Raw genomic sequence first — 115,343 nt, 5'->3', positions numbered from 1 at the left:
GCACCGTACGCATTGTCATCTGGGTAAAGTCACGCTCCATCACCAAAAACGCGCGCTGTAATTCATTAAGTTTGTCGCTGCGCTCTTGGTTTTTCTCAGATGTCGCGATAATGGTGGTCAAAAACGACGTGGTTGCCAAGCCAATCATAGTGAATATGGCCATAGCAATCAGTACTTCTAATAACGTAAATCCTTTAACTTTCATTATTTAGAGGCCTTTGGATTACTAACATAAGAAGTCAAATCGGCAATAGAAAATTCATCGCTTTCATTTTCAAATACCGCAACATTAATATGTCGCATATTCTTATCTTCAGTCGCAGTAATAGTCTGAGTCCAATACCAATCTCGATCGGCTAACTCGACTGTGCCACTGGCCTTTTTCGGCGGCCAGTTTTGGTCTAAATTGGCTTCGACCAATTGATTTGATGCTATCCACTGTGCCAATGTTACGCGTTCAATATGTGAGGTACCCAGCAAAGTGTTGCCTGTGCTACTAAGCAAGGCTGTGCCGGCAAAAGCAAATACAGCTAAAGCTAGTAAAACTTCAAGTAAGGTAAAGCCTTTATGTTGATTAGCGAATTTCATCATAAATAGGTCCTTCAACCTCTAATGGAATCGTATACAAACCAGTTACTTCGTACATTACTGGTGTGTCAAAATCATCATCATAACCAAGCGTCAATTTAAAAGGTGTGATGTCACCACCAGACAAAATATAAATTTGTGGGTATACGGGCTCGTCTTCACTCTCTTCGTCGTCGATACCTTGCTCATCGGCATACTCTTCATAGGCCGAATTATCCAGCATCATTTGCTCATCTACTGGCAAGTCATCTAATTCAAGGCTAATAAAGAATGGTTCATCGAAAACCTCACTACTAAAACCTTCAACATCAGGAACTGGTACCCACCTTACACCATCAAAGCCGAGAAATTGGTAGGTATTTTCTTCTACATATAGACCAAGTTCGATGTTATTAAGTAATGCATATTCACTGGCTAGGTAGAAACGTTGTTGAAATAATCGGGTTTTCTCTTCTAGTACATCAGCAATAGAATCTCGAGTAATGTTAGGTACAATCGCAGATACAATGAGGCCGATAATGACCATTACCAACATCACTTCTATCAATGTAAAACCGTTACTTCTTTTTAACATTTACCTAACCGTGATAGCAAAAACAGCACAAACGATTCGTTTGTGCTGTTTAATATCAATAGATTTTCAGACCGTTAATGAACTTAAAATCTGTTATTCAACAAGTTGTTTTTCACCTGAACGCCACTCATTTAAATTCCAGTTACCTATATCATCTTCAGTACCTGGTTCAAGATCTTCACCGGCACTAAAAACATCAATTTTACCAAATTCACCTGGACTAATTAAAATGTACTCATTGTCCCAAGGATCAACTGGTAGTGATGATAAGTAACCGTCTGACGGAAAACGTTTCGGCAAAGGTTCTATGTCTGTTTGCTCTACTAATGCTTCAAGCCCTTGCTCCGTCGTTGGGTAACGATTGTTGTCAGTTTTATATAACTTCAACGTTGTTTCTAAAGCAGAAATATCTGAAATCGCCTTTTGAACCTTCGCTTTGTCCAAGTTACCCATAAGGTTAGGTACAACTAAAGAACCCAAAATACCTAGAATTACGATAACAACCATGACTTCCAGTAGCGTAAAGCCCTTTACTGACTTATGTTGTTTATTTCTCATTTTCTACACCTATATCATTGTATTTAACTGCAGTATTGGCTGAATAATCGCCATTACTATAAATAGTACCACACCTGCCATCGTTACCATAAGAGCCGGTTCAAACACCTTTAGTGATATGCTCACAATGGCTTCAAATTCACGATCTTGGTTATCGGCACTACGGCCAAGCATGTTTTCTAATTCTCCCGATTTTTCACCCGATGAAATCATGTGCATCATCATTGGTGGAAATAATTTTGTTTGTTTCAAAGATGCATGCAAACTTGCGCCTTCTCGTACATTATCGGCTGCTTCATTCACTTTTTCTTTAATATGAATATTGGTCAGTACTTCACCAGCAATTTTCATACTTTCCAATAGCGGCACCGAACTTGCGGTAAGTATTGATAATGTGCGAGCAAAACGCGCGGTGTTTAAGCCTAAGGTGATCTTTCCTAGCATTGGCATAAATAACGATCGTTTATGCACTATCATCTTAAACGCCGGTTTTTTCATCATCTGTTTAAATAAGACCATCGCAACAACAAAAAGTGCAATAATCCATAGAATATAAGATTGCAGGAAATCACTCATGCCAATTAGAAATTGCGTAGTACCGGGCAAATCTTGGCCCATATGATCAAATTGGCCAACAATTTTAGGCACCACAGCAACCAATAATACGACGATAACGGAGACCGCAATTATGGTCATTATAATTGGATAAATAAGGGCTTGGATTAGCTGCGAGCGCATGTGTTGGCGTTGTTCGGTGTAATCTGCAAGACGGTTTAAGACGTTATCTAGATGACCTGACTTTTCACCTGCAGCAACCATAGAGCGGTATAAGTCATCAAAAATACTAGGAAACTCTGCCATTGACTCTGCCAGACCATAACCTTCGGTTACCTTGGCACGAACCGACATAATCATCGACTTTTGCTTGTCTTTGTCACATTGCTCGGCAACTGCCATTAACGACTCTTCTAATGGCAATCCAGATTCAACTAAGGTGGCTAATTGACGGGTAATAAGGGCAAGTTCTGACGCAGATATCTTGCTAGCACCAAAGCCTTTACGATTAGACTCTTTGATAGCCTTTGCTAACGACGGAGTAACTTCCATCGGCATAAGACCTTGATCACGTAACATACTACGTGCCTGACGCGCTGTATCAGCTTCTATTACGCCTTTCTTGTTTCTGCCGCGGCTATCGACAGCCTGATAATCAAACGCCGCCATATTAGTCTTCCTTAGTTACACGTAGAACTTCTTCTAACGTCGTATAACCAGCGATTACTTTATCGAAACCATCTTGGCGGATACTAGGTGTAACATGACGAGAGAATTTCTCAATCGCTTGCTCACCTTCGTTGTTTTGTATCATAGTTCGGATATCATCATCAACAACTAATAACTCATGGATACCTGTACGGCCTCGATAGCCCATAAAGTTACAAATTGAACAACCTTTCGCACGATAAATTTGTTGCTCAGTATCAACTGGCAAACCTAATAGTTTTGCTTCTTCTTCAGATGGAAGGTGACTTTCACGACATTCTTTACATACTGTACGTACAAGACGCTGGGCAAGTACACCAAGCAAACTTGATGACAATAGGAATGGTTCTACGCCCATATCTTCTAAACGAGTAATCGCACCTGCCGCGGTATTGGTATGTAACGTAGATAAAACTAAGTGACCGGTTAAACTTGCTTGCACAGCAATTTGTGCGGTTTCAAGATCTCGGATCTCACCTACCATTACCACATCTGGATCTTGACGTAGTATCGCTCTTAAACCGCGAGCAAAGGTCATATCTACTTTTGTATTTACTTGTGTTTGACCTATACCTTCAATAGCAAATTCAATTGGATCTTCAACCGTTAAAATATTGCGCTCGTTCGCATCAATCTGAGTAAGGCCTGCATAAAGCGTTGTAGATTTACCTGAACCAGTTGGTCCGGTAACTAAGATAATACCGTGCGGTTTTGAAATCACGTTAGTGAATTTTTTGCGACCTGCGTCGGTCATGCCTAGATCTTGTAGGTTTAAACGCGCAGCGTTTTTATCAAGAAGACGCAATACTACACGTTCGCCATGGCTTGATGGCATCGTCGATACACGAACGTCAACTGCGCGACCACCAATGCGAAGAGAAATACGCCCATCCTGTGGAATACGCTTTTCGGCAATATCTAGCTTTGCCATGACTTTGATACGTGACACTAACATAGATGCTAGTTTACGATTTGGCTTTAAAACTTCACGTAACACGCCATCAACACGGAAGCGTATTTTCAGTACTCGTTCAAAGGTTTCTATATGAATATCAGACGCGCTTTCTTTAATCGCTTCAGATAGCATCGCATTAATCAGTTTAATGATCGGCGCGTCATCTTCGTTTTCTAATAAATCTTCAGACTCGTATATTTCGTCGGCTAAAGAATACAGATTTACCTCATTACCAATGTCTTCCATCATCTGTTTAGCTTCAGATGAATTACGCTGATACGCTTCGGTTAATAACAACTCAAATTCATCAGCGCCATGACTTTGCATCGCAAAGCCTTGGCCTAAAAAGCGACGAACTTCTAAAAGTACTTCTGCAGTTAAGCCCGCGGTTGCATGCAACGTTAGGCCATCATCACCTGACTCAACCAAAACGTTATGACGCTTGGCATAACCAAAAGGCAATTGAAACGGCTGCATAGAAAGCTCTTCATCGTCGCTTTCTATTTGCGCAGGCGTCACGTCATTATGAGTAGAATCTGATTGGGCCTTAAGTTGTTCAATGGCAGATTCGGCATCCTGCTGTTCTGCACCTGATGGCAACTCCGTTACGTCATTACTGCTCATTACTACCATCTTCTTCAACATCAACTGGTTGTACGTCTTCTTCAGTCAACTTTTCAACGGCACGTTCTTCCATGTAATCGTCAAACGTAGGCGGTAACTCTAAATCGTCATTCCAATCTTGTAACAGAGGCAATACTGCGTCTTCCATTAACGCTAAGCCTTCTTCTTGTTTGCGCAATTGGTCTGCACGCATATAGTTGTATTTTTCTTTCGAAATAGCTTCCATCAACTGACCATCACGAATAATCGTCGGACGTAAAAACACCATTAAATTACGCTTACGTGTTGTCGAACTAGTCGAACGGAACAGTGCACCAATGATTGGAATATCACCTAAGATCGGAACCTTTTGTTGGCTTTCTTGTACGTCTTCATCGATTAAACCACCAAGTACAATTGTTGCGCCATTATCGGCCATTACCGTGGTTTTGATTTCACGTTTGTTGATTGCAATATCAACACCAGTCGCACCACTAACCGACGATACTTCTTGTTCGATCGTCAACTGTACACCTGAACCTTCGTTCACCTGTGGTGTGACTTTTAATTTGATACCAACTTCTTTACGGTCTACCGTTTGGAAAGGGTTTGCATTGTTACTGCCGGTCGCAGAGCCAGTAATAATTGGCACTTCTTGACCAACAATAAAGTAAGCTTCTTCGTTATCTAAAGTGGTAATTGACGGCGTTGCTAATATGTTTGAATTGACATCAGAACTTACTGCTTGCACGATTGCGCCCCAGTTATCTTCTACCACACCAAACATCATACCGCTTACATTACCTAGCAATTGAGCTAGAATGGTGTAATCACCATCTGTATCTGGATTCTTAGTGGTTACCGGATTACCATTGCCATCAATAGTGGTTACGGTATTACCTTCTTCACCTTCCGCAGCAATTGCACCAGCAGCAACGTTAGATATTGGCACAACTCCGTTATTAAATTGAGTAAAACCACCTTCTTCATGGAACCATTGCACACCAAGTTGCGCACCGTCTGATTCAAATACTTCAACAATAATCGCTTCGACTAGAACTTGTGCGCGACGAATATCTAATTGACGAATGACGCCCTCTAATGAACGCAACATATCCGGTTCAGCGGTAATAACAAGGGTATTGGTATCGTCATGAGACTCAATTGAGATATCACGATTTGATGTACTGCGACTGGCCTTTGATGTTGATTTGCTTGATGAGCCTGAGATTGAACTCTTCATTGTTTCACTTACGCTTTGTAGTACTGAAACAAGATCTTTGGCTTTTGCGTATTTTAGGTAATAAACGCGGGTGTTACCTGAAGTTTCTAATTCACTATCTAAACGCTCAATAAGCTTTCTAATTCGCTCTCTCGCTTGGCTTTCACCTGAGACGATGACTGAGTTTGTTCTATCATCAGCAACAATTTTGGGTACTAAGAATGCTGGCGTGTCGGCCTTGCCTGATGTTGGTTTATTGATATTTTCAATAATACGAACCATCTCACCCGCTGATGCGAACTTCAATTTAACAATTTCAACACCTTGGTCACCAGCACGGTCAACTCGAGTAATAATATTCACTAAGCGGTTAACTACGGCAGCAGTGCCGGTAAGCATAATTACATTTGATGGTTCATAGTGAACTACGTTACCACCACCGGCTTGGTCACTTAACTGACGAAGCAAAGGTGAAAGTTCACGCACAGACACATTTTTAACTTCGACAACGCGGGTAACCATTTCGTCACCAACGCCAGGATTTTCATCACCAACTACAGGGATTGAAGCGCTTTTCGCATCTTTATTTGGAATAACTTTGATGACATTGTTTTCCATTTCAACAATGGCAAAACCATATACTTCAAGAACGTTTAGGAAAAATTGAAAGTATTGTTCTTCTGTTAAAAGATCGTAACTACGAACGTTTATTTTACCGCGAACCTTAGGATCAACGATAAATGTCTTTTTAAGGTTCTTACCAACAATATTAATAAACTCAGTAATTTCTGTACCTTTAAAATTAGGTGAATATTGTGCTGCCGAAGCCGACGTAACAGCTAATGTTAACGCCATTGACATCGCCATCAGTGCATTCACTAATGTACGTTTTACTGATTTTGCGCTAAAACTTGGGCGCATTACACTCTCCATTAATTATTCACTCCCATTGAAATACTGTGTGTTTCACCATCACGGTCTATCAATAGGTCAATTTGTTCTGCCGACTTTAATTCGATCATCGCTTGCTGAGCTTCTCGCATGTCGGTTAAATCTTTGCCGTTAATTTGTATTGCGACATCTCCAGGTATTAACCCTACACCTTCAAAGAATTCAGGGTCTTTACTAGGCATCAATTGATAGCCATAGACTTTACCATTTCTTCGTTTAGGAGAAATCTTTATATAATCAGTAATTTTAGCTGGATTATCGAGAATGTCAGTTCTCGCTTTGTTCACACGTTCTTTAAGTCGCGCTGCTCGTTCTGCATCAAAGCGGCTATTGGTTTTAGGTTTTTTAACCACTTTCGGTATTTTAACAACCCCTTGCTGTCCAGGAACTTCAGCCATTGACGTATAATCAAAACCATCAAGCATTAATGTTTCCATTCGACCTGATGTTTCGATAATGACTCTATCATTAAGTACTTGCTTTAATGTTGTGCGTGTACCTTCGATACGATCATCAATACCATAGGTATTTTGTTGCCCTTTAGATTCGATAATCGCTGCAGCGATTTGAGCATCATCCGAGGCAACTAAACCTGCTAAAGTCAGTTTAAGTTTCGTCTCTGGAGCAGATTTAATTGTTTCAACCTTAGGCGCAACCACCGGCTTACTATTATACTGTCCAAATAAATTCAGTGATTTAAGCGACGATGTATTGACCGTACTAGTGCTGTTAGCATTTACATTAGTCGCGCTCGATATCACCGGCATGACTACTTTTGCTTCAGGTACTAAAGCCCATGTAAATTGAGCACACAAATAGGCAATATAGCTAGCTAACACTACAATTAAGCCGTGCGTTAAGGCCTGTTGAGGCACTTTGCGCCACAAGACCTGTAACTGAACTGTAATTGAAGCGATATCCATGACTATTTTTACAACTTAAATTGATTGATATATATATTTCTTGCACACGATAATACTTGAGCTAGCGGCCATCAACAAGTTAGAAATGGCTTTTTTTTCGACTTATTTTAATGGTTTACATTCTGTTCACAAAGTGAACTGGCGAAACTGGCTTCATTGTGATAACTTTCGCGCAATTATTTTTGGACAACTTTATGACGAAACAGCAAGCTAAAAAAAGCACCAATGGCGCTGATGGAACAACTGAACCGGTAAGGTTAGACAAATGGTTATGGGCCGCTCGTTTTTACAAGACTCGCGCTATTGCCAAGCAGATGATCGATGGCGGCAAGGTGTTTTACAATGGCCAACGCAGTAAATCTAGTAAAATGGTAAACTTGGGTGATAAAATCCGTATTCGTCAAGGCTTTGATGAACGAGAAGTAATTATTATTGGCTTAGCAGATAGGCGCAGAGATGCGACGTTTGCGCAAACCCTATACCAAGAAACAGAAAGTAGTGTCGAAGTTCGAGAAAAAACGGCATTAGCTAGGCGCCAAGGTATCTTATTAAGCCCTGCTTCAGATACCAAGCCAGACAAAAAACAACGTCGACAACTTCGACAATTTAAAGAAAGGAATTAGACCGTGACCACTAGCAGCGATGTTTTAAACCGATACCTTTTTGAAGGCTTACATGCTCGAGGCGAATTAGTTCAGCTTGATCAAAGCTATAAACAAATTATCAGCAATCATAATTACCCAGCAGCGGTAAGCCAACTTCTTGGGGAATTGATGGCCGCCACTTGCTTGTTAACAGCAACATTGAAATTTGAGGGTGAAATTTCGGTACAACTTCAAGGTGATGGTCCAGTCAAATATGCAGTTATTAACGGTGATCATCAACAACAAATGCGCGGTGTTGCCAAAATAGACGGAGAATTAACTGGAGATTCTTTAAACAACCTTCTTGGCAAAGCGAATATGATTATTACTATAATCCCTGATAAAGGTGAACGTTATCAAGGTATCGTAGCACTAGAAGGTGATTCTTTGTCGCAATGTCTGGAACATTACTTTAGCACTTCAGAACAACTTGATACCAAAATCTGGTTATTCGCTGATGCTGAGCAGGCTAAAGCTGGTGGTAGTTTGCTACAAGTTGTTCCCGACTCTGACGATAAAGAACAACAACTCAACGATTTTGATCATATCAGTCAATTAACTTCGACAATTAAAGCCGAAGAGTTATTCAATCTTGATGCAAACGACCTACTATATCGTTTATACCATGCAGAGAAAGTAATGATGTTTGAGCCACAGCCAGTGAGCTTTGTTTGTGGCTGTAGCGAAGACAAGTGTTTATCTGCAATTGCCAATCTAGGAGTTGACGGCATTAAAGAGCATCTAAGTGAGCATCAAGCTTTCAATATGACTTGTGATTTTTGCCTTACTCAATACCGTTTTGACGAAGCGACTTTATCACCTTTGTTAACACCGAAAGCCCAACATTAATTTGTTATTAAGGGATAATTTCTCGTTGATTTAACAACGATTTTTTATCCCTGATTGGTTCAATTCTGTAACCCTTATGAAAGTTAATGTAAAAACTTTCATAACATACCACTTTTTACTTTTAATTTTGCAACAATTTCGTTACTATTCACCAAATTAACCTTGACCATAGAGTATTAACTCTAATCACATCCCGGAGCTTGTGAAAATGACTACTGCGAAAACTATCAACTTGTCGCAATATGGTATTAGTGACACAACTGAGATTGTTTACAATCCTTCATACGACCTTCTGTTTGCAGAAGAAACCAAAGCCGGTCTATCTGGTTTTGAAAAAGGTACCGTAACTGAACTAGGTGCAGTGTCTGTTGATACAGGTATTTTTACCGGCCGTTCTCCAAAAGATAAGTATATCGTTCGCGATGATACTTCACGTGATACCGTGTGGTGGTCAGATCAAGGTAAAAACGATAACAAACCAATGACTCCTGAAACATGGGATCACATTAAAGGTTTAGTGACAGAGCAGTTATCAGGCAAACGTTTATTTGTTGTTGATACATTCTGTGGTGCAAATGAAGACACTCGTCTTAAAGTGCGCTTTATTACTGAAGTAGCATGGCAAGCACATTTCGTTAAGAACATGTTTATCCGTCCAACAGACGCTGAACTTGACTCATACGAACCTGATTTCGTGGTAATGAACGGTGCTAAAACTAACAACCAGAATTGGCAGGAACACGGCTTAAATTCTGAGAATTTCGTGGCTTTCAACTTAACTGAAAAAATGCAGTTAATTGGTGGTACTTGGTACGGCGGCGAAATGAAAAAAGGTATGTTCTCAATGATGAACTACCTATTACCTCTTAAGGGTATCGCGTCAATGCACTGTAGCGCTAACGTTGGTAAAGACGGCGATACTGCAGTATTCTTTGGTTTATCCGGTACTGGTAAAACAACACTTTCTACGGATCCTAAGCGTGAGTTAATTGGTGACGATGAGCATGGTTGGGATGACAATGGTATCTTCAACTTTGAAGGTGGCTGTTACGCTAAAACAATTAACCTTAGCAAAGAAAACGAACCTGACATCTATAATGCGATTCGCCGTGATGCATTATTAGAAAACGTTGTGGTTGGAGAAGATGGCGTAATTGATTTCGATAGCAACGCCAAGACTGAGAATACTCGCGTTTCTTACCCTATCCACCACATTGACAATATTGTTAAGCCAGTATCACGTGCAGGCCACGCAAAGAAAGTTATTTTCTTAACTGCTGATGCATTCGGTGTTTTACCACCTGTTGCTAAATTAACGCCAGCACAAACTGAGTACTACTTCTTATCAGGTTTTACTGCGAAACTAGCAGGTACAGAGCGTGGCATCACTGAGCCAACGCCTACTTTCTCTAGCTGTTTTGGTGCGGCATTCCTAAGCCTTCACCCAACTAAATACGCTGAAGTATTAGTTAAACGTATGACTGACGCTGGCGCAGAAGCATACTTAGTAAATACTGGTTGGAATGGAACTGGCAAGCGTATCTCAATTAAAGATACACGCGGTATTATCGATGCCATCTTAGACGGTTCAATTGATAATGCAGAAGTACATACCTTACCAATGTTTAACTTAAGTGTGCCAACAGCACTTCCAGGTGTTGATTCAAACATTCTTGACCCACGCGATACATACGGTGATGCGTCAGAATGGAACAACAAGGCTGAAGACTTAGCTAAACGTTTCGTAAATAACTTTGAGAAATTTACAGATAACGACCACGGTGCAGGGTTAGTTGCTGCAGGTCCATCGTTATAACTTTATAACGACAGTTAACTGCCAACGCAGAAAAAACAAAATCCAAGAGCATGCTCTTGGATTTTTTTGCCTACACGGAAGTAGGTATGTCGCGGCTTCAGAGACGAAGAAGAGCGACGCCTACACGGAAGTAGGTATGTCGCGGCTTCAGGGACGACAGCTCTTTCACATCCATGTGATCACTGCATTAATATGTCCTTATACGTCAAGAAGAGCGACGCCAACAGGATGCTGGGTATGCCAAAACTACAGGGAGTAATAGTTTTAGCTCTACTTAAAATTTGTCATTTAAAAGTGGAAAAATTAGTATTTGATCCTAAACTTTAAAGTCCTTTTAGTTTTTAGGAGTACTGTTGAACTATCTGGCAATTGCCAAAGGAACTTTATATTCACATCCACACCATCGCGTTAATATAAATCACGAATGGAAGTTAATTCGACAACATAAACAATGACTGTAACCATACTTAACCAGAATGTCGCTCTAACAAGAAATCTGTTTTTCTCATTGCAGAGATACCGATTGCTTTGGTTTATCCTTTTGTTAACTATTGTTTTAGATTATGTGTCGACATTAAACTTTATGATCAATGGTTCAATCGCTTTAGAAGCGAACAAAATCATTCGCTTTTTAGCTTATGAGTTTGGTATTTTTCAAGGCGTAATGATCGGTAAAGCATTACAAATTGTGTCGGCGATTGGATTTTGTGCCTTATCACGAGAACTTTCTAGAGCGGTTTTATTTTTAATTATTGGTTTAAATTGTTTTGCTGTTTTTGTAAATATTTTCTATTCACCAAGTATACTTCTATTAATTTAATGGTAACTCTACCCGAGCATTCACCCCTCCCTCTACTCGGTTCTTTAAACTGATATTACCGCCATGTGCATCAACAATACGTTTTACAATAGCCAAGCCTAAACCACTACCTACCGCACCGCGAGCAGTATCACCTTGAGTAAATGGTTCAAATAATCGTTCTATATCATCTTCAGCAATGCCCGGTCCATTATCAGCCACAGTAAAAAAAGCGACATTAGCTTTTTTATCGATACCAGAACGAATACTTATATCTGTATTAGCATACTTAAACGCATTCTGAATCAAATTCGCTAAAACTCTCTTCATTGCCGGAACGACTAAAGGAATATCATCAAGTGGTACCAATTTAAGATCAATTTGCTTATCGTCAATTGCTTCAACATTAACGACTTCCTCAATCATCGCATTTAGGTCCGCTGGTTGTGACTTTTCCATCATGTCTTGGCGAATATAGTCGATAAACTGATCAATAATGGAATTCATATCGTCTATGTCATTTTCGATTCCGGCTTTGAGATAATCTTCATCCTCTGACATCATTTCACTGGCTAAACGAATGCGGGTTAACGGCGTACGTAAATCATGACTGATACCGGCCATTAATAAACTGCGATCGGCTTCAAGCTGTTTAATGCCTTTAGACATATGATTAAACGCCCGTGTTACCGCGACAATTTCCGTGGAGCCCTGCTCGGTTAATGGATCAGGAATCTTGCCTTTACCGACATCAATTGCTGATTTTTGTAGTGCTTTAAGTGGACGGTTTAACTGCCTTACAAATAACCAACCACCGGCGACACTAAGCACGCCAATAAGTACTAGGTAGAAAATAAGTGGATAAAAGCTTGCGTCATCCAAGCCGTGTAAAGGAATTTTCACCCATAGATTCGGTGCCTGAGGCGGCCTTATCCAAAACAGATATTCATCACCTTGAGAAATACGAACTTCTGCTTCACCTTCGAGCAGTTCACCCATTTGCATGGATAAGTATGGATAGTAATCAGCGTCAGCTAAGCCGAGAATAAGAGCATCTTCTTGACGATATACACCAATGCCAGTTTCTTTGTGAAAAGCCTCTGCCATTTGCGGACTAAACTTTGCGTTGCCACCGTCAATAAACACGACTTTGACTTGCTTAGCTAATAGCTGATTAATTTGTTCTAGGTTTGGTTTGATTACATAAATTGCCACAGATAAATAAGACACAACCTGATTAATCAGTAATAAAAAACCGATTAACAATACTGTTTGGCCAAACGCACTGCGTGGCAATATCTTCATTATCTATTCAACAGCGGTTAGGCGTGGTTTTGCCCATCTGGCACAAAGACGTAACCTAAACCCCAAACCGTTTGTATGTATCTCGGATTAGCAGGGTCTTGTTCAAGCATGCGTCTTAAACGAGAGACTTGCACATCAATTGAGCGTTCTAATGCTGAATAATCTCGACCTCTGGCCAGGTTCATCAGTTTGTCTCTCGATAACGGCTCTCTTGGGTGAGTAATCAAAGATTTTAATACCGCAAACTCACCACTGGTAAGTGGCATCACTAAGTCGCCTTTGCGCATTTCGCGGGTACCAAGATTTAATGAAAATTCACCAAACTCAATAACTTCTTCGCTCTGTGCAGGCGCACCTGGTGCTTCTTGGGTTTTACGTCTTAATACAGCTTTTACTCGTGCTAACAATTCACGTGGGTTAAACGGCTTCGGCATATAATCATCGGCGCCTAATTCGAGACCAATGATTCGGTCAACTTCATCGCCTTTAGCCGTTAACATAATAATAGGAATTTCATTCTCTACTTGGCGTAAACGACGGCAAATAGATAAACCATCTTCACCTGGCAACATCAAATCAAGAACAAGCAGATGAAAATTCTCACGTTCAAGTAACCTATCCATTTGTTCCGAATTAGCCGCACTGCGTACAACAAATCCTTGTTCAACTAAATAGCGCTCTAACAATGAACGTAAGCGCATATCATCATCGACCACTAAAATTTTCGGCGTTTCCTGACCCATATTAAGCCTCAGTAATAATTTAAACTTCTTTGACTATAAACACTTAGCATTAAATGCAAAAGCGCTTTGTTTATTTTTTCTAAATTAGTTTGTTACAAGTTATGAATGATAGTCGCCCCTTTAACAATCCTCAATATTTAGTCTGGTCGTTTATAAGAAATCGCCACCACATCAAAAACTCGTTCACCTTCTGGCGTTTTCACTACAACTTCATCATCAACCCGTTTACCTATAAGTGCTCGTGCCATTGGTGAATCAATACTAATTTCACCTTTTTTGACATCCCATTCATCGGGGCCTACCAAGCGATAGCACACAGTATTATCGTCTTCGTCAATTAATGTTGCCCAGGCGCCGAAAAAGACTTTGCCTTCTTGCTGTTTTTCTGGGTATACAATGGTTAAATCCTCAAGACGCTTTAAAAGAAAGCGAACTCGACGGTCAATCTCACGTAAGCGTTTTTTGCCGTATATGTATTCTGCATTTTCGCTTCGATCGCCTTGCGCTGCAGCTTCAGATACAGAACGAGTGATCCTTGGCCGTTCATCTTTCCACAAATATTTAAGCTCATCATCAAGAACTTGGTAGCCTTCACGGGTAATATAATTTGATCTTGCCATTAATTCATTTCAACTATTTTGCTAGTAACACTTTGCTATAACTTTTTATCAATACTTTTCATAAAAAAAGCACTTTTTAGTCACGGGCGGTATATAATCGACATCATAGTAAATTTGTTGCCTAATTAATATAATTATACCTTTCAAAGGTAGCAGGCCAACACTCGTTCAGTTAAACCAGGATTATTGTTTAATGTTAAATATTAGCAAACTTATCGCCGTCGAAATTAATGTACAAGAAAGTCAAATCAACTCGGCGATAACGTTACTTGATGATGGCGCTACTGTGCCGTTTATTGCTCGATACAGAAAAGAAGCAACAAACGGTTTAGATGATAATCATTTGCGACACCTTGAACAAAGATTGAATTATTTGCGAGAGCTTCTCGACAGAAAGCGTATTGTTTTAAAAAACATCGACGAGCAAGGCAAACTTTCCCCTGCATTGAAGCAACAAATAGATAGTGTCGATAATAAAACTGAATTAGAAGATTTATATTTACCTTACCGACCTAAGCGCAGAACCAAAGGACAAATTGCCATTAAAGCTGGCATTGAACCACTAGCAGATTTATTGTTTTCAGATTTATCTGTCAATCCAGACAATGCAGCAACTCAATACATCAATGTTGAACACGGGTTTACTGACGAAAAGCTCGTGCTTGAAGGAGCCTGCTTTATCTTAATGGAGCGTTTTAGTGAAGACGCGACATTACTACAAAAATTAAGAAAATTAATCTTAAGACAGGCACATTTAACGGCGAAACTAGTTAAAGGTCAGGAAAAATCAGGAAGTAAATTTAAAGATTACTTCGAACACAGCGAAAAGTTAGCTAAGGTTCCTTCGCATCGAGCATTGGCAATGCTAAGAGGCCGTAACGAAGGCATTTTACAATTACAACTCGATGTCGATCCTGGCATGGATAAAAATTCTGAGTCTAGTGCCCAACAACTGATCCGCGATCATTATCATTTACGCATATCAAATCAAGCTGCTGCCCCTTGGCTAGACAAAGTCATTCGTTTAGCATGGCGCTCTAAATTATCGGTTTCTTTGACCACGGAATTACTTGGCGCATTGCGTGAACGTGCCGAGCTTGAAGCGATTAAAGTATTTGCGGACAACTTAAAAGATTTATTAATGGCAGCCCCTGGCGGCGCTAAAATTACCATGGGTATCGATCCTGGTATCAGAACTGGTTGTAAGATAGCCATCGTCGATAGCACCTCAAAACTGCTATACACCTCCACAATATTTCCTCATGAGCCGCAAAAGCATTGGGACAAGTCGATAAGAACCATAGTTAATTTAGTCAAGCAACATAAAGTAGAGCTAATCGCTATCGGTAATGGCACTGGCTCTCGTGAAACCGACAAGCTGTGCGCCGAAGCAATCGCTTCAATTGAATCCAATAAACCACAAAAAGTCATCGTTTCAGAAGCTGGTGCGAGTATTTATTCGGCGTCAGAATTTGCAGCCAACGAGTTTCCAGAATTAGACGTGTCACTTCGTGGTGCAGTATCTATTGCTCGTCGTTTGCAAGACCCTCTTGCCGAATTAGTAAAGATTGAACCAAAAGCCATTGGTGTAGGCCAATACCAACATGATGTTAGTCAAAGTCAGCTAAGTCAGACTCTTGATGGTGTTGTCGAAGACTGTGTAAATGCGGTCGGGGTCGACCTAAACAGTGCGTCGATACCATTGCTTACACGAGTCGCCGGTTTAAATAAAACCATGGCACAAAACATAGTTAAATTTAGGGAATCAAATGGCCGTTTTGACAAACGTGCGCAACTAAAAAAAGTTGAACGTATTGGCCCAAAGGCGTTTGAGCAAGCAGCAGGTTTCTTAAGAATTCAAAATGGTAGTAATCCACTAGATAATTGTGGCGTGCATCCTGAAAGTTATCAACTTGTTGAAGATATGGCGACGAGTTGTAGTCAACAATTAATTGATATGATTGGTAATGGTCAGCTGCTAAAAGCGATAAATGCCAATGATTTTGTCGATGATAAATTCGGATTACCAACCATCAAAGACATTATTGAAGAATTAGAGAAACCAGGTAGAGACCCTCGCCCAGACTTTAAAACCGCACAGTTTAAAGAAGGTATAAACAAGATTACCGATTTAGAGCTGAATATGATCTTAGAAGGTGTCATTTCTAACGTCACTAAATTCGGTGCTTTTGTAGATATTGGTGTTCATCAAGATGGTTTAGTACATATTTCATCACTAACTGATAAGTTTGTCAGCGACCCGCGTGAAATAGTTAAAGCTGGTGATATTGTCAAAGTCAAAGTGCTTGAAGTTGATGCTAACCGTAAGCGAATTGCGTTAACCATGCGCCTAGATGAAAAGGCAAATGGCAATAACACAAAGCCGCAAAATAAAGCCAAGAATACAACTAGCTCGAGTACTAAACAGCATGACAAACATAGAAATCAGCAACGCAATAAAACACAACCAGCGAATAGCTTAATGGGAAATGCCTTTGCTGATGCGTTTGCAAAAGCAAAAAACAAGTAAAAATAACCACTTATAGATAAAAAACTGTAAAAGGCTCAGAAAAACGTCTATCTTTTAAATTAATATCTTAGAAGACGTTAATTAATTTAGTTTTGCTTAATAAGGAAGTGGCACTTTGAACATTGTAATTGCACCAGATTCTTTCAAGGAAAGTTTATCCGCCATTGAGGTGGCGCGGGCTATAGAAAAAGGTCTTATTTCTGTTTTTACTAACGCAAATATTACCAATATTCCTATGGCTGATGGTGGTGAAGGCACAGTTCAAACATTAGTCGATGCGACTGACGGTGAGCTAATAAGTGTGCAAGTATCAGGACCATTAAAGAAGCCAGTTGAAGCGTTTTATGGCCTCATTGGCGATCAGACGACTGCCGTAATCGAAATGGCAGCGGCCTCTGGTTTGCATCACACTGCCACTGATCAACGTGATGCAAAGCTTACTTGTAGCTTTGGTACCGGCGAATTAATCAACCATGCATTAAACCAAAACGTCAGTGAAATCATTATTGGCCTTGGCGGCAGCGCTACCAATGATGGCGGTGCAGGAATGCTATCAGCGTTAGGGGCGAAACTTTTAGATAAAGACGGACAACTAATCAAAAGTGGTGGCGCTGCGCTAAAACATTTAGATAGCATCGATACGACTAACCTTAATCCCAAACTTGCCAATGTAACGATCACCGTTGCCTGTGATGTCGATAACCCACTGTGCGGAAACAAAGGGGCAAGTGCTGTATTTGGTCCGCAAAAAGGTGCAAATGCAGCAGATGTCATCGAACTTGATCTTTGTTTAAAAAATCTAGGTAATAAGTTAAAAGAAATTTGTGCCACAGATGTCGCACAAGTAAATGGTAGTGGCGCGGCTGGCGGCATGGGTGCAAGTTTATTAGCACTTGATGCGCAGCTATTACCCGGCGTTGACATCATCATTGATAAGCTTAATTTGGTCGATTCAGTTAAAGGTGCAGATTTAGTGATCACTGGTGAAGGTCGTATCGATAGCCAAACCATTCATGGTAAGACACCGATTGGTGTTGCCAAAGTAGCTAAACAGTTTGATGTACCTGTAATCGCTATCGCAGGCTGTGTTAGTGATGATTACCATGTTGTCTTGGACCACGGAATTGACGCGGTATTTCCAATCATTTCACAGCTCTCAACTTTAGAACAACTACTAGCAAATGCAGCGCCAAACCTTGAGCGTACGGCAATTAATATCGCAAATACACTCAAACTACAAAGAAACACTTAAATCATTGAAATACTTGTATAAATAAAATATTCATCGCTAATACTGGTAAACTTGGTTGAATCAAACTATGTTATAAATCAGACCTTTTGAATCGATTAAAAGTAGTGATAATGAGTAATATTTTAGCATTTTCAGGCAGCGCCAGAGACGGTTCGTTCAACCAACAGTTAGTCTCTATCGCCGCTCGCGGAGCACAAGCTGCCGGTAGTGACGTCACGGTAATAAATTTAAAAGATTATCCGATGCCTATCTTTTGCCAAGATCTTGAAAAGCAACACGGAATGCCAGAAAACGCGGCAAAATTTAAGCAGCTTTTAACTGAACACCAAGGTTTTTTGATCGCTTCTCCAGAATACAATAGTGGTTACACTGCGCTATTAAAAAATGCCTTAGATTGGGCTTCGCGTGCAACCACACCGGATGAAGTACCACTGAGTGCCTTTAAAAATAAATTCGTAACTATTATGTCTGCATCGCCTGGTGCCCTAGGTGGCATGCGCGGCTTAATGGCTTTGCGAATGTTATTGGCAAATATGCAAATGACCGTTACACCAAATCAATTAGCGATAGGACAAGCTTTTTCGGCATTTAGTCAGGGTCGTTTATCTGATGGTATAAAACATGACCAAGCACGCGATCTTGGCGCAGAATTACATAACTTATTAGAAAAAATACACCCTAAAGATTAACCGCAGCACTATTTATTAGAGCAAGTTGTATCTGTTTAAAAAACGTACTAACCTTAAAGCTATTCATAATAATACTAATAGATGTAAAGACCGAATATGCCTAGTAAAAAACCGCACAAAGAATCTGATAACGAGTTAAATAACACGCAATTAAGAAAACCTACCGAAGCTGAATTATCATTATTAACCACAATTTGGAAGCTAGGACCATCGACGGTCCGTCAGATACACACATTGCTTAATGAAAAACAAAATATTGGCTACACTACGGTTTTAAAAATACTGCAAATTATGTTTGAGAAAGGTTTAGTGCAACGTGATGAAAGCCAACGAGCTCACGTCTATTCTGCGCTTCATAGCCCTGACATTACACAACAGCATTTAGTTGGTGACCTTATAGAAAAGGTATTTGCCGGAAATTCTAAAGATTTAATTTTGCAGGCGATTAAATCAATTACTTGTAAAGCTGAATTGGCGGATATTGAACAGGCTATTGTTCAAGCTAAAGGCTAGCCCTTACCTGCCAGCATTGCTAACAACCGTCAGTCCTAACAACCGTCAGTAATTAGTGAATACTCAGGTTTGCCACCGTTGCTTTGAGCTTGTTTATATTTAAAGCTACAGCCATCGTCAATTACATCACCGTCGCCATCAAAGTCATAACCTAAATAAGTGTCGTGTATACCATCTTGTTGTTCAATTATTTCACTACTTAAATTGATTTGCTTTAATAGGTCGGCATTATCCAAATAATACCAAATCAAGCGAATATCTGGCTCACTTAAGTCACCTTGACGAATCACGAAATCACCGTCTCCATCCATATCAATATCAGTAAATCGGCCACCACGAGAGGTTACTACTGAATAACTTGGTACTTTGGACTTGGCAAATAATAGATCATTGGCTGATTTGATACTGGTTTGAACTTGGCGAATAACACTGATTCTGGCATCGGCTTGGATATTAATAAATTTAGGTAAAGCAATAACTGCTAACACAGCAAGAATGACGACTATTACCACCAATTCTATTAAGGTAAAACCCTTGCCGTGCGATTTTTTATTTATATTCATAGCCACTACTACCAACGAATAAACGTTACCTAAAATACTAACTTTACTGGAAGTATATTTAGTACAAACTGTTAATTTGATTATACCTATGAATTAATTTTTGTCATTTTAAAGATTATCTGTCAATTTTAAGCGATAATTAGCACAAATATTTTGTCTATTGTTATGGAAATCAACATTGAACACTCAAAGCGGTAAGCGTTTAAATAAATTTATTAGTGAATCTGGCCATTGCTCTCGCCGTGAAGCAGACAAGCTGATAGAACAAGGTGTTGTAACAATAAACGGTAAAAAGCCTGAACTCGGCACCAAAGTTTTGCCGGGTGACCTAGTAAAGGTTTCGGGTAAAGCGATTGGTGCTATGCCTGAGAATAAATCCGATAGAATATACATAGCCTACAACAAACCGATTGGCATTACCTGCACCACTGAGCGAAATGTCCGTGGCAATATTATTGACGCCATCGGTCATAAACAGCGTATTTTTCCTATTGGTAGATTAGACAAACCTTCTGAAGGGTTAATATTTTTAACCAGTGATGGTGACATCGTTAATAAAATCCTTCGCGCTGAAAATGCCCACGATAAAGAATATGTGGTTACTGTCGACAAACCGATCAGTGAGCGTTTTGTTGAACGAATGTCACGGGGCGTACCAATTTTAGGAACCATAACCAAGCCATGTAAAGTATCTGTAGTGAGTAAATTTGTGTTCAAAATAGTACTAACCCAAGGCTTAAATCGCCAGATCCGCCGCATGTGTGAATATCTTGGTTATGAAGTGAAAAAACTAAAACGAAATCGAATCATGTCGGTTTCACTAGGTAATTTAAAGCCAGGGCAATGGCGTAATTTGAATGCCAAAGAAATGGCTGAAATTACCGCCGCTGTAGCAGGTTCACGTAAGACAGCAGTAGCAGGCACCGTTAAAGCAACACAGAAAATTGATAAACACACAAACAAGGTTGATCCATGGGACCAAAGCCGCCTTAAAAGTGATGCTGATAAAACCCAATCAGAACGACCAAAAGGTAAGTTATCTTTAAAGAAATAAGCTGAACATGGTGAAAAATAATTGATAAAAAAGGCGCTAGATATAATTATCTAGCGCCTTTATTTTTACTGTCATAAAAAAATATATTATGGACGAGTATATTGTTGCGGTTTTTCTTTATCGATCTTCAGGTAACGGTCACGCAACTTCGTTTGACGAGACTCTAATGGCACTTCATCACCATTAATAATAACGTTAGTCGGTGATACTGTTACTTCTAGAGGATCACCACTCCATACTACGATATCCGCCTTCATGCCTGGCTTAAGGCTACCGTATTGATCATCAATACCGTATATTTTTGCTGGCACTGTGGTTAATGCTTCTAAGCCAGCTTGCCACGGTAAGCCATTGGCAACAGCATTACCTGTATGCTGTGGCGCTAAACGAATATTGTGAGTGTTCATGCCTATCGCGACAGGAACGCCAGCTTCGTGCAAACGACCTGCATTTGCTAACGTTGCACCGTTATTATCAAAACTTGAAGGTAAGTTTGACTCTGGATTAAGAATAACCTCAAACCCTGCTTTAGCAATTTCATCAGCTACTCGCCAAGCTTCTGTTGCGCCAACTAAAGTGATATTCAAACGCGGGAAGTTTTTAGTCATATGAATAATACGACGAATATCTACCGCACGATGCACTTCAACCAACAGAGGAATATCACCTTTTATAACAGGGATAAGCGCCTTCACGTTTTCTTTAGATAAAGTACCACTCCATTCAGTTTGTGGAGTGAAGTCAATTCGTTGAGCATAAATGGCTTCGTTTAATGCCGTGCGGAAATTAAACCACATTGCTGCACGACTTTCACCGCTATGATGTGCACCACGCGCCGACAAATCGACAACCATAAACGCACGTTTTTTGGTCACAGGTTCATCGTTATCACCTAAAGTGATCATTGCACCACGACCTTTAAACATTGAGTCGCTGCCATAAAGTGACGTTGCCGCACTGGTGATACCTTCAATACGAGTGATATTGCGTAAAGTGCTGTCCGGTGTAACAGCTAAGGTTGCATCTAAAGCTGCATTAAGATCAGATTTTGCCTGTGCATCAACAATACCTGCCCATGAACCTACTTCGACCAGACCAAGTGATGTGAATGCGCCGATAAAACCAGGCGTAACAACCTTACCTTTCGCATCAATTACACGGTAACTATTATCAGTCGAAATTTCTTGGCCGATAATTTTAGTGATCACACCATTTTCTACTAGAACCGTTGCATTTTCTATTACGCCACGTTTAGTCATGGTATGCACTGTGCCGCCAATAATTGCCAGTTTTTCTGCATTTGCAACGCCACTTACCGACAGTGCCGTTATTGTTGCTAAAGCGGTTAATGTTAATTTGCTCATTTTTGATCTCCTTCAGCAACTTGTCCTAACTCGTAATCACTTACCGGCCATGTTTCAGGGCTGTTCATATCGAACGCTAAACCACCGTCAATAAATACTTTTTCCGCATGTGAATAAGTTGAGAATGGATCCGCTGTCCATAAAACAACATCCGCATTTTTGCCAGTTTCAATTGAACCTGTTTGCTCAAAGATACCTAGTGATTTCGCAGCGTTAGATGTTAACCATGTCCATGCTTGTGCTTTCGAGATATCAACACCTGCATTGACACCATCAGCCCAAGCTTTTGCCGCCTCTTGGTTTAAACGTTGAATACCTGTTGCGCTGTCGGAGTGAACAATAGCACATGCTTTAGCCTGTTCAACAAAAGCAACGTTTTCACGAATACCGTCATACGCTTCCATTTTGAAGCCCCACCAATCTGCCCACATCGCTGAACAAATATTATTTTCGGCTAAACGATCGGCAATCTTATATGCTTCAACGGCGTGTTGGAACGAAGTGATTTGATAATCAAACTCTTTCATCAGGTCCATCATTGTGCCCATATCGTCGGCACGGTAACAATGCATATGTACTAAAATTTCACCGTCAAGAACACCAGCTAAGGTCTCTTTATTCAGATCACGCTTCGGCGCTTTCGCATCTTTACCCGCTTCATAATCAGCTTTATATTTGGCCCATGATTCTTGATATGCCTTCGCATCTATCCAAGCTTGACGATAACCAGCTACGTTACCCATACGGGTCATAGGGCCACCTTTTTTACCATAAACACGTTTAGGGTTTTCACCACAAGCCATTTTCAAGCCGTATGGTGCATCAGGGAATTTCATGTCTTGAATGACACGACCGGGAAGGTTTTTAACAGTCACTGAGCGACCACCGACTAGGTTTGCTGAGCCTGGAAGCACTTGTAATGTTGTTACACCACCTGCTAATGCGCGTCTAAAACCAGGATCTTGTGGCCAGATTGAATGCTCTGCCCAAACCGCTGCGGTTACAGGCTTAGTCATTTCATTGCCATCGGCATGTGAACCAGTACCTGGACTTGGGTAGACACCTAAGTGACTGTGCACGTCGATAATACCTGGTGTTAACCACTTTCCTTTGCCATCGATTACCTTCGCACCAGCGGCGTCAAGGTTATTACCAATGGCTTTTATTTTTCCTTCTGCGAGCAATACTGATGTATTTTCAGTAATACCGCCGATACCATCAACTAAGGTTACATTGGTAATTAAAGTAGGTAGTGAAGCTAATGCTTTGTAGGTACTAGGGTATGGATTTTTGTCAATTTCAACGAAAGGTGCCTGTTCTTTATCAGCGCTCTCTGCTTTATCACTTTCGCAAGCAACTAATGTTGCCATCGATAAAACAGATAAACCGCCAAACAGAACTTTATTTATGTTTTTCATAGTTTAAGTCACTTATTTTACGTGTTTTATATTTTGCATTAATGCTAGCACCACTATCTACTAAAGTCATGGTAACTTATCGTGAAAAAGTCGTTAATCAACTCTACGGTAGATGCCATCAAAAAGTGTTTGCCATGTTTTGCCATCATCACTTGATTGCTGCCATATTTGACTTACTTTGTCCGCGGTTAACGCTCGCCAAGTGATGCGCTGTATACTTACTTGACCTTTATCGTTTGTCAGCTGGCCTTCTAGCACCATTGCGCCAGCTTTAAAAGAGCCCTCTAAAAGTAACAACATTCCTGAATTATCCGTCCATGTTTGATGCCAAATATCACGTGTCTTGTCATATATATTTAAGCTTTTACCTTGATAGCCTGTCGGCGTTGAATACTCTTCAAAAATGACACAATCATCAATTATTTTAGTAATTTTACTTTGACTAACATTATTGTTGGTTGGATTGGTGACTTGCCAATTGCCGAGCCAAAAATCAAATTGCTTATAGGCGTTATCCGCGCATAGAGTCGCAGCAGAAACGGGTGCCATAAACGACATCAGCAGGCTAAAAATAACGACTAATTTCATCTTTTGATCCTAACTTTTTATTTAATTTTATCTATTTAGCCTAAGTGCTGCCTTTAAATAATTCAAATTCACTGCCAGTACAGGTACAATGACGGCAAATAAAATTCTTGAAAGACCATATGAAATATAAGGATCTACGCGATTTTATCGACCAGTTAGAAGAAATTGGTCAATTAAAGCGTATTAAACAACCAATCTCGACCAATCTAGCGATGACCGAAATTAGCGATCGCACTCTGCGTGCTGAAGGTCCTGCGTTATTATTCGAAAATCCTGAAGGTTATGACATGCCAGTGTTAACCAATTTATTTGGAACACCGGATCGCGTGGCATTAGCAATGGGACAAAAAGACGTTTCTGAACTTAGAGAAGTTGGCAAGTTATTGGCGATGTTAAAAGAGCCGGAGCCACCAAAAGGTTTCAAAGATGCTTTTGAAAAAATCCCAGTATTTAAACAAGTTTTAAATATGCCAACCAAACGCCTAAAGAAAGCACCTTGTCAGGAAATCGTTATTACTGGTGACGATGTTGATTTAACTAAGCTACCAATCCAAACCTGTTGGCCAGGTGATGCTGCGCCGTTAATCACCTGGGGATTAACGGTCACTCGCGGCCCTGAAAAAGAACGACAAAATTTAGGTATCTATCGCCAACAATTACTTGGCAAAAATAAGATCATCATGCGTTGGTTATCACATCGTGGCGGTGCACTAGATTTTCAAGAATTTAAGAACAAGTTTCCTGGTGAAAAGTATCCAGTATCTGTTGCCCTTGGCGCTGATCCAGTAACAATTTTAGGTGCGGTAACTCCTGTACCTGACTCTCTATCTGAGTATGCTTTTGCCGGTTTATTACGTGGCAGTAAAACCGAAGTTGTTAAGAGCATAAGTAACGATTTAGAAATTCCTGCCTCGGCAGAAATTATTATGGAAGGTTATTTAGACCCAGATGAAATGGCGCCTGAAGGACCTTATGGCGATCACACCGGTTACTACAATGAAGTTGATAACTTTCCAGTGATGACGGTAACGCACTTAACGATGCGCAAAGATCCAATTTATCACAGTACTTATACTGGCCGTCCACCAGATGAGCCAGCAATATTAGGTGTAGCGCTAAACGAAGTGTTTGTACCGATTATTCAAAAGCAATTTCCTGAAATTGTCGACTTCTACTTACCGCCAGAAGGGTGTTCTTACCGCATGGCTGTCGTTACTATGAAGAAACAATACCCAGGACATGCCAAGCGAGTAATGATGGGGGTTTGGTCGTTCTTACGCCAGTTCATGTATACCAAATTTGTCATTGTTTGTGATGATGATATTAATGCGCGAGATTGGAAAGATGTGATTTGGGCAATGACCACCAGAATGGACCCAGCACGCGACACTACTCTTGTTGAAAATACGCCAATTGACTACTTAGATTTTGCCTCACCAGTATCGGGCTTAGGCTCAAAAATGGGAATGGATGCAACCAATAAATGGCCAGGTGAAACTGATCGTGAATGGGGTACGCCGATGTCAATGACTGATGAAATTAAAGACTATGTTGATACTATCTGGGACGACTTAGATATTATCGACAGTAAAAGAAGATAGAAATAACGTTTTATGAATACTATTAATTGCCAAGTGCAATCACTTACAGCACTCACCGACAACGTATATCAAGTGCTATTAAAACCTGAAAAAATGGTTAAATTTGAAGCGGGTCAATACTTAAACTTTGTCATGGATGACGATGATAAACGTCCATTTTCAATCGCCTCTAGCCCTAACTGTGATCTTATTGAATTACAAATCGGCGCCTTTGGTGCAGACAGTTGGGCGATGCAAGTTATCGATAGAATCAAAGAGAGTGACACCGTAACAATTGAAATGCCGGGAGGGAATGCCCAGCTTAGAACTGAGAGTAAGCGCCCTATTATATTACTAGCTGGTGGCACTGGCTTTTCTTATATCAAATCTATTCTAACCGATTTAGTTAACCGCAATGTTAAACAACCTGTTGTTGTCTATTGGGGGTTAAGAGATCAATCAGCTGCATATCATATCGAACAGACTCATGCGTTAGTCAATCAACTTAATAATGGCCAGTTTCATCCGGTAGTTGAAAATGCAAAAAGTGACTGGCAAGGGCGAGTTGGCCGAGTTCATGAACCTTTATTGGACGATATAAATGAGCTTGCAGATTATGATATCTATATGGCTGGAAGGTTCGATATGGTTGGTTTTTTAAGAACCGAATTTGTCTCCAAAGGCGCAAATTTGGAGCACATGTATGCCGATGCGTTTGCCTATATCTAATGGTAAAATAGCAAGCAAGTTAACAATAAAAAAACAGAGCTTATCCGCTCTGTTTTTTCTGGATTAATATAAATTACTAGACTAATTTAATATGTTTTTATGGTGTTTCTTTTTGAATATCCCATAGGTAATCAGTATGGCTGGTGCAAGCCCGAACAAATTCCATCGCATGTTTGTTATCACCACCATCATAAATTTGTTTTAATATATTCTCTTGGCTCGCAAGAAGGTCATCATAATCTTCGGCGGTTAGTGTCAGTAAGCGACGATATTTTCCGCCAATAACATGAGATAACCAGCCCCACGAAGTTAGCTTACCTTTGCCTACATTTGCATTGTATATAGGCGCGAAATGGTTTTTAAAAATTTCGTCACTACTTTCTTCACCCATAAAGCTACATTCAAAATAAGTCGACAAGCCCGCATTACCTCGTGGCATATTTGTACCAACTGCACTACTACCTGTGACAGATTGCCAGATATAATCATCGTGTGTACTGCAACCTCGCGCTAAAGCATCAGGCTTATCACCTATTGCTTTAGACATTCTTTCACCGATAACCTTTTGTGCTTTCAAAAGTTGAGACACGCTATCACTTGTATGATAGAGAATACGACGCCAATTACCGCCAGTTTGATGAGCTAGCCAGCCCCAACTATTAATAGTACCGTCTTTGACTGCACCATCATAAAAAGGTGAATATACTTTGTCGATAAGTTCATCAATGGTTTTTTCATTTTCTGTTTCGCAAACAAAATAGGTTGCATAACTAAAGGATTTTTTTGTCTCTTCTGCGTTAGCGGAAAAAACGATAGTGATTGAGAAGACTACATTCAAAAGAATACTCAAAAGAACATTTAACAACTTCATGACTTGCCTCGTAGACTAAAACTTTGCTCTACTCAGATGGATATAGAAAGAGGTTAGTTTTAATAAATTTAGCCTAAGCATAGTTCATGAATGGGTATTAAACCGTTTTTATGCTTACATAAACGACAAAGTAAAAAATAATGACAATATTAAGAGATAACAAATAAAGAGTGAAAACTTAGAAATCACTAGAATTTAGTCTTTGCATAAATTTAGGCCAAGCTAAAACAAGCACAAAGACTAATTCCATTATTAGATAGGTTTGACTGAAATACTGATGTTTGGAACATGCCGGATTAATACGTTAACGTACCAACATCATAGATGCACTTTTAGGGTTTGCTAAAAGATCTGCAAAAATCTGCCAACGTTTTTCAATGTTATCTCCCGCTCGAGATTCGACGTAATTATTAACAATATCCTGACCTAAATTGTAGTTAATTACATAGGCACGATAGCGTTCAAAAAAGCTTACTCGTTGATTTGAACGACTCTCAGTACTGAGAGAATATTTCATTAAAAAGGCAACTGCTTCAGCTCGATTGATTTCGCCATCTAAATAACGTTTTGCCGCAACATTTCCCGCATAAGAGAGTCTACCCAATACTTCTTGTATCTGATAATAAAGCTCAACTTTACTGGCATCAATGCCTGCTAATGGAAACAGTACATCTTTCTCAAACGCTAATCGCTGCTCATGGCTATAGGCAACATGGATACCGTAATTAGCACTCCCTTCCGCTAACAAAGATAAAGGTGAGTATAGGGGGTACACTGAATATTCTATCCAACCATTTTGATTAACCAGATGCTTTTCCATCAAGGAGTTAAAAACGTGGTGGCCAGGATAGCCTTCATGACTTGCTAAATCTATCGCTCTATCGATATAAATAGGTTGATCAGTATTCACTTGAATCAGACTAAAGCTTTTACCCTTATACCAATTGTACGCACTCCATGGTTGGTTATTTACATATTCAACAGTAAAGTTTTCGTTTTCCGGTAACTCAATAAAGGCTTTAGTGCGAGTTCTTGATTCGGTAATGGCCGCGGTGAATACTGAGTCTAGTTTTTCAACTGGAATCACAAATTCCGATTTAAATTGTTCCATTCTAATGTTCAAGTCACCATCGCCTGGTAATAACTTATCTAAATCCGCTAATGCTCTATCAAAATCTTGTTCATTAAAATCGGGAGATTTAGCGTCATATAGGGCCATGGATTCTTCATCAAAGCTTAAATCAATACCATTTAGCTGATCGATAAATGCTTTCACCGAACGTGTTTGTACTAGCAGCATATCGGCTCGTAATTGTTGTGTTGATTCCGGTTCAGTTTCTTCGATGGCGACAATAAGCTGATCAGCCATCAATGCTAGCTTTGCTAAAGGCAGCTTTTCTGCTGAAGCTTGCCACTCTTGCGGCCCATAATAAGCGTCAATATAGTAGTCTTGATGTTTGCCCACCATCAGTGCGAGCTTTACATATTGTTCTGCTAAAGGATTTAAATCTGTTGTCTCAGTAATTTCGTCCATGGTGTGTTCCGAACATGAAATCATAGTAAAAGTTAATAATACAATTAATACTCTATTGAGTTTCAACATTAGTTTGCTCCTCTATGGGCAAGTGTATTCCGCTATCAAGATTGGCATAATATTTCGATAATTCAAGCATATCGTCTTCACTTAAGCGAGTTACCATACTTCGCATAATGGCGTCTTTACGACGACGATATTTAAAAGCGGCTAATTGTTTATATAAATATTGTTGATGCTGGCCGGCAAGATTTGGGTAAAAAGGCACTGGAGACTGGCCATTTTTGCCATGACATGGCGCACAAAAATCAATCAAAGTGGCTAAGTGTTTTTGTTTAGCTTTCAGCTTAGCCTCTTGCAAAGCTTGAATTTGCGCCTGCTCTTCAACATGAATCGCAGCCAAACGACTGGCTTCTTCTTTAGTTAATTGCGCTGCAGTTAATTGCGATGAAGTATCATCAATATTGGCTTCAACCTTCGTCTCAGTTTTCATCTTTATTTGGGTGTGTGATTCTGACTGTGCAACAGCTTTTTCTTCAGCCGCAGCGCTAGCAGTAACGAAACAGGCAATATAAAGTATAATTTGAGTCTTCATTAATGTTATTAAGTTCTAAATTTTGCTCGTGGTTTTATAGCTAAAAATACTGGAGAATATCAAAGAAAGTCTATTTCAGCCGACAAAAAACTTTCCCTAAAAAGCAAAAAAGCGCATTTGAAATGCGCTTTTTTAATAAATTTTTAAACTTACTTAAGACTTGCGTAGTAAGCAGATAAGTTGGCAATATCAGCATCTGTAAGTGGTATAGCCATACCAGCCATCACAGGGTCTTTACGAGTACCATTTTTAAAATCTTTAAGTTGCTTAACAAGGTACGCTTCTTTTTGGCCGGCTAGATTCGGGTACATTGGAATTGCAGAAACGCCGTTAGCACCGTGACAAGCAGCACATACTGCAGACTTTGCTTTACCAGCTTCTACGTCAGCTGCCATTGCAGGCGCTGCCATTGCTACCGCTGTAGCTAATACTAGAGTTAATTTTTTCATAGTGACTACTCTTATTGTTTGTTAATTAATTTTATTGCTTATTTGATTATATGGAAAAAAAATTAACCTGTCTGCGATTTTTTTCTAATTTGATCAATTAATCTACTGATTTGACGATGAAAATAGAGAATTAGCCTTATATTCTTTGTACAAAAGCAGGTATATTTCTTAAAATAGTAACCAACCAATCACTTTCGGAAGAAATTTTGAATTTTTCCCATAGCTATAGCCAATTAGGTAAAGAATTTTTTCAACGAGTATTGCCGACGCCGGTCACTGCTCCGCAATTGCTTCTATTTAATGATGAGTTAGCTCAGCAATTAGCTTTGAGCCCAGCGTTAATTAGTGACTCTAAGTTATTGGCGCAATACTTTTCTGGTAACTTATTGCCTGAGCAAGCGAATGCAATTGCGCTTACCTATGCGGGCCATCAATTTGGCGGGTTTAACCCGCAACTTGGCGATGGTAGAGCTCATTTACTAGGGGAATTAATAGATCAATCAGGTAGTCGCTTTGATGTCCAGCTGAAAGGCTCCGGTCAAACTCCCTACTCCCGTCAAGGTGACGGGCGTTGTCCATTAGGTCCGGCAATTCGAGAATTTATTATGAGTGAAGCGATGTTTCACTTAAACGTACCTACAACCCGTTGTTTAGCGGTTGTTGCCACCGGAGAGCCGGTTTATCGACAACAAACAAGTCCGGGAGCTGTCGTTACTCGAGTTGCAAGCAGTCACATTAGGGTCGGCACCTTTCAATATTTTTCCGCTCAAGGTGATCGAGAATCTTTGGAAAAATTAATCAACTATACAATTTCACGTCACTTTGATGACATTGCAGGTGATGATCCAGAGCGAGTGGTTAAATTTCTAAACAAGGTTATCGATAAACAAATTGATTTGATTATTGAATGGTTAAGAGTTGGCTTTATTCATGGTGTAATGAATACCGATAATACACTGATCAATGGGGAAACAATCGATTTTGGCCCTTGTGCAATGATGGGCACTTATCATCCCGGCACAGTATATAGTTCAATCGATAGCCAAGGGAGGTATGCATTTGGTAATCAAGCGCAAATTGCCAACTGGAATATGGCTCGCTTTGCCGAAACCCTGATTCCATTTATCGATAATGATCAAGAGCAAGCCATTTCATTAGTACAAGAGATAATCTATGGTTTTGTCGATCAATTTAATCAAAAATACCAACAGATGTTAGCGAGCAAGTTAGGCGTTAGAGACAACCATAAATTTGAACATCAAGTCGCTAAAGATATTTTACAAGCGATGCAGGAAAGAAGCTTAGATTACACAGTAACCTTTGTGCAGTTGGCGCAATCATTAACCGATAAAGATGTTGCAGATAAACTTCATGGTCAACTCGGAAAATGCTATCAACAATGGCGTGAGCAACTAAACATGCTAGCGATTGATGCTCAAAGCGCGCAACGGGTAATGCAACAAACTAACCCTTTGGTAATACCAAGAAATCATCATGTCGAACAAGTACTAGCGGAATGTGAAAACGGCAATATAGATGCCGCGATTAAGTTTATTCAGGTGTTAAAGTCACCTTATGAACAGCTCACTGATACCCATCTTTATCAAGATTTGCCTATTGATAATGATTCCGGCTACCGCACGTTTTGTGGAACCTAGTTTATTAAAACGATATTAGAAACTTAAATAAAAACTTATGCACACTATCGAACATATAGAACTAAACGAATCCATGCTCTTGATTACTTTTACCCCTTATTGGGATCAAGATGATATTGAAAAGCTAGCGCAAACTATTTTGTCGAAGATAGCCGATCATCAGCTGCTTGAAACAGTCATTGGTGCCGATCGACAATATTATCGTTTACGGTTAAACGAGGATTATTTAGTGCTTCATTTTGAAAGTTACAGTAACTCTTGTTGGTTAGAGGCGGAAGACCAGCTGCCGGTAACTTGTTTAACAACGATAAATAAAGAACTGAGCCTTTAATAGTGGACTCTTAAAATTAAATTATTTCGCGACGGTATAAACACGATGACACCTACCATGCATGATTTAGGTTGGCGACCTTTTTTTCAGCAGCAACTTAGCTTAGAAGAGCTAACCGATTTCAATATCGGCAGAGTGATAGAGCAGCATAAAAGTGGTGCTGTAGTAATGAACGACGCGGGCCAAAAAAGCCTTTTTCAAACACCAAATGACGATAAAGTTTGTGTCGGTGACTGGGTACTATTTGATGATTCTTTAAAATTATATCGCTGCCTAGAGCGCCAATCTCTTTTTCGACGCAAAGCACCTGGATCAAAAGTAGACGTACAACTTATCAGTGCAAACATTGATACGGTGATGATTGTCAGCTCACTAAATAATGACTTTAATCTGGGCCGAATTGAACGCTATTTAGCACTCGCCAATGAAGCTCAAGTAGAAGCAGTTATTGTGCTAACTAAAGCCGATCTTTGTAATGATGTAGATGACAAAGTGCAGCAAGTACAAAAGCTAGACCCTCTATTGCTGGTTTACGCAATTAATGCACTGGCAAAAGACGAGGTAGCTAAGCTAATGACTTATTGCCAAACAGGCAAAACATTAGCTTTCTTAGGTTCTTCTGGTGTTGGTAAATCGACATTGTTAAATAGCTTCCTAGGAAATGAAGTGCAAGATACTGGCTCAATTCGAGAAGACGATAGTAAAGGTCGACATACCACTACTTATCGAGCGTTAAGATGGTTTGAACAAGGAGGGTTACTTATAGACACCCCCGGGATGAGAGAACTACAATTAAGTTTTTGTGAGCAAGGCGTTAGTGACACGTTTGCTGAAATTACGGAGTTAATTACTCAATGTAAGTTTTCTAATTGCAGCCATAACAACGAACCCGGATGCGCTATATTAGCGGCTTTAGACAATGGTACTTTGGAGCCACGCCGTTTTAAAAGCTACCAAAAGCTTATGCGCGAACAAGAATTTAACAGTTCTACCTTAGCGCAGAAACGAGCGAAAGATAAAGCTCTGGGCAAAATGATAAATACGGTCCAAGCAGAGTCTCGCCACTTTAAAAAAGGCCGTTAGTCTTTAATTAAGTCATTGTCTGCGCCTAACATTGGTGCCGAGCAGGTGTATTCAATTGGTGTTTTTGAAAATTTAACCGGATTGGCCACTTGTGGCACTTTTCCAGCTAGCGGGTGATCTAGTTCAAACAGCATGTTTCGATGCTTTACTTGTGGATTATCAAATACCTTATCAATACTATTAATTGGCCCACACGGAACTTGAACGGCGGATAAATGCTCTAACCAATAATCTAATTCTTGCGTTAAAAAACGTTGTTCTAAAAGATTAATCAAGACATCACGATTAGCCACTCGTTGTTCATTGCTTTGGTAATCTGGGTTAATAGCGAGCTCTGGACAGCCCAGTATTTCGCAACATTTGGCAAACTGACGATCATTACCTACCGCCAAAAACATAAGGCCACCCTTAACTTTTACCGATTGGTATGGAACGATATTCGGATGCGCTGTGCCTAAGCGCTGTGGTACTTCGTTAGAGATTAAATAATTGCTGCCTTGGTTGGCGAGCCATGCCACTTGGGTGTCAAGCAAGGCTAAATCGATATGCTGACCTTCGCCAGTTTGGTTTTTATGATGCAATGCAGCAAGAATGGCAGAGACCGCATACATTCCGGTCATCAAATCAGCCACTGCCACACCAACTTTTTGCGGCCCGCCACCTGGCAACTTATCAGGTTCGCCGGTGATACTCATTAATCCACCCATTGCCTGTATCATAGCGTCATATCCTGCGCGTTTTGCATAAGGACCATCTTGACCAAAACCCGTTATTGAGCAATAGATAATTTCAGGATTAACAGCAAGCAAAGATTGATAATCTAAGCCATACTCCTTAAGCCCTCCAACTTTATAGTTTTCAACGATAATGTCTGCTTTTTTCACCATTTTAATGATGATATCGCGATCTTTACTCTTTGTAATATCAAGAGATATGGATTTTTTGCCACGATTGGTCGACAAATAATAAGCCGACTCTTTAGTGTTATTGCCGGCTTTATCTTTTAAGTAAGGCGGCCCCCAATGGCGTGTATCATCGCCAGTTTCAGGCTTTTCAATTTTATACACTTGTGCGCCGTAATCGGCTAACACTTGCGTTGCCCACGGTCCAGCAAGAATACGGCTAAGATCTAACACTTTTACACCGGTTAATGGGCCTGCCATGGTCTCTCCAAGATGATTGAATTAATTACAGTTATAACTAACAAAGGTTATTATTTTAATATTATAAGACATACGTTGGATAGCTGCCCAAATTGACTTTATTACGTTATAATTAGCCCACATTACTCTATTGTTAGGAACGTATTTGTGTCTTTAACACTTCCATTTGAAAACCTTTCTGCTTGGCAACAAACAGCATTTTCAGCAGCGCTACTCGAACGCATGCTACCTAATTATCGAATGTTTTCTGAAGCTGCCGATTTTGGTGACTTCAATGTTTTACGCAATCAGTTAAATTTAATCTGGCAACGATTAGAGCAAGGTCAAATTAAGATAAACTTTGCTGTGCAGCTAGAAAAACTTGAAGAAGTGATCCCTGATGTCGAAGATTTTGACTTTTTTGGCGTCTACCCCGCCCTTGATACGTGCATGGCCTTAGGCTCTTTATTGCAAGCTATTCAAGACAAAGACGATGAAACAATGGCCAATGTTAGTACCTTATCCACGTCAAGCGTACGCTACTATTTAGAAATTTTACTAGCCTCTGAACACGAATCGGAGCAAGAAATAATTATTCAAGAAAGTGATATTGACGAACACCCTTTAATGGCTTGGGAAGTTGCCAGTCAACAAGAGTTATTCGATGCCGCGGCAAAAGGTAAAGCGAATAAACAGACCTGCCAACTATTAAAACAATTAGCCTTAAGTGAAGGCTTGTCGAATTTAGGCATTGAAGTCTAATCTGCTAACCCAAATATGGTCTATTCTTAAATCAGTTTTAGTGAAAATTGGTTTTATACCAAGTGAAATAACTCTCTGAATTTAGGAATAGACATGTCTGATCATCACACCTATAAAAAACTCGAAGTCGTCGGCTCTTCTACGACTAGTATCGAAGACGCCATTGAAAACGCTATCAATGAATGCTCTAAGTCGGTTAGCAATATGAATTGGTTTGAAGTGGTTGAAACCCGTGGACATATAGTCGACGGCAAAGTTGGCCATTACCAAGTGACGTTAAAAATTGGCTTTAGAATCGCCGGCAGTTAAAACTTAAAGAGAGCGGTTTAGCTGCGTTGGTACAAACGATACGCGACTTGACCAGCAACCTTTTCTTTTAATAATTTCCAATTGTCTGGAATTTCAATCGCTGCTAATTCTGATTCCGCCTCAACGTAAATTAACGCATTGTCAGTTAACAACTGGTTTTGCTCTAATGATGCCGCGGTTGATTGAATAAAGCCCTTACGAAATGGTGGATCAATAAAGACCAAATCGAAACCTTCTTGTTCGACGGCAAGTAAGTCATTACATGCGCCAGGCTTTACTAGGCCATTGTTTGCTTTTAATAATGCTAGGTTTTCCTTAAGTTGTTTCGCCGCGTGTTTGTTTAACTCGAAAAATGTCACCTGCTTGGCACCACGAGATAACGCTTCAAACCCCAAACTTCCTGAGCCGGCATAGCAATCTAAACAGTTTGCTTGCTGCACATGTGACATCAACCAATTAAAAACCGTTTCTTTTACTCGATCCGTTGTCGGCCTTAATCCTTCCGCCAACATCACCGGTAACTTGCGACCTCGATGAATACCAGCAATGATTCTAACTTGCCCAGTTTGCTGGTTTTGTGCTTTATTATTACGATTTTTAGCCATTTAAATGCCTTGCCAACAAGTTAATTTTCAATCAAATGAGTAATAATTGATCTGTGTGGTTTTGCCACTGCGTTGATGATGATATTATAAGCGCAAATTTTCGTTAGATGATAGCTTTGTGACTAATTAATTGGGCTCTGGACAAGCATATTTTTCAGACCTAAACATCACAATTAGATATCAATCCAGGTGTTCAATAAGCACCAACCATTACATATGAGTGAATAAAAACCGATTATGGCAAAGAAAAAAGGTCTTTTTTCCTGGTTCAAAAAGGAAGAACAGCACAGCGAAGAAGTTGCTGCGGAGCAAGAAGTTACTGACAATGAGCAGCTGATTGCCGATGATAATGCTGACGCACAAAAAAATGAAGAAATCAGTATTTCTGATGAAGCGACAGCGACACAAGCTGTTGAAGAAACTCATGCAGATGAAATTCAGCAGCCTGCAGAAAATGTAGTCGAAGACATTGTTACGGATACTATTGCGGATACTACAGCAGACGTTATTACAGAAGGGACTAGTGAGCAACAAGCAAACATAGCTGAAACTGATTCTGAAGACTCAGACGCAGAAGTGGAAAAAGTTGCTGAAGTTGAATCGACTGACGCTGAAAAGCCGAAAAAAGAAGGTTTTTTTGCACGCTTAAAACAAGGCCTAAGTAAAACACGCCAAAACCTTGGTGGTGGTATTTTCGATTTGTTCAGCGGTAAAAAGATTGATGATGAGTTATTTGAAGAACTTGAAACACAACTTTTATTAGCTGATGTCGGTGTCGATACAACGATGAAAATTATTGACTCGTTAACTGAGTCGGCAACGCGTAAACAACTTAAAAATGCTGAAACGCTTTATGATTTACTTAAAGAAGAATTAAGTAAAATACTAAACAATGCAGACGCTGATGCTCAGCAAATGGAACAAAATACGCCTCATGTTATCTTAATGGTAGGTGTAAACGGCGTAGGTAAAACTACGACCATTGGTAAAATGGCAAAACAGTTTCAGGCACAAGGTAAGTCAGTGATGCTTGCTGCCGGTGATACTTTCCGTGCTGCCGCAGTAGAACAATTACAAGTTTGGGGCGAGCGCAACGATATTGCTGTAGTCGCCCAGCATACTGGTGCCGACAGTGCCTCAGTAATTTTTGACGCAATCAATTCAGCAAAAAGTAAAGGTGTCGATGTACTTATAGCCGATACCGCTGGCCGCCTACAAAATAAAGCGCATTTAATGGAAGAACTTAAAAAAGTTGTCCGTGTAATGAAAAAAATAGATGAAAATGCGCCACATGAGGTTATGCTAACTATTGATGCGGGTACTGGTCAAAATGCCATTAGCCAAACTCAACTGTTTCATGAAGCAGTTGGGTTAACCGGCATCAATGTAACTAAACTAGATGGCACCGCTAAAGGTGGTGTGGTCTTTGCTTTAGCTGACAAATTTAATTTACCAATTCGTTATTTAGGTGTTGGTGAAGGTATCGACGACTTACGTCAATTCGATGGAAAAGACTTTATTGAGGCTCTATTTGAGAGACAGTAAAGCTAGGTAGTTTTTACCCATTGTTCATCGAGTGACTTCAAAATTATAAAAATAAAGTGACAATATGATACGTTTTAATGCTGTAAACAAAACTTATCCAGGTGGATTCAACGCGCTAAAAAATATTAGCTTTGAGTTGCAACCTGGCGAGATGTCTTTTTTAACGGGTCATTCCGGCGCGGGTAAATCAACGCTGTTGAAATTAATTAGCGTAATGGAAAAGCCAAGTTCGGGTCAGATATATATTAACGGTAGCGATATTTCTCGAATTCAATATCGTGATGTACCTTATATGCGTCGTAATATAGGGATGATTTTCCAAAATCATAACCTACTAAAGGACCGCACCGTTTTTGATAATGTTGCCTTGCCTTTAGTGATTGAAAATGTCGGTCATCGCGAAATACGAAAACGTGTAGAAGCAGCATTAGAAAAAGTCGGCTTAAGTAGCAAAATCAAATGCTACCCGCACATGCTATCGGGTGGTGAACAACAGCGAGTCGGCATTGCCCGAGCTATCGTAAATAAACCACCAATCATCCTTGCCGATGAACCTACCGGTAACCTCGATCCTAAATTAAGTTTAGATATCATTCGTCTATTTGAGGAATTTAATGCGGTTGGCGTAACGGTATTAATTGCAACCCATGATTTAGGATTAATTGCGCGGATGAAATATCGTACTCTCACTCTAAAACAAGGGACGATGATCACCGACGGTTTGTCTCATACTGATGAGGACGTCGAATAATGGTCAATAAACAAAAAACCATGATGCGTAAATCTTCTCGATTCAGTTTTAATTCTCTGATCTTGTTACCCGTTCGTCATTTGCAGCAAGCGATTGGCAGTCTAGGAGATTTATGGCGCACACCAATGGCGTCATTAATGACCATATTAGTACTCGGTATTAGCCTTACATTGCCAGCTACGCTGCATTTGTTTACCAAAAATGCCGAGCAAATTAGTAGCCAATGGGACTCTGCAGCGCAAATCAGTGTATTTTTAAAACTCAACGTTAACGATAAAAGCGCGCAAAATTTAGTAAAGCGAATACAGCTATACCCAGAAGTAAAGTCGGTCACCTATATCAGCGCTGACCAAGCACTAGAAGAGTTTAAAAAACTGTCTGGTTTTGGTAAAGCATTAACTTATTTGGACGACAATCCTCTACCAGCGACGATATTGGTAACACCATCAAAGCGTTTCAGCCAACCTATGGCAGCGAAAAGCTTGCTTGAAAAGCTTGAGTCAGAACGAGAAGTGGCGCAAGGAAAGCTTGATTTAGAGTGGCTAACACGCTTACAAAGCATCATGGTATTGATTCAAGATATTGTTAGTGTGTTGGCCGTATTGTTAAGCCTATCGGTGGTTCTTATCATTGGTAACACCATTCGACTAGCAATATTAAATCAAAAAGACGCGATTGCGGTGATGAAAATGGTTGGTGCAACCGATGGTTTTATCCAACGACCATTCATGTATACCGGTTTTTGGTATGGTGTATTTGGTGGCATATTAGCCATTATTACGGTCAGTATTCTTGCTGCTTACTTAGATATAGCGATTGTCGATTTGGCGAAGCTGTATCAAAGCCAATTTTCGTTACAAGGCCTAGGGATAAATGAGGTGTTTATGCTGTTTGTTACCTCTATCACACTTGGTTTATTAGGTAGTTACATATCCGTTAGGCAACATATCCGCGATATCGAACCAAGCGCCGAATAGTTCCGTCTAATATTAGTCGCAGAGTGTTTGCTAAAATAAACGCTCTGTTACAATTTTTATATAAACTTCTCTGAACTTATTAAATCTTTAATCATCAAACAGTTAGATAAATTATTTAGTGGGTTGATTTTTTCGATTAGATGCCCCATATATTTTAATTAGCGATCCAGAAAAAGCTGTGATAGTATCCAGAGTCCATGGTAATTTACCATGTGTATTCTGAGCTGAAACGCAGCTCACATAAGGTTTTAAAGAGGTAGAAGATGAGTAATACAATGCAATCAATGGCACTAACTGTCCCACAAGGTGGCAGCATAGAAGCATACGTGCGTTCAGCTCATAGTATTCCAATTCTTACAGCTGAAAAAGAGCATGAATTAGCAACTCGTTTACATGAAGAAAACGATTTATCTGCGGCACAAGAATTAATCATGTCGCATCTTCGCTTTGTTATTCATATTGCTAAAGGTTATTCAGGTTACGGTTTACCACAAGCCGATCTTATTCAGGAAGGTAACGTTGGTTTAATGAAAGCGGTAAAACGCTTCAACCCTGAAGTTGGTGTTCGTCTAGTATCATTTGCAGTTCATTGGATCAAAGCTGAAATTCATGAGTTTGTATTAAAAAACTGGCGTATGGTTAAAATAGCGACCACTAAAGCTCAGCGTAAATTATTCTTTAACCTAAGAAAGAACAAAAAACGTCTAGGCTGGTTTAGCCAAGAAGAAGTAAATACTGTTGCTGACACTCTAGGGGTATCGTCTAAAGACGTGCTTGAAATGGAGAATCGTATGGCAAGTAGTGACCAATCGTTTGATATTACAGATAGCGACGATGACAGCTCTTCTACTCAGAGTTTTGCTCCGGCACAGTTTTTGGAAGACCATAGCTCAGATCTGTCAGTTCAAGTTGAAAATGATAACTGGGATAATCACGTTAATGGTCAACTTGCAGCAGCAATCACTATGCTTGACGAACGTAGTCAAGACATCATAAAAACTCGCTGGTTAGATGAAGATAAAACGACATTACAAGAATTAGCAGATAAATACCAAATTTCTGCAGAACGTGTTCGCCAATTAGAGAAAACTGCCCTAGGCAAACTTAAAGGCGCAATAGCAGAGCACTAAATTACTGTTGTATTCTCTAACGCAAGAATTAAGAAAGCCGAGTTTATTCTCGGCTTTTTAATGTCTAATATTTGCTTAACGCATTTAGATTGTTAATTGTACAATCATACTACAAACCCCTATTTTATTCGTTTTCCCTGCAATTTCTTAAACTTCTACTATACTTCAAAGTCCAACTGTTAAAGTCGGTCGTTAGGCAAATCAAATTGTCGTTAATACCCTATTTTTTCAACAGTAAATAATGATATTAATAAGTGAAGTCGGGACATAAGGCATTACGGAAAATGCAGAAAAAATCAGATAAAATAACGAAATTGCTGGACAAATATAGGCAAACCAAGCGCATTCAAAAAGGCTTGTTGAAACTGTCGGAACTGGCTGGCTCAGTAACCGATATGGCCTGCTTTTATCCAAATTTACAGCAAATAATCAGACAGTATTTTCCTACCGATAACCTTTATATTCAACTATTTACCGAACCAGACAGCCTTAATGCCGACCATTTTTATATTGATGAATCAATTTGTTCTAAAATAGACCAGCAACTAAGCGGTGACATGGTCGAATTTATTTCAGGTATCGAAAAGCCTGTCCTTATCAATCATCACCAAGTCAGTATATTAGAACAAGACAATAACGTCTCTGTCAGACCTTTCCCTAAACGCCACAGTCAAACTCAACTGGTTGATGTTTGGCTTGCTGCACCATTAATCATGGGCAACGTATCAATGGGTTTAGTCGGTGTTAAAGGGTTTATTAATCCAGATAACAGTGCACGCAGCAATTTGGAAATGATCCACTTTATTGCCTTACATATTGCATCAGCTATTGTCCGCAATCGCGCCAGCGAACAATTGAAGGTTTACAGTAAAGATTTAGAAGACATTATCTTCGACCGCACTAAACGCTTGCAACGCAGTAATTTTAACCTGCGAAAACAAGTTGAAGAGCGACGCAAGAGTGAGCTAAAGCTTTTTTATGAAGCCCACCACGATCCATTAACTAAACTGCCAAACCGCTCGATGTTTAGCGATCGACTAGAGCACTCGATAAAACACTTAAAACGACACCCTAATCATAGGTTTGCGGTTTTATTTATCGATCTGGATCGATTTAAAATAATCAATGATACCTTAGGACATCATGTCGGTGACAAGCTACTCGTGCAAATTGCTGACAGAATTGCACAGTGTATTCGAGGTAATGACATACTTGCTCGTTTAGGTGGCGATGAGTTTGTTATTTTACTTGATTCAATCAGCAGCAATGATGATGCCGAAGAAATAGCCACCCGTATTATTGAAGCCATTGCTCTACCCTTTACTATTGAACAACAGCAGTTGTATTCAAGTGCTAGTATTGGCATAAGTATTTGTGACCAACAATATAATAGTGCCAGTGAAATTTTACGGGACGCTGATGCGGCCATGTATCAAGCAAAATCCATTGGTAATGGTCGACTAATGTTTTTCGACAAGAGTATGCGCGAACAATTACTGGCTAACCTTAACCTAGAGCGCGAGCTTAGAACGGCTATTAAAGAACAACAGTTCGCCTTACATTTTCAGAAAATCACTGAACTACATGAAGAAAAAGCGATTGGTTTCGAAGCGCTGTTAAGGTGGCAGCACCCACAACGAGGATTATTATCTCCGGCCGATTTTCTAGAACTCGCCGAAGAAACGTCATTAATATTAGACATTGAAGATTGGGTGTTAAAGACGGTCGCTAAACAGATTAAATTGTGGCAGCAAGACAGTGCTCTTAAACATGCTTTTATAAGCGTCAATTTATCCGGAAAGCATGTTTGGCAAACACAATCAGTACGAGAATTAAGTACGCTAATTAGCAATAACTTTGACCGCCCAGAGCAGCTTATCATTGAGTTTAATGAACATGCTTTTAACCGTCACCCTAAACAGTCACTTAGTAATTTGGAGTTATTGAAAAAATCTGGCGTAAGACTTGCGCTTGACGATTATGGCTCGGGCATTTCGTCATTAAATTACCTAAGCAAATATCCGTTTGAGTTAATAAAGCTCGATCGAAGTTTTGTGCGCTCATTATGTTCAAACCCTAAGAACTTAGAGCTAGCCAAATCACTTTCGCAAATAGGTGATAATTTTGGCTTTAGACTTGTTGCCGAAGGAATTGAGTCGCAACAACAATTGGATATGGTTGTACAATGTGGTTGTGAATACGGACAAGGTTTCTTTATTAGCAAACCAAAAAGCATTGAAAATACCAGCAAAGAAAGTGGTGCAAATAATAATTCTGCAATTAACCCTAGCGGTAACATTGATCATTGTGCCTAGCTAATTAAGTTGTTTTTGCATAATATAAAGGTCAATAAATTAGTTAAACTCCAATAATCAATCTTGGCCATTATGCTCAATACCATAATCAGTAGCGGCACGAAGTTTCAATCATTCGATGCAACTAGTCGTATTAAAGCGGCAAATATTGTCTCGATAATCACCGTTGCTATTTCAGCGTTTTATAGCCTGCTTTACCTATTTTACTTTCAAGACTTATTAGTTGGCAGCCTTAATTTAGTCTTTACTCTGGCTTATACCCTTGGGCCATTAATAATGTCACGCAATGCCATAACCCTGGCAAAGATCTGGTTTTTTGTTGTATTACTATTGCACCTTTGGGTATGTACTAATGTTTACCTGACCAATGACAGTGGCTTTCATTTATTCTATTTTCTAGTGCCTACTGGGGTATTTTTACTACTCGACTTAAATCAATATAAAGAGAAATGGCTGCTGACGATAAGCGCAATCGTGCTATTTTTCTATTGTGAAAATAGTCTCAATACTGCGCCGTTGATCACCTTGAACGAAGAGGTGAATCATTTTCTTTATCAATCGGTTATATTATTGATCATGTTAGAAGTTATTGTGGTCTTGACCTTGTTTAATAAACAAATTGAAAAGACCCAAGCAATATTGGAAAAACAGGCAAGCACCGATTTTTTAACAGGGTGTTTTAATCGTAATTATTTTTTTCAACAAGCGAATCTGCAATTAAGTTATAGCAAACAACAACAGCGTCCGTTTTCGGTGATATTGATCAATATAGATAACTTAGGTTTCATCAATGACAACCATGGCTATGATGCTGCTGATATGTTTTTATGTGAATTAGTCGGATTAATTCAGACTAGTATTCAAGATGATCAATTGATGGCTCGAATTGGTGGCAATGAATTTGTAATATCTCTACCTGAAAATACCCTGCAAGAGGCGCAAAAGCTGGTGAATAAATTACAAACTATCGTTGATAAGAAAACATTTGCCGACAGTAATGGCATAAATATAGATTTGCAGTATCGATTAGGCGTGGCAACAAATAAGCATGAGGACGATAGCTTAATGACGTTATTGAGCCGCGCAGATAGCCGAGTAAAGCAACAAGCTAGACACTCTCCTAGTGTCGTCGCATCTGTTTGATAATGACGTTATTTATGGGTTAACTGAGCGCTAAATTGGGGCTAATTTTACATTAAGTTTTGGCTTTTTTTGCGTTTAGCATTTCACGCAGTCCCGCTACGCCGGCTTTACCTTTATTTTGATTTTCTTCAGCACTTTGCTTGCGCTGCCCGCTTTGTTCCCAAACTAAATCATCTTGCGGCATTTCATAAAGAAAGCGTGAAGGCTCAGTACGAATGACTTCACCATATTGGCGACGCTCTTGCGCATAAGTAAAAATAAGCTCACGCTGTGCTCGAGTTACTCCTACATAGGCCAATCGTCTTTCTTCTTCGACGTTATCTTCATCAATACTGGTTTGGTGCGGTAAAATCCCTTCCTCGGTGCCGATTAAGAATACATAGGGAAACTCTAATCCTTTTGAGGCATGAAGTGTCATTAACTGCACTTGATCAGCGTCATCCTCTTCTTCACCGCGCTCCATCATATCTCGTAGCGTTAAACGAGAAACGATTTGCGGCAATGTCATCGGCTCTTCATCGTCTTTACCCTCAAGCATGTCAGTGATCCAGCCAAACAAGGTAACAACGTTTTTCATCCGCATTTCTGCCGCTTTTGCACTCGGCGACGTATCATAAAGATAATCTTCGTAGTTGATCTTTTGGATTAAGGAACGCAATACTGCCGGCGCGTCACCACGATTAACATTGTCTTCAGTTTCGACAATTAAGCGGGCAAAGTTCTGCACTCTTTCAAGTGCACGACCATTAAGGTGCTGCTCTACGCCCAGCTCAAAACTTGCTGCAAACATGCTAATTTGGCGAATATTGGCGTAGGTACCTAATTTTTCTAACGTTGCAGGCCCTATCTCACGTTTAGGGACATTAGAAATACGTAAGAAGGCATTGTCATCATCTGGATTAACAATAAGCCTTAGATAGGCCATGATGTCTTTAATCTCACTACGAGAGAAGAATGATGTACCACCACTAATTTTATAGGGAATACGGTTTTGCATTAATACTTTTTCAATCACCCGCGATTGAAAATTACCACGATACAAGATTGCGTAGTTTTTAAATTTGCTCTTATTCAAAAAACGATGACCCAATAATTCGCCAGCAACACGCTCAGCTTCATGATCTTCGTTTTTGGTTTTCACAACACGTAATGCCGGCCCATAGGCAAGTTCACTAAAAAGCGCTTTGTCATATACATGGGGATTATTAGCAATCAAGATATTGGCACACTTAAGTATGCGGCCACTTGAACGATAGTTTTGTTCAAGCTTGATTAATTTTAACTCAGGGAAGTCTTGGCCTAGTAATACTAAGTTTTGTGGTTTAGCGCCACGCCATGAATAAATTGATTGGTCATCATCACCAACAACGGTTAGTCGACCACGTTCACCGACTAGGTTTTTAACCATTTCATACTGACTGGTATTGGTATCTTGATATTCGTCTACAAGCAAATAACGAATTTTTCGCTGCCAACGTAAGCGAACCTCATCATAATTTTTAAGCAGTAAGGTCGGGATCATGATCAAATCATCAAAATCTAGAGCATTATATGCTCTCATATGCTTATGATATTCTTGATAAAATTGAGCGAATAGCACCTCATCGGCACCATTTGCACGTTTTAAAGCACCTTCTGGCAACAATAAATCGTTCTTCCAATTTGATATTTGATTTTGCAAGCGCGACAGTAATTCTTTATCACCGTCTAATTCTTTTTCGGTAAGCTCTTTCAATAACGCTAATGTGTCTTGATCATCAAACAAGGTAAAACCAGGTTTAAAACCTAAGGTTTTCAATTCTCTGCGTACAATATCTAGACCTAAAGAGTGGAACGTTGAAACCATTAAGCCACGTGTTAGATCGCGGCCTAACATGCTTTTTACTCGTTCCTTCATTTCTCGAGCCGCTTTATTGGTAAAGGTTACCGCTGCGATATTTCGTGCTTTGTAGCCACACTCTTGAATTAAGTATGAAATTTTTTGACAAATAACACCTGTTTTACCCGAGCCGGCACCAGCGAGTACCAGACATGGGCCGGATACATAATTTTTCGCTTCATTTTGTCCTGGGTTTAATTTCATTGATTCTTAATCTAGCGTGTGTGAGTTCAATATAAGGCCGCAGATTTTACCTAATTTTCTGCGCTCATCCTATTACTTTTAATGCCAGTTAGCAAAGTTGTTACAAAAACTGCTGAACAACTAAATAAAGTTTCGCTACAATAGAGTAATCACTGACCGAATTAAACGAATAAGAGACAATCATGATTAACGCCAAGAAGATCGAAGACATTGCTAAGCAAATTACCGAATCAATTCCGCCACAAGTAAAAAATGTTGCCCAAGATTTTGAAGAAAAGGCGAAACAAGTTCTACAATCAAAGCTGTCGAAACTCGATGTGGTTAGCCGTGAAGAATTTGATGTGCAAACTCAGGTTTTGATTAAAACTAGAGCGAAATTAGATGAATTGACGGCTAAAATCGCCGAAATAGAAGAAAAACTGAATAAATAGACTTAATGTATAAGCTACTCTCAACGGTTAAAATAGCTTATAGAGTAGCTTTAAACAATAGTTGAAACGATGCGGTTTTTATTCGAGTTACATTTTACTTAAAAATGCTTGATAAGCTGGGTTATTTGTCTCTTCCTGATATTGATAACCTAAGTCATCTAAATGCTCAAACAAGCCATTCTGTTTATTATCTGGCACTTCGATTCCCGCCAATACCTGACCAAATGCTGCGCCATGATTACGGTAATGGAATAATGAGATATTCCAATTTTCACCTAAGGTATCAAGGAATTTTTCCAAAGCACCTGGATATTCGGGGAATTCAAAACTAAATAAGCGCTCATCCATTGGCGCAGTGTTCTTGCCTCCAATCATAAAGCGAACATGCAGCTTTGCTAATTCATTATCAGTAAAATCGGTAACCTTATAATCTTTGCTGGTAAGCTCAGTAACTAATTCATCGAGTTGTTGCTGCCCGTTGGTTAACTTAACACCGACAAAGATATTTGCCTTTTGATTATCGGCATATCGATAATTAAATTCGGTAATCGCTAATCCGCCAAGGATCTGACAAAAACGTCTAAAGCTACCCTTTTGCTCAGGAATTTCGACCGATAATACCGCTTCTTTTTGCTCGCCGAGTTCACAGCGCTCAGAGACATACCTCAGTGAATGAAAATTCATGTTTGCACCGCTTAATATCGCTGCTAACTTTTCACCACCTTTACTGGTTTGGCAATACTTGATCAATCCTGCCAATGACAGCGCTCCTGATGGCTCAGCGATAACTCGGGTATGCTCAAAAATATCTTTTATCGCACCACACATTTCATCACTAGTTACAGTAATTACCTGGTCACAATATTTTTCTATTAACGCGAATGTTTTGCTACCTATTCGCTTAACCGCAACACCATCGGCAAATAGGCCGACATGGTCGAGATCAACCGGCTCTCCCGCGTCCATCGCTGCAGCTAAACACGCTGAGTCTTCAGCTTCAACACCGATAATTTTTATTTCTGGACAAAGCTGTTTTAAATAAACAGCCATTCCCGCTAATAAACCGCCGCCGCCAACAGGCACGAAGACAACATCAGCAGTTGGTAACTGCTGTAACAATTCTTTGGCAACCGTACCTTGACCGGCAATGACATCACTGTCGTCATAAGGAGGAATAATCGTTAATTGCTGCTCTTTGGCCATTATCATTGCCGATTCACTGGCTTCGCTAAAACTACTACCCGTAAGAACAACGTTTGCACCGAAGCGCTTAACATTATCGACTTTAATCTCAGGCGTCGTTATTGGCATAACGATAGTAGCTGTTACACCTAATGTTTTTGCTGCCAACGCTAACCCTTGGGCATGATTACCTGCAGAAGCTGCGATCACGCCTTGTTTGCGTCTTTTTTCCGACAATTGCGCCAGCTTATTGTAAGCACCACGCAATTTAAAAGAGTGAACTGGTTGCTGATCCTCACGTTTTAAATAAATATCATTGCCAAGTTCACTTGACAGTTTCCCCAACCAACTTAGATCAGTTTCTATGGCGACATCATAAACAGGCGCAGTTAATATTTTGCGCAAATAGTTTATGCCCAAATAAGGACTTGTCGTTTGTTTGTTGAGTTTGTTATCCGTCATCGTGACCCTATTGATTGTCGAGCAATTCAGTATTTCTAACCGCACCTTTGTCGGCGCTAGTAGCCAACATTGCATAGTTTTTCAATGCATAGCTAATTGGACGTTCACGACTGACAGGTTTCCAGGCATCTTTACCTTTGGCTTCCATAGCAATGCGACGTGCACTGAGCTCTTCCTCGGATAAGGCCAATTTGATTGAACGATTTGGGATATCGATTTCAATAATATCTCCTTGCTCAACGAGTGCAATAGTGCCACCACTACCAGCTTCCGGAGAAACATGGCCAATAGATAAACCCGATGTTCCACCAGAGAAACGACCATCCGTTAATAACGCACAAGCTTTACCTAAACCCATGGATTTTAAATAGGTTGTTGGATATAACATTTCTTGCATACCCGGTCCGCCTTTAGGGCCTTCATAACGAATCACCACAACCTCACCAGCAACGACTTTACCCGATAAAATACCAGCTACGGCATCGTCTTGGCTTTCAAATACGTGCGCGGGTCCAGTAAAGGTAAGGTTATCATCACTAACACCAGCAGTTTTTACGACACAACCATCAACGGCAATATTACCTGAAAGCACTGCTAAGCCACCTTCTGTTGAAAAAGCGTTATCTAAGCTGCGAATACAGCCATTTTCTCTATCATCATCTAATGTATCCCAACGACAATCTTGGCTAAACGCTTTAGTAGTGCGAATCCCGGCAGGGCCTGCTCGATAGAATTTCTTAACGTCTTCATCATCGGTAACTTTGATGTCGTATTTCGCGATGACATCCGCCAAGGTTGTACCTAAAACATTAGGCACGTCTGTATTTAATAAATTAGCTCGTGCTAGTTCACCCAAAATACCGATAACTCCACCGGCGCGATGTACATCTTCCATATGATACTTAGGTGTCGATGGAGCTACTTTACATAGTTGCGGGACGATACGTGATAATTTATCCATATCTTCCATGGTGTAGTCGACTTTAGCTTCTTGTGCTGTGGCCAGTAAATGCAAAATGGTATTGGTTGAACCCCCCATAGCAATATCTAAACACATGGCATTATGTAATGCTTCTTTGCTGGCAATATTACGTGGTAAAGCCGATTCATCTTCTTCGAAGTAATAACGCTTAGTAAGTTCGACAATTTGCTTGCCCGCTTTTAAGAACAATTGCTCACGATCGGCATGCGTTGCCAGCATAGAACCGTTACCTGGTAATGCTAAACCTAGTGCTTCTGCTAAACAGTTCATAGAGTTTGCAGTAAACATACCTGAACAAGAACCACAGGTAGGACAGGCAGAACGTTCTACTTGATCAGATTGTTCATCTGATACGGTTGGATCAGCGCCCTGAATCATGGCATCGACTAAATCAAGTTTAATGATTTGATCTGAAAGCTTAGTTTTACCAGCTTCCATTGGACCACCGGATACAAAAATTACTGGTATGTTTAATCGCATCGCGGCCATTAACATGCCCGGCGTAATTTTGTCACAGTTTGAGATACAAACCATGGCATCAACGCAATGAGCGTTAACCATGTATTCAACTGAATCGGCAATTAAATCGCGCGAAGGTAAAGAATACAGCATGCCAGAGTGCCCCATAGCAATACCATCATCAACAGCAATAGTATTAAACTCTTTAGCAACGCCACCGGCTTCTTCAATCGCACCAGCAACGAGTTGGCCCATGTCTTTTAAATGCACATGGCCTGGTACAAACTGAGTAAATGAATTTACTACGGCAATAATTGGTTTACCAAAGTCATTGTCTGTCATTCCAGTTGCGCGCCATAAAGCACGTGCACCAGCCATATTTCGACCCTGGGTGGAAGTTGCCGATCTCAGTTTGGGCATAATGTATCCTTTTTTAGTAGCTATAAACCTCTTTAGTTATATTTAATATGTACATGCAATAGATTGTGAGATAAAAACTAAGCCCCCCAAGGTGCTTAGTTATTTATTCTGATACTGGCTCTAACCAGCCCCACTTATCTTCTGTTGTACCATCAAACAAACCAAAGAAAGCTTGTTGTAATTGTTTAGTGACTTCGCCTCGGCTACCTGTGCCAACTTGAATGCCATCAACCGTACTCACCGGTACGATTTCTGTTGCTGTACCACACATGAAAAACTCATCAGCAAGATATAGTGCTTCACGGGCGATTAATTCTTCACGCACTTCATAACCAAGCTCTTTCGCTAAAGTAATGATAGTGTCACGTGTTAAACCTGGTAAAATTGAGCAGCTACCAGGAGGTGTATAAATGATACCTTTACGTACCAAGAATAAATTTTGACCTGCGCCTTCACTCACATAATTATTTACGTCTAGCGCGATACCTTCTGTGTAACCATGGCGAGCCGCTTCACGAGAAATTAGCTGTGATGATAAGTAATTACCACCGGCTTTTGCTGCTGTTGGCATTGTATTTGGAGCTAAACGGTTCCATGAAGAAACGCCAACATTTACACCATTTTCTAATGCATCCGCACCTAAGTATGCTTCCCAACTAAATGCCGCAATCATCATATCTGCAACCGCATCATCCGCTGGACGCAAGCCCATACCGATATCACCAAGAAAAGCTAAAGGTCTAAGATAAGCTGACTTTAAGCCATTACCTACCACTGAATCTTTACACGCTTGCATTACTGCATCACGATCAAATGGCATGTTCATGCGATAAACTTTGGCAGAATCAAATAAACGATCAATATGTTCTTCTAAACGAAAAATACAAGTGCCTTTGTGAGTATCGTAAGCACGGATACCTTCAAATACAGAAGAACCATAATGCAATGCATGACTCATTACATGTACAGTTGCATTTTCCCAAGGCATTAATTCGCCATTGAACCAGATTAAATCAGCATTAACTTTAGCCATTTTACTTTCCTATTAACTTGTCTTTGTGTAGCACACAATAAATATTGCCGCTGATTCTTAACCTTTCTAAGGCAATTGTCGAATTATTTCGCAAAATCGTTAGTAAAATTTTGCTTAAATTGTCACATAGTGATGACAGTCGCCTTAACAAACTCATACCTACGCCCAACATTGTGAAAATATATTCAAATTTTGAGAATAAGTATCTAAACATATTTTATTAGTGAAAACACTGATAAAACATTACAAATAAAAAATCCCTTTTGTCTTGCCGTCCCTGGCTAATGCGCGAGCATTTTAAATGGTGCAAATAAAAACCCCCCGTTTCCGTAGGAAGCGAGGGGTTGATATTTTAAATATTTTAATTTAAATCAACACCTTGCCCCCGGTGATAGAATAATCACTAGGACATTTTCAATAATAATAAATAGGCGTTGTTTAATCATCTAATCAATCTTATTCGTTTGAAAATCGCTATAAATAGATAGCTAAAATAAATTATGAGTCTGTTCTGACTGCTAGTTAACTTAGGTTTTATCACAATTTTTTTACATGAACAAGGGTTTTGTTGGTTTTTAAGGAGGAATAACTATTCACAGTATAAATAAGAATCTAGAACAGCCGCCTGCTTGCTTTAGCAAAAGTACAAATAACGACTAAACTTAACAACACTATGGATAGTTATAAAAAATGGATTTTATTATGTCACTTGCCACAATTTATTCGCGAGCCAAAGTCGGGCTTGAATCACCTTTAGTTTCTGTTGAAGTACATTTAAGCCCGGGCATTCCAGGGTTTAGCATCGTTGGTTTAGCGGAAACATCGGTTAAAGAATCCAAAGATAGGGTTCGCAGTGCCATCATTAATTGCGGTTACGAGTTTCCTTCTAGAAAAATTATCGTAAATCTCGCGCCAGCGGATTTACCCAAAGAAGGCGGCCGTTTTGACTTACCGATAGCCATAGGAATTTTAGCCGCTTCCGATCAAATACCTAAAGCAGAGTTAAACAATTATGAATTTGCTGGTGAGTTAGCGTTATCGGGAGAGCTGCGAAAAATCACTGGCGAGATCCCGTTAGCAATAGCCGCAAGAGACGATAAACGAATACTAGTGTTACCCAAGTGCAATGCTAAACAAGCTGCTTGGGTTGATGAAGCAAGCATCATTGCCATGCATCACCTAAACCAACTGTTCGCTCATTTTGCTAATCAACAACCTTTACCATTAGTGGAGAAGCCATTAGCCACACCAACCGCTATACGTCAAGCCAAAGACATGAAAGATGTTATGGGGCAACCATTGGCAAAACGGGCCTTAGAACTTGCAGCAAGTGGCGGCCACAACCTTTTGTTTGTTGGCCCGCCAGGCACAGGCAAAACAATGTTAGCATCTCGGCTACCGGGTATTTTACCTGATATGACCGCAGAAGAAGCACTGCAAAGCGCGGCAATCCAATCTATTTGCGGACAAGATGTCAGCGATTCGCAATTTAGTTTAAGACCATTTAGGGCACCGCATCATACCGCGTCTGCGGTAGCTTTGGTTGGTGGCGGCTCCTACCCTAACCCCGGCGAAATATCATTGGCACATAATGGCGTATTGTTTTTAGATGAATTACCCGAATATGATCGCAAAGTTCTAGATGTGTTACGTGAGCCAATGGAGTCTGGTGAAGTAACGATTTCTCGAGTGTTACACAAAACTACCTATCCGGCAAAGTTCCAATTAGTTGCAGCGATGAACCCAAGCCCGACTGGATTTTATACTGACAAACGCTCCTCACCGGAACAAATATTACGATACTTGAATAAGCTATCAGGCCCTTTTCTTGATCGAATCGATATTCAATTGGAAGTAAGCCGTTTGGCTAAAGGCGTATGGAATGATAACGACCAGTTCAACGAAAATAGTGAAACAATACGAACGAGAGTGCAAAATTGTCGCAACATTCAACTAGCACGACAAGGTAAAGCAAATGCCCATTTAACCAGTCCCGAATTAAAAGTTCATTGTCACATTAATGAGAGTGATTGCGAGTTTCTTGAGCTAGCAGTAGAGAAAATAGGGTTGTCTACCCGCGCCCATCATAAGATACTGAAGATAGCTCGAACCATTGCCGACATGAACAATATCAAAACCATTCAACGCCAGCATATTGTCGAAGCGTTATCTTATCGCGCCATGGATAGGTTGATACGGCACTTGACCGATAGTTTGATTGGTTAAAACACACCGCAACTATGCATTGGTAACAAACTAATACATCGCTAGCGAATTCACTGTCTATAATAAACGTGTGGTGTGGAGCACTCTTATTGCCTGCACTGGAACATTAAAAAACACATCATTCACTTTATTAATAGGCGCTGTCCAAATGAAACTAGCTGCAATCATGATTCCATTAATGCTAATGAGTGCCAATAGTTCGGCGACAGAATTGAAAAGCGATGAGATGTGTCAGGATTATTTAAAAGGTTTATTCGGTGATATTCGCATTGCCGAAGAAGTTGGTATACAAGCTCTACAAGTATCACTTAACAGAATTGCCGATAGCCATCCTGAGCATCTAGAACTCGCAACTCAAATAGCCTTTGGCACCGCATTAGATGACGCTGGTCATCGCCGTGTCGGCCAATACATCAATGCCATGTGCACCAAAGAAGGAACAATCTTAATCGATCTGGTTTACGAGGTATTACTTACCGAATCAAAGCGAATCGCGAAAGAGCGGGATACGAAAAGCAAAACTTAAAAGTTAACCTAAGAGCTAACTTCTTACTGTCATTACACATCGCGGATTGAATCTAAAAATGCAGCAATAACCGCATCATTGATATTTTTCTTTAGATAGCAAACACCAAGTTCAAAAGGTTTAAGCACTGAGGGCGCTGTCAATCTTTTGATTCGCTCTTTTACTGGGCTGTTCTCAATAACAACTTCCGGCGCAATACCCACACCACAACCTAACGCCACCATAGAAACTAAAGCTTCATGACCAGAGACCGCTGCATAAATGTGCGGTTTACCTAGTTTCTTCTGTCGATACCATTGTTGAAAGCGCAGCCTAGAGCTACCGTGATCTGGCAATATAAAGGGTATCTTGGCCCAGTCTATGTTTCGACTTTCAAGTTGTTGCGACACCTGACAATCTATAGTTGGTGCAATAATCGATAAAGGAATTTGAGCTATTGAATAAAAATGGCAACTTTTTGGTAGTGTTTCAGGATAGGCTGCAATAGCAAAATCGACTTCTCCGTTAGTCACTTTATCAATCGCATCAGCCGCATTACCGGTATCCAAAATGATATCCACTTGCGGGTATAGTTGACGAAAACTATCGAGTAGTTTTGGTAAGTGAGAATAAGCCGCTGTTACTGAACAATAGATGCTGAGTTTACCCTTTAATTGTCCTTGTCCTTGTTGCAATTGTTGCTGAAGTTGCTGCCACGATTGTAATTGCTGCTTAGCAAATTCATTAAACGCGCTACCTGCCTCTGTTAGTTGTACCGTTCGATTATCGCGCTGCAAAAGTTGGCAACCCAATTCATCTTCAATTCGTTGGATCATTCGTGACAACGTCGACGGGCTGACATGATGGGCATGTGCAGTTTGAGAAAAGTGCAAACTGTCGGCCAGCGTCGTAAATACTTGAAGGAGCTTTCTATCCATTTTCATATCGTGTAATCAATTGATGATAACAGTATTGCACATTTTGCAACACTATTGTGCAAATATATCATTTTAAGCAACACAATATTTATTGTAAGGTTACATCAAAGCTGCATAAAGGTGTTGCAGCAAGATATTCTGGAGTTAGAACATGTCAAATTATTTCAATACATTAAGTTTACGCGAAAAATTATCGCAATTAGGGAAGTGTCGTTTCATGAACCGAGACGAGTTTAGCGATGGCTGTAATTTTATTAAAGGTTGGAATATCGTTATCGTAGGTTGTGGCGCACAAGGCTTAAACCAAGGTTTAAATATGCGTGATTCAGGGTGTAATATTTCTTACGCTCTGCGTGATGCAGCAATCAGTGAAAAGCGTCAATCGTGGCAGTGGGCCACTGAAAATGGCTTCACTGTTGGTAACTATGAAGAACTTATTCCTCAAGCAGATTTAGTATTAAACCTTACCCCTGATAAACAACATACATCAGCGGTTTCAGCGGTAATGCCTTTGATGAAACAAGGTTCAACTTTGGCTTATTCTCATGGCTTCAACATTGTTGAAGAAGGCATGCAAATTCGTAAAGATATTACCGTAGTAATGGTTGCCCCTAAATGTCCAGGAACAGAAGTTCGTGAAGAATACAAACGTGGTTTTGGTGTACCAACGCTAATTGCTGTTCACCCGGAAAATGATCCACAAGGCAATGGCTTTGCTATTGCTAAAGCGTATGCTTCAGCAACAGGTGGCGATCGTGCAGGTGTTCTTGAATCATCTTTCATCGCCGAAGTTAAATCTGACTTAATGGGTGAGCAAACGATTCTTTGCGGTATGTTACAAACAGCTGCGGTGTTAGGTCATCAACAACTTGTTGCCCAAGGTATGGATGCAGCGTATGCACGTAAGTTATTACAATATGGCTTAGAAACGACTACTGAAGGCTTAAAGCATGGCGGTATCACCAATATGATGGACCGTTTATCAAACCCTGCAAAAATTAAAGCGTTTGATATGTCTGAAGAGTTGAAAGTTATTCTACGTCCTTTATTCAATAAGCATATGGACGACATTATCGAAGGACAATTTTCTGCCACGATGATGGAAGATTGGAAAAATGATGATGCCAACCTATTAAAATGGCGTGCTGAAACAGCTGAAACATCGTTTGAGCAAGCCGCTGATTGTGATACTGAAATCACTGAGCAAGAATACTACGACAAAGGCATTTTTGTTGTTGCCATGATCAAAGCAGGTGTTGAATTAGCATTTGAGGCTATGGTTGCTGCTGGCATCATTGAAGAGTCTGCATACTATGAGTCACTTCATGAAACACCACTAATTGCTAACTGTATCGCTCGTAACAAATTATACGAAATGAACGTAGTAATCTCAGATACGGCTGAATACGGTAACTACCTGTTTACCCATGCAGCAGTTCCATTACTTACCGAATTTTCTAAGAACTTGTCACTTGAAGACTTAGGTGAGGGTCTTGCATCTTCGTCGAACAGCGTTGATAACGTGCGTTTAATCGAAGTAAATGATGCGATCCGTAATCATCCTGTAGAAATTGTTGGTAAAGAATTACGTGGTTATATGACTGATATGAAACGTATCGTTGAAGCAAGTCAATAACGGTTCACGTTAACTAACTAAAGTTTTACTCCAGTTAGCCAGTATTTATCTATTCACATAGATAACTACTGGCTTCTTTTTTTGCCCCACATAGCATTGCTAAACTGGGGTCAGAGTCAGATTAATTACTAAACCTGACTCTGACCCCAGTTTCGTTTGTATGATTCCTCTACAAATTTCTTTTGCTTATTCAATTTTTGACCTAGAATGTCGGCAATATCGACAACAACAGATCAAGTTGAACATTAATGACGACTGCATTTAACAAAATCTTAGTAATAAATACTGGTGGCACCATCACAATGGCGGCTATAGATAGTGGTGAGTTGCAAGCGAGTAATGGCGAATCTTTACTCGACCTAATTACCGAGCTAACAACTGATTTAAATTCAGTAATTGATGTTAAACCATTATCGTCAAGCGACGGCACTATTATTGAAACCTCAGACTCTTCTGATATCGGCCCGAAGCAATGGGACGCTATGGCTTCAATGATCATTCGTCACAATAATGATTATGATGGTTTTGTTATTCTTCACGGCACAGACACTATGGCGTATACCGCATCAGCGCTATCTTATGCATTATGTCAAAACGTTAAACCAGTCGTTGTCACTGGTGCGCAAGTACCATTAAGTAAACCTGGCAGTGATGGGTTACAAAACCTACGCTTAGCATTGTACGTTGCTGATCAAGCTGGAAAATCTTTACCTGCACTTACCGAAGTGATGATTTGCTTTGCCGGACAGTTGTTGCGTGGTAACCGAGCGCGTAAATCAAGTACACGCTCAGCGATCGGATTTACTACGCCAAATGCACAGATTTTAGGAGAACTATTTCCAGTACCTCAAATCAACCAAAATCAATTGCGTCCGCAGCCAAATGCTTACCCGCCATTAAATAGCGCAAGCTTAGGTTATAGCGATAAAGTATTAAGTCTCAATCTTAATCCAGGCATGACCAGCGAGTTGCTACTGAAAATAATCAACGGTAGTGATATAGAAGGCTTAGTATTACGAGTATTTGGCAGTGGCACTGCACCAAATGAGTTTAATTTGGCGGAAGTGGTAGAGCAAGCTCAACAGCAAACTAATAATCGCTTTAAATGTGCGATTATTGTGACTGATGTTTACACCGGCTCATTAGATTTACATCGTTATGCCGCGGGTAAAAACTTACGCTCTAACTACATCATCAATGGTGGCGATATGACACCAGAAGCGGCAACGACTAAATTAATGTGGGTGCTTGGTAGTGAATCGAGAAAAGAGCAATTGTTTAGTTTATTAAAAGCATCAGTTTGTAGCGAAATGTCGCTAAACTAATCGAAAGTACAAAACATAAGAGCAATATTCGTCAACTTTGTAAAATTGACGAATGTCTCGATTAATCTATTTATTGGTAATTATGGTCTCGTTTGACCATCGCCTAACACCACAAATTTTTGCGTCGTTAGCGCCTCTAATCCCATTGGGCCATAGGCATGTAACTTCGACGTAGAAATCCCTATTTCTGAACCTAGACCAAGCTCGCCGCCATCTGAAAATCTCGAAGATGCATTAACCATCACTACCGATGAATTGATCGCACGAATAAAATCATTGGCGCGCTCCTTGTTTTCTGTAACGATTACTTCAGTATGGTCTGAACTATATTGTTGAATATGAGCAACCGCTTGTGAATAATCAGCAACTTGTTTTACGGCAATTTCCTGTGCTAAATACTCCGCATCAAAATCAGCATTACTGGCCGGTAATGCGCCGTCAAAGTAACTTATAGAATCTTCGCAGGCATGGATTTTCACATTAAACTTGGCCAACTCATCAGCCGCTTTAGTAAGGAAAGTATCTGCAATATCTTGATGAACTAAGACGGTTTCCAACGAATTACAAGCACTAGGTCGTTGGGTTTTACCGTTAACCAAAATTGCTAGCGCTTTATCTAGATCGGCCGCTTTATCAACATATAAATGGCATACACCTTTGTAGTGTTGGATCACTGGAATACGAGAATTGTCACTCACATAACGAATAAGCCCTTCACCACCACGAGGGATGACCAAATCAATATCTTGATTAAGAGTGAGTAGTTTTGCAATTACCTCACGATCGGGGTCAGGTACAACACTGACCATGTCTTCGGCAAAACCAAATTGTTGTAGCGTTTGATGAAGTATTGATGCGATCGCCAAATTCGAATGTAGCGCTTCTTTACCACCTCGTAAAATCACGCCGTTTCCTGATTTTAAGCACAGTGCCGCAGCTTCTGCTGTGACATTTGGCCGTGCTTCATAAATCATCGCTATCACCCCTAAAGGGATGCGCATTTTCATCACTTCAATGCCATTAGGGCGAATAGTAGCGGTCGTCTTACTGCCGACAGGATCGTCTAAGTTGACGATATCAATAATTGCATCACTAATGCCTTTAATTCGCGCCCGGGTTAGCAACAATCTATCGAGCATCGCTTCGGCTAAGCCATTACGTTTGCCAGCGGCAATATCTTTACTATTTTCACTAATAATAAATTCACTATTATCAGTCACAGCCTTAGCCATAGCGGTCAATAAGGCGTCTTTCTCAGCCGTTGTTAATTGTGCCGCTTGTTTCGCCGCAAGCCTCGCTCTTTTTGCCACGGCGGCGATATCAAAATATTCATTATCTGTGTTTATCATGTTTATGTTCTTTAATTCTTTATGTTTAACTAATTCGTCTGGTTACGTGCGCCTAATTTTCACTGAGCAATACCATATCGTCACGATGGATTATTTCTTTACTCGGGCAATAGCCTAAAAGTTGCTCGATGTCAGCACTATTTTTACCTTTAATCTTTTCCAAGTCGCTACTACTGTATTGACAAATGCCTTTAGCAAGCACGCGAGTACCACAATGGGCGGTAATATTAATTGATTCACCTTTTGCAAATTCGCCCCATATTTCATTAATACCACTGGCAAGTAATGACGCCCCTTTATTCAGCAACGCATTAATTGCGCCTTCGTCGATGACAACAGAACCATGGCTTTTCAGGGTATGTTTTAACCAATGCTTTTTGGCTTTTACACTTGAATCCTTGGCAATAAATCGAGTACCAGGATTTTCATTATTAAGTAACTTATCGAACACCAATGAATCACTGCCATTAACAATGTAGGTTTCGATGCCGTGTTCACAAGCTTTTTCTGCGGCTTCAATTTTAGTTTTCATACCGCCAGTAGCAATGTGATTGGAAGTCCCTGAAGCCATTGCGTATAACGCCTCGTTAATCTCAGTGATCTCACTAAACAATTTTGCTTTTGGATTGTTGCGTGGATCGCTATCATAGACGCCATTCACATCTGATAGAATCATTAAACAATCTGCATCACTTACCATGGCAACTAAGGCCGCTAAGTTGTCATTGTCACCAACTTTAAGTTCTTCGGTTGCCACCGTATCATTTTCATTTACAATCGGCAGAACGTTGTTTTCTAACAATATTCTTAGAGTGTTTTTGATATTGATGTAACGCTGGCGGTCTTTCAGATCACCATGAGTAATTAATAATTGTGAGCAAGGACGATCAAAAAAACGTTGCCAATTTGCCATCATTTGCATTTGTCCAACCGAGGCCATTGCCTGCTTTGCCGTAATAGACGGGTTGGGTGAACCGTGGTGTATTAAATTACGTCCAGCGGCAACACTACCTGATGAGACTAAGATCACCTCTTTGTCACGTAAATGACACTCGGTAATAAAACGTGCAATAGCTAAAAGGTATTTGCCATTACAGCCTTTACCTTCTGGCGACACTAATGCACTGCCTACCTTTATTACAACACGATTAAAATTCATAGTTTATACAATACCCAAAAAGCTTATAAATCAGTACAAAGTTTAAGAAAACAGTAAAAGTTAAGCAATTGCAATGGATAACCGTCAAAAACTTGCTTATATTCGCGAAAACGCCCTGATTTCTTTACAGATTCTATATTTTGCCGCTATATATGATTGTTAATTTCAACAATCATCGGTATCGTAACATTACTACCGTCAAATTAATCATAATGAAAAACGCTAATATATGACTGAATTTATAAAACAATGGTTGGCAAAAATCCCCGCTACTGAACCTTATATAGAACCATTAACTAGTGCTATCGGATTATCAATCCTGTTGACTCTATGTTGGTTAAGTTTTTATGTTGCTCGCAACCAGGTTTTGCACTTTGTCCATAAGATAGTGACTCGTTCATCGAATCAGATTGATGACTTACTTGTCTCACATAAAGTATTTGTCCGCATTGCTTGGTTAGTGCCAGCTATATTGCTACTTGCGTTGTTACCATTATTTGTCGGCGACAGTCCGTTATTGATTATTGGTATCACCGTTTTTGCCAAAGTGGCCATTGCAATCCAAGTTGCTCGCAGTTTAAGTGCACTACTCAATGTGACTAACAGTATGTTTCAAGAATCGAGCAAAGAGCGCTATTTGCCGCTAAATGCTACGATTCAGTTGCTAAAATTAGCGATATATATGGTTGCTATTATATTAGCCATTTCTATTGTTATCGATCGCTCGCCGATTTATTTACTCAGTGGTTTAGGTGCATTGACCGCAGTCTTGTTATTAGTATTCCAAGATACCATCAAAGGCTTAGTCGCTAGTATCCAGATTTCTGCCAATAAAATGGTGGCACCAGGGGACTGGATTGAAATGCCACAATATGGTGCAGATGGCGACGTTCAAGAAATTGCGTTAAATACGGTCAAAGTTCAAAACTGGGACAACACAGTCACCACAATCCCTACTTACGCCTTGATCAGTGAATCATTTAAGAACTGGCGTGGTATGTCTACCTCAGGCGGTCGTCGAATAAAGCGCAGTATTAATATTGATTTAAACAGTATTCACTTTTGCTCAGACGCATTATTAGAAAAGTTAGCGGAAATTGAGTTATTGAAAAATTACCTGAGCGATAAAAACGACGAGTTAAAACAATTCAATCAAGACAAAGGCAGCGATAATCAAGAAAACCCAAATAGTAGACGTTTGACTAATATCGGAACATTTAGAGCCTATATGTTTGCTTATCTGCAAAACCATAATAATGTTCACCCAAATATGACCTGCATGGTTCGTCAACTGAAACCAGGTGAAAATGGAGTGCCGCTAGAGTTGTATTTCTTTAGTAATGATATTGTATGGGCAAATTATGAAGCCATCCAAGCAGACATCTTCGACCATTTATTTGCAATCGCACCTCTATTTGAACTACGTATATTTCAAAACGTTACAGGTTATGACTGGCAAGAAAGATTAACAGCTGATAATAAATAGCTAATTTTCGAGTTAAAAAAGGCTCCTAATTGGAGCCTTTTCATTTTCCACTATAAACAGATTAACGTTGTCGAATAACACCTTCTTGAATGGTCGAGGCAACAAGTCGCCCCTGACGATCATAAATTTTACCTCGCACAAGGCCTCTACCGCCACTCGCTGAAGGGCTATCGATATCATAGAGTAGCCAATCGTCAAAACGAAACTCTCGGTGAAACCACATTGCATGGTCAATGGTTGCTATTTGAAAGTTTGGCGACCATACGCTGCGGCCATGAGGATGCACCGCTGTCGGTAAGAAATTATAGTCACTAGCATAGCCCAATAAATATTTATGAACACGCAAATCATCGGGCATATCACCCTTAGCTCTCATCCACACCTGATTTTTGGAACTGGAAACAGGCGGATTTAACCAGTCATATTCTTTAACCGGTCTAAATTCGATAGGCCGTTCGGCAAAAAGGGTCGAATGCAAATGTTCAGGGATCTTATCTTTGTGCTGTAGTTGTAAATCCATCATACTTGGCAAGTTGTCGGGAGCAATTACCTCAGGCATTTCATCCTGATGGTCAAAGCCAACCTCTTCTACTTGAAAAGATGCCATTAAGTTAAATATGGTTTTACCGTTTTGCATTGCCGAAACTTTTCGACTGCTAAAACTGCCGCCGTCACGAGTAATGTCGACCATATAAGTAATCGGCTTTTTTGCATCTCCAGGGAGTAAAAAATAACAATGAAATGAGTGTAATTGACGTTCTTCAACCACAGTTTCTTTTGCTGCGGACAGTGCTTGACCAATTACTTGGCCGCCAAAAACCGCTTTAAAACCAAGATCCTGCGATTCTCCCAAAAATAAATTATTATCTAGCTGCTCTAACTTAAGAAGGCTCAATAACTCTGTAAGTACTTGACTCATATATGATTTCCAGTTGTTAAATGTTCTTACAATCACGTAAAAAATGGCGAATTATATTTTAAAAACGATAAAAAATGGCGGTTTTTGTAATTTTTTTGCAACAAAAGCTTTACACAATGAAACAATTCGCTATAATCATTCGTAGGGCTACTTAGCTCGTCCAAGGCAAACCTAGTGAAAGCTAGGGACGCAAAGTTACCGGTCTAAAGGAACTTTTGCGATGTTACTAACTGGATAAAACCAATAATAAATAACATCGAAAATGTACCAACGATAGCGGAACTGCCGACTAAGATATAGTGGGGGCTTATTTTAATTAGTAATTCCAGTATCTATAGATTGTTTCTTTGCGTGCCTTGTCTTATTTCTTTCTGTGTTACTTCTCTGTTGCGTTAACCTCAAACTAACCTTTTTTCTGATTAGCTTAATTTGTTTATTGCCTCATTTATATGATTTGGTGTCCGGCCAATGGCTACTGTCACTTTATTTGACACCACCCGCTTTCGCAGCCCTAATATATTCATCAATCACTTTTTCTAAAGTCGACAATGGTATTGAGCCGTTTTTCAGCACTTGATGATGAAATTCCCTGATATCAAATTTTTCAGCCAATTCTTTCTCGGCTTTCGCTCTTAACTTTTTAATCGTAATTTCACCTAGTTTGTATGATAGCGCCTGCCCTGGCCAAGAAATATAACGATCAATTTCAGTACGAACATTGTGCATCGACAATGCCGAATTGCTTGCCAAGTAATCCATTGCTTGTTCTCGGCTCCAGCCTTTAACATGCATACCAGTATCAACAACTAGACGCACTGCACGCCACATCTCATAGGTCAAACGACCAAAATTAGAATATGGGTCTTTATAAAATCCAGCTTCAAGGCCTAAATACTCAGCATATAAACCCCAACCTTCGCCAAAAGCCGAAATATAAGTATTATTTCGAAATGCTGGTACATTTTTCATTTCACTCGCCAATGAGATCTGCAAATGATGACCAGGTACCGCTTCATGTAATGTTAACGCTTCCAATACGTATAAAGGGCGACGATCAAGGGCATAGGTGTTTACCCAGTAAAAACCTGCTTGTGTAGGGTTAGAAGCTCCCTTATAACGACCAGTCGTGTATTTAGGGGCAATACTCATAGGTACCGGCTCAACACCATATGGTGTACGTGGCAAGGTTTTAAATAATGATGGTAACTGACCATCCATTTTCTTGGAAATATAGCTAGCTTCCTTAAGCAATTGCTCGGGAGTAGTGGCGTAAAATTGGGGATCTGTTCGCAAAAACTCTGTAAATTCTGCGAAACTACCTTTAAATCCCACTTGTTTGATTACCTGATCCATTTCGGCGCGGATACGAGCAACTTCTTTGAGACCAATTTCATGTATTTCATCAGCACTTAAATCAAGCGTTGTATAATGTTTTACACGATTTTGATAAAACGCTTTGCCATCAGGGTAATCTTTAGCCGCAATAGTTTGTTTCGCATTGGGAATATAGCGTTCAACCATAAAATCGTAATATCGCTGATACATTGGATTAACGTGTTCAATAATTACTTTTTTCGCTTGTGCTCTTAATTGTTGCTGTTGTTCTAGGGTAATATGACCAGGAAACTTTAAAAATGGTTGATAAAACTCACTTTTATTCGCATTTTCACTTATAAAGGCACTAATCGACTGTTCAAAACCCGCCAGTACGACTTTAGGCTGAGTGATGCCTGCCTTGAGCCCTTTTTCCATCCACTGAATTTGTTGTGCGAAGTAGCCTTCTAATGCAACCAAACGCTCTAAATATAATTGATAGTCCGCCACAGAATTAAAAGCGCTGCGATAGCGGTAATAGCTTAAATAAGCGTGAAAACCGGCTTCCGCAGTTAATGGCATGTAATGCGCTTTATAGCTATATGAATCAATGGAGTTTTTTAAACGATAAAGCATCAATTCGCGGCTGATTTGGTTTTGCTCAGATAGATGAGCGTTTTCAATTGCTTTAAACTGTTGATAGAACTCAGTTAATTTTTCATTTTCGGCGGCAAGAGCTTGCGCTGAAATATCTTGAACCAGTAGGTTATTTTCTTTGACAAAAGGATCTAAACTTTGTTGATAAGACTGTTCCTTTTCAACCAACAACATGAACTTTTCATTAGCATCTGTAGAAGTCGACATTTGTGCACAGCTTACCGTCAACAGTGAGACAATGATTACTGTAAAAATTTTATTTAAATGATTCATAGGTTTTCTTACTATACCTGTTCGGCATTGTTGGGATGTGTTATTTTCACAATTAACTGAGCAATATTCAATTCACTATAAACTTCAACGTTGTTTGCAGTTAGTAATTTTGCTGTAACTCCTTGGCCCTTTATTTTGGTGTCATTAAAATTTCCATCATATATTTCATGACTACCGCAGGATGGGCTGTATTCTTTCAACAATGCATATCGAATATTGTACCGCTGACACAATTGCAAAGCCAAATCAGCGCCATGCTGAAACTCGGCACTGACATCTTGACCCAAATTATTGATCACTTTACCAGCTTGTTGCTCAGCTTTCGCTCTTGGGACCGACAAACCACCGGCAACTTCTGGGCAAACAACGACTAATCGGCCTTGTTGCTGCCAAGTGCTTATTTGTGGATGAACAAGAGCTTTCGCTTTGCCGTCGTATCGAACCTTATTGCCCAAAAAACAACTGCTAATTAAGATCTTTTCCATATCTGTACCGCTACTTATTAGTCTTCTTTATCGTGTTTAAACAAAGATTCTAATTCCGCACGACCTTGATTCGATATTTTGATCAAGTTATTCAAATCGTACTTATTACCTTCATAAGATTTTTCCAGCAATTCTTCATCATGCTTTTTAAACACTTTGATCATATGTTCAGCTCGAGCTTCTTCAAAGCCATACTCTTTAAGTACCAGTTTTGCTGCAACTAAACTTGAATCAAACATTTCACGAACGTTAGTATTGATGCCCATTTCACGATATTTAAGCACACTAAGGCGAGATTTCGCTCGAGCAATTATTTTAATCTGCGGATAATGTTCTTTTACTGTATGGGCAATTTCAAAGCCATGTTTATCTGAATCAGCGGCAATAAAGAATATTTTTGCATGTTCAACGCCGGCGGCATGCAGAAGCTTAGTTTGAGTCGCGTCACCAAAGAATATTTTATTGCCAAACTGTCTAACAAATTCAATGTGTTCTGCATTATTATCAAGGGCAGTAAATGGGATGTTGTTGGCGGCTAAGATACGGCCGGTAATTTGCCCAAAACGTCCGAAGCCAGCAATTATCACATGAGGTTCGTCCACTTCACGATGACTATCAAATTCACTTTCTGTATCGCTAGCTTTATTTAGCCATTTTTCTGCAAGCATTACCAACGGTACTGTCAATGCCATTGAAATACCAACCACTAAAATGGCGATGTTAGCGATTTCGCTTGACAATAATCCATCCTGAACCGCGACATTAAATATAACAAAAGCGAATTCACCACCTTGTGACAGCAATATTGCGGCAATTAGCGGCGGCGTTTTACCTGGTTCGTCTTTGAAATAAATAAATCGATATAGTAGCCATAAAATCAACGCCTTAACTAAAATAAGCGCAATGGTTGCAGCAATGATCACCAGAGGTTTCTCAACCATTAGCGCTAAATCTAAGTTCATACCAATAGCAATAAAGAACAAACCTAGTAGCAAGCCTTTGAATGGCACTATCTCTACTTCTAAATGATGACGAAAACTTGAGTTGGCTAATAATAGTCCGGCCATAAAGGCACCGAGCCCCATGGATAATCCAGCTAAATACATAATTTCTGCTGTTGCAATGACTATCAATAGTGATGCTGCGGTCATCACTTCAGACCCGCCGTAACGAGACAATAAAGAAAGCATCGGATTAATGAAATACTTACCGGCTAACAATACGCCGACTACCGCCATAAATGATACCCACCATTGAGGGCCGTCGGAACTGCTTACACCAGCTAGTGCGGTAACAATCAACAAGATAGGAATTACCGCCAAATCCTGCATTAATAGCGTAGCAAAGCCTTTTTGCCCATTCCAATGGTTAAGGATACCTTTTTCTTTTAGTAGACCAATGGCAAAAGCGGTACTGGATAACGCTAGCGCCATGCCCAGCACAATCGAAACATTAAAAGACAGTCCGATAAACATCATAATTACTGTAATTACTGCGATGGTAAGTATTAACTGCCCGCCACCGACAAACAATATGAGGTTGCGCATTGCCAATAGTTTTTGCGGCGCTAGTTCTAAACCAATAATAAACAGTAAAAACACAACACCAAGTTCAGCAAAGTGAAGGATTTGATCAGGGTCGTCAATTAGACCTAGAACCGACGGCCCAATGACAACGCCTGCACACAGATAGCCAAGAATAGAACCTAGCTTAATTCGGTTAAAAATAGGTACCGCGATAACCACGGCAAGTAAAAAGATGATGACGGAGACGAGTAGACTCATGTTTATAAAATCTTTAATTGAATTAATAAAACAAGACTACCAGATCTTAACCTAAATGTGGATATTGAAGTGATGCAATTAATAACCGTTAAATATTTGATCTACATTAATTTGTTTTAATATGTTATCGATATAATAACAAATGTAACCTTCTATCAATCACTAACTAGACATTACCGATAAATGAAAGCGTTTTTACAAGCAATGCTCGCAAGTTTTAAAGATCTTTTGCCGATTATTATCGTCATCGCATTCTTTCAACTTGTTGTTTTGCAACAACCATTACCTAATTTTGTAGAGATTATCATTGGCTTACTAATGGTCGTAACCGGTTTAACATTTTTCGTTTTTGGTTTAGAGAAAGCCCTATTTCCCTTAGGCGAAAGTATGGCTGATGCTTTTGCCCGTAAAGGCAGTCTGTTATGGTTAGTTTTATTCGCATTTTTTCTTGGCTTTGGTACGACAATTGCCGAACCGGCACTTATCGCTGTTGCCGCTAAAGCTGGTGATATAGCCGCCAAAGCTGGCGCTATTGTTGATACTGCAGACTCAATTGAACAATATGCATTCGGATTACGTATAACCGTCGCTTTATCCGTTGGTTGCGCCATCATATTGGGTGTCATTCGGATATTAAAAGGTTGGCCGATCCAACGCGTTATTATTATTGGCTATCTATTAGTGGTAGTGATGACCTATTTCGCGCCAAAGGAGATCATTGGTATTGCTTATGACTCTGGTGGTGTAACAACATCGACTATAACCGTTCCATTAGTCACTGCATTAGGGGTTGGATTAGCATCGGCAATCAAAGGACGAAACCCTATGCTCGATGGATTTGGACTTATCGCCTTTGCTTCACTTTTACCAATGATTTTCGTTATGGCTTACGGCATGGTGTACTAATGAATTATCTTATCGAGTTATCCCACACCCTTTTACAAACAGTCATTGATGTCACCCCAATTGTTCTTATTTTGGCGGTATTTCAATATGGAGTGCTGAAAAAACAAGTACCTATGCTCAAAGCGAAAGCAATTGGTTTAGTCTATGTAATTCTCGGTTTATCACTATTTTTACTGGGCTTAGAAAAAGCATTATTCCCACTCGGTGAGTTAATGGCAGAGCAGCTTACCGCCCATGAATTCATTAAAAGTGGCAGCGATGGTGACATCGACTGGATGAGTTACTACTGGGTTTATGCGTTTGCCTTTGCGATAGGTTTTTCAACGACCATTGCTGAGCCATCGTTATTAGCAGTGGCAATAAAGGCGAATCAGGTGTCAGGCGGCGTTATCGGTTTATGGGGCTTAAGAATCGCCGTTGCTTTAGGTGTCGGCTTTGGAATTACTCTAGGGGTATACCGAATTGTGGTTGGCGACCCTATTCATTACTACATCATTGCGGGCTATATTCTTGTGGTTATACAAACCAACTTTGCCCCGAAAATGATAATCCCATTGGCCTATGACTCAGGCGGAGTAACAACATCGACAGTAACTGTGCCATTAGTCGCCGCCTTAGGCTTAGGACTAGCGACAACTATAGAGGGCAGAAGCCCATTAATTGATGGTTTTGGATTGATTGCATTTGCTAGTCTATTTCCAATTATCTCAGTAATGGCCTATGCTCAAATCATTGAATATATTAATAAAAAACAAAATTCTGGAGCACTGTAATGCATTTTAAACTGATTATTGCTTTCGTAAATGATGAAGTCACAGAGAAAGTGCTTGATTCGGCTCGCGAAGCCGGTGCAACGGGGGCAACGGTGATTAATCACGCCCGCGGTGAAGGACTAAATAAAAAGACTACGTTTTTTGGTCTAAATCTCGATATTCAGGTCGATGTCATTTTATTTGTTGTCGAAGAGCATTTATCTCGAAAGATTCTCGAAACCATAGACCACGTCGCAGGTCTTGATAAAAACTCAGGCGCCGGTATGGCAATCCAACTTGACGTTGAAGATGCCATCGGCGTGCAACACCAAATCAGCCAATTAGAACAAGTAATTAAGGGCAAGTTATGAATACCTCACCAATAATCCAGGTTCAACAAGCAATGAACGATAGATTCATTATTTGTGATGGACTCGAAACAGTCGCAGCAGCGATTGAAAAAATCAAAGAAACCGGTGTTAGTACGATTATTGTTGAAAAGCGCAACGATAACGATGAATATGGCGCCGTTTTTTTATCGGATATAGCGAAAAAAGTTATCGCCACCGACAGATCACCTGAACGCGTTAACCTCTATGAAATAATGACTAAGCCGGTATTAAGTGTCTTACCAGATATGGACGTACGTTACTGCGCTCGTTTATTTGAACAATTTGGAATTTCACGTGCTCCTGTGATTAAAGATCACAACATACTTGGCATGATAAGTTACTCAAATATTGCTCTCATTTCAGGAAATAAACAGCCCTAGACGACTTTAATGGGAAAAATAGTTAGCGACGAATTAGTTTTTTAGAATATATAAAACTTTTGCGAAATTATTATTGGCTTTTCAGGTCTATTGTAGAAGTATTACAACTATCAATTGTCTCAACAAATGGGCCAATAAATAATAAGAGAATTTTATGAAAACTGTGCAACTAATTTGCTCTACCATTTTACTATTAATTACCTCGACTGCAGCAGTCGCTGCTAAGCCTATAGCCGAGTCAGCAGAAGTGGTGTCGCCACTGTTACCAGGCCAAAAGGTTCCTAGCGTACAAGCGACCGACTTAAACAATAAGCCTGTTGATTTAGCGCAAATCGTAAACGGTAAACCAACGGTATTATTTTTCTATCGTGGCGGTTGGTGTCCGTTTTGCAACACGCAAATGGGACAACTGCAAGCCATTGAAAAAGACTTAAAAGATTTAGGTTTTCAGCTGATTGGAATTTCTACCGATAACATCGCTGATCTAAATAAAAGCATTAGCGACAGAGAATTAAGCTACCAACTATTATCTGATTACAATAGCCAAGTTAGCCAAGCGTTCGGCTTAGCGTTTTTTACATCGCAAAAAGTGACTGATAGATATTTAGCAAAAATGGATTTAAAGAATCCACTACAAAAAAATGCCGCTGGTGTTGAACGTTTAGTGTTGCCAGCTCCAGCTGTGTATGTAATTGACAGTAAAGGTTTAGTACAGTTTCAATATGTAAACCCGAACTTTAGAACTCGATTAGCTCCTGAGCTATTATTACATGCCGCAAAGCTAGCAAAATAAATTGGTTAGACACTAATTAAAGTCAAAAAAATATTTAGAAAAGGATTTCTAAAATTTATTCTAATGCTAAGTCGCTATAGGTTATTTTTGCTCTACTATTGTCTGATAGATAACCTTCCCTGGGGGAACTTGAGTATCACTAATGGCTACACTTTTGCTATAAATGACCGCAGCTTGCTTCGCCTCTTCAACTGATTTTGCGTGTACCCGAGCCAATACATCACCTTTAGATATTTTACGACCTACATGAATGATATGGTCAAAGCCGACACTATGATCGATTTGCTGACCATTAGCTAAACGCCCTCCACCAAGTCCAACAACAGCCATGCCGATATCACGGGTTTGCATCGCACTAATGTATCCATCTTGCTGAGCGACGACATCTTGAATACAGTTTGCCGTTCGCATGTAGTGATAAGGCTTGCTAAATAGATCACTCGGTCCCCCCATCGCACTGACCATTTTGGCAAATACTTCAGCGGCTTTACCGTTAGTAAGCACGTCATCAATTAAGCGTTGAGCGGCATTAGAGTTGGCCGCAATATTGGCATCAATTAGCATCGCACAGGCAAGGGTTGAAACCACTTGATGTAACCTTGGCTCGCGTGCTTGGCCTGTTAAGTAATCGAGAGTTTCTTTTATTTCTAAGGCATTGCCTGCGCTAAACCCTAAGACTTGATTCATATCGGTGATAATTGCTTGCGTATTCACCCCTGCACCATTAGCGACATTTACGATGCTTTGAGCAAGCGCAGCTGATGCTTCGATATCTTGCATCATAGCGCCATTGCCAACTTTAACATCCATCACCAATGCATTAAGACCGGCCGACAATTTTTTCGACAGTATTGAAGCGGTGATTAAGGGGATAGACTCTACAGTTGAAGTAATATCTCTAATCGAATATAAACGGCCGTCTGCTGGCGCGATATTACTGGTTTGGCCAATGATCGCCATTCCCACTTCATTTACAATTGCCCTAAATTTTTCATTGCTCGGTTCTACATCGAAGCCTTGAATACTTTCCAACTTATCCACTGTGCCGCCAGTATGCCCTAGCCCTCTACCTGAGATCATTGGCACGTAAGCACCATTAGCGGCAACAATAGCGGCGAGCATAAAACTGACCTTATCGCCGACCCCACCGGTAGAGTGTTTATCAACAACAGGTCCATCAAGTTCAGGCCATGATAAAACTTCCCCTGAATGCATCATTTGCAAGGTTAAGGCCACAGTTTCCTCAACGCTCATACCTTGTTGAACAATCGCCATTGCCATCGCGCCAACCTGAGCATCGTTAAAGCTGCCGTCAACCAAGCCATCGACAAAACGCTGCATTTGTTCATTGTCTAATGCATTTCCATCTCGTTTTAAGCGAATAATTTCTTGCGGCAGGATCATAATCAATTACCTATTCTAAATCTTTTGGCGTAAACGCATCGGGAAGTAATTCGGCAACAGACCAGTCGACTCTTTCACCTAGTTGATTAGTTGCTGAGACTATAGCGTTCGGTTCTAAGAATTCTGAAATGACTTGGCGACAAGCACCGCATGGCGGTGTCAATTTGCTAGTTTCAGTATAAATAACGATAGTTCTAAATTTTTGTTCACCTTGAACAATGCCACTAGCTAGACAATTACGTTCAGCACAAACCGTTAATCCATAAGATGCGTTTTCAACATTGCAGCCGGTTATTATCTTATCCTCAAAGGTAAGAGCAGCGGCGCCAACACTAAAGTTACTATACGGCGCATAGGCATTATCATAGGCATGTTTCGCAGCTCTTTGTAGATCATCAAAAAACTTGTCGCTCAAATTAACTCCATTGTTTTTATCGGTCGTAAATCAAGTGTAGCAAAGGAATATGATGTTGCATTTGGCAATCAATCACTGTTTAGAAAATTCGCTTAATCGATTCTTCTATAAATCAATAGCCTAGTCTGTTTTCACAGCATATAATAATCACAATTAGCAATTTATAACTGAACTTACTGTCTACAAATCGAACTCATATTGTAGTTGTTAGCGTTGTAATCGATTTCGGAATATCAATGAAAAAAATTTTAGCCATCCTATTGGTTATATTGGCAAGTACCGCAGCGTATTGGCATTACATTTGGGCGCCTACTCAAAGCATTAAGTCGACCGATAAAGCGGTGGAAAACCGTGAAGACGTAGTGAAAGAGCCGTTTGCAGTGCCAGGCGAGAATACGAAGTCGACGACCCCCGAGAAAACCGCCAATAATAAATCTAAACAGACGCTGAAGATAAATGATAGAACTGTTGATAAAGCGATAAATGAAGCAACCAAAAAACAGATACTTTCTGTGAATGAGATTGTTGATTTTCGTAAAAAACAAAATCAACAAAATGAATTCTTTGGTTCTGTGTATATTCCAGATTTGAGTGAAATCGAAGAGTCAGCAAAATTTGGTGGTAAAGTTAACAACCGCAGAGCAGACAATCGAAGCATTTTTATTCTAAAAAACAAAACCGAAACACAAATACAAATTGAATCTTTACAGTTCAATCCTTACTTTGGTTTAGAGGCAGACTTTGCTGATTTAAATTCCGCCAGGCAAGGGCAAGAATCGGCCTTAAATAAAGTGAGTGAAGTTGACTTTCGCGAAGGTGAAGAATCTGCGGCCTTAATGGTCAATATTGTCGGTCTTATGCCAATCACTGAACGATCATCGTTTTTCGCAACCCTTGGCCTCAATGCTTGGCAAATTGAGGAAGGACAACTAGATGCAACCTTATCAGGTAATAATACTGTGCGTCCAATCGGCAGCTCTGATTCACAACAAGCCGGCGCTGACATGTTTTACGGCATAGGCTTTAAATATGATTATGGAGATTTCACCATCAAGTCTGAAATTCAAATTTATCAGCTTGAGGGTGAAGAAATAGAAGTGTATAGCATAGGCGGTGGTTTCGCTTTCTAATAGATTGCGACTTAATGGGGTTAACAATGAACCCCATTAAGCGATTAATCCGGCGTTATAATAAATTCGCAGGTGAATACTGATCAGTTAACACTCGGTATTTACGAGGCAACTCAGTTTCTTTCATTAAGTAACCTACTGTTTTTTCTAAATCAACATCATATTCTGCAAGTGGCTTTTGCAGCAACTCTACACCTTGACTAAGCAGTTCTGGTTTTACCTCTTCATTCGAGGCGATAATCACTCTATTGCCAGTTTTGCTTTTATTAATGGTATAGAAATCACCAAACACTTCACGATAAGTTGCGCTTTCATAGTGATAAAGCTCACTCGAAGAGAAGGTATTTGCTACTACAATGCCCTGCTCTGTTAACAAACCTTTAGTCTCTTCTAGAAACTCTTTAGTCATTAGGTGTTCAGGGATATATTCACCATTAAATGCATCAAGAATAACGACATCGTATTTATCCTTTCTCATCAACGCTCGCTTGATAAATATCCGCCCATCTTGCATGTAGGTTTTTACGTTGTCCGTTTCTTTAAAATCAAAATAATCCCTGGCTACATCGACCACTGCTTGATCGATTTCTACATTGTCAATTTTGATCTCAGGATACAATTGCAACAAACTATTGCTCAATGTACCGCCGCCCAAGCCAATAATAAGTACGCGCTTAGGTTGTGGGTAAAATATCAATGATGATAAAGCAAACTTGGTGTAGTTAAATACCATCTTGTTCGGATACTTTTTATTGATACAAGATTGACTACTAGTGCGTCGTTTTACCGAAAACTTTAAACAGCGAATATCTCCATCATCTTCAACGAAGATATTGCGATAAAGTGAACGTTGCTCTTTAATTATTTTTGCTTTCGCCTGCGCAGTGCTGCAGAACACAATAGAAATAAGTAATGCTAAATTAGCTATTTTGTTCAAGTATGGCATTACTTTTACCCTCTAATTGGTTAACCATTATTGATGTCATCCCAAGCAAAATTAAGATCAGGCAGAAACTGATAATAATTTGGTTCACTTCAAACCACAGCACAAAGTAGAATGAAGTCGCTAATGTGCCCATAGCTGAGCCTAAGGTTGATACAAAATAAAGTACACCAGCAACTTGACCACTCTCATGTTCACTACGCACTAAAAGGCGCACTGAATATGGCGAAATCATGCCCAAAATTATAGTTGGAATAAAGAACAGTAATGCTGAACCAATTAACGAGCCATAGCGACTATCTTCGATATGGATAAAAACCCACTCGAGAATATCGATACCAAAATACGTTAAAGGTAATAAAGTAGCCCCAGCAAATAAGAAGATAAAACCATAACGTTTAAGCGATGGTGCTAATACTGAAATTCTGCCGCCAATTAAGTAACCAAACGACAGCGCTAACATGAAGACGGTAATAATACTGCCCCAAACATGAACACTTGAGCCAAAGTATGGCGCTAAAATTCGGCCGGCAAGTAACTCGACGCCCATGATGGAAAAGCCACTGGTAAATGCCAGCAAATAAATAAGGTAGTTCTGAAATGTTTTGGTCATAAGTTTTATTATTTTATTGTTGAAGAATCTCATTGGAGTAATGTCGTTGGAATTAACATAGTTAGGGTGGTTAAAATGACTAGGAATAACCAGTGTTAAAAGCAACATCATAGAAATTTACTACACTAGAGTAATTGTATTTCTTAAATTGTATAAAAAATACTAACTTAACCACCCTATAATGTATAGCTTTTAAGTACATGAAAAATTTATATTAACTTACAAAACTTTATTTTACCGATGCGAAATTTCAGGATAAGCTAAAGCTCATCAATCACAATAATAATTAGTATATGACTTCTTCACAGCCGACTATCACCGACACAGCTGGTATTTCTACCTTTTCTAATAAAGCTATTCTCAGTGACGAGCTTCCTGCACTTGAAAACTTAACGTTTGAACCACTATCAATAAAGTACGCGCCAACTCACCGATTAGTACATTTAGTTAGTACCTTAATTATAGTATTAATAATCGCTGCGATGGTTCATCAGCCTTGGCTTGATTTACCCAATGGTTTGGTGATCTTTTTAACCGTCGTTTTGTATGCCTCGGCAACAATAGGATTGTTACTTACCTTATACGTCAACTTTGCCGATCCGTTAAAAAAGTATGTGCTGCGCGAAGAAGACGTAAGCTATCAATCAGGACTATTTTTCCAAAAAACAATCAGTCAACCAATATTGCGTGTACAACATGTTGAGTTAAAGCGAGGTCCGGTGGAAAGAAAGGTTGGACTTGCCACATTGCAGGTGTTTAGTGCCGGTGGTGCGCTTCATACCTTCGAGATTCCTGGCCTTGAATTTGAGTTAGCCGAACACATTCGTCAATTTATTCTTGAACACAAGGATGTTAAGCAGCATGACTAACATTGGTAGCGATGCTGAAAAACAACCTCAGCCTGCACTAACCATAGGCCTAGATGATTCTCCAAGTAACAATACTAACAACGATATCGACGATCTTGGAGGTGACTTTGAAGGTGAGGTTAACGTAGAAGACGAAGTTAAAGAAACTCATCAATGGCAACGAATATCGCCTATAGCATTGGTTTATTTCCTATTAATGTTCTTTAAGAATATCTTTGGCAACATCATATACGTTGCTCCCGCGCTATTGGTGTTTTATCAAAAGCTACAAGAAAATCCAGATGTGGCTTATCCGGCATTGTACGGCGTGATAGGTTTGAGTACGTTATTCTCTTTGCTTAGTTATTACTTTTTCCAATATCGACTTACTGACAAAAAGATTGAAATCAGGTCCGGTGTTTTTCAAAAGAAGTACATCGATTTACCTTTCTCTCGTATACAGAACGTTGAGTTGACCGAACCGTTTTATTATCGACCGTTTTCATATGCCTGTTTACAACTAGACACTGCAGGTACGGCAAAACAAGAGGCTAAGGTTGTCGCTCTTAAAAAGTCTTTTGCCGAAAAACTCAAGGCAGAAATACTTTCGTCCAACTTGTCAGATACAAAACATAACGACGACCACATTGACAGCCTCGATAATGCTCAAGAGATGAACATTAGTGATGAGGAAATAACCTTAGATACTCGAAACCTAGATGATTTGGTGATCCATGGTCTTACTAACAATCGAGTGTGGATTTTCGTTGCTGGTCTTGCCCCGTTTATTGAACCCATTAGTAAAAAAGTTGGACAGTGGTTGATGTTTTTCAACGTTAATCTGGGCCAGTACTTTGAATTCTCGACCATGTCAGTCTGGCAAATCGTTTCAACGTTTATCACTGCATTCTTAATTATCATGATACCAATGGCGATATTTTCGATACTTGGATCAATAATTTCTTTTCATGATTTTAGGTTAAGTCGCAGCGGCGACAAATATATCCGACGTAGTGGTTTATTTACTCGCAATGAAGTTACTATGCGATTATCTCGCTTACAGATGATTGTACGCCAACAGGATTGGTTAGATGTATTGCTTAGACGCATCAATCTTCGATTTGAACAGATCAACTCCGGATTAGAGCATGCACAACCAGGTCAACTAACCAATAAGATAATTGTTCCATCAGTTACTAATAAAGAGTGCCAACATTTAATTAATGATGCTTACCCAGATAATCAAATGCAAACAATTACGTTCAACTCAGTATCGAAGCGTTTGCTATATAGAAACTTGGCTATATTTCTTTTACCGTTTATTGCGATTACTAGCTCAGTATTGATTCATAATGGACAATATGACGGTTTTACAGGGGTAGCGATCATTTCCTGCATTCTGTCAGGTTTGATATTTATGAGATTTAAACGTTGGGGCTACGCCGTTGATGAAAACTTTATTTACGTTCGCAGGGGTTGTTTAGGGGTCGATTATCGTTGTTTCCCAATTCATAAAGTACAACAAACTGAATTTAATCAAAGCTGGTTTTTAGAGCGTAAAGGCTTGTGTTCAGTTAACTTTATTTTGGCAGCAGGCTCAGTAAAGATACCTTATATGCCGCAAAGTATGGGCTATGAAATTATCAATAGAAGTCTATATGAAGTAGAGCATAGTAAGAAAAGTTGGATGTAGTAATTTTAAATCATCATACAGCACAGTATATTTAAACTAAAAGTTATCAATTGATAAATTAAAGCCAATAAAAAAGGACTTACACATTAATGTTAAGTCCTTTTTTTTTACTCATTCTAATAATGAGTTGTTCAAAACTTCGGTTTAAGCAAAATCGCCTTTTGCTTCTCTTGCTAACTTTTGTTTTGTAAGACGAACCGGGCTTTGCTTATCAAAACCATATTTCAATCTTATCTTTTTCATTTTTAGATGATAAACACATACCAAGCCAAAAGTCGCTAACATCGCACCTTCATGAGTTAGCCAATAACCTAACGGCACTCCAAATAATTGATATACATCTAACCATGCCAGTGACACAACACTGCAACCAACAACCATAACTATCCATGCAGATAATAAGCGATAAAAAACTTGTTTGTTTTCTTGCCAATACTGCTCTAGATTTTCGTCAGTTGAGCGATTGGCAATATTTATTTTATTGAGATTATTTCTCGCCATGCTCCCCCCATATTTCTTGTTGAAACATTATGGATTTTCCATAATTAGCTCGATTATCTTGAATATTTATTCTTTATTAGTATTTTTTTATTATTGTTATACTTTTGAGCTAACAACAGATTACTACATATTTGTGCAATTTAGCTAATACTTTTTTATAGGATTTTTATAGTTAGTTATACCGAAACGTTATATTTGTATGATTTATAACACAATAACTGATAACTACGTAGTAGGTCGAGCCAGGCTGGAAAGTAAAAAAGCCCCTAGCGTTAGCTAGGGGCTTTCTTGAATTGGAAGCCTGGCGATGAAGTGCATGGATGCACAAATGCCGGCAAGTTCATGGATGAACGGTTTTGCCGGTGACCTACGTAGTAGGTCGAGCCATTAGACGCACAGTGTTTGAAAACGAAAAAAGCCCGCTCAAATGAGCGGGCTTTTCGAAATAGGAGCCTGGCGATGACCTACTCTCACATGGGAACTCCCACACTACCATCGGCGCAATTGCGTTTCACTTCTGAGTTCGGCATGGGATCAGGTGGGGCCACAATGCTATGGTCGCCAGACAAAAACTTGTTAAACAATTTCGAAAGCTGAATGAGATCCTGAAACAAGTTCAGGAAGTCGATATTAAACGTTTTTCTCAAGTATTCTTTTTAATGCGTGAACTCTCTTTCAAAGAGTGTCAAACAACATACAACATACGACCTCCATGGATGGAGGAAGTGCTAGAAATTGTCTGGAACAATTTCAGTGCATACTCAAACAAAACTGTTTGGGTGTTGTATGGTTAAGCCTCACGGGCAATTAGTATCAGTTAGCTCAATCCCTCACAGGACTTACACACCTGACCTATCAACGTTGTAGTCTCCAACGACCCTTTAGGGGACTTAAAGTCCCAGTGAGAACTCATCTCAAAGCCTGCTTCCCGCTTAGATGCTTTCAGCGGTTATCAGTTCCGAACGTAGCTACCCGGCAATGCCACTGGCGTGACAACCGGAACACCAGGGGTTCGTCCACTCCGGTCCTCTCGTACTAGGAGCAGCCCTCTTCAATTCTCAAACGCCCACGGCAGATAGGGACCGAACTGTCTCACGACGTTCTAAACCCAGCTCGCGTACCACTTTAAATGGCGAACAGCCATACCCTTGGGACCGACTTCAGCCCCAGGATGTGATGAGCCGACATCGAGGTGCCAAACACCGCCGTCGATATGAACTCTTGGGCGGTATCAGCCTGTTATCCCCGGAGTACCTTTTATCCGTTGAGCGATGGCCCTTCCATACAGAACCACCGGATCACTATGACCTACTTTCGTACCTGCTCGACGTGTCTGTCTCGCAGTTAAGCTGGCTTATGCCATTGCACTAACCGTATGATGTCCGACCATACTTAGCCAACCTTCGTGCTCCTCCGTTACTCTTTGGGAGGAGACCGCCCCAGTCAAACTACCCACCAGACAGTGTCCCCAGGCCCGATAAGGGCCCCAGGTTAGAACATCACGCATACAAGGGTGGTATTTCAAGATTGGCTCCACCACATCTAGCGACGCGGTTTCAAAGCCTCCCACCTATCCTACACATGTAGGAGCAATGTTCACTGTCAAGCTATAGTAAAGGTTCACGGGGTCTTTCCGTCTAGCCGCGGGTATACGGCATCTTAACCGCAAATTCAATTTCACTGAGTCTCGGGTGGAGACAGTGTGGCCATGATTACGCCATTCGTGCAGGTCGGAACTTACCCGACAAGGAATTTCGCTACCTTAGGACCGTTATAGTTACGGCCGCCGTTTACCGGGGCTTCGATCATGAGCTTCGCAGAAGCTAACCCAATCAATTAACCTTCCGGCACCGGGCAGGCGTCACACCGTATACGTCATCTTTCGATTTTGCACAGTGCTGTGTTTTTAATAAACAGTTCCAGCCACCTGGTTACTTCGACTCTCCTGTGCTTACTCCGCAAGGGATTCACACTAGAGAGCGTACCTTCTCCCGAAGTTACGGTACTATTTTGCCTAGTTCCTTCACCCGAGTTCTCTCAAGCGCCTTAGTATTCTCTACCTAACCACCTGTGTCGGTTTGGGGTACGGTTCCTATATATCTGATGCTTAGAAGCTTTTCCTGGAAGTAAGGCATCAACAACTTCAACTCCGTAGAGTCTCGTCTCGTATCTCAGTGTTAACAGCGTCCCGGATTTACCTAAGACACCCACCTACATACTTTCACATGGACAACCAACGCCATGCTTGCTTAGCCTGCTCCGTCCCTCCTTCGCAATATATAGAAGTACAGAAATATTAATCTGTTTCCCATCGACTACGCGTTTCCGCCTCGCCTTAGGGGCCGACTTACCCTGCCCTGATTAACATGGGACAGGAAACCTTGGTCTTTCGGCGGGGGAGTTTTTCACTCCCCTTATCGTTACTCATGTCAGCATTCGCACTTCTGATACCTCCAGCAAGCTTTACAACTCACCTTCAACGGCTTACAGAACGCTCCCCTACCACTCTTACTAATGTAAGAATCCGCAGCTTCGGTGCATAGTTTAGCCCCGTTACATCTTCCGCGCAGACCGACTCGACTAGTGAGCTATTACGCTTTCTTTAAAGGGTGGCTGCTTCTAAGCCAACCTCCTAGCTGTCTATGCCTTTCCACATCGTTTCCCACTTAACTATGACTTTGGGACCTTAGCTGGCGGTCTGGGTTGTTTCCCTTTCCACTATGGACGTTAGCACCCATAGTGTGTCTCCCGGATAGTACTCATTGGTATTCGGAGTTTGCAAAGGGTTGGTAAGTCGGGATGACCCCCTAGCCTTAACAGTGCTCTACCCCCAATGGTATTCGTCCGAGGCTCTACCTAAATAGATTTCGGGGAGAACCAGCTATCTCCCGGCTTGATTAGCCTTTCACTCCGACCCACAAGTCATCACCGCATTTTTCAACATACGTGTGTTCGGTCCTCCAGTTGATGTTACTCAACCTTCAACCTGCCCATGGGTAGATCGCCGGGTTTCGGGTCTATGCCCTGCAACTAAACGCGCAGTTAACACTCGCTTTCGCTACGGCTCCCCTAATCGGTTAACCTTGCTACAGAACATAAGTCGCTGACCCATTATACAAAAGGTACGCAGGCACCGGACTAAATCCGGCTTCCACTGCTTGTACGTATGCGGTTTCAGGTTCTATTTCACTCCCCTCACAGGGGTTCTTTTCGCCTTTCCCTCACGGTACTGGTTCACTATCGGTCAGTTAGGAGTATTTAGCCTTGGAGGATGGTCCCCCCATATTCAGTCAAGATTTCTCGTGTCCCGACCTACTCGATTTCATGGTAAGTTTATTTTCGTGTACGGGGCTATCACCCTGTATCGCTGTCCTTTCCAGAACATTCCACTAACTTACAAACCACTTAAGGGCTAATTCGCGTTCGCTCGCCGCTACTAACGAAATCTCGGTTGATTTCTTTTCCTCGGGGTACTTAGATGTTTCAGTTCTCCCGGTTCGCCTCATAACGCTATGTATTCACGTTACGATACCCGCCTTACGACGGGTGGGTTTCCCCATTCAGAAATCGAAGACTATAACGGTTTTTATCACCTTGTCTTCGCTTATCGCAGATTAACACGTCTTTCATCGCCTCTAACTGCCAAGGCATCCACCACATACGCTTAGTCACTTAACCATACAACCCCAACCAGTCTTTCAACCTGAGTGACTTGGTGACAAAACCAAATCTAAATGTACGTCTGACATTTTCACGCATTCAATAAGAATGAGATAACTTATCAACAAGTTATCTATCTCAAGCATTGCTGCTTGAGCCTTGAGTAAGAACAACTAACATAACGACTATGTTAGTTATAATTTCGACAATCTAATGATTGTCTAAATGTGTTTCTGTAAAACAGAAACTCATTGGTTGATAATTCGCATGCGTTTATGACTGGTGATCATAAACACGAATTATCGGGTTTAATATCAGCTTTCCAAATTGTTAAAGATCTAATCAACGCTCACATTCGGCGATGATTTTGGTAAAAAACCAAATTTAAAAAATCCTAGAGGATACTTTAAATTTGGTTTCTATCCTTTATTAATTGTTATCAGTGCAATTTGTGTGAACACTCAACGAAGTTGAGAAATTACTTAAGGTAAGGAGGTGATCCAACCCCAGGTTCCCCTAGGGTTACCTTGTTACGACTTCACCCCAGTCATGAATCACAAAGTGGTAACCGTCCCCCCGAAGGTTAGACTAGCTACTTCTTTTGCAACCCACTCCCATGGTGTGACGGGCGGTGTGTACAAGGCCCGGGAACGTATTCACCGTGGCATTCTGATCCACGATTACTAGCGATTCCGACTTCATGGAGTCGAGTTGCAGACTCCAATCCGGACTACGACAGACTTTCTGGGATTCGCTCCACCTCGCGGTCTCGCTGCCCTCTGTATCTGCCATTGTAGCACGTGTGTAGCCCATCCCGTAAGGGCCATGATGACTTGACGTCGTCCCCACCTTCCTCCGGTTTATCACCGGCAGTCTCCTTAGAGTTCCCGACACTACTCGCTGGCAAATAAGGATAGGGGTTGCGCTCGTTGCGGGACTTAACCCAACATTTCACAACACGAGCTGACGACAGCCATGCAGCACCTGTCTCAGAGTTCCCGAAGGCACTAATCTATCTCTAGAAAATTCTCTGGATGTCAAGGGATGGTAAGGTTCTTCGCGTTGCATCGAATTAAACCACATGCTCCACCGCTTGTGCGGGCCCCCGTCAATTCATTTGAGTTTTAACCTTGCGGCCGTACTCCCCAGGCGGTCAACTTAGCGCGTTAGCTACGCTACCCACAGATCAAGTCTACAGACAGCTAGTTGACATCGTTTACGGCGTGGACTACCAGGGTATCTAATCCTGTTTGCTCCCCACGCTTTCGTGCCTCAGCGTCAGTATCTGTCCAGGTGGCCGCCTTCGCCACTGATGTTCCTTCCAATCTCTACGCATTTCACCGCTACACTGGAAATTCCACCACCCTCTACAGTACTCTAGATAGCCAGTTCGAAATGCAGTTCCAAGGTTGAGCCCTGGGCTTTCACATCTCGCTTAACAATCCGCCTACGCACGCTTTACGCCCAGTAATTCCGATTAACGCTCGCACCCTCCGTATTACCGCGGCTGCTGGCACGGAGTTAGCCGGTGCTTCTTCTGTCGCTAACGTCACAGATGCAGAGTATTAATCTACACCCTTTCCTCACGACTGAAAGTGCTTTACAACCCGAAGGCCTTCTTCACACACGCGGCATGGCTGCATCAGGGTTTCCCCCATTGTGCAATATTCCCCACTGCTGCCTCCCGTAGGAGTCTGGGCCGTGTCTCAGTCCCAGTGTGGCTGATCATCCTCTCAAACCAGCTAGAGATCGTCGCCTAGGTAAGCCATTACCTTACCTACTAGCTAATCTCACTTGGGCTAATCTAAAGGCGAAAGGTCCGAAGAGCCCCTCCTTTGGTCCGTAGACATTATGCGGTATTAGCAGTCGTTTCCAACTGTTGTCCCCCACCTAAAGGCATATTCCCAAGCATTACTCACCCGTCCGCCGCTCGTCATCTTCTAGCAAGCTAGAAATGTTACCGCTCGACTTGCATGTGTTAAGCCTGCCGCCAGCGTTCAATCTGAGCCATGATCAAACTCTTCAATTAAAAAGTGTAATGTGAACCAACAAGTGGTTCGGCTCAATGAATTCTGTACTCTTATTTCCGAAGAAATAAGTTTCAAATAAAACGTACTTATCTAATGTTATAAAAACATCGTTTAAGTATGTATATTTGTGTAGTCATTCACTGAGTAAGTTTTGAATCCGAAGATTCTGGTAAAATCTACATCAACGTGAATGTCCACACAAATTGCATGATAACTAATTGTTAAAGAGCTCTCTTTCGAGAAAGTGATAATCGCATTCGTTATTCACTTGTTGCTTCGCAGGCCTTGCCCCGAAGCGGATGCGCATTGTACGTCATCCAGTTTTGATGTCAACGACTTTTTTCAAGAGTTTTAAAAAAAGTTTTCTTCACCGTTTTGCTATCAATATCGATAACCAAACTTGTCAAAACACTGTCTTGGGATGTCCCGAAGAAGTGGATGCGCATTTTAGGGATTTTTAAGATAAGGTCAACTGTTTTTTTGAATTAATTTAAAAAACTAGTTTGTTCGTCTATATTCTGTACAGATCGCTATATAATTGGCCTTTTTATTAATATAAAGATCAATTTTGTTAAAATATTGTTCACAAAGTTTATAATGGCCGACTAAATATTTTGATGGAAAAAATCTTTTAAAGTAAAGGTAAAATAGTAAGTAGATTAGTAATAACTTGCTATTATCAATATAAATTAATTAAGAGACGCGAATGATGACAAATTCAAAATTACGAAGCTACCGAGGAATAACACCTAAACTTGGAGAAAATGTTTATATAGACAACTCAAGTGTTGTTATCGGCGATATCACTATCGCGGACGACGTTAGTATCTGGCCGTTGGTTGTCGTTCGTGGTGATGTAAATTCAATATCCATAGGCCGGTGCTCTAATGTTCAAGATGGCAGCGTACTGCATGTCACTCGAAAAACTGAACGTAATCCAGATGGTTTTCCTCTAGTCATTGGCGAACAAGTGACTATAGGACATAAAGTAATGTTGCACGGCTGCACCTTAGGGAATCGAATTTTGGTTGGCATGGGCGCAATAGTAATGGATGGAGCAGTAGTTGGTGACGATATTATCATCGGTGCCGGTTCACTAGTTGCACCAAATAAAGTCCTAGACGCCGGTTATTTATATGTAGGTAACCCGGCCACTAAGAAAAGACCTTTAACTGAAGACGAACTTCACTTTTTGAAAGCAACAAATGCAAATTACGTTAGATTAAAAGACGAGTATTTATTAGAGCAAAACTAATATTAGAACAGTCCTAAATTCAAATTAGCTCTGCGGCAACCTGATTAAACAAGCTACAGCCAGATTTCGTTTTTGTCATCTGGCTCATCTTCTTCAAGAAATTCTTCTACCATTTCTTCTAAATCAAATTTAAGCGAATCAGTTAAGGTTTGGTTTTGATGTTTTATATAGATAGTAACTCGCTCGGCGTTTAACATCCCAGTAAATCGCCAACAACTATCTTGCTTTATATATTCAAAATCATCGTTAATTAAAATGGCTTGGTTCATGACTTATCCAACATCTCTCGCAATGCCAACAATACCGGTTTTGGATCCGGTCTCACCCCTCGCCATTGATAAAAGCTTTCAGCGGCTTGGCCAACCAACATTCCCAATCCGTCAATGACTTTACTGGCATTATTATCTGCACACCACACTAAAAACGGTGTTAATTCTTTACCATAAACCATGTCATAACAAACTGTAGAAGGCGATATGGCGCTAACGCTAAGCGGAGGTAATTTTGCGGACAAGCTAGCCGAGGTAGCATTAATGATTACATCTACGTTTATATTTGCTGTTTGCTCGAATGAAATCGCAGATAGACGTTCATCGTTAAAATGAGATATTAGCTGTTTGGCTTTTTCTAATGTTCGATTGACGATAATTAGTTGCTGTGGGTTTTGCTCTAAAAGTGGTTGAATAACGCCTCTTGCCGCCCCGCCAGCACCCATTAATAATATGCTTTTACCGGTTAAGGTGATGTTATTGTCAATTAGATCATTAACTAAACCAACGCCATCGGTATTATCGCCGAAAATTATGTTGTTGCTAAAAGACAATGTATTTACCGCGCCGGCTGCTTTTGCACGAACACTAAGTTCATCACTCAGTTGCATTGCTTGTTCTTTAAAAGGCGCAGTAACATTAGCGCCCTTTCCGCCATTAGCAATAAACCTATGTACCTCGTCAGTAAACTCATTCTCGGTAGAACAACGTTTATCGTATTCAATGTTCTGCTGACATTGTTGTGCAAACATTTGATGAATAAATGGCGATTTAGATTGGGCTATTGGATTGCCGTAAACAAGGTAGCTGTCCATGGTGTTTTACTAATTAGGTGGTTTTACTAGAGATTAACCAAAACAATGGTTAAATAAAAGAACATCTGCTTATAAGTTAAAATAAAAAATGCCACCGACGAAATCGCAAGTGGCATTATTATATGTGCGTTAAGTCCGATGTTAGAACTTATAACCTAGCATTAAACTAAATACCATTGGGTCAACATCTACATCTGCCGTACCTTTAATAGAATCTGCTACTAAGAAATTAGCTTCTGTACCAATATCAATATAACGAGCCGATGCGTTTACGTGCCATTTATCATTAAGTTGGTAATCGGCACCTACTTGCAAAGCAAAACCGAAAGAACCATCTAATTCTAAATCACTGAATCCTGCTTCTTCGAAACCAGATTGAAATTCTTCGTCAAAGAAAACTGTGTAGTTAAGACCGGCACCCACATATGGCTTAAATTTTGAGCCGGTATTAAAGTAATAGATTGCACTTACTGTTGGTGGTAAATGAGTTACTTCTGCTAACGTCGTTTCTTCATTACCCGCATGAAGTTGTACATCATGAGTAAAAGGCGTTGCCGCTAATACTTCAACAGCCCAATTGCGATCAAAAAAGTAAACAAAATTTAAACCTAACTGGGTATTGTCATCAACACTTACTTCTAAACCAGAATTAGTGCCATCTAAATAAACGCCAGCTTTACCATCGTCAGGTGCAACCATAGTGGCACCGCCACGAACAACAAAGTCACCTTCTTGGTATGACGCTGCGATTGCCGCATTGCTTGCTAGAAGAGACACTAATGCTAAACTTATTAAATTCTTTTTCATGGCCGTTGCCTTATATATATTCATAATGTTAAAAACTGTGATAAATTGTAACGAGCTAGAAAATGAATATTTTGATTTAAAACAAATAACTGATAACTATTAAAACGAAAATGCTTATTAATCCTAATTATAAATACAACAAGAGCTGGCTTAACCGATACTTAATCGTAAACTTGCTAATTGCACTGATAATTTCCCTACGTTATTTCGGCCCACACCCATACCCACAAGATACAATTTCATTTCTTTTTATTGTTAGCTACGGCATCGCACAACTGGGTTTATTAGCGTTACTATTGTTAGTTGGTTTAAGAATTTTTGCTCGATTGATTAAAGTAGGATGGGTGTTTCGATCAATAGCAATTACCTTGATAGCGTTGGCGTTATCGTTGCTACTCGCTGACACATTTGTTTATCAACAATATCGTTTTCATTTCAACACCATTGTATTTGAATTGATGATCGAGGGTGGTACTGAAATATTTAGTTTTTCGTGGCAGCTTTGGGCGATGATTATCAGCATAATCTTAGCGTTTTTTGCGACTCAAATATTTATCAGTGAATACATCCGATTTAAATATAAAGAAAAGTTTTACTCACTCAAACCTATGGTCAAGATCTGGTTTGTACTTTTACTCTGTGGTCACGGTATCCATACCTGGGCTGACGCAATGTTTAAAAAGCAAATCACTCAACAAGCGAGATATTTACCGCTTTCTTTTCCGCTGACCGCAAAAAGCTTAATGGCAAAATTTGGTGTGGTAAACATCGAAGCGCAAAAACAACAAGCGCTGTTAAAGCAAAAGAAAGTTAAGTCGTCAATTAACTATCCACTGCAAGCATTGCAATGCAGCGCTGCTGAACAACAGAAAAATGTGATGATCATCGTTTTTGATTCCTGGCGCGCCGATATGATGGATAAGGATTTAACGCCAAATATCTATAATCTTGCTGAAAACTCTACTCGTTTTGACCAGCATTTTAGTGGTAGTAACAATACTCGCCACGGCATGTTCAGTTTGTTTTATGGTATTCCCGGTCATTACTGGCAGACCATACTCGATCAACAACGCAGTCCGGTAATGATGGAAGTGTTAAAACAGCAAGAATATCAAATGGGTATTTTTTCAAGTGCGAAATTAACGAGTCCTGAATTTGATCAAACAATATTTGCCAGTGTTGACGGTTTAAGAACCCACTCTGTTGGCGACAAGCCTTATGAACGTGACATAGACCTGACAAAAGACTTTATTAATTGGCATCAACAAAAGTCGAATGACAAACCATTTTTCTCATTTATGTTATTTGATGCGGCCCATGGTTTTTCTATTCCAGACGATTTTGAACGCAAATATAAGCCATCTTTAGATGATATAAATTATATGGCGCTGAATAACGATTATGACGCTACACCGTTTTTAAACCTTTACCGAAATGCAATTTACTTTATGGACCAGCAAGTAGCGAAAGTCATTGCACAGCTTGGTGATGAAATTAACAATACCATCATCATCATTACCGGTGATCACGGCAAAGAGTTCAACGATAGCGGCAAAAATTATTGGGGCCATAACAGTAACTACTCAACCTACCAAACACAGGTGCCGATGATTATTCATTGGCCAGAACAAGAAAAAGCAATGTATCAAGGCGAAACCAGCCATTACGATATACCGCCAACAATTATGTCTGCAGCGCTAGGTTGTAACAATGACACAGCTGACTATAGCTCAGGTCAATCTTTGTTTGAAAAGCAAAAACACGATTGGATTTTATTAGGTCGCGATGGCTACTACGCAATAAAAGAAGCAGATCGTTTAAATGAATTAGATCGCGTTGGCAATTTCACCATTTACGATAATCAATACCAAGAGCAAAGCGATGCAAAATTAAGAATGCCTGTTATTTTAAATGCCATGGAAGAACTTCGCCGTTTTAATAATTAAGGGCTATCGATAAATCATTAATCAAAAAAATCCCGCTTAGAGCGGGATTTTTTGTTGTCTATTTATTGGATAGCAAAGTTACACGTTTAACCAGTTTTGCGGTTTTAGATACTCACTATAAAGCAGTGCTTCGGCACTGTTTTCTTCCGGCTGATAGTTATACTCCCATCTAGCCAGCGGTGGCATCGACATCAATATTGACTCAGTACGACCACCTGATTGCAAACCAAATAATGTGCCGCGATCGAACACTAGATTAAACTCAACATAACGTCCTCGACGGTACAATTGAAATTGACGTTGATGGTCATTGTAAGGTGTATCTTTGCGCTTATTAATGATTGGTACATAAGCATCAATAAAGCCTTGTCCTACTGCTTTGATGTAATTTAAACAGGTATCGAAATCCCAATGGTTTAAGTCGTCAAAGAATAAACCGCCAACACCACGAGTTTCATCGCGATGTTTAAGATAAAAGTACTCGTCACACCATTGCTTATGTTGCTGATAAATATCATCACCGAACGGGGCACACAAATCAGCGGCTGTTTGGTGCCAATGAACGACATCTTCTTTCACTGGGTAAAAAGGGGTTAGATCAAAACCACCGCCAAACCACCATACTGGTGCTTCGCCCTCTTTCTCGGCAATAAAAAATCGAACATTAGCATGAGATGTTGGAATATGTGGGTTCTTCGGGTGAATAACTAAAGACACACCACACGCTTGCCACGTTCGACCCGCTAGCTCCGGTCGATGTGCGGTCGCTGACGGTGGCAATTTATCGCCACTCACAGTAGAAAAATTAACGCCACCTTGTTCAATCACTGAGCCGTCAGTTAATACTCGAGTTCGACCACCGCCGCCTTCTTGGCGCTGCCAATTGTCTTCAATAAATTTTCCGCTGCCATCGGCAGTCTCTAAGGCATCACAAATTCGGTCTTGTAGAGACTTTAAAAAATCTACGACTTGGTCAAAGTTAATTTGGCTCATTGGCGGTACACTTCTCCTGATAGAGCATCAATAATGGTCGATGGTTGGGTAAAACCTAAGGTGTCACCTTTAATAATGAAGTCAACTCTGTCGCCTAAGTCATGTTCAACCTGTTGCCAGGTTAACGCTGGTGGTTGACCGCTTAAGTTAGCGCTAGTAGAAACAATAGGTTTATTTAACGCATTACATAAGGCGACAACATCAGGTTGGCTGGTAACGCGCACTGCTAGGGTGGAAAATTTACCGGTTAAAAATGAAGCCGTAGTGTTTTGTGCTGGCATTACTTGTGTCACACCAGCTGGCCAGTCTGATAAAAGAGCTGAACGTTTATGTTCAGACAATTGTGCATCATCAATATAAGCTAATAGTTGAGCATAGCTGCTTGCCAATAAAATCAAACCTTTGTCTACCGAACGTTGTTTGAGGGTCAACAGCTTTTCAACTGCATTTTGATTGTTAGGATCACAGCCTAAACCAAAGACGGCTTCGGTTGGATAAGCAATAATACCGCCGGCCAAATAAGCCTGTTTAGCTTGTTCTAATTGATGTTGAGTTAAACTGCTTTGCTTCATAAAACGTGCTTCGTAAAACGAGTTAAGATCTAAAAACGGCCATTATAACGCTTTTATATAATGACCGCATTTATTTGTTTGCAGCAACTTGTTTACTCAATTTTAGCTTGAGTAAATCACCTTAATGGCTAAGCTGATTTATCCAAAGTAAATAGATTTTTCACTTTCTCACGCAGAATGAATTTTTGAATTTTACCGGTAGAAGTTTTCGGTAGCTCTGCAAAAATAATGGTTTTAGGACACTTAAAGCGAGCCATTTCATTACGACAAAACTCTATTATTTCCTCTTCCGTTGCACTTTCTCCTGGCTTTAAGTCAACGAAAGCACAAGGCGTTTCACCCCATTTTTCATCGGCTCTGGCAACAACCGCAGCTTCCATAATCGCTGGGTGTCGATATAAAACCCCTTCGACCTCAACCGACGAAATATTTTCGCCACCAGAGATAATAATATCTTTCGAACGATCTCGTATTTCAATGTAACCATCGGGGTGTTTAACCGCTAAATCGCCGGAGTGAAACCATCCTTGTTCAAAGGATTCTTCCGTCGTTGCTTGGTTTTTCAAATACCCTTTCATTGTGGTATTGCCACGAAACATGATTTCACCAATGGTTTCAGCATCACATGGAACCGGTTGCATCGTTTCAGGGTCAAGTACATCACAATCTTCTTGAGTCGGGTAACGAATACCTTGTCTAGCTTTTAACGCTGCACGTTCGTCATCGCCTAACTCATCCCATTCATCTTTCCATTGGCTTACCACACACGGTCCATAAACTTCAGTTAAGCCATAGCTTTGAGTAATATCAAAACCTAACGCTTCCATACCTTTTATAACCGCCGCAGGTGGCGGAGCGCCAGCGGTCATTGCTTTAATATCGTGCGGTACTTTTTGTGCTAATTCTTCGGTTAATTCAGTCGGCGCATTAAGTATCATATTAAGTACAATTGGCGCACCACAAAAATGAGTAACTTGGTTTTCAACCATAGCCTCAACGATGGCATTAACCTCAACTTGGCGAAGGCACACATGAGTGCCACCAACGGCTGTTATCGTCCACGGGAAGCACCAACCATTGCAATGGAACATTGGCAGAGTCCATAAATACACAGAATTCTCGCCCAATGGCCAAATCATATTGTTGCCCAAGGCATTCAAGTAGGCGCCGCGATGTGAATAAACCACGCCTTTAGGATTACCCGTGGTACCCGAGGTATAGTTTAGCGCCATCGCATCCCATTCATCTTCAATCAGATGTTCAAATGGTTCGGCGCTGCCTTCAGCCAATAAATCTTGGTACTCTATTTCACCCATTAAGCGGCCATCGACACATTCATGGTCAACAATATCGATAATCATAGGGTTACGATCAGATAAGGCGACGGCTTGTTGCATAACATCGATATAAGCCGTATCAACGAGTAATACATCGGTCTCAGCGTGGTCGAGTATAAAAGCTAAATTGGCGGCATCAAGGCGAGTATTTAACGAATTGAGTACTGCACCAATCATAGGTACGGCAAAATGAGCGTCTAAAAATGCAGGAATATTGGCTGCCATAATTGTCACTGTGGTGCCTTTTTTTACGCCTCTGGCAACGAGTGCTGAAGCCAATCGATTAACGTTTTTATTAAACTCTTGATAAGTGAATGATTCACTACCGTAAACGATTGCTTTACGCTGAGGATACAGTTGTGCTGTGCGCTTTAAAAAGTTAACTGGTGTCAATGCTTGATGATTAGCAGCGACTTTTTCAAGGCCACGAATATATTTTTCAGACATGTGAAGTCCCCTCTTATGCTATATGATAATGATGAAACTAAATTAAAGATTAGACAATCCGACCTTAGTCTAGGAGAAATTGTTTAAATAATCTTCGTTACTATATTGGGTATTAGTATAAACAAGGGTATAATGCGCCCTTATTTTTTACCCTTGTGGGTACAACAAGAATTAAATTAAAAGGTATAAAGACATGACTGTGGGTATCATCATGGGTTCAAAATCAGATTGGCCAACCATGCAACATACGGCTGAAATGTTAGATCTATTAAAGGTTCCTTATGAAACTAAAGTAGTTTCAGCACACAGAACTCCGCATTTACTTGCCGAATACTCTGAGTCAGCAAAAGCACGTGGCATCAAGGTAATTATTGCTGGCGCAGGTGGCGCGGCACATTTACCGGGAATGGCGGCAGCATTTACCAGCTTGCCTGTTTTAGGTGTTCCAGTTCAATCAAAAGCCCTTAGTGGTCAAGATTCTTTATTATCAATTGTGCAAATGCCAAAAGGTATTGCCGTAGGTACATTAGCGATCGGTACAGCTGGTGCCGCTAACGCCGGTTTATTAGCCGCGCAAATTTTAGGTACTCATGATGAAGCTATCATGGCGAATATCGAAGCATTTCGTAAAGCGCAAACCGAAAACATCTTAAATAACCCAAATCCTGCGGAATAATTGCAATGAACAAGGTATTGGTACTGGGCGCTGGTCAATTGGCACGCATGATGAAGTTAGCAGGCGCTCCGTTAAACCTAGATATTAAAGCATTTGATGTTAGAACAAATAAAGTCGTTCACCCTATTGCTAACGAATATACCTTTGGTGATTTAGCCTCGGGTATCGCACAAGCGGATGTGATCACAGCTGAATTTGAACATGTAAAACATGATGTTTTAGCTCAATGTGAAGCGTCCGGTAAATTATTGCCATCTAGCCAAGCAATTAAAATCGGCGGTGACCGCCGTTTAGAAAAAGCCTTGCTAGAATCATGTCAGGTTGCCAATGCGAAACATCGAGTCGTAGATACATACAGTGACTTTAGTAATGCCGTAAGTGATTTAGAGCTACCGATCATCTTTAAAAGCGCTCTTGAAGGATATGATGGTAAAGGTCAATGGCGTCTAAAAGATATGAGCCAAGCTGAAGCTATTTGGGCCGACATGGAAGCGTTCGTAAAAGGCGCTAACACTTCGGTTCCACAAGGCATTATTGCTGAACAAATGGTGCCATTTGATCGCGAAGTATCGATTGTCGGTGCGCGTAATAAAAACGGCGAGATAGCGGTTTACCCTATCACTGAAAACCACCATACCAATGGTGTTCTAAGTGTCAGTCTTGCTTTACCTGTTGCAGAAAAATTACAACAACAGGCGTTTGAAGTATTTAGTAAAATCACTAATAAATTGGATTACGTTGGCGTGCTCGCTATCGAATTTTTCCAACTAGGCGATACCTTACTGGTAAATGAGATAGCACCTCGAGTTCACAATTCTGGTCACTGGACACAACAAGGCACTGATACTTGTCAATTTGAAAACCATTTGCGTGCAATTTGCAATATGCCTCTAGGTAATACCGAATTAATACGCCCTACTGCGATGATCAACATTTTAGGTGAAGATAACGTTCCAGAAGACGTATTAGCTATAAGTGGGGTTGCAATACATTGGTACAATAAAGGAAAGCGTGTTGGCCGTAAAATGGGTCACATAAACGTTTGTGCAAACAGCGAACAGCAACTTGCCGATAAGCTAACCAAGCTAGCCTCAATATTAGATCCTAAAGCATTTGAAGATCTGCAACAATTTGCTGATATGCTGCAAAGCAGAGTTAACCAGTAATGGCTTAAAAGCGATTAATTAATTACTAAAAAGGGAGCTGAAGTCAGCTCCCTTTTTGCTTTTTGCTTTTTGCTTTTTGCTTTTTGCTTTTTGCTTTTTTAGTTAGTATTAGTCAGCTTGAAAGTGATTACACTTTTTACTCGCACATTGATGCTTTTCACCGGCCGCCATTTTTCGTTTTAATAACAGCTCAAAGCCACACTTTTCACAGCTTCCTGGCTCAGGCTGGTGGTTAACAACAAACTTGCACTTAGGGTAATTGTCACAAGAATAGAAAGTTTTACCATAGCGACTTTGTTTCTCCGATAAGTGGCCCTTTTTACAAAGTGGGCAAACAACATCGGCAACAACTTCATTCTCTTCGTGTTCTATATGGTGACATTCAGGAAAGTTGGTACAGCCAATAAACATCCCGTATCGACCTTGCTTAACCGCTAACTCATTGCCACATTCTGGACACTCGGTACCCACTAAAGTTTGTTGTTCAAACTTTTCCTGTTCGACAATAGGTCTTGAATAACTACATGCCGGGTAACTTACACAGCCAATAAAAGCGCCTGCTTTTGAATTTTTCACCGCAAGCTCACTGCCACAGTCAGGACAAACCTCATATGCTTTTTCTAAAGCATGTTCATGTTTTCTAAATAACGGGTCGTTGTCTTTAGTCATAGTGGTTTGATAGCGGAACTTAATGGCTTAATTTTGAGGTTAATTATGACAAAAAAAAGCACCTAGCATAAGAGCTAAATGCTTATTTATCGAACAACCCTAGGATTATCGGTATTATTTTGTGATGTTTAGCACCGGATAAATATTAGTGCAGTGGCCCATCACACTCGTCAAAGATCAAATCTTCCATTTGTGAATAAGCGGATTCTTTGCCCGGTACGTTAAATAGCACCATTAGAACAACCCACTTTAAATCGTCAATATTAAAGTCATTAGTATCAATTTCCATCACTCTATCAACTACCATTTCTCGGGTAGCAAAATCGAGTAAGTTCACTTGCTCTAAAAACATTAAAAAGCCTCGACATTCAACATCAAGTACACGAGCTTCTTCATCTGTATAAATACGAACAGATGTGCCTGGGCGACGAGTTAGGTATGGATAGGCATCACTGTTTTGCAACGCGGCAAGTTTTTCTATCCAAGAAAGTGCTTTGTAAATCTCATCCTGATGAAAACCAGCGCGAGTGAGTTCATCGGTAATTACATCGTGATCGACCATTACTTCGGCGTCACTATGGATATAGTTTTCAAAAAGATACATAAGAATATCGAACATAACTATCCCCTTTAAGTGCCAGCATGATGGCAATTATTATTGTTGTCATGCAATTTGATATAGCCTCCCGGTACCGCAGCTACCAGACCTCTAAGCTCTAGCGTCATCAATCGGGTTAGGACTTCCTCTGTGGGAAGTTGACTCCGAGAAACCACCATGTCTACGGAAGTAGTTTCATAATCCACACTACTCAACAATTCATCGATAAACAAGCCATTTTGACCAGTTTTTTTAGATTTTTTTTTCTGCTTTTGTTGCAGCCCAGTAAAATTAGGCAACGACAAACAATTGCTAATATCTGACACCTCATCGACCAAAATTGCACCTTGCTTTATTAGACTGTGACATCCCTTAGATTGTTCATTATTGATTGCCCCTGGCATAGCAAACACTTCTCGATTTTGCTCTAACGCACTGCGCGCAGAAATCAGCGAGCCACTTTTAATTTTTGCCTCAACCACAAAGACACCTAATGCCATGCCAGTGACAATTCTATTACGCCTAGGAAAGCATCCTGGATGGGGCTTTGACCCTGGAATATTTTCACTAACGATGCAGCCATTATTTTCTAAAATTTCATTGGCTAAGGTCTTGTTTCGCGCCGGATAAACAATATCTAATCCAGTGCCAACCACAGCGATTGTAAAATTGTTCGCGATCAGGGCGCCACGATGAGCGGCTGTATCGATACCAAGCGCCAAACCTGAGGTAATCACTAACTGAGAGGACAATTGCGCGGCAAAATAGCGGGTATGCTCTCTAGCAGCAAAGGTGGCATCACGAGAACCAACGATGGCAAGTTGTGGTTTATTTAATAGTTCAATGTTGCCTTGTGTGAACAAAACTATAGGTGGATTTTCGGTTTGCTTAAGTAATTGTGGATACTGCTCATCCTGATAGCAAACCAAGCTAATATTGTGACGGCTACAGGCTCGTTCAATGTCTTTAATGAACTTGAGATTGGGATTAGCTACTGCACTGACTTGCTTGGCATTTAAACCTAAACTGCGCAGTTGCAAAGAGGTTAGATTAAAAATCCCTGCAATGGAGTATTCGTTGATCAGGGATATTTTGATATTACTGGCTAGACGCGGGATTAACCTTAACGCCAGCCAGCATTGTGTTGCACTGAGTTGTACTTTTGACATTTTCTCATCCTTAAGAAAAATGCCCTATCAGAGATTTATTATTATTTTAATGCCTCGTTACGGGGCGCTAACTGTATCTTCAATATATACTGGCTTTTTCGTTGCTAACACAATCGCCAAGCTAGTTTTATCTAAAACCTTAAACACCATCAAATGACCAATGTTTTCCACAGGCATATCGACGCGCTTTTCATTCTCACTAGAACTGGTTAGTCGATACCAACTTGAAGCATCTTCACTATAAATTGGCCCATCTGCAGTTTCGATAACTTCTGGCGACTGACGATTAATCGCGTAAACATCACCCATTTCAATATTAGAACCGATGCCTTGGTTTAGCACTACGACTTCAAACTTACCAAATTCACGAGCTAAGTTATGTGACGAAATCATGCGAGCATCAATGGTTTTATCCTGAACCAATTGCATTTCATAAAAACTTGGTAATAATTGTCCTTCATTCACTGGCTTCACGATTGCACCAGCTCGTAATTCACGCTTTGACGAAGTCAAAAGCAGTGTTGATGGCTTGTTAGTTTCAGCATCACCATTACGTAACCCGTTCGCAGTACCAACAAGTATAGCGTAATAGCCCAAATGTTCATTGCTTACAGGATCTAAAATTTCTTCACCTTTTTGATAAATCGCATAGTTTTGGTTTGGCTCAAGTTCACCGTTAACGTATAAAAGTGCACCTTCCATGTTCGATTTATATTTTTCATCGCCGCCAAGAACAATCGGAGCACTATCAATATCTTCATCCGTTAGTACTGTCGAATAATTCAGATACGGCGCCAACACTTCCAATGGCAAGATGGTAATTGGATTTTGTTGTTTTAAGGTCTTTCTCGATTGAGGTGACCATTTTAATTCAGGCTTGCCTTTAACCAGCATAGGTTGCCCTTGCTCGTCATAGACTAAACGCAACTCATCACCAGGATAAATAAGGTGCGGGTTATTTATCTCTGGGTTCATGCGCCATAATTTTGGCCACAACCATGGCTCATTGAGGAAGATGCCAGAAATATCCCAGAGGGTATCTCCTTTTTTCACAACATAAGTTTTAGGTGCATCATCTTTAATTTGCAATACATCAGCAAGAGCAAAGGTTGACGAAAATATAAAAAATATTGTTATTAGTATTTTTTTAAACATGCTTTTTCGGTCCATTTCAAGCAAATAACTAGGGCAAATCGCTTAAATACTTGCCATTCGTTATAAAGCGCTATTATTAATATTAAATAATGGCTAAAATTAAAACATAACACTCTATCTCGATAATCGCTATTGTTTTGTAAATATTATGACTATTTTAAATGTATTACGCTTTCCCGATGAACGTTTACGCACCATCGCTAAAAATGTAGACGAAGTTACTGATGAGACTCGAAAAATCATCGATGACATGTTTGAAACTATGTATGACGAAAATGGTGTCGGCCTAGCCGCAACGCAAGTTGATATTCATCAACGCATCGTTGTCATGGACACCTCAGATGATCAGTCAAATCCATTAGTATTAATCAACCCTGAAATCACCAACACTAGTGACGAAGTAATGATTAATGAAGAAGGCTGTTTATCGGTGCCCGGTAATTACGCCAAGGTTGAGCGCCACTGCCAAGTTACGGTAAGTGCCCTTGATCGTGACGGTAAGCAATACAGTTTTGATGCCGATGAATTATTAGCTATTTGTATTCAACACGAACTCGATCACTTAAAAGGTGTGCTGTTTGTTGATTACCTTTCGCCTTTAAAGCGTCAAAGAATTAAAGCGAAATTAGAAAAAGAAGCTCGTCTAGCTGCGCGCGGATAGTCGGAAACCGATTAGCGAGCCGACTTAACTTGAATGAACTAACGGCTGTATTCGGTTAGTTCGTTTGCGTTAAAACAGATAATTGAAACCATAACCCATAGATACGTGGAAACCTATTTTGTCTAAACCACTTGATATTATTTTTGCCGGCACACCTGATTTTGCGGCCAAGCATTTGCAAGCTCTCATTGACTCAACACATAACGTCAAAGCGGTATATTGCCCTGAAGATAAACGCGCCGGCCGTGGTAAAAAAATCGTTTTTTGCCCAGTAAAGCAACTTGCACTGGAACATAATATCCCGGTTGAGCAACCCGTAAACTTTAAGGAGCAAAGCGCTCAACAAACTCTAGCAAGTTACAATAGCGATGTGATGGTTGTTGTCGCTTATGGCTTATTGTTACCGGAAGTGATCCTTGAAACACCAAAACTAGGTTGCGTTAATGTTCACGGTTCATTGTTACCTCGCTGGCGCGGTGCCGCGCCTATTCAACGCTCAGTTGAAGCTGGCGACGCAGAAACCGGCGTAACGATTATGCAAATGGATAAAGGTCTAGATACCGGCGCAATGTTGTTAAAGGCAACTTGCGCTATCGACAGCAATGATACTAGCGCCAGTATCTATGAAAAACTAGCTGTCCTTGGCCCACAAGCACTGCTAGAGACGATGGCAATGATGGCAGATGGTACCCATACAGCAACAGCACAAGATAACGCCCTTGCTAATTACGCAGAAAAGTTAAATAAAGAAGAAGCGGTAATTGATTTCACTTTGACGGCAGCCGAACTTGATAGAAAGATCCGAGCATTTCAACCTTGGCCGTTTGCGCAAATTCATTTGACCGTAAACGATGAACTGCAACGCATTAAGGTATGGCAAGCTGAGCCTATTAATGTAGACGGAAAACAGAACGATGTTACTGGCGTCATAGTCAGCGCAGATAAAAGCGGCATCGTGGTTAGTACCAAATGCGGTGCACTTAAGTTAACCAAACTGCAATTACCCGGTAAAAAGCCAATGGCTGTTGCTGATATATTAAATGGTCGCGCTGACTGGTTTAGCGTTGGCACTCAATTATAGTTTGAGCTGAGATACGCTAATGAGCAAAAATATCAGAGCTTTGGCAGCACGTTGTTTATACGCCGTTGTTGATCAAGGACGTTCTCTATCGCAAGAGTTACCGAAACAACAAGCCTTAGTTGAATCAGGTAAGGACAAAGGCCTGTTGCAGGAGTTTTGTTATGGTGTACTGCGTTATCTGCCAGAACTTGAACACCATGTGCGCCAGTTTGTAAAAAAGCCTCTTACCGGTAAACAACGAGTCTTTCATTTTTTAATGATCGTCGGTATTTACCAAATTAAATATACCCGTATTCCAGATCATGCCGCCGTTGCCGAAACGGTAGCAGCGACAGCAATTTTGAAAAATCGTCATTTAAAAGGCATGGTCAACGCTGTTTTAAGAAACTTCCAACGTCTCGATTCGACCGAATTAGATGATAGTGTTGCCGAGCCTGTGCGATTTAATCATCCCGGTTGGTTGATTAAGAAGCTGAAAGCAGGCTATCCCGAGCAGTGGCAAAACATATTGACTGAAAATTTACAGCGACCACCAATGTGGCTGCGAGTGAATCAGCAAAAAACTGACGTTGAACAATATTTAACTTTGCTTGAAGATGTTGATATTGCAGTAAAATATATTGCACCAGTAAGTAATGCGATTTTGCTCGAACAAGCGGTTGACGTTACTAAATTGCCAAATTTTGCTGATGGTTGGGTATCAATTCAAGACGGAGCAGCGCAAGCTGCCGCGCCATTATTATCAGCACGAAGTGACGATAATATTTTAGATTGCTGCGCCGCGCCTGGTGGCAAGACCTGTCATATTTTAGAGCTTACACCAGATATTAAAGCAATGACCGCTATTGACGTTGAGCCTGAGCGCTTAGTTAGAGTTGAAGAGAATTTGGCTCGTTTGGGTTTAACCGCGAACGTTATTGCCGGTGATGCTGCAAATCCTATAGATTGGTTCGATGGCGAGCTATTTGATCGTATTTTATTAGATGCACCCTGCTCTGGTACCGGCGTAATACGTAAAAACCCTGATATTAAGTGGTTAAGAAAGGCATCCGACATTGATAACTTGGTGGTATTACAACAACAAATTTTAGCGGCCATTTGGCAACTGCTGAAACCCGGTGGCACAATGATTTATGCAACCTGTTCAATTTTGCCTGAAGAAAATACAATGCAGGTCTCTCGATTTGTCGAGCAAAATGCTGACGCGACGCTGGCGACCATCGATATGGGGCAAGACGCTAAAGATTGGCAAATTTTACCCGGTCAAGACTCGATGGATGGCTTTTATTATGCGAAACTGTTAAAAAAGTCGTAGAAAGTAGCTCGTTTCACTGGCAAAAGCCAAGAAAGCGGTAATAATAACGATAACAATGCTAAGTAATTAAAAACAAATGAAAATAATCATTTTAGGTGCAGGCCAAGTAGGTGGCACGCTGGCAGAAAATTTAGTCGGTGAAAATAACGACATCACACTAGTTGATAGTGACTCTAATAAACTTCGTGAGTTACAAGATAAGCTAGATTTGCAGGTGGTAACTGGAAACGGTGCTCACCCAGATGTTTTATATAAAGCTGGCTGTGAAGATGCCGATATGATTATTGCTGTGACCAGCGACGATGCAACAAATATGATTGCTTGTCAGGTTGCATACACCCTATTTAGTACCTTCACTAAGATTGCTCGTATTCGCAGTGAGCAAATTCTTAAGCGTGAAAAAGATCTATTCCACAATCAAAACATTCCTGTTGATCACATTATCGCTCCAGAGCAACTAGTTACCCGAGATATCGCGCGACTAATTGATTACCCAGGTGCTTTGCAAGTGCGAGATTTTGCCGAGGGCAAAGTGTCATTGGTTGGTATCCGCGCCTATTATGGTGGTCTATTAGTCGGACATGCACTGTCGACAATACGTGAGCATATACCGAATATTGATACCCGTGTTGCCGCAATTTATCGTAAAGGCAAGCCAATTCGTCCATTAGGGACCACGGTTATTGAAGCCGATGATGAAGTATTCTTCATCTCAGCTGCCGGTCATATCCGTACAGTAATGGCAGAATTACAAAAACTCGAAGAAGGCTATCAGCGTATTATGATTGCTGGTGGTGGTCATATTGGTGCCGGTTTAGCGCGTAAGTTAGAGAAAAACCATAAAGTTAAGATCATTGAGCGAAATCCTAAACGTGGTGAGTACTTATCAAATGAGTTAAATAGCTCGTTGGTGTTTATTGGTGACTCTTCCGATATTGAGTTGTTGAAAGAAGAACACATTGATAGAACCGATGTATTTATTGCCGTTACCAACGATGACGAAGCAAATATTATGTCTTCTATGTTGGCTAAACGTCTTGGCGCGCGCAAAACAATCGCTCTTATTCAACGTGGTGCCTATTTAGATTTAGTTGATAATAGTGTTGATATCGCTGTATCACCGCAACAAGCAACTATTTCAGCGTTGTTAACCCATGTCCGTCAAAGTGGTGTTGTAAATGCCTATAGTTTACGTCGTGGTGCGGCTGAAGCAGTCGAAATTGTTGCGCAAGGTGATGAGCAATCATCGAAAATTATCGGTCGTCAAATTCGTGAAATTAAATTGCCGCCGGGTACGACCATTGGCGCTATCGTTCGCGGCGACGAAGTGTTAATTGCCCACTCTAATACGGTGATCAAAACAGACGATCACGTTATTTTGTTCTTAGTAGACAAGAAATACATTCATCAGGTTGAGAAGTTATTCGCAGTAAGTGCGATTTTCTTTTAGGCCGCTCTTTTAAACAACTTTTTTCAATACCTTTTTTCAATACCTATAGTCCCGAATTGGTTTCGGGACCTCTAGCTATACGCTGTTTAGTTTTTATGAACGCCAGAATGCTGGCATAAACAGTACCAGTAAAGTAAATATTTCTAAACGACCAAACAACATCGCTAAAATAAGCACCCACTTACTAAAGTCATTGATCGATGAAAAGTTTGCCGCGACCTCACCAAGACCAGGGCCGAGGTTATTTAAACACGCTGCAACGGCAGTAAAGGCGGTAAGCTCATCAATGCCACTGAGCATCAATAACAACATACAGACAACAAATATAGCCGCATAAGCAGAGAAGAAGCCCCAAATCGCATCGACGACTTTATCTGGTAACGCTTTGCGACCAAGTTTAATCGTTATAACCGCTTTCGGGTGGATTAAGCGATTAAGCTCGCGAATACCTTGTAAATACAATAACAAGACTCGCATTACTTTCATGCCACCACCGGTAGAGCCAGCACAGCCACCAACGAAACTCGCAAAAATTAGCAGTATCGGTAACATTGCCGGCCAATCGGCGAAGTTTGTTGTGGCAAATCCAGCGGTGGTACTTATCGAAACAGCTTGGAACATGGCATCATCGAATGCTTGTTCAAAGCTACTTGAATGGCCATAGGCAAGCAACGAGAAGAAACAAATCAGCGTTAATACTACTTGAAAAGAAATGAAGGTTTTAAACTCAGGATCGAAAAAGTAAGTTCTAATACTCTTCGAACTAAACGCAGCAAAATGCAAAGCAAAGTTAACACCAGCGATAATCAAGAAGAACACACAAATCATGTTGATTATCGGCGACTCAAAATACCCCATTGATGCATCGTGCGTCGAAAAACCACCAATTGCAATTGTTGAGAATGAATGAGAAATCGCATCAAATGCCGACATACCAGCAAACCAATATGACAGCGCGCAAGCAACGGTTAAGGTTAAGTATATATACCAAAGATGTTTTGCTGTATCGGCAATCCGCGGCGTCATTTTTGAATCTTTTACCGGGCCAGGTGTTTCCGCTCGATAGAGCTGCATGCCACCGACACCAAGCATAGGTAATACGGCAACAGCTAATACGATAATACCCATACCACCTAACCACTGCAGCTGCTGGCGATAGAATAATACCGCATGAGGTAAGCCATCAATTTGGGTAAGGATTGTTGCACCAGTCGTTGTTAGACCAGAAAACGATTCGAAGAAGGCATCGGTTACCGATAAATCAGGTGTTTCGGTAAGCATTAACGGAACGGAAGAGAAACTTGCCAGTACGGTCCAAAACAAAACAACGATAAGAAAGCCTTCACGGGCTCTTAATTCGCCTTTTTGGTCACGGTTTGGATACCAAAATAAGAAACCAGTGATCAAGCATAGAACAAAGGCCATCAAAAATGCCACACCACCACCATCGCGGTAAATTAGCGATACGGCCGCTGGCGGTAACATGGTGACACTCAGAATGGTCACCAATAACCCTAAAATTCTGATGATATTACGGTATTGCATTGATTATTATATTTTTGCTGCAAGCTTTGTTAGCTCTGAATATAGCATAACAATCTTGAAAGTGTCGTGGCAATTAACAATTATTTGGCAATTGCGAAGTTAGTTACTCTTTGATTGTATTAGTATTATCTCGTTTCACCGAAACGCGAGCGGCAGTTAATTTTGTTACCCGGTCACAAAAACTATCTACGTCAACAATCGGTAAGCTAATAACCATGACCACATCAATACCGTAATCTTGGCTAACCACCTCGCCATTGCTGAGTTTTATCGCATGCTCTATGTCCTTTACTTGCTGATAATCACAATGCAAAGAGACCTGTTCAATCGGTGTTTTTAAAGTCGTAGGAAGTAAGTCGATGGCCTCACGGACGCTTAAACCATAAGCTCGTTGCAGTCCACCGGTACCAAGCTTAGTGCCACCAAAATAACGGGTTACTACAGCACATATTTCACCAATATTGCTGCCTTGCACGGCTGCTAACATAGGTTTACCGGCGGTACCACTTGGTTCGCCGTCATCACTAAAGCCATAAGCTTGGCTATTTTCAGGTCGATCGCTAATAAAGGCATAACAGTGATGCGAGGCATCTGGGTATTGCAGCCTTATTTTTTCGATGAAAGATTTTACCGCAGCGTTGTTATCACAATGCTCAATGGCACAAATAAAACGGCTGCGGTTTACCACGGTCTCTACTTCAATACTGCTTGCAGGTATCAAATATGGAGTCACATTAGTGCTAACTTTTTTGCTATTAACCTTGTTGTTAGCCATTGCTAAATAACCAAGTGTTATTGACTAAAGAGATCACCGTGGCCGCTATCGTGATTAAGCTAACTTAAAGTCTCGAGTCATATTTTCAATACCGTCATCATGGACAATGACATTATCTTCGATACGGATACCGCCAAACTTACGAAGTTGCTCTATTTTAGTCCAGTTAATGCTGTCTTTATGTTTAGATTTAGATAAATCCGTTAAGAACTGGTCAATAAAGTAAAGGCCAGGTTCGATAGTAAACACTTGCTTACTTTCAATGCCACGAGATGTACGTAAGAATGGGTGTTCGCTTGGTGTATTAACGTGCGTACCTTTATCATCACTCATAAAGCCGCCCATATCGTGCACTTGTAAGCCAAGGTGATGACCTAGACCATGTGGATAGAAATGACGAGTAACCCCTTCATTAACCATAGCTTCAGTGTCCATAGTTACGATGTTAAAGCGATTTAAGATCTCCGCTAACATGTGGTGGTTTTTAATGTGCAGATCAACGTAACTTGCACCAGGCACTAGTCCACTGCACAATTCGAGTTGCATCACATTCATTGCTTCGATTAGGTCGGAAAACTCATTTTTCTCAAATGCATAAGTTCGAGTAATGTCTGACGCATAGCCATGAAAGCTTGCACCAGCATCAATTAGGAATGAGTGATGTTGTGCCGGTCTTTGCTTTTCTAGAGCGGTGTAATGCAATATTGCGCCATTTTCATTTAAGGCAACAATATTTCCATAAGGGACATCATTATCACCTTGACCAACGGCACTTAGGTAGGCCAATTGAATTTCAAATTCACTGGCTTTAGCAAAGAACGCTTCTTTAGCCGCATTATGACCGAGTACCGCCAAACGATTAGACTCTCTCATACAAACAAGTTCATAGTCAGTTTTGTAGGCGCGGTGATAGTGGAAGTAATTCAATAAGGCATCAGGGTTTTTAAGTTCAAAGCCAAACTTATCTGCAACATCTTCATGGGCGCCAATATACGCAACACCCTGCTTGTTGTTTGGTAAAATGTCAGCAACTTCATCGGCACTACCAATGATTTTGATATCAAAAAAGTCGGTCCAATAATCTTGTTCTAGTTTGGTCACTTTGTGCCAAAAATCTAATGGTTGGTAAAACGCAAGTACTGGTTTATCTTTGCCATTTACAACTAACCAACAATTTGGTGTTTCAGTGACCGGCAACCAAGCCTTAAAGTGTGGATTGGTTTTAAACGGTGAATACATATCATCAAGGAATATTTTACTGGCAAAACCAGCATGAATAGCGATAGCCGATAAGCCTTCACGTTCAAGAATGGTTGCAGTACGGTTTTGTAGTTCAGTGATGTGTGCCGGATAATATTTGGCTAAATCTTTCATATGTATTACTTCTGTATGTATAAAATTTGGGGCGAATAATAGCACAGCTTTTTAAGTGCGAGTAGTATTTGCCCTTCTGGTTAAATTAATTAAAACTTGTTTAACCTAATAAGTTAAATTTACAATAGCGCTATTATTAACTTTGTTATAAACAATCACGTGAATCTTTATGAGTAATGAACTATTTGATGCTGCCGATCATAGCCTTGATGCACTTGGGTTACGATGTCCCGAGCCAGTAATGATGGTGCGAATGAATATTAGAAAAATTAATTCAGGTGAGACATTACTCATTATTGCCGACGACCCTTCAACTACCCGTGATATTCCAAGTTTTTGTGAATTTATGGAACATGAATTATTGGCAAAAGATAGCAATGATAATGTCTATCGCTATTTGATTAGGAAGGTTTAGTTTTATTCTCTGCACTCTGTGGGAGGTTGCGACGTTCGCCGCAATGACGGTGTAAAAACTCTTAAAACAGTTCAACGTCATTCCGGCGAAGGCCGGAACCTCGTGTTGTCACAATGTGCTTAAGTTATAGCAACTCTTTACTGCAGTAATGAGATATCTGCCACATTAAAGAAGCTGGCTCTTAGCTTGCTAAGAAGGGTTAAACGGTTAGTTTTAACCTGTTCATCATCAGCCATAACCATAACGTTATCAAAGAACGCATCTATCGGTTCACGTAAGCTAGCTAACTTAGTTAAAGCTTGTTGGTATTCTTTATTAGCAAATAATGGCGCTAACTCAGCATTTAGAGCGTTGTATGCGTTAGCAAGGTCTATCTCAAAGCTTTCAGTCGCTAGGTCAAAGTTAAACTCCGAGAATAGCTCGCCTTCAAATTTCGCTAAGATATTACCAACTCGTTTGTTGGCCGCTGCAAGTGCTTGAGATTCATCAAGTGTTCTAAAGTAACTTACCGCTTGTACACGTTGGTCAAAATCTAAAGGTGCGGTTGGCTTGTTCGCTAACACCGCTTGAATGACATCAACGCTAATGCCCTGCTCTTGATAGAAAGAGCGGAAACGTCCCATGATAAATTCGATAACATCAGCAGCAGTATTGTCATTGCTTAACTTGTTACCGTATGACTCGATACTAACCGCGAGTAAATCTGCAATATCTAGAGCAAGTTGTTTTTCAATGATGATACGTATCAAACCAATTGCCGCACGACGCAATGCAAATGGGTCTTTATCACCTTTTGGTGGCTGATTGATACCAAAAATACCAACTAAGCTATCCACTTTATCGGCGATAGCAACACTCGCACCGATATTACCTTTAGGTAAACTATCGCCGGCAAATCTTGGACGATATTGATCTTCAAGGGCTTGCGCGACATCAGCAGTTTCACCATCATTCTGTGCGTAGTATTTCCCCATTGTGCCCTGCACTTGAGGGAATTCTAATACCATATCTGACATCAGGTCAGTCTTAGATAATAGACCAGCGCGATAGGCGTTATCAGCGTTTTCGTTCAAACTACTCGCAATGTGTTTACTTAACGTTGCGATACGCTCAGATTTATCCTTTAATGTACCAAGTTGTTTTTGGAACAATACGTTTTCAAGGCTAGCTAAACGGCTTTCTAAGCTTTGCTTTTTGTCGGTTTTAAAGAAGAACTCAGCATCTGCTAATCGCGGGCGAATAACTTTTTCGTTACCACGGATAACTTCTGCAGGCTGCTTAGATTCAATGTTAGTGACAAAAATAAATTTCGCTAAAAGTTCATCGTTTTTCGCCATAACTGGAAAGTACTTTTGATGGTCTTTCATCGAGTAAATTAGAGGCTCTGCAGGTACGTTTAAGAAGTCGTCATCAAAACTCCCCACTAACACTGATGGCCATTCGTTGATTGATGTAACTTCGTCAACTAACTCATCATCAAGTAAAGCAGTCGCGTTAAGTTCTGCAGCTGCTGCATTAACGTCAGCGATAATCTTATTACGACGAACTTCGTAATCAGCGATAACGTGCGCACTTTCTAAAGTTGCTTCGTAGTTATCTGCATGGTCTAAGGTAATGTTACCGTCAAAATGGAAACGATGACCTTGTAACTCATTCGCAGATTGGATACCTAACACTTCACCAGCAATCACTTCGTCACCGTACATCATCGTTAATGTATGTACCGGGCGAATAAATTGAATACGACTGCTGCCCCATCGCATCGGTTTTGGAATAGGTAACTTAGCCACGGCATTTTGTACGATTGCAGTAATCAAATCATTAATCGATTGACCTTTTTGCGTCGCTTTATGTAATAACCATTCACCTTTGTCGGTAACTAAGCGTTCAGCTTGCTCAACGGTTATACCATTTGAGCGGGCCCAACCTTGAGCTGCTTTAGTTGCGTTGCCTTCTGCATCGAATGCAACATTGGCAGCTGGACCACGTTTTTCCACAACTTTGTCAGCTTGCTGTTGCTCAAGTTGCTTAACCATAACCGCTAAGCGACGAGGTGTAGCGAACCATTTTGCTTCTGTATAACCTAAGTTAGCGGCAGTTAGTTGCTCAGTGATTGAATTGTAAAAAGCGGTCGCTAATGTTTTTAGCGCCTTCGGTGGTAATTCTTCAGTACCTAATTCTATTAGAAGAGTATTAGTATTCATTATTTACTCTCCTTTGATTGTTCTGTACGACATAAAGGGAAACCTAGTTCTTCACGAGCTGCATAGTAGGCAGTTGCACATGCTTTAGCTAATGTACGAACTCTTAAAATATAACGTTGACGCTCGGTAACCGAGATAGCATGACGTGCATCAAGTAAGTTAAACGCATGAGATGCCTTCATTACTTGCTCGTAGGCTGGCAATGGTAAACCAAGTTCAATTAGCTTAGCGCTTTCCGCTTCACATACATCAAACTGAGTAAATAATGCGTCAACATTAGCATGTTCAAAGTTATAAGCAGATTGCTCCACTTCGTTTTGGTGGAAAACATCACGGTAATATACTTTACCCATTGGGCCATCAGCCCATACTAAGTCGTAGATACTATCTACGTTTTGGATGTACATTGCTAAACGTTCTAGACCGTAGGTAATCTCGCCAGTGACTGGTGCACATTCAAGACCACCAACTTGTTGGAAATAGGTAAATTGAGTTACTTCCATACCGTTTAACCAGATTTCCCAACCTAGACCCCAGGCGCCTAAAGTTGGCGATTCCCAGTTGTCTTCAACGAAGCGGATATCGTGAACTAAGGTATCAATACCAATCTCTTTTAAAGAGTTTAAGTATAATTCTTGGATATTCTTAGGTGATGGTTTTAACACAACTTGAAATTGATAGTAGTGTTGTAAACGGTTTGGGTTTTCACCGTAGCGGCCATCGGTTGGACGACGGCATGGCTGCACATAAGCACTGCTCATTGGCTCAGGACCAATTGAGCGTAAGAATGTCATAGGATGGAAAGTACCAGCCCCTACTTCTAAATCTAATGGTTGAACAATAACGCAACCTTGGCGCGCCCAATATTCCTGTAATTTCAGGATCAGGCCTTGGAATGTTTTGATATCAAATGTGCTCATGAATACCAGTAATCTATTAAGTTAAAAAAATGCCGTCAATTATAACGACTGTTTAGTTATTCGACTAGCGTTAATTGTAGGTGTTATGTAACGTTTGCATAGTTTGTGTAAGTTTAGGGATTGGTAGGGAGCTATTTCTATTAGTTCACAGCGTGTTCATTGAGGTGGCTGATATAAAAAAACCAGCTTGTTAGCTGGTTTCTTAGTATTTTTCTATGCGTAATTAAACCAAACTATACGTCCAAGTTAGCTACGTTCAGTGCGTTTTCTTCGATGAAGTTACGACGAGGTTCAACATGGTCACCCATCAATGTAGTAAACAGTTGATCAGCACCAATTGCGTCTTCGATGGTCACTTGCAGCATACGACGAGTTTCAGGATCCATGGTAGTTTCCCATAATTGCTCTGGGTTCATTTCACCTAGTCCTTTATAACGCTGAATGTATTGACCACGTTCTGATTCTTTTAGTAACCAAGCACGGGCTTCAACAAACGATTTAACCGGTAATACTTTCTCACCACGCTTAACGTAAGCACCTTCTTCAAGTAAGCCGTTAATAGCGCTGTTAAGGTCCATAACAGCCTTAAACTCTGACGAATGGATAATGTCGTAACCTAAGCGATAAAGTGTATCTATGCCGTGTAGACGAACTGTAATAGCAGGCACGTAGATATTGCGTTCTGCGTCATGTTCAACATCTGAAGAATATAAAGTTGAACTATCGCCTTGATCAGCTAGAAGTTCTACGAAAGTCTTCGTCCATGCTTCAACTTTAGCTTTATCGGTAAAGTCATCTTTGCTAATTACCGGTGCATATACTAATTGCTCTAGCACTGATTCAGGTAAGTGACGTTTCATACGATCGATGATAACCATAGTTTCACGATACTGATTAAATAACTGCTCTAATGCCAAACCAGAAATTCCTGGAGCATTTTCGTTTACATGTAAAGACGCATTATCTAATGCAAGAGTCGTAAAGTACTCTTCTTTTTGAACATCGTCTTTTAAGTATCTTTCTTGCTTACCTTTCTTCACTTTGTAAAGTGGTGGTTGAGCAATATAGATGTAACCGCGTTCGATTATTTCTGGCATTTGACGATAGAAGAAAGTTAACAATAAAGTACGGATGTGAGAACCATCGACATCGGCATCGGTCATGATTACGATTGAGTGATAACGCATTTTCTCTGGGTCATACTCATCTCGACCAATACCACAACCTAACGCAGTAATTAACGTGCCAACTTCTTGTGAAGAAATCATCTTATCAAAACGCGCTTTTTCAACGTTTAAGATTTTACCCTTCAACGGTAAGATTGCTTGGTTTTTACGATTACGACCCTGCTTGGCAGAACCGCCGGCAGAATCACCCTCCACAATATATAGTTCAGAAAGTGCAGGATCTTTTTCCTGACAATCTGCTAACTTGCCAGGTAAACCAGCAATATCTAATACACCTTTACGACGAGTCATTTCGCGAGCTTTTCGAGCAGCTTCACGAGCACGAGCAGCATCAACAATTTTCATGATGATAGTTTTTGCTGTGCTTGGGTTTTCTAATAGGTACTCACCTAGTTTCTCACCCATTGCTTGTTCAACGGCAGTTTTAACTTCACTTGAAACAAGCTTATCTTTTGTTTGTGAAGAGAACTTAGGATCAGGCACTTTAACAGAAATTACAGCAGTTAAACCTTCACGAGCGTCATCACCACTTGCGTTCGTTTCGGCACCACCTTTAGCTTTCTTATTTAAGCCTTCTTTACTCATATAAGAATTCAACGTACGCGTTAATGCGGTACGGAAACCACTTAAGTGAGTACCACCATCACGTTGTGGAATGTTGTTGGTAAAACAGTGGATATTTTCTTGGAAACCATCATTCCATTGCATTGCAACTTCTACAACAATGCCATCATCACGAGTTAAGTCGAAGTAGAAAACTTCTTCGTTTACCGGAGTTTTATTGGTATTTAGATAATCAACGAATGCTTGAATACCACCTTCATAGAAGAAGTGATCTTCACGACCATCACGTTCATCAATAAGACGAATTGACACACCAGAGTTCAAGAATGATAATTCACGAATACGTTTCGCTAAGATGTCATAGTGGAAAATGGTATCAGAAAATGTTTCTGCACTTGGCCAGAAACGAACTTGAGTCCCTGTTTTCTCAGTTTCACCAATAACAGCAAGTGGCGCTGCTGGCTCACCCATATTATAAGTTTGTTCATGAACTTGACCAGCTCGACGTACGGTTAATTCAAGTTTAGAACTTAGTGCATTTACAACAGAGATACCCACACCATGAAGACCACCAGATACTTTATAGCCAGAATCTTCACCACCAAATTTACCACCTGCATGAAGTACAGTCATAATAACTTCGGCTGCGGATACGCCCTCTTCTGGGTGAATATCGGTAGGAATACCACGACCATCATCTTTAACAGATACTGAGTTATCACCATGAATAGTAACCACGATATCACTACAGTGACCAGCTAATGCTTCATCAATAGAGTTATCTAAAACCTCGAAAACCATGTGATGTAAACCAGTACCATCATCGGTATCACCGATATACATGCCTGGTCTTTTTCGTACTGCATCAAGTCCTTTTAAGACTTTAATACTGGACGAGTCATAATCATTTTCTACACTCATTTTATTCGCCTTGCGTTATTTCCGTTATTTCGCCATGTTTCACGTGAAACATTTTATAACCTTGTTGTTCTGGAATTATTGGTTCCAGTGCATTATTGTCAATTGCCGTTATAAATAACTGACAATTTAATTCTTTTATTGCAGTCGCTAAAGCGCTTCGAGAACCGCTATCTAACTCTGCGCCAATATCATCGATTAACAATATTGGTGTTACCTGCTGACTATTAAATATCAAACTTGCTTGTGCAATAGTGAGTGCCATCAGGAACAATTTTTGTTGACCGCGAGAAAGCACTTGTTCGATGTTTGTCTTATCACAATGAAAACTTACATCAAATTTATGAGCACCAAATAGTGAATGCCCGTACTTTAGTTCTCTCTCATTATTTTCAGCCAGAACATCAGCTAGGTCTTTTTTACCTGCCCAGCCCTGACTGTAACTTAGTCTAATTTTTTCTTTTAAACTTGGCAGTAAAATAGTTAACCAAGGTTCTAATTCTTCCGACAACGTATCAATATACTGTTTGCGGATGTCGGCCAGCTGCTTTGAATACTGACAAAATTCAGTTGTCCAGTAATCGAATTGCTGCCCTCTTATTCTATTTTTTAAACATGCATTACGCTGAATTAACACTTTTCTAAAGTTTCGCCACAACTCTGCGTAATGATGTTCCACGTGAAACAATCCTAAATCTACGAACTTACGTCGCTCTTTAGGACCTCCAAAAAACAATCGAAATGTCTCTGGAGTAATCACCTGCACTGCTATATTTTTTGCTAAATCCGAAAGCCTAAACTTGCTGTCGCCATTTATCTTTATGTTAAATAGGCCATCTTTATATCTTTGAACACCAAGTTGATTACTTTTATCATCTCGAGCACTGACGACAAATGCGTCGTGTTCTTTGGAAACTAAGTTTTCTATTCTTGTTGTTCTAAACGATTTACCATGACCTAGAAAAAAAATACTTTCTAATAAACTACTTTTACCACTACCATTGTTACCAATAATTAAATTTAATTTTTCGTCAAAACTGTTATTGGTTGCAGCTAAATTTCTAAAATTATTTACGCTTAACTTAGTAATGCTCATTCAATCAACGAATCTACAAACGCATTGGCATGATCACGTAAATCGCTTCACCTGAATCGTGCCCTTCTATTACTACACTCGAATTTGCATCTGACAAGGTAAACTTAACTTTGTCGTCTTTAATCGCACCAAGCACATCGATGATGTAACTTACGTTAAAGCCAATCTCTAAAGAATCAAATGGGTATTCAATTTCTAAATACTCTTCAGCTTGCTCTTGCTCTGGGTTATTCGCGGTAATTTTTAGTTCGTTAGTTTCGAAATTAAGACGAACACCTTTGAACTTTTCATTGGATAAAATTGACGCTCGCGATAATACCTGGCGAAGTTCTTCCTTATTGATGCTTAAAACTTTATCGCCGTTTCTTGGTAATACACGACGATAATCAGGGAAACGCCCATCGACTAACTTACTAGTAAATGAGAAATTTGAGTCAATAATACGAATATGATTACTACCCAAAAATATTTGAATATCTTCATCAACCGGGTCGAGTAATCGAATAATTTCAAGAATACCCTTACGAGGAACAATTACTTGTCTTGCTGGTAAAGTAAGTTTTTCATTGCCTATCTTACAAATCGCTAATCTATGTCCATCGGTAGCTACTGATCGAATTTCATTATTTTCAGTTTCTATCGACATACCATTTAGATAATAACGAACATCCTGGTTTGCCATCGAAAAATGCGTGCTCTCTATCAATCGTAATAATTGAGATTTTTTCAGAGTGAATTCTACATCACCCTGCCACTGTTCAATGTTTGGAAAATCTGTTGCTGGTAAGGTAGCTAATGAATAACGACTACGACCACACTTAATACTTATTGATTCGCCATCTTGCTCAAACTCAATAACTGAATCATCAGGCATGCTCTTACATATATCGAGAAGTTTACGGGCTGGTACGGTTACTTTTCCGTCCGGTCCTTGGTTATTAACTTCCGTATTAGAGACCATCTCAAGCTCTAAATCAGTAGCTATCATAGTAAGTGATTGCCCACTAACGTCTAATAAAACATTACCAAGAATGGGTAATGTGCTTTTTCGCTCTACTGCGCCTGATACCAATAAAAGTGGTTGTAAAAGTAAATCCCTAGTTAATGAAAATTTCATTATTTTATACCCTATTTACGATGATAGTGTTCTTATTAGATTTGAATAGTCTTCTTTTATATCATGTGTTTCTTCTCGTAACGATTTAACTTTACGACAAGCATGCAATACAGTGGTGTGATCTCTGCCACCAAATGCATCTCCAATCTCAGGTAAACTGTGATTAGTCAATTCTTTCGCTAATGCCATAGCTATTTGTCTAGGTCGAGCAACCGACCTATTTCGTCGCTTCGACAAAATATCGGCAACTTTAATTTTGTAATACTCTGCAACGGTACGTTGGATATTATCTATAGTAACAAGTTTATCCTGTAACGCTAGTAGATCACGCAACGCTTCTCGGACAAAATCTATGGTGATTTGGCGACCGGTGAAATTAGCGTTTGCAATAACTCGATTTAATGCACCTTCAAGCTCTCGAACATTAGAACGTAAACGCTTAGCGATAAAAAACGCCACTTCGTCAGCAAGGTTGGTATTACTCTCTTGCGCTTTACGTTTTAATATAGCGACTCGGGTTTCTAACTCAGGTGGTTCGATAGCTAAGGTTAGTCCCCAACCAAATCGAGACTTTAATCGATCTTCAACACCCTCAATTTCTTTCGGGTATCTATCACTGGTTAAGATGATTTGTTGGTTGCCTTCTAATAATGCATTAAAGGTATGAAAAAACTCTTCTTGAGTACGTTCTTTTTTAGCAAAAAACTGAATATCATCGATTAATAGTGCATCAACACCACGATAATATTGTTTAAACTTTTCTATCTCGTTGTTTTGTAACGCTTTAACCATATCTTGTACAAAACGTTCTGAATGCATGTATGCTATTTTTGCGTTCGGTTTATTACGCAATATACCGTTACCTACTGCATGTAATAGATGAGTTTTTCCTAAACCAGTACCGCCGTATATAAACAGAGGGTTATAGGCTTGACCCGGATTATCGGCTACTTGCGACGCCGCAGCTCGCGCTAACTGGTTAGATTTACCTTCAACGAAATTATCAAAAGTATACTTATCGCGAACGTTAGTGGTTTTTGCCGCTACGTTAGGTAAGAATGAATCGCTATTATTGTCTTTAGGTGCTGCTTGAACCGCTTCACTTTTATTAGCAGCTGGCACTGTTGTTTCAACATCCGCAGGTTTACTACCTACATCAAAACGCAGCTGAATAGGATCACCACTAACTTGGTGGTTTATTAATTGTGTAATGCGGCCAATATATTTTTCGCGCACCCAATCTAGAACAAATCTATTTGGTGCGTATAAAGTCATCGTATTGTTATTCACAACACATTGCAGAGGACGGATCCACATACTAAATTGTTGGGCAGGCAATTCTTCTTCAAGAACTGATAGGCAACTTTGCCAGAGTGAGTGTTCCAC

101 protein-coding genes, 3 rRNA genes and 1 riboswitch (1 of these 105 running past the window's edge) are annotated in these 115,343 nt (G+C 40.3%); of the genes, 45 read left to right on the top strand and 59 right to left on the bottom strand.

Annotation, left to right across the window (positions count from 1 at the left end; all coding sequences use genetic code 11):
* The 8 genes from gspJ to gspC form a co-directional block, all read right to left on the bottom strand.
* A protein-coding gene (gene gspJ, locus LT090_RS00520) for a type II secretion system minor pseudopilin GspJ (protein WP_068546223.1) crosses the window boundary here: on the bottom strand, positions 1-205 show its start. 425 nt of this gene lie to the left of the window's left edge; the window shows 205 of its 630 coding nt (coding positions 1-205); the start codon lies at positions 203-205; its stop codon lies off the left edge, out of view.
* Positions 205-591 carry a type II secretion system minor pseudopilin GspI gene (gspI, locus tag LT090_RS00515; protein WP_068546224.1) on the bottom strand — a complete coding sequence of 129 codons (387 nt, stop codon included), beginning with the start codon at positions 589-591 and terminating at the stop codon, positions 205-207. The genes gspJ and gspI overlap by 1 nt, the downstream gene beginning before the upstream one ends.
* The gene (locus LT090_RS00510; RefSeq protein WP_068546225.1) at positions 575-1,162 is read right to left on the bottom strand and encodes a type II secretion system protein; all 588 of its coding nucleotides are present in this window, start codon (positions 1,160-1,162) and stop codon (positions 575-577) included. The genes gspI and LT090_RS00510 overlap by 17 nt, the downstream gene beginning before the upstream one ends.
* 93 nt (positions 1,163-1,255) lie before the next feature.
* Positions 1,256-1,720 (bottom strand): type II secretion system major pseudopilin GspG, encoded by a 465-nt coding sequence (gspG, locus tag LT090_RS00505; RefSeq protein WP_068546226.1) that lies wholly within the window; start codon positions 1,718-1,720, stop codon positions 1,256-1,258.
* Positions 1,721-1,729: 9 nt separating this feature from the next.
* Positions 1,730-2,944: a type II secretion system inner membrane protein GspF gene (gspF, locus tag LT090_RS00500; protein WP_068546227.1), complete on the bottom strand. Its 1,215-nt coding sequence runs from the start codon at positions 2,942-2,944 to the stop codon at positions 1,730-1,732.
* 1 nt (position 2,945) lies between these two features.
* Positions 2,946-4,562, bottom strand: coding sequence for a type II secretion system ATPase GspE (gene gspE / locus LT090_RS00495; RefSeq protein WP_082897145.1), 1,617 nt, complete (start codon positions 4,560-4,562; stop codon positions 2,946-2,948).
* Positions 4,552-6,684 carry a type II secretion system secretin GspD gene (gene gspD / locus LT090_RS00490; RefSeq protein WP_068546296.1) on the bottom strand — a complete coding sequence of 711 codons (2,133 nt, stop codon included), beginning with the start codon at positions 6,682-6,684 and terminating at the stop codon, positions 4,552-4,554. The genes gspE and gspD overlap by 11 nt, the downstream gene beginning before the upstream one ends.
* An 11-nt stretch (positions 6,685-6,695) precedes the next feature.
* Entirely contained in the window at positions 6,696-7,637 is a 942-nt protein-coding gene (gspC, locus tag LT090_RS00485; protein WP_068546228.1) for a type II secretion system protein GspC, read from the bottom strand.
* Positions 7,638-7,831: 194 nt separating this feature from the next.
* On the opposite strand from gspC, the gene hslR reads away from it, so the two are divergent.
* The 4 genes from hslR to LT090_RS00465 all read left to right on the top strand — a co-directional run bounded on the left by hslR (position 7,832) and on the right by LT090_RS00465 (position 11,766).
* Positions 7,832-8,260: a ribosome-associated heat shock protein Hsp15 gene (hslR, locus tag LT090_RS00480; protein WP_068546229.1), complete on the top strand. Its 429-nt coding sequence runs from the start codon at positions 7,832-7,834 to the stop codon at positions 8,258-8,260.
* A gap of 3 nt (positions 8,261-8,263) precedes the next feature.
* Positions 8,264-9,130, top strand: coding sequence for an Hsp33 family molecular chaperone HslO (gene hslO, locus LT090_RS00475; RefSeq protein WP_068546230.1), 867 nt, complete (start codon positions 8,264-8,266; stop codon positions 9,128-9,130).
* A 208-nt stretch (positions 9,131-9,338) separates the two neighbouring features.
* Positions 9,339-10,946, top strand: a complete 1,608-nt coding sequence (gene pckA, locus LT090_RS00470; protein WP_068546231.1) for a phosphoenolpyruvate carboxykinase (ATP) — start codon at positions 9,339-9,341, stop codon at positions 10,944-10,946.
* A 541-nt stretch (positions 10,947-11,487) separates the two neighbouring features.
* Positions 11,488-11,766 (top strand): hypothetical protein, encoded by a 279-nt coding sequence (locus tag LT090_RS00465; protein WP_157726620.1) that lies wholly within the window; start codon positions 11,488-11,490, stop codon positions 11,764-11,766.
* Here LT090_RS00465 and envZ read toward each other — a convergent pair.
* The 3 genes from envZ to greB form a co-directional block, all read right to left on the bottom strand.
* Entirely contained in the window at positions 11,758-13,050 is a 1,293-nt protein-coding gene (envZ, locus tag LT090_RS00460; RefSeq protein WP_068546233.1) for a two-component system sensor histidine kinase EnvZ, read from the bottom strand. The two genes, LT090_RS00465 and envZ, sit on opposite strands and share 9 nt — an antisense overlap.
* A gap of 17 nt (positions 13,051-13,067) precedes the next feature.
* On the bottom strand, positions 13,068-13,793 hold the full coding sequence (gene ompR, locus LT090_RS00455; RefSeq protein WP_068546234.1) for an osmolarity response regulator transcription factor OmpR: 726 nt from the start codon (positions 13,791-13,793) through the stop codon (positions 13,068-13,070).
* Between the two features lie 137 nt (positions 13,794-13,930).
* The gene (gene greB / locus LT090_RS00450) at positions 13,931-14,413 is read right to left on the bottom strand and encodes a transcription elongation factor GreB (RefSeq protein ID WP_068546235.1); all 483 of its coding nucleotides are present in this window, start codon (positions 14,411-14,413) and stop codon (positions 13,931-13,933) included.
* Between the two features lie 193 nt (positions 14,414-14,606).
* Between greB and LT090_RS00445 the strand changes: the two genes are divergently transcribed.
* The 4 genes from LT090_RS00445 (at position 14,607) to LT090_RS00430 (ending at position 19,397) form a co-directional block, all read left to right on the top strand.
* Positions 14,607-16,943 (top strand): Tex family protein, encoded by a 2,337-nt coding sequence (locus LT090_RS00445; RefSeq protein WP_068546236.1) that lies wholly within the window; start codon positions 14,607-14,609, stop codon positions 16,941-16,943.
* A 115-nt stretch (positions 16,944-17,058) separates the two neighbouring features.
* Positions 17,059-18,195 carry a glycerate kinase gene (locus LT090_RS00440; protein WP_068546237.1) on the top strand — a complete coding sequence of 379 codons (1,137 nt, stop codon included), beginning with the start codon at positions 17,059-17,061 and terminating at the stop codon, positions 18,193-18,195.
* 110 nt (positions 18,196-18,305) lie between these two features.
* Complete coding sequence (locus tag LT090_RS00435) at positions 18,306-18,884, top strand: NADPH-dependent FMN reductase (protein ID WP_068546238.1); 579 nt, start codon at positions 18,306-18,308, stop codon at positions 18,882-18,884.
* A gap of 96 nt (positions 18,885-18,980) precedes the next feature.
* On the top strand, positions 18,981-19,397 hold the full coding sequence (locus LT090_RS00430) for a BlaI/MecI/CopY family transcriptional regulator (protein WP_068546239.1): 417 nt from the start codon (positions 18,981-18,983) through the stop codon (positions 19,395-19,397).
* Positions 19,398-19,432: 35 nt separating this feature from the next.
* Here LT090_RS00430 and LT090_RS17225 read toward each other — a convergent pair whose 3' ends face one another.
* Positions 19,433-19,960, bottom strand: coding sequence for a prepilin-type N-terminal cleavage/methylation domain-containing protein (locus tag LT090_RS17225; protein WP_068546240.1), 528 nt, complete (start codon positions 19,958-19,960; stop codon positions 19,433-19,435).
* 178 nt (positions 19,961-20,138) lie between these two features.
* On the opposite strand from LT090_RS17225, the gene rluF reads away from it, so the two are divergent.
* Positions 20,139-21,014 (top strand): 23S rRNA pseudouridine(2604) synthase RluF, encoded by an 876-nt coding sequence (gene rluF, locus LT090_RS00420; protein ID WP_068546241.1) that lies wholly within the window; start codon positions 20,139-20,141, stop codon positions 21,012-21,014.
* A gap of 86 nt (positions 21,015-21,100) precedes the next feature.
* Here rluF and LT090_RS00415 read toward each other — a convergent pair whose 3' ends face one another.
* The 3 genes from LT090_RS00415 to LT090_RS00405 all read right to left on the bottom strand — a co-directional run bounded on the left by LT090_RS00415 (position 21,101) and on the right by LT090_RS00405 (position 24,384).
* Positions 21,101-22,378: an amidohydrolase family protein gene (locus LT090_RS00415; RefSeq protein WP_068546242.1), complete on the bottom strand. Its 1,278-nt coding sequence runs from the start codon at positions 22,376-22,378 to the stop codon at positions 21,101-21,103.
* Positions 22,375-23,796: an amidohydrolase family protein gene (locus LT090_RS00410; protein ID WP_068546243.1), complete on the bottom strand. Its 1,422-nt coding sequence runs from the start codon at positions 23,794-23,796 to the stop codon at positions 22,375-22,377. The genes LT090_RS00415 and LT090_RS00410 overlap by 4 nt, the downstream gene beginning before the upstream one ends.
* A 93-nt stretch (positions 23,797-23,889) precedes the next feature.
* The gene (locus LT090_RS00405) at positions 23,890-24,384 is read right to left on the bottom strand and encodes a hypothetical protein (RefSeq protein WP_068546244.1); all 495 of its coding nucleotides are present in this window, start codon (positions 24,382-24,384) and stop codon (positions 23,890-23,892) included.
* Between the two features lie 119 nt (positions 24,385-24,503).
* Here LT090_RS00405 and ubiD point away from each other — a divergent pair, with 119 nt between their 5' ends.
* Both ubiD and fre read left to right on the top strand, forming a co-directional pair.
* Positions 24,504-25,985 (top strand): 4-hydroxy-3-polyprenylbenzoate decarboxylase, encoded by a 1,482-nt coding sequence (gene ubiD, locus LT090_RS00400; protein WP_068546245.1) that lies wholly within the window; start codon positions 24,504-24,506, stop codon positions 25,983-25,985.
* A gap of 12 nt (positions 25,986-25,997) precedes the next feature.
* Complete coding sequence (fre, locus tag LT090_RS00395; RefSeq protein WP_068546246.1) at positions 25,998-26,693, top strand: NAD(P)H-flavin reductase; 696 nt, start codon at positions 25,998-26,000, stop codon at positions 26,691-26,693.
* 97 nt (positions 26,694-26,790) lie between these two features.
* On the opposite strand, the gene LT090_RS00390 is transcribed toward fre, so the two are convergent.
* From LT090_RS00390 to LT090_RS00375, 4 genes are all read right to left on the bottom strand, one after another.
* Positions 26,791-27,564: a hypothetical protein gene (locus tag LT090_RS00390; protein WP_068546247.1), complete on the bottom strand. Its 774-nt coding sequence runs from the start codon at positions 27,562-27,564 to the stop codon at positions 26,791-26,793.
* 304 nt (positions 27,565-27,868) lie between these two features.
* A complete protein-coding gene (locus tag LT090_RS00385; RefSeq protein WP_226996506.1) occupies positions 27,869-29,167 on the bottom strand; it encodes a hypothetical protein in 1,299 nt (432 codons plus the stop codon).
* Positions 29,151-29,693, bottom strand: a complete 543-nt coding sequence (locus LT090_RS00380) for a c-type cytochrome (protein ID WP_068546248.1) — start codon at positions 29,691-29,693, stop codon at positions 29,151-29,153. Before LT090_RS00380 ends, LT090_RS00385 begins: the two co-directional genes overlap by 17 nt.
* A 149-nt stretch (positions 29,694-29,842) precedes the next feature.
* Complete coding sequence (locus LT090_RS00375) at positions 29,843-30,142, bottom strand: c-type cytochrome (RefSeq protein WP_089153015.1); 300 nt, start codon at positions 30,140-30,142, stop codon at positions 29,843-29,845.
* Between the two features lie 206 nt (positions 30,143-30,348).
* Here LT090_RS00375 and LT090_RS00370 point away from each other — a divergent pair, with 206 nt between their 5' ends.
* The 3 genes from LT090_RS00370 to rsgA are packed head-to-tail and all read left to right on the top strand — an operon-like array spanning position 30,349 to position 33,214.
* The gene (locus LT090_RS00370; protein ID WP_068546250.1) at positions 30,349-31,800 is read left to right on the top strand and encodes a protein adenylyltransferase SelO; all 1,452 of its coding nucleotides are present in this window, start codon (positions 30,349-30,351) and stop codon (positions 31,798-31,800) included.
* Between the two features lie 37 nt (positions 31,801-31,837).
* Positions 31,838-32,131: a DUF3630 family protein gene (locus tag LT090_RS00365; protein WP_070795854.1), complete on the top strand. Its 294-nt coding sequence runs from the start codon at positions 31,838-31,840 to the stop codon at positions 32,129-32,131.
* Positions 32,132-32,176: 45 nt separating this feature from the next.
* Entirely contained in the window at positions 32,177-33,214 is a 1,038-nt protein-coding gene (gene rsgA, locus LT090_RS00360) for a ribosome small subunit-dependent GTPase A (RefSeq protein WP_068546252.1), read from the top strand.
* Here rsgA and LT090_RS00355 read toward each other — a convergent pair.
* Positions 33,211-34,377: a CaiB/BaiF CoA transferase family protein gene (locus LT090_RS00355; protein WP_068546253.1), complete on the bottom strand. Its 1,167-nt coding sequence runs from the start codon at positions 34,375-34,377 to the stop codon at positions 33,211-33,213. The two genes, rsgA and LT090_RS00355, sit on opposite strands and share 4 nt — an antisense overlap.
* Before the next feature lie 147 nt (positions 34,378-34,524).
* On the opposite strand from LT090_RS00355, the gene LT090_RS00350 reads away from it, so the two are divergent.
* Positions 34,525-35,118: a YjaG family protein gene (locus LT090_RS00350; RefSeq protein WP_068546254.1), complete on the top strand. Its 594-nt coding sequence runs from the start codon at positions 34,525-34,527 to the stop codon at positions 35,116-35,118.
* Positions 35,119-35,211: 93 nt separating this feature from the next.
* Positions 35,212-35,427 carry a dodecin gene (locus LT090_RS00345; RefSeq protein ID WP_068546255.1) on the top strand — a complete coding sequence of 72 codons (216 nt, stop codon included), beginning with the start codon at positions 35,212-35,214 and terminating at the stop codon, positions 35,425-35,427.
* A gap of 17 nt (positions 35,428-35,444) precedes the next feature.
* Here the strand turns inward: LT090_RS00345 and rsmD are convergent, their stop codons facing one another.
* On the bottom strand, positions 35,445-36,032 hold the full coding sequence (gene rsmD / locus LT090_RS00340) for a 16S rRNA (guanine(966)-N(2))-methyltransferase RsmD (protein WP_068546256.1): 588 nt from the start codon (positions 36,030-36,032) through the stop codon (positions 35,445-35,447).
* Positions 36,033-36,269: 237 nt separating this feature from the next.
* On the opposite strand from rsmD, the gene ftsY reads away from it, so the two are divergent.
* The 6 genes from ftsY (at position 36,270) to LT090_RS00310 (ending at position 43,893) form a co-directional block, all read left to right on the top strand.
* Positions 36,270-37,577: a signal recognition particle-docking protein FtsY gene (ftsY, locus tag LT090_RS00335; RefSeq protein WP_068546257.1), complete on the top strand. Its 1,308-nt coding sequence runs from the start codon at positions 36,270-36,272 to the stop codon at positions 37,575-37,577.
* A 64-nt stretch (positions 37,578-37,641) separates the two neighbouring features.
* Positions 37,642-38,328, top strand: a complete 687-nt coding sequence (gene ftsE, locus LT090_RS00330) for a cell division ATP-binding protein FtsE (protein ID WP_068546258.1) — start codon at positions 37,642-37,644, stop codon at positions 38,326-38,328.
* Between the two features lie 20 nt (positions 38,329-38,348).
* Positions 38,349-39,305, top strand: coding sequence for a permease-like cell division protein FtsX (gene ftsX, locus LT090_RS00325; protein ID WP_418361251.1), 957 nt, complete (start codon positions 38,349-38,351; stop codon positions 39,303-39,305).
* A gap of 263 nt (positions 39,306-39,568) precedes the next feature.
* The gene (rpoH, locus tag LT090_RS00320) at positions 39,569-40,435 is read left to right on the top strand and encodes an RNA polymerase sigma factor RpoH (RefSeq protein ID WP_068546260.1); all 867 of its coding nucleotides are present in this window, start codon (positions 39,569-39,571) and stop codon (positions 40,433-40,435) included.
* Positions 40,436-40,719: 284 nt separating this feature from the next.
* Complete coding sequence (locus LT090_RS00315; RefSeq protein ID WP_068546261.1) at positions 40,720-42,750, top strand: putative bifunctional diguanylate cyclase/phosphodiesterase; 2,031 nt, start codon at positions 40,720-40,722, stop codon at positions 42,748-42,750.
* Between the two features lie 72 nt (positions 42,751-42,822).
* Positions 42,823-43,893 (top strand): GGDEF domain-containing protein, encoded by a 1,071-nt coding sequence (locus LT090_RS00310; protein WP_070795852.1) that lies wholly within the window; start codon positions 42,823-42,825, stop codon positions 43,891-43,893.
* A gap of 52 nt (positions 43,894-43,945) precedes the next feature.
* Here the strand turns inward: LT090_RS00310 and rep are convergent, their stop codons facing one another.
* Entirely contained in the window at positions 43,946-45,976 is a 2,031-nt protein-coding gene (rep, locus tag LT090_RS00305) for a DNA helicase Rep (protein ID WP_068546263.1), read from the bottom strand.
* A 182-nt stretch (positions 45,977-46,158) separates the two neighbouring features.
* Here rep and ubiK point away from each other — a divergent pair, with 182 nt between their 5' ends.
* The gene (gene ubiK / locus LT090_RS00300; protein ID WP_068546264.1) at positions 46,159-46,407 is read left to right on the top strand and encodes a ubiquinone biosynthesis accessory factor UbiK; all 249 of its coding nucleotides are present in this window, start codon (positions 46,159-46,161) and stop codon (positions 46,405-46,407) included.
* 87 nt (positions 46,408-46,494) lie between these two features.
* Here the strand turns inward: ubiK and ilvA are convergent, their stop codons facing one another.
* The 3 genes from ilvA to LT090_RS00285 form a co-directional block, all read right to left on the bottom strand.
* Entirely contained in the window at positions 46,495-48,051 is a 1,557-nt protein-coding gene (gene ilvA / locus LT090_RS00295; RefSeq protein ID WP_068546265.1) for a threonine ammonia-lyase, biosynthetic, read from the bottom strand.
* A gap of 7 nt (positions 48,052-48,058) precedes the next feature.
* Positions 48,059-49,912, bottom strand: coding sequence for a dihydroxy-acid dehydratase (gene ilvD, locus LT090_RS00290; protein WP_068546266.1), 1,854 nt, complete (start codon positions 49,910-49,912; stop codon positions 48,059-48,061).
* A gap of 103 nt (positions 49,913-50,015) precedes the next feature.
* Entirely contained in the window at positions 50,016-50,945 is a 930-nt protein-coding gene (locus LT090_RS00285) for a branched-chain amino acid transaminase (RefSeq protein ID WP_068546267.1), read from the bottom strand.
* Positions 50,946-51,647: 702 nt separating this feature from the next.
* Between LT090_RS00285 and LT090_RS00280 the strand changes: the two genes are divergently transcribed.
* Both LT090_RS00280 and LT090_RS00275 read left to right on the top strand, forming a co-directional pair.
* Positions 51,648-53,171, top strand: a complete 1,524-nt coding sequence (locus LT090_RS00280; RefSeq protein WP_068546298.1) for a YifB family Mg chelatase-like AAA ATPase — start codon at positions 51,648-51,650, stop codon at positions 53,169-53,171.
* A gap of 148 nt (positions 53,172-53,319) precedes the next feature.
* Positions 53,320-53,697: a hypothetical protein gene (locus LT090_RS00275; RefSeq protein WP_068546268.1), complete on the top strand. Its 378-nt coding sequence runs from the start codon at positions 53,320-53,322 to the stop codon at positions 53,695-53,697.
* A gap of 32 nt (positions 53,698-53,729) precedes the next feature.
* Here LT090_RS00275 and ilvY read toward each other — a convergent pair whose 3' ends face one another.
* Positions 53,730-54,614, bottom strand: a complete 885-nt coding sequence (ilvY, locus tag LT090_RS00270) for an HTH-type transcriptional activator IlvY (RefSeq protein ID WP_068546269.1) — start codon at positions 54,612-54,614, stop codon at positions 53,730-53,732.
* Positions 54,615-54,765: 151 nt separating this feature from the next.
* Here ilvY and ilvC point away from each other — a divergent pair, with 151 nt between their 5' ends.
* Positions 54,766-56,250, top strand: coding sequence for a ketol-acid reductoisomerase (ilvC, locus tag LT090_RS00265; RefSeq protein WP_068546270.1), 1,485 nt, complete (start codon positions 54,766-54,768; stop codon positions 56,248-56,250).
* Between the two features lie 248 nt (positions 56,251-56,498).
* Entirely contained in the window at positions 56,499-57,575 is a 1,077-nt protein-coding gene (locus LT090_RS00260; RefSeq protein ID WP_068546271.1) for an asparaginase, read from the top strand.
* A gap of 80 nt (positions 57,576-57,655) precedes the next feature.
* Here the strand turns inward: LT090_RS00260 and LT090_RS00255 are convergent, their stop codons facing one another.
* Both LT090_RS00255 and proB read right to left on the bottom strand, forming a co-directional pair.
* The gene (locus LT090_RS00255) at positions 57,656-58,924 is read right to left on the bottom strand and encodes a glutamate-5-semialdehyde dehydrogenase (RefSeq protein ID WP_068546272.1); all 1,269 of its coding nucleotides are present in this window, start codon (positions 58,922-58,924) and stop codon (positions 57,656-57,658) included.
* Between the two features lie 52 nt (positions 58,925-58,976).
* Positions 58,977-60,083, bottom strand: a complete 1,107-nt coding sequence (gene proB, locus LT090_RS00250) for a glutamate 5-kinase (protein WP_068546273.1) — start codon at positions 60,081-60,083, stop codon at positions 58,977-58,979.
* Positions 60,084-60,312: 229 nt separating this feature from the next.
* On the opposite strand from proB, the gene LT090_RS00245 reads away from it, so the two are divergent.
* Complete coding sequence (locus LT090_RS00245; RefSeq protein ID WP_068546274.1) at positions 60,313-61,569, top strand: mechanosensitive ion channel family protein; 1,257 nt, start codon at positions 60,313-60,315, stop codon at positions 61,567-61,569.
* Between the two features lie 61 nt (positions 61,570-61,630).
* Here LT090_RS00245 and tesB read toward each other — a convergent pair whose 3' ends face one another.
* The 4 genes from tesB to LT090_RS00225 form a co-directional block, all read right to left on the bottom strand.
* Positions 61,631-62,488 (bottom strand): acyl-CoA thioesterase II, encoded by an 858-nt coding sequence (gene tesB, locus LT090_RS00240; RefSeq protein WP_068546275.1) that lies wholly within the window; start codon positions 62,486-62,488, stop codon positions 61,631-61,633.
* Positions 62,489-62,642: 154 nt separating this feature from the next.
* Positions 62,643-62,778, top strand: a riboswitch (cyclic di-GMP riboswitch).
* A gap of 193 nt (positions 62,779-62,971) precedes the next feature.
* Positions 62,972-64,732 (bottom strand): DUF885 domain-containing protein, encoded by a 1,761-nt coding sequence (locus tag LT090_RS00235; protein WP_068546276.1) that lies wholly within the window; start codon positions 64,730-64,732, stop codon positions 62,972-62,974.
* Between the two features lie 11 nt (positions 64,733-64,743).
* Positions 64,744-65,217: a 2-thiouracil desulfurase family protein gene (locus tag LT090_RS00230; protein WP_068546277.1), complete on the bottom strand. Its 474-nt coding sequence runs from the start codon at positions 65,215-65,217 to the stop codon at positions 64,744-64,746.
* Positions 65,218-65,234: 17 nt separating this feature from the next.
* Entirely contained in the window at positions 65,235-67,001 is a 1,767-nt protein-coding gene (locus tag LT090_RS00225; RefSeq protein WP_068546278.1) for a cation:proton antiporter domain-containing protein, read from the bottom strand.
* A gap of 183 nt (positions 67,002-67,184) precedes the next feature.
* On the opposite strand from LT090_RS00225, the gene LT090_RS00220 reads away from it, so the two are divergent.
* From LT090_RS00220 to LT090_RS00200, 5 genes are all read left to right on the top strand, one after another.
* Entirely contained in the window at positions 67,185-67,907 is a 723-nt protein-coding gene (locus tag LT090_RS00220) for a DUF1538 domain-containing protein (RefSeq protein WP_068546279.1), read from the top strand.
* Complete coding sequence (locus LT090_RS00215) at positions 67,907-68,680, top strand: DUF1538 domain-containing protein (RefSeq protein WP_068546280.1); 774 nt, start codon at positions 67,907-67,909, stop codon at positions 68,678-68,680. Before LT090_RS00220 ends, LT090_RS00215 begins: the two co-directional genes overlap by 1 nt.
* Positions 68,680-69,030 (top strand): P-II family nitrogen regulator, encoded by a 351-nt coding sequence (locus tag LT090_RS00210; RefSeq protein ID WP_068546281.1) that lies wholly within the window; start codon positions 68,680-68,682, stop codon positions 69,028-69,030. Before LT090_RS00215 ends, LT090_RS00210 begins: the two co-directional genes overlap by 1 nt.
* Positions 69,027-69,431, top strand: coding sequence for a CBS domain-containing protein (locus LT090_RS00205; protein ID WP_068546282.1), 405 nt, complete (start codon positions 69,027-69,029; stop codon positions 69,429-69,431). Before LT090_RS00210 ends, LT090_RS00205 begins: the two co-directional genes overlap by 4 nt.
* A 154-nt stretch (positions 69,432-69,585) precedes the next feature.
* Positions 69,586-70,224 carry a peroxiredoxin family protein gene (locus tag LT090_RS00200; protein WP_068546283.1) on the top strand — a complete coding sequence of 213 codons (639 nt, stop codon included), beginning with the start codon at positions 69,586-69,588 and terminating at the stop codon, positions 70,222-70,224.
* An 81-nt stretch (positions 70,225-70,305) separates the two neighbouring features.
* Here LT090_RS00200 and deoA read toward each other — a convergent pair whose 3' ends face one another.
* Positions 70,306-71,628, bottom strand: a complete 1,323-nt coding sequence (gene deoA / locus LT090_RS00195; RefSeq protein ID WP_068546284.1) for a thymidine phosphorylase — start codon at positions 71,626-71,628, stop codon at positions 70,306-70,308.
* A gap of 10 nt (positions 71,629-71,638) precedes the next feature.
* Positions 71,639-72,043, bottom strand: a complete 405-nt coding sequence (locus LT090_RS00190; protein ID WP_068546285.1) for a cytidine deaminase — start codon at positions 72,041-72,043, stop codon at positions 71,639-71,641.
* Positions 72,044-72,279: 236 nt separating this feature from the next.
* On the opposite strand from LT090_RS00190, the gene LT090_RS00185 reads away from it, so the two are divergent.
* On the top strand, positions 72,280-73,173 hold the full coding sequence (locus LT090_RS00185; RefSeq protein WP_068546286.1) for a porin family protein: 894 nt from the start codon (positions 72,280-72,282) through the stop codon (positions 73,171-73,173).
* A 55-nt stretch (positions 73,174-73,228) separates the two neighbouring features.
* On the opposite strand, the gene LT090_RS00180 is transcribed toward LT090_RS00185, so the two are convergent.
* On the bottom strand, positions 73,229-74,119 hold the full coding sequence (locus tag LT090_RS00180; protein WP_082897147.1) for a spermidine synthase: 891 nt from the start codon (positions 74,117-74,119) through the stop codon (positions 73,229-73,231).
* A complete protein-coding gene (locus tag LT090_RS00175; RefSeq protein ID WP_082897149.1) occupies positions 74,094-74,729 on the bottom strand; it encodes a fused MFS/spermidine synthase in 636 nt (211 codons plus the stop codon). The genes LT090_RS00180 and LT090_RS00175 overlap by 26 nt, the downstream gene beginning before the upstream one ends.
* 293 nt (positions 74,730-75,022) lie before the next feature.
* Between LT090_RS00175 and LT090_RS00170 the strand changes: the two genes are divergently transcribed.
* Together LT090_RS00170 and LT090_RS00165 are read left to right on the top strand one after the other, a co-directional pair.
* Positions 75,023-75,598: a PH domain-containing protein gene (locus tag LT090_RS00170; RefSeq protein WP_068546287.1), complete on the top strand. Its 576-nt coding sequence runs from the start codon at positions 75,023-75,025 to the stop codon at positions 75,596-75,598.
* Complete coding sequence (locus LT090_RS00165) at positions 75,591-77,270, top strand: PH domain-containing protein (protein WP_162272299.1); 1,680 nt, start codon at positions 75,591-75,593, stop codon at positions 77,268-77,270. Before LT090_RS00170 ends, LT090_RS00165 begins: the two co-directional genes overlap by 8 nt.
* Before the next feature lie 144 nt (positions 77,271-77,414).
* Here LT090_RS00165 and LT090_RS00160 read toward each other — a convergent pair whose 3' ends face one another.
* From LT090_RS00160 to LT090_RS00145, 4 genes are all read right to left on the bottom strand, one after another.
* Entirely contained in the window at positions 77,415-77,771 is a 357-nt protein-coding gene (locus LT090_RS00160) for a DUF4212 domain-containing protein (RefSeq protein ID WP_068546288.1), read from the bottom strand.
* A gap of 451 nt (positions 77,772-78,222) precedes the next feature.
* A 5S ribosomal RNA gene (rrf, locus tag LT090_RS00155) occupies positions 78,223-78,337 on the bottom strand.
* A 220-nt stretch (positions 78,338-78,557) separates the two neighbouring features.
* A 23S ribosomal RNA gene (locus tag LT090_RS00150) occupies positions 78,558-81,449 on the bottom strand.
* Between the two features lie 470 nt (positions 81,450-81,919).
* A 16S ribosomal RNA gene (locus LT090_RS00145) occupies positions 81,920-83,460 on the bottom strand.
* Together the 16S, 23S and 5S rRNA genes form the textbook arrangement of a ribosomal RNA operon.
* Before the next feature lie 710 nt (positions 83,461-84,170).
* Between LT090_RS00145 and LT090_RS00140 the strand changes: the two genes are divergently transcribed.
* A complete protein-coding gene (locus LT090_RS00140; RefSeq protein WP_068547073.1) occupies positions 84,171-84,716 on the top strand; it encodes a gamma carbonic anhydrase family protein in 546 nt (181 codons plus the stop codon).
* Positions 84,717-84,769: 53 nt separating this feature from the next.
* Here LT090_RS00140 and LT090_RS00135 read toward each other — a convergent pair whose 3' ends face one another.
* From LT090_RS00135 to LT090_RS00125, 3 genes are all read right to left on the bottom strand, one after another.
* Positions 84,770-84,985, bottom strand: a complete 216-nt coding sequence (locus tag LT090_RS00135) for a hypothetical protein (protein WP_068547013.1) — start codon at positions 84,983-84,985, stop codon at positions 84,770-84,772.
* Positions 84,982-85,800, bottom strand: a complete 819-nt coding sequence (gene aroE / locus LT090_RS00130; protein WP_068547014.1) for a shikimate dehydrogenase — start codon at positions 85,798-85,800, stop codon at positions 84,982-84,984. The genes LT090_RS00135 and aroE overlap by 4 nt, the downstream gene beginning before the upstream one ends.
* A 141-nt stretch (positions 85,801-85,941) precedes the next feature.
* On the bottom strand, positions 85,942-86,607 hold the full coding sequence (locus LT090_RS00125; protein WP_068547015.1) for an OmpW/AlkL family protein: 666 nt from the start codon (positions 86,605-86,607) through the stop codon (positions 85,942-85,944).
* 110 nt (positions 86,608-86,717) lie between these two features.
* On the opposite strand from LT090_RS00125, the gene LT090_RS00120 reads away from it, so the two are divergent.
* Positions 86,718-88,553: a DUF3413 domain-containing protein gene (locus LT090_RS00120; RefSeq protein WP_068547016.1), complete on the top strand. Its 1,836-nt coding sequence runs from the start codon at positions 86,718-86,720 to the stop codon at positions 88,551-88,553.
* A 78-nt stretch (positions 88,554-88,631) separates the two neighbouring features.
* Here LT090_RS00120 and hemF read toward each other — a convergent pair whose 3' ends face one another.
* The 3 genes from hemF to LT090_RS00105 form a co-directional block, all read right to left on the bottom strand.
* The gene (gene hemF / locus LT090_RS00115) at positions 88,632-89,546 is read right to left on the bottom strand and encodes an oxygen-dependent coproporphyrinogen oxidase (protein ID WP_068547017.1); all 915 of its coding nucleotides are present in this window, start codon (positions 89,544-89,546) and stop codon (positions 88,632-88,634) included.
* Complete coding sequence (gene tsaC, locus LT090_RS00110) at positions 89,543-90,118, bottom strand: L-threonylcarbamoyladenylate synthase type 1 TsaC (protein ID WP_068547018.1); 576 nt, start codon at positions 90,116-90,118, stop codon at positions 89,543-89,545. Before tsaC ends, hemF begins: the two co-directional genes overlap by 4 nt.
* 128 nt (positions 90,119-90,246) lie before the next feature.
* On the bottom strand, positions 90,247-91,902 hold the full coding sequence (locus tag LT090_RS00105; protein ID WP_068547019.1) for an acyl-CoA synthetase: 1,656 nt from the start codon (positions 91,900-91,902) through the stop codon (positions 90,247-90,249).
* A 193-nt stretch (positions 91,903-92,095) separates the two neighbouring features.
* Here LT090_RS00105 and purE point away from each other — a divergent pair, with 193 nt between their 5' ends.
* Together purE and LT090_RS00095 are read left to right on the top strand one after the other, a co-directional pair.
* Positions 92,096-92,578: a 5-(carboxyamino)imidazole ribonucleotide mutase gene (gene purE, locus LT090_RS00100; RefSeq protein WP_068547020.1), complete on the top strand. Its 483-nt coding sequence runs from the start codon at positions 92,096-92,098 to the stop codon at positions 92,576-92,578.
* Positions 92,579-92,583: 5 nt separating this feature from the next.
* Positions 92,584-93,744 (top strand): 5-(carboxyamino)imidazole ribonucleotide synthase, encoded by a 1,161-nt coding sequence (locus tag LT090_RS00095; protein ID WP_068547021.1) that lies wholly within the window; start codon positions 92,584-92,586, stop codon positions 93,742-93,744.
* A 108-nt stretch (positions 93,745-93,852) separates the two neighbouring features.
* Here the strand turns inward: LT090_RS00095 and LT090_RS00090 are convergent, their stop codons facing one another.
* The 4 genes from LT090_RS00090 to LT090_RS00075 form a co-directional block, all read right to left on the bottom strand.
* Positions 93,853-94,413, bottom strand: coding sequence for a DNA topoisomerase family protein (locus LT090_RS00090; RefSeq protein WP_068547022.1), 561 nt, complete (start codon positions 94,411-94,413; stop codon positions 93,853-93,855).
* Between the two features lie 145 nt (positions 94,414-94,558).
* Positions 94,559-95,032, bottom strand: coding sequence for a DUF494 family protein (locus LT090_RS00085; RefSeq protein WP_068547023.1), 474 nt, complete (start codon positions 95,030-95,032; stop codon positions 94,559-94,561).
* An 11-nt stretch (positions 95,033-95,043) separates the two neighbouring features.
* Positions 95,044-96,180: a DNA-processing protein DprA gene (dprA, locus tag LT090_RS00080; protein ID WP_068547024.1), complete on the bottom strand. Its 1,137-nt coding sequence runs from the start codon at positions 96,178-96,180 to the stop codon at positions 95,044-95,046.
* A gap of 57 nt (positions 96,181-96,237) precedes the next feature.
* Positions 96,238-97,335 (bottom strand): LysM peptidoglycan-binding domain-containing protein, encoded by a 1,098-nt coding sequence (locus LT090_RS00075; RefSeq protein WP_068547074.1) that lies wholly within the window; start codon positions 97,333-97,335, stop codon positions 96,238-96,240.
* A gap of 148 nt (positions 97,336-97,483) precedes the next feature.
* Between LT090_RS00075 and def the strand changes: the two genes are divergently transcribed.
* From def to trkA, 4 genes are all read left to right on the top strand, one after another.
* Positions 97,484-97,996: a peptide deformylase gene (def, locus tag LT090_RS00070; protein WP_068547025.1), complete on the top strand. Its 513-nt coding sequence runs from the start codon at positions 97,484-97,486 to the stop codon at positions 97,994-97,996.
* A 118-nt stretch (positions 97,997-98,114) separates the two neighbouring features.
* Positions 98,115-99,077, top strand: coding sequence for a methionyl-tRNA formyltransferase (gene fmt / locus LT090_RS00065; protein ID WP_068547026.1), 963 nt, complete (start codon positions 98,115-98,117; stop codon positions 99,075-99,077).
* Positions 99,078-99,096: 19 nt separating this feature from the next.
* Entirely contained in the window at positions 99,097-100,392 is a 1,296-nt protein-coding gene (rsmB, locus tag LT090_RS00060) for a 16S rRNA (cytosine(967)-C(5))-methyltransferase RsmB (RefSeq protein WP_068547027.1), read from the top strand.
* A gap of 76 nt (positions 100,393-100,468) precedes the next feature.
* The gene (gene trkA, locus LT090_RS00055; RefSeq protein ID WP_068547028.1) at positions 100,469-101,842 is read left to right on the top strand and encodes a Trk system potassium transporter TrkA; all 1,374 of its coding nucleotides are present in this window, start codon (positions 100,469-100,471) and stop codon (positions 101,840-101,842) included.
* A gap of 93 nt (positions 101,843-101,935) precedes the next feature.
* Here the strand turns inward: trkA and LT090_RS00050 are convergent, their stop codons facing one another.
* The 3 genes from LT090_RS00050 to pepQ form a co-directional block, all read right to left on the bottom strand.
* Positions 101,936-103,387 carry a TrkH family potassium uptake protein gene (locus LT090_RS00050; RefSeq protein WP_068547029.1) on the bottom strand — a complete coding sequence of 484 codons (1,452 nt, stop codon included), beginning with the start codon at positions 103,385-103,387 and terminating at the stop codon, positions 101,936-101,938.
* A 103-nt stretch (positions 103,388-103,490) separates the two neighbouring features.
* A complete protein-coding gene (locus LT090_RS00045; RefSeq protein ID WP_082897215.1) occupies positions 103,491-104,162 on the bottom strand; it encodes a YigZ family protein in 672 nt (223 codons plus the stop codon).
* Between the two features lie 54 nt (positions 104,163-104,216).
* A complete protein-coding gene (gene pepQ, locus LT090_RS00040; protein ID WP_068547030.1) occupies positions 104,217-105,536 on the bottom strand; it encodes a Xaa-Pro dipeptidase in 1,320 nt (439 codons plus the stop codon).
* Positions 105,537-105,705: 169 nt separating this feature from the next.
* Between pepQ and tusA the strand changes: the two genes are divergently transcribed.
* Positions 105,706-105,951 carry a sulfurtransferase TusA gene (tusA, locus tag LT090_RS00035; protein WP_068547031.1) on the top strand — a complete coding sequence of 82 codons (246 nt, stop codon included), beginning with the start codon at positions 105,706-105,708 and terminating at the stop codon, positions 105,949-105,951.
* 137 nt (positions 105,952-106,088) lie between these two features.
* Here tusA and glyS read toward each other — a convergent pair whose 3' ends face one another.
* The 6 genes from glyS to dnaA all read right to left on the bottom strand — a co-directional run bounded on the left by glyS (position 106,089) and on the right by dnaA (position 115,343).
* A complete protein-coding gene (gene glyS, locus LT090_RS00030) occupies positions 106,089-108,155 on the bottom strand; it encodes a glycine--tRNA ligase subunit beta (RefSeq protein WP_068547032.1) in 2,067 nt (688 codons plus the stop codon).
* Positions 108,155-109,075, bottom strand: a complete 921-nt coding sequence (gene glyQ, locus LT090_RS00025) for a glycine--tRNA ligase subunit alpha (RefSeq protein WP_068547033.1) — start codon at positions 109,073-109,075, stop codon at positions 108,155-108,157. Before glyQ ends, glyS begins: the two co-directional genes overlap by 1 nt.
* A 233-nt stretch (positions 109,076-109,308) precedes the next feature.
* Positions 109,309-111,747 carry a DNA topoisomerase (ATP-hydrolyzing) subunit B gene (gene gyrB / locus LT090_RS00020; RefSeq protein ID WP_068547034.1) on the bottom strand — a complete coding sequence of 813 codons (2,439 nt, stop codon included), beginning with the start codon at positions 111,745-111,747 and terminating at the stop codon, positions 109,309-109,311.
* A 1-nt stretch (position 111,748) separates the two neighbouring features.
* On the bottom strand, positions 111,749-112,840 hold the full coding sequence (gene recF, locus LT090_RS00015; RefSeq protein ID WP_068547035.1) for a DNA replication/repair protein RecF: 1,092 nt from the start codon (positions 112,838-112,840) through the stop codon (positions 111,749-111,751).
* A 13-nt stretch (positions 112,841-112,853) separates the two neighbouring features.
* Positions 112,854-113,957, bottom strand: coding sequence for a DNA polymerase III subunit beta (dnaN, locus tag LT090_RS00010; protein WP_068547036.1), 1,104 nt, complete (start codon positions 113,955-113,957; stop codon positions 112,854-112,856).
* A gap of 15 nt (positions 113,958-113,972) precedes the next feature.
* Complete coding sequence (gene dnaA, locus LT090_RS00005) at positions 113,973-115,343, bottom strand: chromosomal replication initiator protein DnaA (protein WP_068547037.1); 1,371 nt, start codon at positions 115,341-115,343, stop codon at positions 113,973-113,975.

Source organism: Thalassotalea crassostreae (assembly GCF_001831495.1).
GTDB classification, from domain to species: domain Bacteria; phylum Pseudomonadota; class Gammaproteobacteria; order Enterobacterales; family Alteromonadaceae; genus Thalassotalea_A; species Thalassotalea_A crassostreae.
Note: the sequence above shows the minus strand (reverse complement) of the source record. Positions and strands in the feature narration are given on the sequence as shown.

Excerpts from the sequence above, each read along its gene's own strand:
- gspI (WP_068546224.1), bottom strand. The coding sequence starts at position 591 with ATGATGAAATTCGCTAATCAACATAAAGGCTTTACCTTACTTGAAGTT.
- LT090_RS00510 (WP_068546225.1), bottom strand. The coding sequence starts at position 1,162 with ATGTTAAAAAGAAGTAACGGTTTTACATTGATAGAAGTGATGTTGGTA.
- gspG (WP_068546226.1), bottom strand. The coding sequence starts at position 1,720 with ATGAGAAATAAACAACATAAGTCAGTAAAGGGCTTTACGCTACTGGAA.
- gspF (WP_068546227.1), bottom strand. The coding sequence starts at position 2,944 with ATGGCGGCGTTTGATTATCAGGCTGTCGATAGCCGCGGCAGAAACAAG.
- gspE (WP_082897145.1), bottom strand. The coding sequence starts at position 4,562 with ATGAGCAGTAATGACGTAACGGAGTTGCCATCAGGTGCAGAACAGCAG.
- gspD (WP_068546296.1), bottom strand. The coding sequence starts at position 6,684 with ATGCGCCCAAGTTTTAGCGCAAAATCAGTAAAACGTACATTAGTGAAT.
- gspC (WP_068546228.1), bottom strand. The coding sequence starts at position 7,637 with ATGGATATCGCTTCAATTACAGTTCAGTTACAGGTCTTGTGGCGCAAA.
- hslR (WP_068546229.1), top strand. The coding sequence starts at position 7,832 with ATGACGAAACAGCAAGCTAAAAAAAGCACCAATGGCGCTGATGGAACA.
- pckA (WP_068546231.1), top strand. The coding sequence starts at position 9,339 with ATGACTACTGCGAAAACTATCAACTTGTCGCAATATGGTATTAGTGAC.
- envZ (WP_068546233.1), bottom strand. The coding sequence starts at position 13,050 with ATGAAGATATTGCCACGCAGTGCGTTTGGCCAAACAGTATTGTTAATC.
- ompR (WP_068546234.1), bottom strand. The coding sequence starts at position 13,793 with ATGGGTCAGGAAACGCCGAAAATTTTAGTGGTCGATGATGATATGCGC.
- greB (WP_068546235.1), bottom strand. The coding sequence starts at position 14,413 with ATGGCAAGATCAAATTATATTACCCGTGAAGGCTACCAAGTTCTTGAT.
- LT090_RS00445 (WP_068546236.1), top strand. The coding sequence starts at position 14,607 with ATGTTAAATATTAGCAAACTTATCGCCGTCGAAATTAATGTACAAGAA.
- LT090_RS00435 (WP_068546238.1), top strand. The coding sequence starts at position 18,306 with ATGAGTAATATTTTAGCATTTTCAGGCAGCGCCAGAGACGGTTCGTTC.
- LT090_RS00430 (WP_068546239.1), top strand. The coding sequence starts at position 18,981 with ATGCCTAGTAAAAAACCGCACAAAGAATCTGATAACGAGTTAAATAAC.
- LT090_RS17225 (WP_068546240.1), bottom strand. The coding sequence starts at position 19,960 with ATGAATATAAATAAAAAATCGCACGGCAAGGGTTTTACCTTAATAGAA.
- LT090_RS00415 (WP_068546242.1), bottom strand. The coding sequence starts at position 22,378 with ATGAGCAAATTAACATTAACCGCTTTAGCAACAATAACGGCACTGTCG.
- LT090_RS00410 (WP_068546243.1), bottom strand. The coding sequence starts at position 23,796 with ATGAAAAACATAAATAAAGTTCTGTTTGGCGGTTTATCTGTTTTATCG.
- LT090_RS00405 (WP_068546244.1), bottom strand. The coding sequence starts at position 24,384 with ATGAAATTAGTCGTTATTTTTAGCCTGCTGATGTCGTTTATGGCACCC.
- ubiD (WP_068546245.1), top strand. The coding sequence starts at position 24,504 with ATGAAATATAAGGATCTACGCGATTTTATCGACCAGTTAGAAGAAATT.
- fre (WP_068546246.1), top strand. The coding sequence starts at position 25,998 with ATGAATACTATTAATTGCCAAGTGCAATCACTTACAGCACTCACCGAC.
- LT090_RS00390 (WP_068546247.1), bottom strand. The coding sequence starts at position 27,564 with ATGAAGTTGTTAAATGTTCTTTTGAGTATTCTTTTGAATGTAGTCTTC.
- LT090_RS00385 (WP_226996506.1), bottom strand. The coding sequence starts at position 29,167 with ATGTTGAAACTCAATAGAGTATTAATTGTATTATTAACTTTTACTATG.
- LT090_RS00380 (WP_068546248.1), bottom strand. The coding sequence starts at position 29,693 with ATGAAGACTCAAATTATACTTTATATTGCCTGTTTCGTTACTGCTAGC.
- LT090_RS00375 (WP_089153015.1), bottom strand. The coding sequence starts at position 30,142 with ATGAAAAAATTAACTCTAGTATTAGCTACAGCGGTAGCAATGGCAGCG.
- LT090_RS00365 (WP_070795854.1), top strand. The coding sequence starts at position 31,838 with ATGCACACTATCGAACATATAGAACTAAACGAATCCATGCTCTTGATT.
- rsgA (WP_068546252.1), top strand. The coding sequence starts at position 32,177 with ATGACACCTACCATGCATGATTTAGGTTGGCGACCTTTTTTTCAGCAG.
- LT090_RS00355 (WP_068546253.1), bottom strand. The coding sequence starts at position 34,377 with ATGGCAGGCCCATTAACCGGTGTAAAAGTGTTAGATCTTAGCCGTATT.
- LT090_RS00345 (WP_068546255.1), top strand. The coding sequence starts at position 35,212 with ATGTCTGATCATCACACCTATAAAAAACTCGAAGTCGTCGGCTCTTCT.
- rsmD (WP_068546256.1), bottom strand. The coding sequence starts at position 36,032 with ATGGCTAAAAATCGTAATAATAAAGCACAAAACCAGCAAACTGGGCAA.
- ftsY (WP_068546257.1), top strand. The coding sequence starts at position 36,270 with ATGGCAAAGAAAAAAGGTCTTTTTTCCTGGTTCAAAAAGGAAGAACAG.
- ftsE (WP_068546258.1), top strand. The coding sequence starts at position 37,642 with ATGATACGTTTTAATGCTGTAAACAAAACTTATCCAGGTGGATTCAAC.
- ftsX (WP_418361251.1), top strand. The coding sequence starts at position 38,349 with ATGATGCGTAAATCTTCTCGATTCAGTTTTAATTCTCTGATCTTGTTA.
- rpoH (WP_068546260.1), top strand. The coding sequence starts at position 39,569 with ATGAGTAATACAATGCAATCAATGGCACTAACTGTCCCACAAGGTGGC.
- LT090_RS00315 (WP_068546261.1), top strand. The coding sequence starts at position 40,720 with ATGCAGAAAAAATCAGATAAAATAACGAAATTGCTGGACAAATATAGG.
- LT090_RS00310 (WP_070795852.1), top strand. The coding sequence starts at position 42,823 with ATGCTCAATACCATAATCAGTAGCGGCACGAAGTTTCAATCATTCGAT.
- rep (WP_068546263.1), bottom strand. The coding sequence starts at position 45,976 with ATGAAATTAAACCCAGGACAAAATGAAGCGAAAAATTATGTATCCGGC.
- ubiK (WP_068546264.1), top strand. The coding sequence starts at position 46,159 with ATGATTAACGCCAAGAAGATCGAAGACATTGCTAAGCAAATTACCGAA.
- ilvA (WP_068546265.1), bottom strand. The coding sequence starts at position 48,051 with ATGACGGATAACAAACTCAACAAACAAACGACAAGTCCTTATTTGGGC.
- ilvD (WP_068546266.1), bottom strand. The coding sequence starts at position 49,912 with ATGCCCAAACTGAGATCGGCAACTTCCACCCAGGGTCGAAATATGGCT.
- LT090_RS00285 (WP_068546267.1), bottom strand. The coding sequence starts at position 50,945 with ATGGCTAAAGTTAATGCTGATTTAATCTGGTTCAATGGCGAATTAATG.
- LT090_RS00280 (WP_068546298.1), top strand. The coding sequence starts at position 51,648 with ATGTCACTTGCCACAATTTATTCGCGAGCCAAAGTCGGGCTTGAATCA.
- LT090_RS00275 (WP_068546268.1), top strand. The coding sequence starts at position 53,320 with ATGAAACTAGCTGCAATCATGATTCCATTAATGCTAATGAGTGCCAAT.
- ilvY (WP_068546269.1), bottom strand. The coding sequence starts at position 54,614 with ATGGATAGAAAGCTCCTTCAAGTATTTACGACGCTGGCCGACAGTTTG.
- ilvC (WP_068546270.1), top strand. The coding sequence starts at position 54,766 with ATGTCAAATTATTTCAATACATTAAGTTTACGCGAAAAATTATCGCAA.
- LT090_RS00260 (WP_068546271.1), top strand. The coding sequence starts at position 56,499 with ATGACGACTGCATTTAACAAAATCTTAGTAATAAATACTGGTGGCACC.
- LT090_RS00255 (WP_068546272.1), bottom strand. The coding sequence starts at position 58,924 with ATGATAAACACAGATAATGAATATTTTGATATCGCCGCCGTGGCAAAA.
- proB (WP_068546273.1), bottom strand. The coding sequence starts at position 60,083 with ATGAATTTTAATCGTGTTGTAATAAAGGTAGGCAGTGCATTAGTGTCG.
- LT090_RS00245 (WP_068546274.1), top strand. The coding sequence starts at position 60,313 with ATGACTGAATTTATAAAACAATGGTTGGCAAAAATCCCCGCTACTGAA.
- tesB (WP_068546275.1), bottom strand. The coding sequence starts at position 62,488 with ATGAGTCAAGTACTTACAGAGTTATTGAGCCTTCTTAAGTTAGAGCAG.
- LT090_RS00235 (WP_068546276.1), bottom strand. The coding sequence starts at position 64,732 with ATGAATCATTTAAATAAAATTTTTACAGTAATCATTGTCTCACTGTTG.
- LT090_RS00230 (WP_068546277.1), bottom strand. The coding sequence starts at position 65,217 with ATGGAAAAGATCTTAATTAGCAGTTGTTTTTTGGGCAATAAGGTTCGA.
- LT090_RS00225 (WP_068546278.1), bottom strand. The coding sequence starts at position 67,001 with ATGAGTCTACTCGTCTCCGTCATCATCTTTTTACTTGCCGTGGTTATC.
- LT090_RS00220 (WP_068546279.1), top strand. The coding sequence starts at position 67,185 with ATGAAAGCGTTTTTACAAGCAATGCTCGCAAGTTTTAAAGATCTTTTG.
- LT090_RS00215 (WP_068546280.1), top strand. The coding sequence starts at position 67,907 with ATGAATTATCTTATCGAGTTATCCCACACCCTTTTACAAACAGTCATT.
- LT090_RS00210 (WP_068546281.1), top strand. The coding sequence starts at position 68,680 with ATGCATTTTAAACTGATTATTGCTTTCGTAAATGATGAAGTCACAGAG.
- LT090_RS00205 (WP_068546282.1), top strand. The coding sequence starts at position 69,027 with ATGAATACCTCACCAATAATCCAGGTTCAACAAGCAATGAACGATAGA.
- LT090_RS00200 (WP_068546283.1), top strand. The coding sequence starts at position 69,586 with ATGAAAACTGTGCAACTAATTTGCTCTACCATTTTACTATTAATTACC.
- deoA (WP_068546284.1), bottom strand. The coding sequence starts at position 71,628 with ATGATCCTGCCGCAAGAAATTATTCGCTTAAAACGAGATGGAAATGCA.
- LT090_RS00185 (WP_068546286.1), top strand. The coding sequence starts at position 72,280 with ATGAAAAAAATTTTAGCCATCCTATTGGTTATATTGGCAAGTACCGCA.
- LT090_RS00180 (WP_082897147.1), bottom strand. The coding sequence starts at position 74,119 with ATGCCATACTTGAACAAAATAGCTAATTTAGCATTACTTATTTCTATT.
- LT090_RS00175 (WP_082897149.1), bottom strand. The coding sequence starts at position 74,729 with ATGACCAAAACATTTCAGAACTACCTTATTTATTTGCTGGCATTTACC.
- LT090_RS00170 (WP_068546287.1), top strand. The coding sequence starts at position 75,023 with ATGACTTCTTCACAGCCGACTATCACCGACACAGCTGGTATTTCTACC.
- LT090_RS00165 (WP_162272299.1), top strand. The coding sequence starts at position 75,591 with ATGACTAACATTGGTAGCGATGCTGAAAAACAACCTCAGCCTGCACTA.
- LT090_RS00160 (WP_068546288.1), bottom strand. The coding sequence starts at position 77,771 with ATGGCGAGAAATAATCTCAATAAAATAAATATTGCCAATCGCTCAACT.
- LT090_RS00140 (WP_068547073.1), top strand. The coding sequence starts at position 84,171 with ATGACAAATTCAAAATTACGAAGCTACCGAGGAATAACACCTAAACTT.
- LT090_RS00135 (WP_068547013.1), bottom strand. The coding sequence starts at position 84,985 with ATGAACCAAGCCATTTTAATTAACGATGATTTTGAATATATAAAGCAA.
- aroE (WP_068547014.1), bottom strand. The coding sequence starts at position 85,800 with ATGGACAGCTACCTTGTTTACGGCAATCCAATAGCCCAATCTAAATCG.
- LT090_RS00125 (WP_068547015.1), bottom strand. The coding sequence starts at position 86,607 with ATGAAAAAGAATTTAATAAGTTTAGCATTAGTGTCTCTTCTAGCAAGC.
- LT090_RS00120 (WP_068547016.1), top strand. The coding sequence starts at position 86,718 with ATGCTTATTAATCCTAATTATAAATACAACAAGAGCTGGCTTAACCGA.
- hemF (WP_068547017.1), bottom strand. The coding sequence starts at position 89,546 with ATGAGCCAAATTAACTTTGACCAAGTCGTAGATTTTTTAAAGTCTCTA.
- tsaC (WP_068547018.1), bottom strand. The coding sequence starts at position 90,118 with ATGAAGCAAAGCAGTTTAACTCAACATCAATTAGAACAAGCTAAACAG.
- LT090_RS00105 (WP_068547019.1), bottom strand. The coding sequence starts at position 91,902 with ATGTCTGAAAAATATATTCGTGGCCTTGAAAAAGTCGCTGCTAATCAT.
- purE (WP_068547020.1), top strand. The coding sequence starts at position 92,096 with ATGACTGTGGGTATCATCATGGGTTCAAAATCAGATTGGCCAACCATG.
- LT090_RS00095 (WP_068547021.1), top strand. The coding sequence starts at position 92,584 with ATGAACAAGGTATTGGTACTGGGCGCTGGTCAATTGGCACGCATGATG.
- LT090_RS00090 (WP_068547022.1), bottom strand. The coding sequence starts at position 94,413 with ATGACTAAAGACAACGACCCGTTATTTAGAAAACATGAACATGCTTTA.
- LT090_RS00085 (WP_068547023.1), bottom strand. The coding sequence starts at position 95,032 with ATGTTCGATATTCTTATGTATCTTTTTGAAAACTATATCCATAGTGAC.
- dprA (WP_068547024.1), bottom strand. The coding sequence starts at position 96,180 with ATGTCAAAAGTACAACTCAGTGCAACACAATGCTGGCTGGCGTTAAGG.
- LT090_RS00075 (WP_068547074.1), bottom strand. The coding sequence starts at position 97,335 with ATGTTTAAAAAAATACTAATAACAATATTTTTTATATTTTCGTCAACC.
- def (WP_068547025.1), top strand. The coding sequence starts at position 97,484 with ATGACTATTTTAAATGTATTACGCTTTCCCGATGAACGTTTACGCACC.
- rsmB (WP_068547027.1), top strand. The coding sequence starts at position 99,097 with ATGAGCAAAAATATCAGAGCTTTGGCAGCACGTTGTTTATACGCCGTT.
- trkA (WP_068547028.1), top strand. The coding sequence starts at position 100,469 with ATGAAAATAATCATTTTAGGTGCAGGCCAAGTAGGTGGCACGCTGGCA.
- LT090_RS00050 (WP_068547029.1), bottom strand. The coding sequence starts at position 103,387 with ATGCAATACCGTAATATCATCAGAATTTTAGGGTTATTGGTGACCATT.
- LT090_RS00045 (WP_082897215.1), bottom strand. The coding sequence starts at position 104,162 with ATGGCTAACAACAAGGTTAATAGCAAAAAAGTTAGCACTAATGTGACT.
- pepQ (WP_068547030.1), bottom strand. The coding sequence starts at position 105,536 with ATGAAAGATTTAGCCAAATATTATCCGGCACACATCACTGAACTACAA.
- tusA (WP_068547031.1), top strand. The coding sequence starts at position 105,706 with ATGAGTAATGAACTATTTGATGCTGCCGATCATAGCCTTGATGCACTT.
- glyS (WP_068547032.1), bottom strand. The coding sequence starts at position 108,155 with ATGAATACTAATACTCTTCTAATAGAATTAGGTACTGAAGAATTACCA.
- glyQ (WP_068547033.1), bottom strand. The coding sequence starts at position 109,075 with ATGAGCACATTTGATATCAAAACATTCCAAGGCCTGATCCTGAAATTA.
- gyrB (WP_068547034.1), bottom strand. The coding sequence starts at position 111,747 with ATGAGTGTAGAAAATGATTATGACTCGTCCAGTATTAAAGTCTTAAAA.
- recF (WP_068547035.1), bottom strand. The coding sequence starts at position 112,840 with ATGAGCATTACTAAGTTAAGCGTAAATAATTTTAGAAATTTAGCTGCA.
- dnaN (WP_068547036.1), bottom strand. The coding sequence starts at position 113,957 with ATGAAATTTTCATTAACTAGGGATTTACTTTTACAACCACTTTTATTG.